The organism is Giesbergeria sinuosa, assembly GCF_042652905.1.
In the GTDB taxonomy this organism is placed as follows: Bacteria; Pseudomonadota; Gammaproteobacteria; order Burkholderiales; family Burkholderiaceae_C; genus Simplicispira; species Simplicispira sinuosa.
Window position 1 is genome coordinate 57,672 of the sequence record NZ_JBHSHJ010000009.1, and the last position, 81,455, is coordinate 139,126.

Consider the following 81,455-nt stretch of genomic DNA (forward strand, 5'->3'; position numbering starts at 1 on the left):
CATGTGTTGGCACTGCATATCGATACCATCAATGTCTATGCGCTGGGGCTGGGACTGGCCTGCCTAGGGGGGCTTTTTCTGTGGCCTCGCCTTTTTCTGAAAGGCTCGCCAGTGCTGCGTGTGGCGGAAGGGCATACCGTGCGTGTGTTTGCCCGTGTACCTGCCCCCGTGGTGGCGCTGGTCACGCTCACAGCACTGGCTTACCTGTTAGAGCTTCCGGTGGAGACCATTGGTAGCCGCTTTGGCGGTATTCCGCAACAGCCGCCAGCGTTTGCCTTGCCATCGTTCTCGTGGGAGACGGCGCGGTTGTTGGCTACCCCCACCCTGACCATTGCCTTGCTGGGTGCCATCGAGTCTTTGTTGTGCGCGCGGGTGGCCGATCAACTTGCCACCGATCCGCATATCCGCAAGCACGACCCCAACCAAGAACTGATGGCGCAGGGCATCGCCAATTTGGTGGTGCCCTTCTTTGGTGGCATGCCGGTCACGGGCACCATTGCCCGTACGGTGACCAATTTGCGCGCTGGGGCAACCACCCCAGTGGCTGGAATGGTGCATGCCTTGGTGTTGGCCGTCATTGTGCTGCTGGCCGCGCCGCTGGCCCTGCATATTCCGCTGGCCGTGTTGGCGGGCATTTTGTTGTTTGTTGCTTGGAACATGGGGGAGTGGCACGAGTTTGTCCGGCTCAAACATTTCAGCAACCATTACCGGCTCTTGATGCTAGGCACCTTCTTCCTCACCGTGGTGTTTGATCTGACCGTGGCCGTGGAGGTAGGGCTGGCGCTGGCCTGTGTGCTGTTTGTGCGGCGCATGGGTGCTTTGTTTCGGGCAGAGCCACTGTCGGAGCCTGCACCCGGATGTGCTATCACCGCTGGGCCACGCCCTCGATTGATCTGGCAACTGCATGGCGCACTATTTTTTGGCGCAGTGGCCAAGGTCGATCCAATGGTGCAGGCGGTGGAGTCTGGCCCCGAAGGGGTTGAGGTGGTGTTGGATATGAGCGGCCTGTTTGCCTTGGATACCACTGGGCTTGATGGCCTAGAGCAGATTCTCAAGGCTGTGGGCTTGCGCGGTGGCGTCTTGCATTTTTGTCAAGCGCAGGAACAACCGCGCTCGTTGATGGAGCGTTCTGGTTTTACGCAACGGGTAGCCGCGCAGAATGCGGCGCAAAAAGCGCCCCAACCTTGATTTGATGGTGAGGAGAGGGCTACTGCGGGGCTTTAGGGCTGGCCCTTGGGCGTGGCTACCAGCCCCTGTGTAGAGGCCCAAGCATTGATGTCTTCTTTGCGGATGGCGGCGGCCATCAGATCGGGAAAGGCATTGGGGGTGCAGGCAAACGAGGGCACGCCCAGTGCCGCCAGCTTGGCGGCCAGCGCCCGGTCATACGAGGGTGCGCCTTCGTCGCTCAGGGCCAGCAGGGTGATAAATTGCACGCCCGACTCTACCAGCGAGGCCGCACGGCGCAACAAGTTGGCTTCGACACCGCCTTCGTACAAATCCGAAATGAGTACCAAAATGGTGTTGCGTGGCTCGCGAATGATGGACTGGCAGTAACCCACCGCGCCGTTGATGTCGGTGCCGCCGCCCAACTGCACGCCAAACAGCAGTTCTACGGGGTCATCCAGTTGTTCTGTCAGATCGACGATGTTGGTATCAAACACCACCATTTTGGTAGCCACCGCAGGCAAGGAGGCCATCACGGCCCCAAAGATGCTGGAATACACCACCGAGGCCGCCATGGAGCCGCTTTGGTCTATGCACAACACCACCTCGCGCTGTGGGCTGCGGGCTTTGCGCCCATACCCAATCAGTTGCTGTGGCACGATGGTGCGGTACTCTTCTTGCCAGTGGCGCAGGTTGGCACGGATGGTGCGGTTCCAGTCAATCTCGCTGTGGCGTGGGCGGCGGTTGCGCTGGCTGCGGTCTAAGGCGCCCGTCACGGCGGAGCGCATGGGTTCTTCGAGTTTTTTCAGCAGCTCATCGACCACCTTGCGCACCACCATGCGGGCGGTTTCTTTGGTGCTGGCCGGAATCACGCCCGACAAGGCGATCAAGTTGGCGACCAAATGCACATCGGCATGGGCGCTTTCAAGCATTTCGGGTTGCAGCAGCAATTCGCGCAGGTCAAGCCGTTCTAGCGCATCGCGCTGCATCACCTGCACCACCGGGGTAGGAAAGTATTTGCGAATATCGCCCAGCCACCGGGCCACGCTGGGCGAGGAGCCACCGCGCCCGCCACGGCGCTCGGAGGATTTGCCCAGGCCGTTTTTGCCATCGGCATCGTACAGCGCAGCCAAGGCTTGGTCCATTTCGGCCATTGGGCCCGAGAGTTTGCCGCAACTGCCTTCGGCTTCGCCACCCAAAACCAAGCGCCAGCGGCGCAGGCGTTCTTCTTCGCTAAGGGGGGGCGTGGTGTCTAGGCTGGCGGAGGTATCGGCGGTCATGGGGCAATTCCGAGAATGGTTTGCAGCAGTGGCACGGGCAACGCGGCCAAAGTGTCGTCCCACTGCGGGGCCGTTACGCTGGCGGCACTGGCTGTGCTGTGGCCGCCTTGGCGGGCGCGCTGGCCCAAGTCTTGGCGCTCGCTGGCGCTGAAGGCCGAGAAAGTGCGGCGCACCAACGGCAAAATGTGCGTGAAGTGGGTTTCGCCCAAACTGCACAGCCAGTCGTTGACCAGTTGCCAAAGTTGGTTGTCGTGCAGGAGCACCATCGCATTGCGGTTGAGGAAGCCCTCTAGCCAAGCCGCAGCTTGCAACGGTGGTGTGCTGCTGGACAGATGCAAGGACAAGGCGGTGGCAGCATCGTTGCCTTGCCACACGCCTTCATCCAGCAACAGACGTGCGGCCAAGCCTTGCAGCAACTCGTGGGCGGTGCTGCTCTCGGCCACCAAACGCAGGGCGCGTTGCCAGGCTTGGGTTTGCTCTTCGGCATCGCGCAGGGCTACGGCGCTGTGGGCGGCCAAAATGGTGCTGCGCAGTGTGTGGGCGCTGTCGTCATCGATGCCGCTGCACGCCAACGGTAAGCCGATGGCGGCACGCACGATCAAGCCATCGAGCATGTGCGCCACCATGCCGGTGTCGGTTTGGCGCACATTGCCGTAGCGGAACACATTGGCTAGTGGTGGCAGGGCTTCGAGCAACTGCACCGTGTCACCATTGACGGCGGCGCGGTTTTCTAAGATGCGTGTGATGGCTTGCACTGCGGGCTCGAGGTCGGCCAACAGCACCTCTTGCACCAGTTGCGACAAGGCTCCCAGCGTTTCGGCTTTTTGCGCGCGGTCTAAACTGGCAGCGCAGGCCGCCGCTACCAGCGTTTGGCCCCATTGGCTGGCCTCAATTAGGCGCACCGCAAATTCGGGTTGCCATTGCAGTGCCCAAATTTCGTGGAAAGTGCCTTTGGCCGAGCTACCGTTGCTGCTGGGCCGCCCCCAAGGCAGGTCTATTAGGCGCAGGCGGTGCAGCAGGTGGCTACGGCCCAAGTCGTTGGGCTGGCGCAAGTCCAAGTCCAGCATGCGGTGCGTGGCCTCGGGTTTGAGGCGCAGCGATTTTTGCTGCTGCTCTACGTCTTTTTGCAGCGGCACGGTGGGCACGTCGGGCGGCACTTGGCCCATGCGGTGGCCTACCAGCAGGGCATCGGCAATGAAGCCTAAGGCAGTATCGTCGCCCATCGTTAAGACGGTGCGCGTGGCCTCGTGCAGCTCTTCCAAACTGGCCTGCGGGCGTTGGCGCAGTGCGGCCAAGCTGTCGGCCAGCCGGGTGGCTTCAATCAGGTGGGCGCTGGAGCAGTCTAAATCGCGTTCGCGCATCAATTTGGCTACACGCGCCAGCCAACCCACGGTGCGTGGCGGGGCGGTGGTGGGGTTGGCATCCACGGCTTGGCCGTGCAGCCACAGGTGCTCATACCAGCCGGGGGCTTCAATGCCTGCGCCGTAGCCGCTGTCGCGGCTCAGGTGGCGGTATGTCCAAGGCACCCAGGTGGATTGCACCTTGAGTTTGGGCAGCCCTTTGAGTAACGCATTGTCGGCGCTGGCCTTGACCGTGGTTTGCAAGCCGCCCAAATGCCAAGCACCACAGACCACGGCGATGCGCTCGTGGCCCTTTTTTACCGCCTCGCGGACGCGCTGGCGCATATAGGCTTCGCGCAGCAGTTCGCGCCGGGCACGGTAAGGGCAGGATTCTTCGGCCTGCTCGCCCAGGTCGGCGCGCAGTGTGGTCATGGCTTCGGCAATGGCAGCAAACAGTTCTTCGCCGTCGCCGCGCTCTTCTACGGTGTGATTCCACCAGCTTTCGCCATCGGCATGGCCTGCGGCTTGGGCCAGCCAGTTCAGGGGGTCGGTGCGGTAGCTGGGTTCGGGGGGGCTGTCTTGGTTGGGCGCGGTGGCATCGGCACTGGGTTCGGCTTCGGTCGTCGCTGCGGGCGTTGCTTCGACAGCAGCTTCGACAGCTTCTTGGGCGGCTTGCTCTTCTTCGCGCGCTTTGGCCAGAGCCAATTGGTGTACCAACGGCAGGTCAATGAAGGAGGCGGGCACTTGCCGTTGCAAGGCCCAGCGCAGTGCCTGCCACTCGGGCGAGAACACCGCAAACGGGTGGTACACGGCCCGCCGGGGTTCATCGGGGCAATAACTGAGCAGGGCCACCGGGGGCTGCATCTGCTCAGACAACAGGGCCGCCAGCACGCCTTCGCCTTCGGGCGGGCCTTCTACCAGCACGCAGTCGGGTTGCAGGGCCTCAAAGGCATGGAGCAAGCTGCGCGCGCAGCCCGGCCCGTGGTGGCGGATACCAAAATAGTGGACTTTGCTCACAGCGGTGGCCTGTTGTTATTCGAGTTCCTTGCAGGCGCGGTACAGGCTCTTCCAGTCTTCGCGCTCTTTGACCACAATGTCGAGGTACTCTTTCCAGACCACAGCATCTTGCACCGGGTCTTTCACCACCGCGCCAATCAGTCCGGCAGCCACATCGTGCGGGTGCAGTACGCCATCGCCAAAATGCCCGGCCAGCGCCATGCCGTTGTTGATGACAGAAATGGCCTCGGCGGTGGAGAGCGAGGAGCTGGGTGATTTGAGCTGCGTTTTGCCATCCAAAGTGCGGCCACTACGCAACTCACGGAAAATTTGCACAATGCGGCGCACTTCTTTCAGCGCGGGTGGTTCGGCAGGCAGTTGCAAGGCCCGGCCCATTTCGTTCACGCGCTTGACGACGATGGAGACTTCTTCATCCTCCGAGGCGGGCACCGGCAGCACCACGGTGTTAAAGCGGCGCTTGAGCGCGGCCGAGAGTTCGTTCACGCCCTTGTCGCGGTTGTTGGCGGTGGCAATCACGCTAAAGCCGCGCACGGCCTGCACTTCGGAGCCTAGTTCGGGAATGGGCAGGGTTTTTTCTGACAGCACGGTGATGAGCGAGTCTTGCACATCGGCCGGGATGCGGGTCAGCTCTTCCACGCGGGCGATTTTGCCGTCTTTCATGGCATTCATCAGCGGGCTGGGCACCAAGGCTTTTTCAGACGGGCCGTGCGCCAGCAGTTGGGCGTAGTTCCAGCCGTAGCGCAGTTGTTCTTCGCTCGTGCCGGCGGTGCCTTGAATCAGCAAGGTGGAGTTGCCACTGACGGCTGCCGCCAGATGCTCCGACACCCACGATTTGGCTGTGCCGGGCACGCCATAGAGCAGCAAGGCGCGGTCGGTCGCTAAGGTAGAGACGGCAATTTCCATCAAGCGGCGGCTGCCGATGTATTTGGCACTGAGTTCAAAACCGTTGTCGAGTTTGTCGCCCATCAGGTACGACACCACGGCCCACGGCGACAACACCCAATTGGCCGGGCGCGGGTGTTTGTCTACTTTTTTCAGCTCTTCGAGTTCGTGGGCAAATTGGTATTCAGCGTGTTGGCGCAGGGCGTTGGCGGTGCTCATGGATTTCCTTGGGTGCGAGGGATTCGGGTGAGGGCTGGACTGAAGACGAAAAATGTCAGGCGCGGGGCAGGCGAGCCATGGTCTGCCGTGCCATGAGCACGGGCAGCTGTTGGCGCAGTGCTTGTGCCAAGGCTTCGGTGGGTTTGCCTTCGTGTTGGCTGGAGTGTTGGGCCAGTGCCAACAGGGGCGCCAAAGCATCATGGTGGAGCACGCAGCACACATCCGCCAGTTGCAATTGGTAGTAGTAGCGTGGCTGGTAGAGCGATAGCTTCTCCACCAGCAGTTGCGATAGTGGCGCTGACAGGTACTGCCCAGGCGGGTAGGCAGCCACTATTTGCTGCATGACTTCCTCAAGGTTGCCCTGTTGCGGCTTGTGGATGGATTCCAGCGTGCGCTGCCAGTAGGGTTCGCGCTGGGTTGTCGATAGCAGCGCCAGCACAGCGGCGGGGGATTCTGGCATGGCCTTGCCGGGCCAGTGCTCCAGAAAGGCATGGCACCATGCCACCACCGGGGCTGGGCGCAGCACTTCCCACCAAGCACGTACCAGGGCTTCTGTCCAATCGCCCTTGCGCGCCCATTGCAGCAAGGCTTCGGGGGTCATGCCGGTGTGTTGTTCCCACCAAGCCAAGGGCACCTGCCGGGCTAGTTGGTACAGCCACCAAGCACGTTCACCCAAACGCTCGTGGGTGGGGCGTTCGGCGTCAATACCGTGGTTTTTCCAATCGGGGTCGGCGGCCTCTGGGGGGGCAATAGTCCAACCGGCCTTTTTGGTGGATGCTTGGATACAGGCTTGCAAGCGCCCAATGGCTGCTTGGGTGATGGCGCTGTTGGGCAATTGCACCAGCAGGGTGCGGGCGGTTTGGCGCACGTCCCGGCTGCGGTCTTGGCTGGCCAGTGTGGTGAGCAAGGCTTCATCGTCGGCAGATAAACCGGTTTGTAACACCGCCAACAGTTCGGCCCGCTCTTTGGCGGGCAAATCAGACAAACTGGCTTGCAGGCGTTCGCGGGCGGCGCCGGGTTGGGTTTGGCGTTCTTGGCGTAGCAATTGCAGGCGTTGGGCCAGGGTGCCTTCTTGCCAGCGGGTGTCGGGTGGGGCGCTGTCGGTACTGCCTGCAGCATAGCGCCAGGCGCTGTGGTGCCGTGCCAGCCAGCGGCCTCGCTCGCCCAAGACGCCTCCCACCGCAGGGCGCAGGGCGCTGGCGCGCTGGGCGGTGTCTAGTGCCAGTGGCAGTAGGGTGGCGGGTAGGCGCCAACCCGCAGCGGCCATCTGTTGGAACCAGTCGATTTGCAGTCGTTGTGGCGCATCGGTCAATAGCCAGCGCGTTGTGTCTTTGAGCGCCTTGTCTTGCAGCGGTTGTTGCAAGGTGTCGGTAGCTGCCACGCCGTGGCTGGCAGGTGTGGACGCCGCTACAGGCCGTTGGCCTGCGCGTTCGCAGACGGTCAAGACCCCTGCTGCTTGCAATAGGACTTGCGCTGGAGGGCTGGTTGGGGCCTGGAGCTGTGCCAGCAATTGGCCTACAGCGCCCTCCAGCATGGGCATCTGCAAGGGCTTTTTGTCGGTGCCCACCATTGCTGGGGGCAGCAGGGTTTTCCAGGGGCTGGAGGCTTGCGGGGTGCTCATGTCAGACGGGACTCCATATCCAGAAACCTTCGGGGCTGTGGGCAGTGAGTGGGCGCAGGCTGCTGCCGTCCCACTCGCCTTGCACCGTGAGAGGGTGGCCGCCACTGAGCGCCAACAAGGCCCAGCCATCGTTGAGGTGCAGTTGTAGTGGCAGTGCTACATCATCCCAGTGCAGGTGAAACCGCTCACCGTCAGAAGTCAGGGTGGTGTTGTGGCAGCGCAGCGGGTGCAGGCTGCCCCAAGGGTTGGCCGCCACACGCTGTGCCACGGCTTGCCATTCTTGTGCTGGGGTGCTGGTAGGCGGGGGCGGTTGGTCGGCGGCGGGTGTGATGGCTTCGGTTTGCACCACCAAGGCCCGCAGTGGTGCGGCGCTGGGATAAAACGCCAGTGTGGCCTGCACTTGGCTCAGTGCCATCCATGACTGCTCAAACACCCGACCCGGAAAGATATGGTCTAACACCAAGGCCCGCTGCCCCGTTTGCACGCCATGCAGCCAAACCCGGCGCTCGATCAGGTTGTTGTCGCGCTCTTCTTGAACCACGCCCAGCACCTGCCATTGGTCACTCACTTTGGTGGCTTGTGCCAATACGGTGTCTTTATCGATGGGCCAGCCCATGAGCGCCCGCAGATCGGCGCTGGCACCTTCGTCCAAGGCATCACGGCGCTGGATGGCATGGCAGGCCAGTTGCAGCAGCCCGAGGCGGCGCAGCACGTTTTCGGGCCATTGCGGGCCATCGAGCAAGGCAGCGGCGGCATAGCGCACACGTTGCGCTAGCCCCGGTGCCTGCGCATCCACCAAGCGGGCGGCCATGCTCTCCCACGCCTCGTGGCTGGCGGGAGTGAGGTGGCCCAGCCCTTGGGCTACTTGGTCAAGCAGCCATTGCTGCAATTCGGCCACCCCCTTGTCAATGCGGCTCCAGCGTTTTTGGGCGCTCTTGAGGGCTGCTTCGGCAGCATGGGGGTCGGCAGCCTTCTCGGCCGCTTTTTCGCGCTGTTTTTCTTCTTTTTTCTGGCTGCGTTCGGTGCGCGAGGCCAGCCATTCGCTCACCCAAGTGGGGGGGGAGCCTTGTTGAAACTGGCTTGGGTTCTTGGCCCACAGTAGCAGCAGTGCCAAGCCATGTTTGCATGGAAACTTGCGACTGGGGCAGGAGCAGCGAAACGAGGGGCCAGACAAGTCTACCTGTGTTTGGTAGCGGCTGCTGCCTTGGCATTCGCCCCAGACGGCGGCATCGCTGGCACCCAACAGAGGCCACTGCCCCGGTTTGGTCAGCCCATTGGCGGCTTTGGCCGAGGCCGCATCGGGGGCCAGGGCGAGAACAGATTCGGCGCTGAATTGCTGCATGGACACCTATGGAACGCAAGGAGAGATGACAGGCGCCCGGCGCGCTGCCCGAGAAATAATCTCCCATCGTAGCGGGGTCTAGGCATGGCTATCGGTAACAAATAGTGATATCAAACAACTATGGTGGAAAAACCACGCAGGATTGGCAACTGGTGCCACTTGCCGCAAGCCCTGTGGCGCACAGTGGTGGGCGTACGGGTTTGGCGGTTTTGTCTGCCTACAAGGCTATCTTGCCCCGGCTGGATTTGATGCCAGAGCGCAGCAATTTGCCCTCCAGCCGCCGCCGCTTAGAGGCCAAGGTTGGCTTGGTGGCGCGCCGCACTGGCAACACCACAGAGGCTTTGGCAATGAGTTCAGCAAGGCGTGCCAGTGCTTCTGCCTTATTTTGCTCGCGGCTGCTGGAGGACTGTGCTTTGATGATGATCACGCCATCTTTGGTGATGCGTTGGTCTTGCCATTGCAGCAGCTTCTCCTTCACGGTGGGCGGCAAAGAGGAGCGGCCAATATCAAAGCGCAAATGGATGGCGTTAGAGACCTTATTGACGTTTTGGCCGCCCGGCCCTTGGGCGCGCACCGCGCTGAATTCCACTTCGTGCGGGTGAATGGTGTGGGGCATGGGGGGCACTCCTCAGCGCCCCCCACCCTGTTGTGTATGGGGGTCTGGCCCTATTTGCGTGCGCAACACCCGCAGTTGCTTATCTGTCACCACCGTAAACAGCATGGGCGTATGGGGTGGTTCCAAAAAACGCCAATCATGGTGGGTTTCATTCTGTAGTGCCAAGGGCGTGACTTTGGCGGGTTTGCCCAGGCGCTTGCGCACCTCGTCCATGCCCATGCCGGGGGTGATGCGGGCAAAGTTCTCTGGCGTGAGCACTTGGCGCAGGGCGCTCATCTTGCCATCGGGGCCAATGGTGATCATGTAATTGCGCATTCCGGCGGGCTGGCGGTTGTATTCCAGCGTGCGGCTGCCGCCGCCTTCATCCCACACATGGTCGGGCACGCCAAAGCGGTCGCGCACATCCACTTCGGTCGATAGTCCCTCCTCAAGTTCGCTGATGCGCTGGGGGTCGCAGCCGCTCAGGGCCAGCAGGGCGCAACCCATGACAACGGTGCTTGCAAGGTGTTTGAAAGACGGCATCGCGCTACCCCAGTAAAATTCAGGTCAGAGAGGTTAACCCAGTCCATGTCCATCTTTGCCCGCCCCCATTACATGTCCGACGCGACACAGTTCATCAATCAGCTCAAGGCCCAGCGCCCCGAGTTGGACGCCCAGCAAGTGGCAGGCCGCGCCCTGCTGTGGGATAAGGAGGTGGATCGCGAAGTCTGGCAAGACTACGATGCTGGCCGTGTGGCACAAAAGCCCTATCCCTACCAAGCCAGTCCCAGCAAGGATTTGTAAGCACAGCAAAGTCGTTGGTATGGGTGCGCCCTGTGCCCCCAGCGATTCAGGCGATAGAGGCATGAGCCAATAATGGGCAGTCTCCCTGCCAATATGTCTGCCAAGCTGCCCCCAGTGGCCTTGGCAGATGCGGCCGTGCCTGTAGAGTCTGTCGATAGCCACAGCGCAGCCTTGGCACGCCTGTATGGTCAGCCTTTGTTTGCGTTGCCTGCCGATCTGTATATCCCGCCCGATGCGCTGGAGGTGATGCTCGACGCCTTTGAAGGCCCGCTCGACTTGCTGTTGTACCTGATTCGCAAGCAGAATTTCAATATCCTCGATATTCCAATGGCGGCGCTCACACGCCAGTATTTGGCGTATGTCGAAGAGATTCGCAGCCGGAATTTAGAGCTGGCCGCCGAGTACCTGCTGATGGCTGCCATGCTGATCGAGATCAAATCGCGCATGTTGCTGCCGGTGCGCAAAGCCGACAGCGGCGACGAGGTAGAAGACCCCCGTGCCGAGCTGGTGCGCCGCCTGCTAGAGTATGAGCAGATCAAAGGCGCTGCTGTGCAGTTGGGCCAAGCACCACAGCAGGGGCGTGACTTTTGGGTTGCACAGGCCGTGATGGGGCAAAGCCTGCAACAGCGCCTACCCGAGGTGTGCGTGGCCGATTTGCAAATGGCTTGGCGCGACATCCTGCAACGGGCCACTTTGGTACAACATCACCGCATCAGCCGCGAAGAACTGAGCGTGCGCGAATACATGGGCCAAGTGCTGCGCGCCTTGCAAGGGCGGCGTTTTGTCGAGTTTGAAGCGTTGTTCGATCCGGCCCAAGGCCGTACCGTGTTGGTCGTCACTTTCATTGCCTTGCTGGAACTGGCCAAAGAAACGCTGATCGAAATCACCCAGGCCGAAGCCTTTGCCCCCATCTATGTCAGGTTGGCTTATACGCCTGTCTGATGCCTCCATGCCGTGCCCTTGGTGGGCGCTCTTTTCTTATTTCTATTCTTTATGGCTTCACACGATTTTGATGTTCTGATTGTGGGCAGTGGCTTGGCTGGTTTGTCTGCCGCCTTGCATCTGGCCGCTACGCACCGCGTGGCCGTGATCACCAAACGCACCATGCACGATGGCTCCAGTGCATGGGCACAAGGGGGTATTGCGGCAGTGCTGGCCGATGGCGACAGCTTTGCCGCCCACATTGAAGACACGCTGGTGGCTGGGGCCGGGCTGTGTGATTTGGCCAGCACGCGCTTTGTGGTGGAAAACGCCCCAGCGGCCATCGGTTGGCTACGGGATTTGGGGGTGCCCTTCACGCTAGAGGGCGAACAGCTGCACCTCACGCGCGAAGGCGGCCACAGCGCCCGGCGCATAGCCCACGTTACCGATGCCACCGGCGCGGCGGTGCAAGAGACGCTGATTGATGTGGTGCGTGCTACGCCGGGCATCACGCTGTTTGAGCACCACACGCTGGTTGATTTGATTACCAGCCAAAAGCTGGGGCTGGCGGGGCAACGCTGTCTGGGTTTGTATGCGCTGGATGAGCAAACCGACGAGGTGATTACTTTCCGCGCGCCACAAACGGTGTTGGCTACTGGTGGCGCGGGCAAGGTGTACCTCTACACCACCAACCCTGACACCTCGACCGGCGATGGCATTGCCGCTGCGTGGCGTGCAGGTTGCCGGGTGGCAAACATGGAGTTTATCCAGTTCCACCCCACCAGCCTTTACCACCCGCACGCCAAATCTTTTTTGATCAGTGAGGCGGTGCGTGGTGAAGGCGGTCAGCTCAAATTGCCCGATGGCACCCGCTTTATGTTGGCCCACGACCCCCGTGCCGAATTGGCCCCGCGCGACATCGTGGCCCGGGCTATCGACTTTGAGATGAAAAAGCACGGCCTCGATTGCGTGTATTTGGATATTTCGCACCAGAGTCCGGAGTTTTTGCAGGAGCATTTCCCCAACATCTTGGCGCGCTGCGCCGAGTTGGGCATTGACATCACCCAAGACCCGATTCCAGTCGTGCCCAGTGCCCACTTTACCTGCGGTGGTATCCTGACCGATCTGGCCGGGCGCACCGACCTGCCCGGCCTGTATGCCGTGGGCGAAGCGGCCTGTACCGGCTTGCATGGGGCTAACCGGCTGGCGAGCAACTCGTTGCTGGAGTGCATGGTGTTTGCCCGTGCTGCCGCCCAAGCTATTGCTGCTGCACCGCGCTCGTTGATTCCGGCCCTGCCACGCTGGGACGATAGCCGGGTGCAAGACGCCGACGAGGCTGTGGTGATTTCGCACAATTGGGATGAATTGCGCCGCTTTATGTGGGACTATGTGGGCATAGTGCGCACCAACAAGCGCCTAGAGCGGGCTGCACACCGGATTCGGCTACTGCAAGAAGAAATCCAAGAGTTTTATGCCCATTTTCATGTCACGCGTGACCTGCTGGAGCTGCGCAATCTGGTGCAGGTGGCCGACCTGATCGTGCGCTCGGCCCAGATGCGCCGTGAAAGCCGAGGCTTGCACTACAGCCGTGATTACCCCAGTCTGGCCGCACCGGCGGCCCCCACCATTCTTGTTCCTCCCCTTACCCACTGAAATTGGACGTATCCATCATGTTCCGTACCTTGCTCAAATCCAAAATTCACCGTGTCAAGACCACGCATTGCGAGTTGCACTACGAAGGCTCCTGCGCCATTGACGAAGACCTGCTCGACGCTGCCAACATTGCCGAAAACGAACAGGTGCATATCTGGAACATCGACAACGGCGAGCGTTTTGTCACCTACGCCATTAAGGGCCAGCGTGGCAGCGGCATGATCTCTGTCAACGGCTCGGCAGCACGTCGTGCCTGTGTGGGCGATTTGCTCATCATTGCAGCCTTTGCCCAAGTGCACGAAGACCAGGTGAAAACGCACGAGCCAGAACTGGTGTTTGTCGATGACAACAACCGCCAGACCGAGCTGCGCCACCATGTGCCCACCCAGCAACTCTGATGCCCGCTGAAAGCTGACCATGCCCCACCTGACCGTTGAATACTCCAGTAACCTGAGCGGTTTCCCTGAAGCCCAAATGCTGGCCGAGCTCAACCAGACCGTCACCGCCAGCCCAGAGATTGCCGACGAGTTTGACCTCAAGAGCCGCTGTGTGGCCCATGCGTCTTACGCTGTGGGCACCCAAACCGCGGGCCGGGCTTTTGTGCATGTCCAATTGCGTTTGCTCTCGGGCCGCAGCCCCGAGGCCAAGCTCGACTTCTCGCAGCGCATTGCTGCTGTGTTGCGCCGCCTCACACCCCAGCCCGAGGGGCTGGTGGTGCAGTTGAGCGTAGAAATTGTCGATATGGATCGCCCTTCCTATATCAAGGATAGGCTGTAAACAGGGCAATGGGGCTTAGCTGCTGCGCTTGGCCCCATGCGATTTGAGCAGTTGCACCATTTGCTCATCCTTTTTGTGCAGCGCCAAGTCCAACAGCGAATGTCCTTGGGTATCTACTCCCCGAGGCGAAACCCCAGCACGCAACAATTGGTGGGCCGCTGCCCAGTTGCGTGCTGACACCGCAGCCAGCAGGCGCGGATCAGCGGGCGTGCGATCAAGTGCGGGCCGTGATACCGCCGCCGCCGTTGCCACATGGGCTGCCGGGGCTGCGGGTGGTGTTTCTTTTTCTTCTGGCTCGTCGGGCACCACGGGTTTATGGTCAAAGTATTCCCCCGCCAAGGAGGCCACCAAAAACCACACCACCACGGCCACGGTGATCATGGCCATGATGATCAGACCCTTGAGGATTCCATCGAGTTCATCCATCACTGCCTCCCTGTGCCATCGTCTACTGCTGGGTGCCCGCGCTTAGATCAGCTCGGCAGCGATCCAGCCGCGCAGGCTGTTCAGAAATGCCCATGCCTGTATGCGTGGCCTGTCCTCCAGCCTGACCACCGCCTCGCGCAGGCGCCCGTTGCGCAGGGCCACCGCGCGCCCCACGCCGGGCAGCAAGCCACAGTGCAATGCCGGGGTGACCCATTGACCATCCAGCAGCATGGCTACATTGCCTCGGGTGCATTCGGTGATTTCGCCTTCTTCGTTGTACAACACCGTATCGTAGATGCCTGCCAATGTGGGTGTGAAGGCATCGTAGTGTGCGCGGTGGGTGGTTTTATGGTGCACAAAGGGGCTGTGCGCCTCTGCCAGTGGCTGTGTAGCCAGTTGCAGGCGCACCTGTGGGGGGGATGCTTCTAGCGTAAAAGCTTGGGCACTGGGTTGACCACTGGAATCGAGCAACAAACGTACGCGCCAGTTCCCCTGTGGTTGGGCTTGCGCCAGATCTGCCAAGCATTGGTGGATGCGGGGGGCATCCCAAGGGTAAGAAAAATGCTGGGCCGCACGGTGCAATCGGGCCAGATGGTCAGTGCCATGACGCCATTGGCCATTTTCCAGTGCCAAGGTCTCCAGAAGGTCAAAAGACATGCTTGCTTGCTCCACAAAGGCGCGTTTGTGGCGCCACTCGTTCCATTCTGCACTGGCTTGGGAGCCTGCGGTGATGCCGCTGCCAATACCGCAGCGTGCTTGATTGCCTTGGAGTACCACGGTGCGGATGGGGACGTTAAACGTGGCATGAATGCTGCCATCGCCTAGGGGCCGCACCACACCCAGCGCACCGCAATAAATACCCCGTGGCCCCGTCTCTAGCGCGGCAATCGCCTGCATGGCCCGCACTTTGGGCGCGCCGGTGACGGAACCGCACGGAAACAAGGCACCAAACACCTGTGCCAAGCTGGTGCCAGCACGGGTGTGTGCCTGCACATCCGAGGTCATTTGCCAAACCGCGGGCAGGGCTTGGGTATGAAAGAGCCGTGGCACTTGCACACTGCCGGGGGTGGCAAGGCGCGAGAGGTCGTTGCGCAGCAGGTCTACGATCATGACGTTTTCTGCACGTTCTTTGGGGCTGTTGCGCAAGGCGGTGGCTTGGGCGGTGTCTTGTTCGGGTGTGTGGCCCCGTGGGGCTGTTCCCTTCATGGGCCGGGCCAGTATCTCCCCCCCGTGGGGCTGGCTGTGCCAGTCAAAGAACAGTTCGGGCGATACCGACAGCACCTGCTCATGGCCTGTATCGATATAGGCTGCATAGCCCCCCGGTTGTGCCCGTTGCAAGGCGGCAAACAATGCGGGCGCGGCACCGTGCGCCATGCCATCTATAGCGGCCACCATCTGCGCGGTGTAGTTGACTTGGTAATACTCGCCATTGGCAATGGCTTGTTGAATCTGGTGCAGGGCCGCATCAAACACTGGCCGTTGTGCAGGAGCACTCCAGTGCAAGGTGGGCGCTGGGGGGATGGTGGGGTGGTCTTCTGGCCAAGGCAGTGCCTGCCCATACACGGCAAACCAAGCCAGTGGGCCATCAGCGGGGTGGGTACGCAGGGCTATATCAAAAGCACCTGCTGCCTCATAGCGCAGGTAGCCTATGCACCAAGCGCCTTTTTCTGCGGCCGCCTGTACGCCATCGAGCACGGCAGGCACCTCTGACCATGTGGTGGCGGTCAGAATATGTTGTGGAGTGCCAAAAGCATGGCGCAGGCGGGTTGCGTCAGGGCCGCCATGCGGGTCAGAAAAATCGATCTTGGCAGTCAAATGCACAGCAGGCTCCAGAATCGTGCCGTGTCTGTGAGGGAGTCGTTCCGGTCATGATGGCTGTGGTTGTCGGTAGACATGGCGGGGCAGGCGCGGGATCGCTGGTCGGTAGATGAGAGGTTGGTCGGGGGTGAGTGGCCCTGCCGATCTTATGGGGCTGGTGGACGGGGTGTACTTGGAGGGGCTGCATAGCATAGACTCGCACGCCCCTAGCATCGTGCCACGGAAGATATAACCACACCCCCATGAGCTACTCCGTCAAGGAAATTTTTTACACCCTGCAAGGCGAAGGCGCCCAAGCTGGCAGGCCCGCCGTGTTTTGTCGCTTTGCTGGCTGCAATCTCTGGAGTGGCCGTGCTTCAGATCGTGCCAGTGCTTTGTGCCGTTTTTGTGATACCGACTTTGTCGGCACGGATGGCACCTTGGGTGGCAAGTTTGACAACGCCACCGCCTTGGCCGGTCAGATCGCTGCGCTCTGGCCTGCCGAGGATGCACACCATCGCTTGGTGGTGTTGACGGGCGGTGAACCATTACTGCAAGTAGATACGGCCTTGATAGATGCCTTGCACCAGCAGGGCTTTCGGATTGCTGTAGAGACCAATGGTACTGTGCTGGCGCCGCCCGGCATTGACTGGCTGTGCGTCAGTCCCAAGGCAGGCACCGATTGGGTGCAGCAGCAAGGTCAAGAACTGAAAGTGGTCTGGCCCCAAGTGGGGCTGGATTTGGCACAACTCGAAACGATGGGGCAGTTTGAGCACCGCTTCTTGCAGCCTTTGGACGATAGCCAGCAGGCGCAACACATCGCCCAGTGCATTGAAACCTGCCTGCAACGCCCGGCTTGGCGCTTGAGCCTGCAAACCCACAAACTCACTGGTATTCGTTGACACCATCACCATGCAATTTACTGTCAGCCAACGTTTTTTCTTTGACGCCGCCCACACCCTGCAACGCGAGATTGAGGCCGAAGGCAGCCGCCGTATCCACGGCCATACCTACCATGCCGAAGTGTCTATTACTGGGCCGCGCCACCCCGTCAGTGGCATGGTGATAGACCTTGGGCATCTGCGTCAGCGCCTCTCGTTGCTGCGCGAGCAACTCGACCACCATTTGCTCGATGAAGTGCCGGACTTGGGGCCAGCCACGCTGGAGAATTTGTGCCTGTTTATTGCCAAGGCGCTGGCCGATATGCAGCCAGCACCCAGCCGCGTGCGTGTTTGGCGTGACGCCGTGGGCGATAGCTGCACATTAGAGCTGCGGTGATGGGTATAAACCCTTTGAGACCCATAGGAAATGTGCTGCATGATCCACCCTGCCTGACAAGGTAATGGATGGGGAGAACGTAGTGACGACACAGCGGCTTTATCGTTTTACGATGATTTTTTGGCTCACCGTAGCCATGTGCGTTGTTTGTGCTGCTTTGTTTGGTGCCTATGCGTTTTCGGTATCACGGCTCATTGCTGCCAATGAGCAACGGCTCCATTCGTGGCAGTTGGCCTCTGAGTTGCGTCAGTCATCCGATGATCTGACGCGCATGATGCGAACCTATGCCGTCACGGGGGACGTTCAATACAAAGAGAACTATCAAGAAATATTAGATATACGCAATGGTATTGCGCCACGGCCTATTGGTTATGAGAATGTGTATTGGGATCTGGCCTTGGGTGGAAAAAGACCTTCTTCAAAAGGAGAGATAGCGCCATTGATTCAGCGTATGAATCAAGCTGGATTTACAGGAGATGAATTAAGAAAGTTGTCAGATGCAAAAAATAAATCTGATCAACTGGTAAGTATTGAGCGCATGGCTATGCGATTGACCGATGCCAGTGAGAAAAGCTCATTGCAGCGTTGGTCTGCTATTGAGATGCTGCATAACGATTTGTACCATCAAGCAAAGTTTAATATCATGCAGCCGATTGCTGATTTTAATCAGATGGTGGATGGGCGTACAGACAATGATGTACGAAAATCTAAGATCAGTGCAAATGTATTGATGGTGGCATTTTCTATCTGTGGGGTAGGGCTGTTGTGGTTGCTTTGGCAGGTACGCCGCAGTTTTCGTGCAATTGTCGGGGGGTCTGTTGCTGATTTGCATCAACTGGTCAATGCACCAAGTTCGGCAGTTGCAAAAGAAAATAACCTTTCCGCTGCGCCCACAATTATGGAGCAGTTGACGGATCTGAAGTCGAGTAATGCGATGGCAGAAGATATGCGCCGTGATACAGAGCGCGCTTTGGCAGAAGCAGAAAGGCGTTTTGTGAAAGTGATTGAAGACAGTAGTGAAGGCGTATGCGTGGTGCAGGATGCTGTCATTTGTATGGCTAATCCAAAGATCCGACAGATGTTGGGGTATGCTATTGACAGCATGATTGGGCGGCCATTTATCGATTTTCTTGTTTTAGAAGACCGTGCATTACTATTGCAGCAATTTCAGCAAGCAGGTGCGGAACATCGTTTTGAAGGTGTACGCAAATACAGATTGCGTGCAGCTTCAGGGGATTCGATATATTTTAAGATTAGAGTGTCATCGATTCAGTGGGCTGGTCGAGCAGCAATGATGTATTTTTTGAATCAGGCAGAAAAAGAGTCTTGAAATAATCGATGCCACTGTAAAAAATCATCTGCAGCCAACGGTTTGCTGTAAATATAGCCTTGAATTTCATCGCAACCCCTTTGTTTGAGGTGGTTGACAGAATTTTCAGTTTCTACACCCTCTGCGACTACTTTGATGCCGAGGGAGTGTGCCAGTGTGATTGTGTTGGCTACAATTAACTCATGCTTGGTGTCGTCCATTTGTATGATGAACGAGCGATCAAGTTTTAAGGCATGAATAGGTAGTTTTGCCAGATAAGCCAGCGATGAGTATCCCGTGCCAAAATCATCAATAAAAACATTCATGCCAACTTTTGATAAATTAACCAGTATTTCTCGAAATTCCTCCGGGTTTTCCATGAGTGCGGTTTCGGTGATTTCGAGGTCAAAATAGTTTAATTGAATGTTAAACTGTTCTGACATTTCTGTTAATCTTTGAGAGAAATTAGTGTCTCGTAAGCAGTTGGGAGAAATGTTAACGGCAATCCGAACGGTTGTTTTTGATTTTTTCCATTGGGCTGCTTGCTGCATAGCAATCGCCAAGACTTTGTAAGTCAGAGGTTTAATGAGGCCAGTCTGTTCTGCCAAAGGTATGAAGTCGTTCGGTGGAATCATTCCGCGCTCTGGATGCTTCCAGCGCACCAGTGCTTCTACACCAGTCACTGCCATAGTGGTCGTACATACCTTGGGTTGATAATTAAGAATTAATTCACCTTCCCGAATGGCCTTGCGTAGATTAGACAATAAAGTTAATTGACCAATTTTTCCTTTCTCTAAGCGGTCGCTGTAAAAAGAGAACCAATTCTCTTCGACGATGGCTTGTCGTGTTGCAATAGTGGCAAGGCGCAGTAATGTGTCTGGATCACTGGCATGTTTCGGAAAAAGTGCAATTCCGATAGTTATCTGCACATCGATAGGAATTCCAGAGTATTCAAACGGTTTTTCAAATAAAGTATGCAGGCGAATGGCCGCTTTGTTTGGATGCTCGATAGATATCGGAATAATGATGGAGAAAACGTCGTGTGAAATGCGGGCGACATAATAAATTGGCCCTACTTCTTGAGCCAATAAAATGCCAACTTGTTTGGTAATGGTGTCGGCGCCAAAAAATCCTATGGCGTCTTGAATATCAGAAACGCGTTCTATTTTAAGAATAATGATGGATAATTCTTCGCCAGATCTTTTGGCATCATTAATAAATTTAGAAAGCTGTAAATCAAGTTCAATAGAGTTGGGTAGGCCTGTGGCAAGATCAAATCTTCTTTGACGGGCAGAAAGCTCTTCAGCGCGCGCACGGTCTTGATGAGCACGATGATTAGAGATACCAAATGTTAATTCCTCTGTCATTTTCTCCAGAAGTTCTACTTCTTCTGGAGAGAAGGCATTGGTTTGGGTGGAGTAAATGGACAATATGCCAAATGAATCTCCATGCTCTTTCAGGGGTAGGGCTATGACTGAACGGTAGCCACGTTCTTTTACAATCTGGCGCCATGGGCCGATACCAGGGTCTTTTTCTAAATGGTGTACCAGTTCGATAGAGCCCGAAGTAAATGCACGCATGCTCGGGCCGTGGCCGTATTCGCCACCACCCCAGCTGAGAGGAATCTTTTTTAAGATATCTATATTTGCACCATAATGCGCAACAATTCTCATTTCTTTTTCTGTGCTATTTTTTCGGAAAGCTATCCATGCCAGTGAATAATCTCCTGTGTCAACAATAACTTGGCAGATTTTTTGTAAAAGATCCTCTTCATTTTTTGCTTGAATGATGGTGCTGCTTACACTGCTTAATACACGCAATGTTCGGTTTAAGCGCAAAATTTCTGATTTATCCATCATGGCCAGAGCCATGTCGTCAAATGTGGTTGCTAATTGTCCAATTTCACTAGAGTCATGTGGAATTCCGGTGCGTGAAAGATAGTCGCCTTGGCTTAAACGTTTGGCTGCATTTGTAATTGCAGCCAATGGTTGCAGGAATAGTTTTTCACTGCCAAGCCAGATCAGTAAAAAAGAGGAGGCGGTTAGAATAAACCCTACAAAAATAGCTTCTTGAAATTGTTGATTCGCTACAAGAGTAGCAGTTTTCTTGTAAACACTGACCCAAACATAAATTGTGCCTGAAGGCGTCTCTATAAATGGAGTGAAGGCGTAGATGCGAGATTGACCATCCAAGCCATTTTCTTCCCCTATGCCCCGTCCTCCTTTTTCCAATATATTTTTATGAAAAGGAGTTTGGCTGATGTCTTGACCCACCATGCGGGCAGGATCTGGATAATGGGTGTATACAGTACCTCGCTGATCAACAACTCCCATGCGCATCAAGGATTGCAACGGATTGTTCTGAAACTGTATACGAAGAAAATCCAAATTAAAAGATAAAAGTAAAATGCCTTTGGGTGGGTCAGTGCCATTGCGTAAAGAGACCGCAATCGGTAATGACCATTTTTCAGTCATTCCAGATACCATGGGGTCATGCTGTACGGGATAAATGCTACGTTGCACATGCTGTAAGAATTTTCGAGAAATTTCTCCCCTGAATTGAGATTGATTGGCCAAAGTAGAGCAGCGCATTTCACCATCGGGGGTGAGGATAGAGGCGCTTTCGAGGGCATGGTTCCACTCTTGAAAACGGGCTAGTGTATCAATGCAGGACTGCCGTGAATTCAAAGAGCCTAAATCTCGATTAACTAAAATCGTATTAGCCAGCGTGTTGATGCCTTGTAGTAACTGTCGTTGCTGTATGGCTATGGCATCTGTCTGGGTTTGAAGTTGCAGCAGTGCTTTAGAAATATCTGACGAGCGCCGTTCGTAGGCCCGAAAGACGGCAACCAGCATGACCAAAAACATTACCATGCCAAGCAAGGCAATAATGTGAATTCGCAGGCTTTTGAGATTCAGTGTCATAGAAATTTTTTGACTATTGCTACTGCTGGATTGATACCGATCTATCCAGCTAGCCAGCTATGGTGAATAGAATGATTCCCCTTAGTCCATGACACGATTGCGTCCGCACTCTTTGGCGCGATACAATGCTTCATCAGCACGTTTGAGTGCATTTTGAATGTCTTGCTCTCCTTCTTGCCAAGTGGCTATGCCCAAACTGGCCGTTACATGCAGAATTTTGCCATTGGCTAGCGGAATAGGTGTTGTAGCCATGGTATGCCTTATTCTTTCGGCAAGCATACGCGCTTCTTCTAGGCCAGATTGGGGTAGCAATACAGAAAATTCTTCCCCTCCCATGCGGGCAGGAATATCTTGATCTCTGGACATCAATTGAATTGTTTTGGCAGTCGCTATCAGTACTTGATCACCGACATCATGACCATATTCATCGTTGACATGTTTGAAATGGTCTAGATCGATAGAAATAATAGAAAAATCATGGCCTTGGTGATGGGCCTCTGCAATCAGATTTTTAGATTCCAACGAAAATTTTCTGCGGTTGGCTAAACCAGTGAGTGGATCGGTAAAGGCTTCGGTTTTTAAATGGTGTTCACGTTCTACGCGATCACTGACATCTACAATCACCAGCAATAGGCAAGGTTCAGCATAGGCGTCCAGTTCGGCCACATTAGTGCAGTGAACTTCTGCATGTATCTTTCCGGCGCGCGTCATCAGCTCTACAAGGGTGATGGGGGTTGCGGCCCGTGACCAGTCTTCAAAAATATCAATATCTTTGAATAGACGGTCGAGCGGCTGCTCTTCTCCTGCCAAAGCACCAAAGCATTCGATCATGGCAGTATTGCTGCGCACAATCACATGGGTGTTACGGTTGACAATCACTATGGGAATGGGAAGCTCCATCAATACTTTGCGGGTGACGTGGGCATTAATCTCTAAGCGTTCTTGGATTTCTATGGCTGTACGCATGGTGTTTAGACCCCATAGCCAAGCAGTAATCAGTAATAAAATCAAGCCCCCGTTGACAATGGTACTGAACACCCATCCCCCCAAATAGTCGGCTGGGCTCAGACCTACCAACAGGATGAGCTCGCCGGAGGTCAGGGCATAGGGCAAACTGCGTTTGATAGTCAGGCGCTGGACGCGGTCTATCGGCGACCTGATCCAAAAACTACCCGCACCGGGGCCAGCATGGGAGTAATCCATAGGTTCGAGTTGCTGCCCGATATTGACGGTCAATGGCGTGGGTTTTCTGACCAACAGGGTGTTCTTGGCATCGAGCAATGTGACATTGCGGCCTTCGCCTAACAGGGGAACGTCAAACACCGCGTCTAAGACCGACAACGGCTCTAGCAATATGGCAATGGCCTGTAAGTCGCCAGCTGGCGAACGGATGGCCCGGCTGATCATGAAGGCTGGGGCGTGGGAGAGCGTGCGTGCAAAACGAACATCTGCTTGGATGCCGCCCCGTGCTTTGAATTGATCGATGATTTCTGGCAGACCCACCAAGCGGTTCACCAGATCCGGGTCGGTTTCTGCAACGGCTTTGCCTGTGACGTCGAGCAGCAGCAGCTCAATGCCGGGGGTGAGTTCGTTGTAGAGGCGGCGGATGGATTTGAGCTCATCTTGGCAAACCAAGGGGCAACTGGAGCGGCTGTGTTGGTTGCGCCGAACGGCTTCATGGATGGCATTCGAAATGGAACGGTTGGTGGCAAAAAGGTCGACGATGCCGCGTTCAATTTGTCGGGACGTGTCCGACAGATGCTTATAGGCGTTTTGCTCTTGGGCACGATAGTCTGACCACGTTTGGAAAGACAACAACGCAATGCTGCCCCAGATCAGGCAACTGATGATCCAGGCAATGCTGCGCCGACTGTGGTTGCGGTGGGCTAAAAAGAAGGCTATGAGGTTGTTGCGCAAGGTTCCCGACGAGGAGGGGGAGGGTGATGCATCAGGGGTGTTAGTCATGGGCAGGGCTGGCGATGGCAGGCAAACAAGGGAGAGAGACTGTGGGTGTTCTCAGCGAAAGACTTGCACGGCTTCGGCCAGATGCGTGCTTTGGTCGTGCAGGCAGGCGGAGGCTGCCGCTGCTTGTTCTACTAGAGCGGCGTTTTGCTGAGTGATGGCATCAAAACGCGCCAACGCATCATTGATCTGCACGATCTTGGTGCTTTGGCTCTGGGCTGAGGCACTGATGGTTTCAATCATGCTTGACACTTGTTGAACGCGATGTTGGATGTCGGACATGGCTTGTCCAGCGGCATCGACCAATTGGGTGCCAGTCTCTACTTGGTGGGTGCTGTTGTCAATCAGCGCCTTGATCTCTTTGGCGGCTTGGGCACTGCGCTGGGCCAGCGTGCGTACTTCATCGGCCACCACGGCAAAACCCCGTCCTTGCTCTCCTGCGCGGGCGGCCTCCACGGCGGCATTGAGCGCTAGAATGTTGGTCTGAAAGGCAATGCCATCGATTAGGCTGGTGATGTCGGCAATCTGGTGCGAGGACTGGCTGATGGTCTGCATGGTGGCAATCACCTGCTGCATGGTGTGGCTGCCGTGGTGTGCCGATTGTGTGGCGCCGCCCGCCATTTCCTGTGCTTGCACAGCGGTTTGGGCACTGTGGTGTACGCTCTCTGTGATTTGTGCCATCAAGGCACTGGTTTGTGCCACATGGTGGGCCGCTTGCTCTGTGCGGTGGCTCAAGTCCACATTGCCTTGGGCAATTTCACGCACGGCGTGTTGCACAGAGGTGGCTTGGCTGGCAACATCGTCAATCAGCCAACGAAACATCTGGCCCAATTGGCTGACGGTGCGTAAAGTCATGCCGATTTCATCGACGCGGTCGATGTGGGCAGGCATGTGGTTGGCACCGGTGGCTACGTTCAGTGCCATTGCCTGCACTTGTTCCAGCGGTTTGGCAATGTGTTGCTCTAGCAGTAGACCAATGCAGCCTGCCAGCAGCAATATCCACAACAGCACCATCCCACCTTCGCCCCCTAGAGTGCGGATGGCGAAAGCGCCGCCCACACTGAGCAGTGCCATGCTGCCAATCAGCAGCCGGATGCGGGTTCGCACCCCCATTGTGCGGCCCCAACTGAGCACCGCTTTGAGGCCGGAATACACCAGAATGCCTTTGTGCAGTTTTTGCTGGCGTGTAGTGCCGGTGCGCAGGTGTTGGTAGAACTGCTCGGCAGCGGCACTGTCGGTGGCTAGGGCAGGGGTACGCACCGACATGTATCCTGTCTGCTGGCCGTTGCGCACGATCGGCACGGTATTGGCCCGAACCCAGTAATGGTCGCCATTTTTGCGGCGGTTTTTAACCAGGCCCGTCCACGGTTGACCAGCACGCAGCGTGTGCCACATATCGGCAAATGCTTCTGGGGGCATCTCGGGGTGGCGCACGATGTTGTGCGGCTGGCCTTGCAATTCTGTGCGTGTGAAGCCACTCACATCCACAAAGGCTGCATTGGCATACACAATGCGGCCCCGAGTGTCGGTGGTGGACATCAGAGTGGTATCAGCCGAAAACTCATAAAGTTGCCCAGTGACAGGCTGGTTGTTGCGCATGATCAACCTTTTGAAAGCAAACTAAAAAAGAAAACCCCCGTAGATGGAGCCAATCAAACCGGCAGCGTCATGTGTGACGCCCTTGTGCCCATGTTGTTAGAAGGTTGCCCAATCGCTAAATGCTCAGAGAAGCCCTAGCACCAATGACTGGGAGGCAAAGAGTGCAGCCGATAGGCTGCACTGGGGGCTGAAAATATGAAGACAACGCGGAGATCAGGCACCATCCATGAGCACCAAGGTGCACTGATCCGTGTGCCGGTATGGCGTCACATGGCTGCGGCGGCAGGTAAAGACGGCTTAGACAGGCAAGCGAGTGGGCTGGGAGACGCTTTCAGTGAAGGGGGCCGCGTCACTTGGGTCGGTTTGAAAGACCGCGACGGCGTGTACCAAATCTTGGGCTTGTAGGCGTAAGCTGTCTGCCGCAGCTGCCATCTCTTCGACTAAGGCAGCGTTTTGCTGGGTGGCTTGGTCCATTTGCACTACGGCCTCGCCGATTTGGGCCATGCCGGTGCTTTGTTCGGTGGTGGCGGTACTGATCTCTCCCATCAGACCCTTAACACGGTAGATATGCGTCACGACCTCGTCTATGGTGTGCCCGGCCCGCTCGGCCAACGTGTTGCCTTGTCCTACACGGTCGATGTTTTCGGTGATCAACGCTTTGATTTCTTTGGCGGCGGTGGCGCTGCGTTGTGCCAGATGACGAACCTCGCTGGCCACCACGGCAAAACCACGCCCTTGCTCTCCTGCTCTGGCCGCTTCTACGGCTGCATTGAGCGCCAAAATATTGGTCTGAAAGGCAATGCCGTCAATCACGCCGATGATGTCGGCCATTCTGCGGCTGGCATCACTGATGTCTTTCATGGTAGATACCACTTCCGTGACGGCTTGCCCTCCCTGGGTAGCTACTGTGGCGGCGCTTTGCACCAGTTGGTTGGCCTGTTGGGTGTTGTCTGCGTTGTGGCGCACGGTGGCACTCAGCTCTTCCATGCTGGCGGCGGTTTGTTCTAAGGCACTGGCCTGGCTTTCGGTGCGGGCGCTCAAGTCTTGGTTGCCCTGGGCAATTTGGGTGCTGGCGCTGGCCACTGCACCACTGCCTTGGCGCACTTGCACCACGATGGCCTGTAGTTGCTGGCGCATTTGTTCTAACGCATGGAGCATGTGGGCCACTTCATCTTGGCCCTGTGGATGCAGCGCCATGCGCATGTCTCCGGTGCTCATGCTGCGCACAGCGGCCACGGCCTGGGCCAGCGGTGCAGTGACACTGCGGCTGATCAGCACCCCCAGCGCGATGCCTAATAGCACACACAAGGCAGCCAAAGCCAAAGTGATATTGCGGCTGCGCTCGTACAGCACCGTATTGTTGTCAGAGACTTGTTTGGCATTGCGTTCAAAGTGTTCGGTCAGTTCAAACATAGACTGACCCACCTGCATGCTGCGTGGCATGGCATGGCGGTGCAGATATTGCAGTATGGGGCTGTTGGCATGCAGTTCTGCGGTTTGTAGTTGCTTGAGCATTTCTTGCACGCTTTGCTCATCGGCAGCCCAAGCTTGTTCCACCTTGCGGATAGCTTCTGTGGTGGGCCCATCCATCGCTTTTTGGCGGGCTTGTTCTATTAGGTCGATGCTCTTGGCGCGCCATTGCTGCATACGCTCCAGCGCCTGCGCCCGTTCGGCAACCGTGGTGGCCAGAATGGCATCACGCAGCGCCACTACCCCCACATAGCGTTGCACATTAGCCTCTTTGGCCAACGATAGCCCCAGGGTATCGCGTTCATACAAGGCGGTGTCAGCGGCATCTAGTTGCCCCATGTTGTAAACGGCAAAAATGCCCAGAAGACCCCCCAGCGAAGCTACCAGCATAAAAGCGGCAGTCAGGCGGCTAGAAATGGAATAATCGGAGAGACGCATGGTTTTATCGGGTGCTGGCGTTGGTTAGTGCTCGCTTAGATGCCAGACCAATGCCGGTGGATCAGCATCAGACCAAAAAACAGCACGGCCAAAAACAGGGTCTGCAACACCATCAGCGCCACGGGCTTCCAGCCCACGGTCAAAATGTCTTTCAGGTGGGTTTTCATACCGATGGCGACCATCGCCGTGACCAAAAACATGCGCGACACTTCGTTGCCGCCACTGACCATCCAGGTCGGCAACCAGCCGGTGCTGTTGACCACCACCAAAACAATGAAGCCCACGGCAAACCAAGGCAGCAATGGTGGGCGGGCGCCACTGTCACTCAAGGTAATGCCGTCATCGGGGGTATTTTGTTCGCGTTGGCGCAGCATGTGCTGGCGCGTCATCCAAACGGCCAACACAATCACCGGCACCAGCATGGCAACGCGCATCAGTTTGACCACCGTAGCGGCATCACCCGCAGGGTTGCTGATGCTGTAACCGGCCCCCACCACCTGTGCTACATCATGGATGGTGCCGCCCAAAAAAAGCCCTGCCTCCAAATCGTTTAGCCCCAAAGCACGTACCACTATCGGGTAGAGCACCATGGCGATGGTGGACAGGGTGCTGACGCCAATGACCGTGAACAGGGTGGCTCGTTCTTTCTGCGGGTGTTGCGGAAAGGCCGCCGAGATAGCCAAAGCCGCCGAGGCACCGCAAATGGCTACGGCACCCCCACTGAGCAAGCCAAAGAACTTCTGAAACCCCATCAGCTTGGCGGCCAGAATGCCAAACGCAATAGTGACTGCCACAGACAGCACCACCATGGCTACCGGCTGCCAGCCCATGGCTTGCACCTGTCCGGCCGTGATCTTCAGCCCCAGCAGGGCCACGCCAGCGCGCAAGATTTGCCGTGCTGCAAACTCAATGCCGGGCTTGCAGCGGCCTTCGGTGGACAGAAAGTTGACGGCCATGCCCAGCAACAGGGCAAACAGCATGACTGGTGCGCCGTAGTGTTCGGCCAGATACAGAGCGGCCACCGCGATGATGGCCGAAAGCATCAGACCCGGCCACAGGGGCGCCCAATGGGGGGGCAAAGAGAGGCTCATTGCAGACCTTGGTCGATCAAGTGGTTTTGGTATTGTTCGCGCAGACGGTGCTTGAGCATCTTGCCGGTGGCCCCCAGCGGGATGGCATCGATAAAGATCACATCGTCTGGCGTCCACCACTTGGCAATCTTGTCGCCGTAGAAGGCCAATAGGGTGTCTTTGTCAAGTTCTGCGCCCGGTTTGATGCTCACCAGTAGCAGCGGGCGTTCATCCCATTTGGGGTGGCGGGCGGCAATGCAAGCGGCCATGGCTACAGCCGGGTGCGACATGGCTATGTTTTCGAGGTCAATGGAGCTGATCCACTCGCCGCCCGATTTGATGACATCCTTGCTGCGGTCGGTGATGTTCATAAAGCCTTGGGGGTCGATGGTGGCCACATCGCCGGTGGGGAACCACGAGCGCCCTTGTCTATCGGCTACCGTGGCACTGTGCTGACCATGGATATAGCTGTCTACCACCCAGTGGCCGCTGACCATCAGTTCACCGGCAGTCACCCCATCCCAGGGCAACTCCTCTCCTTCGGCATTAATGATTTTCATGTCAATGCCAAAAATCGAGCGGCCTTGTTTGTTTTGGATGGCACGGCGTTGCTCTAGTGGCCAACCTTGTTGCTCGTTCTTGAGCGTACAAACTGTGCCCATAGGGCTCAGTTCAGTCATACCCCAAGCGTGGATCACCTGCACGCCGTATTGCTCCTCAAAGGTGTTGATCATCACTGGGGGGCAGGCCGAGCCGCCAATCACGGTACGCTTCATGGTGCTAAAGCGCAATTGCTGCGATTGCACATGGTGGAGCAGCCCCTGCCAAACGGTAGGCACGCCAGCGGCCATCGTCACGCCTTCGGCTTCAAACAGTTCATACAGCGACTTGCCATCCAGCGCCGGGCCCGGAAACACCAGTTTGGCCCCGACCATGCAGGCTGAATAGGGCAAGCCCCATGCGTTGACGTGGAACATCGGCACCACGGGCAAGATGGCATCGCGTGCGGAGAGGTTGAAGGCATCTGGCAACGCCGATGCAAGGCTGTGCAGTACCGTGGAGCGGTGGCTGTAGAGTACGCCCTTGGGGTTGCCGGTGGTGCCGCTGGTGTAGCACAGCGAGGAGGCGGCCTGCTCATCCAGCAGGGGCCAGTCGTACAGCCCGGTCTCGGCAGCCAGCAGGTCTTCGTAGCACAGCAAGTGCGGCAGCGATGTGTGCTGTGGCATGTGTGCCCGGTCGGTCATGAGCACAAAATGCCGGATGTGGCTGAATTGGTGGGCAGCGCCTTCGAGCAGTGGCAGGAAAGTCAGGTCAAAGCACAGCACCTGTGCATCGGCGTCTTGAGCGATCCACGCCATTTGATCGGGGTGCAGGCGGGGGTTCAGGGTGTGCAGCACCAGTCCGGAGCCTGAGGCACCGTAATACAACTCCAGGTGGCGATAGCTGTTCCAAGCCAGTGAGGCCACCCGCTGGCCTGGGGTCAGGCCCAGGCGTTGCAAGGCTTGGGCTAATTGCCGCGCACGGGCGGCCATATCTTTGTAGGTATAACGGTGGATATCTCCTTCCACACGGCGGGAGACGATCCATTGCTCGCTGTGGTGCCGTTCGGCATGGCGCAGCAGAGAGGAGATCAACAAAGGTTGGTGCATCATTTGGCCGTACATCGCAAAAGGCTCTTTCTGGTTCAAAAGCAGTCAAAAAGGAAAAAACAGCCCCCCGCCTCCCTGCACAGAGAGGGCGTAGAACAGGTCGGGGCAGTGGGGGGGCAGGTGCTGTCGTGACAGCGTGCCGCAGCCAGCGTTCAGGGGTTGAGCTGGATATGGAATGCCTTCACGATGGCGGCATTGCGTTCATAGTCTTGTTGTAGCGACTGGCCCAGTTCTTTGGGGGTTTGCGAGGGCACCGGCTCATAGCCCGCTTGCTGCATGCGCTCACGCACTTTGGCTGCGGTAGCTGCCTTGGTGAGGGTGGCGTGCATCCGCTCTACGGTGTCTGCGGGCACACTGCTGGCTACTACCACACCCAGCCAGTTAGAAAAGTTGAGGTCGGCAAAGCCTTGTTCTGACAGGGTAGGTACATCGGGCAGCAACGGCGAACGCGTTTTGCTGGCCACGCCGTAGGCTTGCAGCTTGCCCGCAGTGATCATGGCGCGCGAGGTGACGATGCCATCGAACATGATGGCGATCTGGCCGCCCATCACCTGACTCAGGGCTGGAGGGGAGCCTGCAAATGGAATATGTTGCAAATCCAACCCAGCTTTCTGGTTGAAGATCATGCCTGCATAGTGCGAGCTGGTACCAGAGCTGTAGGAGGCAAAACTGAGTTGGCCTGCATGGGTCTTGGCGTAGCTGATGAATCCCTTGAGAGTTTTGGGTTCCAGCGTGGGGGCGGCCACCATCACCATGCCTGTTTTGGCCACTGCGGCCACTGGCTTTACATCGCTCAGTGGCTTGAAGCTGGTGCGCATCACATGGGGGATTTCGGTCAGGATGTTGTTGGCAGTAAACATCACGGTCTGACCATCGGCGGCGGCACTCTTGAGCGCGTTGGCAGCAATGGCACCGCCGGCACCGGGTTTGTTGTCCACCACCACCGCTTTGCCCAGTTCTTGGCTGAGCTGGTCGGCCAGAATTCGGGCCATCACATCCATGCTGCCGCCTGCGGGGGCTGGAACCAGCATGGTCACGGGTTTGTCAGTCCAAGCATGGGCCAAGCTGCAACTCAAGGCCAGCAAGGGGGTGCCAAGGGTGGCGCACCAGAAACGGCGGCGAGTGGGCATGTGTGTCTCCTGATGTATGTTTATAGGTTCCAGACGGCAGTTCTGTGCTGACTGCTTGTCGGTAGCACATGGTAAAAAAGACCGGCCCCTGCTTGTTTGATAATCTGGGACATTCTTTGTTGAAATTGGGACATGAACCATGATCTCCACGATGCGTGTGGTGCGCAGTGCCAGTCTCAATGGTTATCTGGAGGTGGCCCAGTCCTGCGGGCTGGATGCCGCTGCAATGATGCGCCAGGTCGGCTTGCCCACCCGTTGCCTAGAAAACCCAGAAACGCTGGTGGCTGCCGAGGCGGTGCGTGAATTGTTGGAGCGCAGTGCCCAAGCTTGTGGCCGGGAAGATTTTGCACTGCGCATGGTGGTGCAGCGCAGTTTTGCCAGCTTGGGGCCCATCAGCTTGATTCTGAAAGATGAGCCTACGCCGCGCCAAGCACTCAACACCTTGTGCCGTTATCTGCGCTTGCTCAATGCGTTGCTGATCACCCATATTGACGAGACGGAGGACACCGTCACTATCCGTGAAGAGATGCTGGTGCAGCCCACGTTTTTGGCGCGGCAGGTCATGGAGTTGGCCGTGGGGGTGATGTTCCGCATTTTGCAAGAACTGCTGGGCGACCATTGGAAGCCGCTACAAGTGTGTTTTGCCCACCGGCCCCCACGCGACCCCAGTGGACATTCGGCCTTCTTTGGCCCGGTGGTGGCGTTTAACCAAGATTACAACGGTATTGTGTGCCGTGCCCAAGATTTGCTGCTTCCGCTGCACCGCAGTGATCCGGGCATTGCCCGGTTTGCACGCGACTATTTAGAGCGGGCATTGCACGACCGGGGGCACAGCGCCCGCGAGACGGTGTGCCATTTGATTGCCGCTTTGTTGCCAGGCGGGCGCTGTACGGCCCAGCAAGTAGCCGCCCACTTGCATGTGGACAGGCGCACCATCCACCGCCATCTGGCTAAGGAAGGGGTTTGCTTTTCTGAATTGCTCAATGAAGTGCGGGCCGAGCTGGCGCTGCGCCAGATTCGAGAAAATGGCTTGCCATTGACTGAAATTTCGGGCCTGTTAGGCTTTTCCAGTCCGAGTGCCTTTGCGCACTGGTTTCGCACCCAGTTCGGTTGCAGCGTCACCGTCTGGCGCAGCAGACAAGAGGCCGTTGGTGCTGGGGGGATGGCTCCGCCAGAGGATAGGGGCTAAGCCAAAACTGGTATGAAACCAACGGGTGAAGGCGCTGGGAGTGCTGTACCCCAGCAGCTCAGAGATGCGGGTTAGGCTGTAGTGTGGGTTGCGCAGGTAGCGTTGTGCCAACTCGCTACGCGCTTCGTGTAGCAATGTGCTGAAACTGGTGTGTTCGGCATCAAGTTGGCGCTGCAAGCTGCGCACACTCAGGCCCAGACTTTGCGCAACATGTTGGATATTGGCCCGGCCCATGGGCACCAACAAATAAATAGCTTTGCGCACCTCGTCCACCAGCGTGTTGGTTTCGATGCGTGGCAGAAACTCCAAAAACCGGCGGGCATATTCAGCCATGGCAGGCACGGCGGAGGCACGCGGTGCATCCAGATCGCGGGCATTGAACACAAAGCCATTGAATTCACTGCCAAATTCAAGACGGCAATCAAAAAAGCGCCGGTGCAGTGTCAGATCGTTGGGCGGGGAATGGGTGAAATTGACGCTGTTGGGTCGCCAGCCGTCGGTCAGTAAATTGCTGCACAGCCGAAACAGTACGCCAATGGCTAACTCGGTGGCCTGGCGTGAATGGATGCCCGCCACGATTTCTTGGCGCACGATGGCGGTTTGTCCTACCTCCTCAATTTGCATGGCCAGTGACTCATTGAGCAAATGGCGGTATTGCACGGTGGTGGCCAGTGCGGCCCGCAAGGTGGGCTGGTGGCTGATGAGCAGGCTAACCACACCAAAGTCGGCCAGTTGCCGTGCTTGGGCCATGCGCAAGCCAAAAGATTGACAACCCGACAGAGCCGCGGCTGCTTCCAGTAGCACCAAAGCCGAGCGTGAGGGGATGCGTTGGTCTGGGTTGTCCAGCAGGGCTTTGGTCAACCCTGCTTTTTGCAAGGCAGCCTGCGGTGGCAGGCCCACTTCGCGGGCGATATCGAAGAACTTGGTCAGTGCCGCTGAGCGGATCAGTGTGGCCATGGCATGAACTCTTGGTGTTTACCCGATTCTGGCACGAAATGCTAAATCTTGGGCATTGGATGCAAAGCGCCGCGGGCAGCCCATCCCTACAGTCTGACTCCACTGTCCTTGATATATGGAGACAAAGAAATGGCGTATGCAGTGCGGATGTACCAGGCCGGTGGCCCGGAAGTAATGCAGTATGAAGCGGTGCAAGTGGGTGATCCGAGGCCGGGTCAGGTGCGTTTGCGCCACGAAGCCGTGGGTCTGAACTATGCCGATACCTATTTCCGCAACGGCACCTACCCCATTCCTATGCCCAATGGCATTGGTGTGGAAGCTGCTGGGGTGGTGGAGGCCGTAGGGCCAGACGTTAGCCACGTAGCCGTGGGCGACCGCGTGACCTACACCGGCTTTCTGAATACGTTGGGTGCTTACAGCACCGAGCGTTTGGTGCCTGCCGCACCCCTGATCCACATTCCTGCGGGCATCAGCAGCGAGACCGCTGCCGCCATGACGATGCGTGGCCTCACCGCCGCCTATTTGATGCGCCGCATCTATCCGTTCCAGTCTGGCGATACGGTGCTGTTGCACGCGGCAGCCGGTGGCGTGGGGCTGATTGTGTCGCAATGGGCCAAATTGCTGGGCCTGACGGTGATTGGCACCGTCTCCAGTGAAGAAAAGGCCGCCGTAGCCAAGGCCCACGGCTGCGACCACACCATCAACTACAGCCATGAAGATGTGGCCCAGCGCGTGCGCGAACTGACCAATGGCGTGGGCGTGAATGTGGTGTTTGACAGCGTGGGCAAAAACACTTTTATGGCCTCGTTGGACTCGCTCAAGCGCCGGGGGCTAATGGTGTGTGTGGGCACAGCCTCGGGCACCATTCCACCGTTTGATCCGCAGATTCTGGCAATGAAAGGCTCGCTGTACATCACCCGTCCAGCCTTGGCCGACTACATCGCCGATCCTGCCGAAAAGGCCGAACTCGCCAACGAGATTTTTGGGCATGTGGCTGCCGGACGCATCCAGATCGAAATCAACCAACGTTATGCCTTGCAAGACGCCGTGCAGGCCCACCGAGATCTGGAAGCGCGCAAAACCACCGGATCTTCCATTTTTGTGATCTGAGTCTTTTACCAGGAGACATTCCTATGCGTATCGAACCGATGACCTGCGCCATTGGCGCAGAGTTGGTAGACGTCAACCTCGGCGATGCCGTGCGCGATGATGGGCTGTTCAAAGAGATCTACGCAGCCTTGTTGCAGCATAAGGTCTTGTTCTTGCGAGACCAAACGCTCGACAGGCTCTCGCGCCAAGACCACATGGCCTTTGCGCGGCGCCTGGGCCAGTTGGAAGACCATCCGATGGCCCCTAGCCACCCAGAAGCCCCCGGTTTGGTTCAGATCTACAAGAGCCCAGACAGCCCGATGGATCGCTACGAGAACGCCTGGCATACCGATGGCACCTGGCGCGAAACACCGGCCTTGGGCTGCGTGCTGCGCTGCATTGAATGCCCGCCCGTAGGGGGGGACACCATGTGGGCCAACATGGCATTGGCCTATGACAAGTTGCCCCAAGCCATCAAGGACGACATTGCCGACCTGTGGGCCAGCCACAGCTTCAATGCCTCGTTTGCCGCTGCCATGCCACAGGAAAAGCGACTGGCGATGAAGGCACAGTACCCCGATGCCGAGCATCCCGTGGTGCGTACCCATCCCGAAACGCGGGAAAAGGTGCTCTTTGTGAATGCCTTTACGACCCATTTTGTCAATTACCACACGGCCAAACGGGTGCGTTATGGACAGGACTACAACATGGCCGGTGGCGATTTGTTGCAATACCTTATTAACCAAGCCTTTAATCCAGAGTATCAAGTGCGTTGGCGCTGGAAGCCTTTCAGTATGGCAATTTGGGATAACCGTAGCACCCAGCATTATGCGGTGATGGATTACTCCCCTTGCCATCGCAAGATGGAGCGTGCAGCCATCATTGGTGATAAGCCTTTTTAATTTTCTTCCTTTCGTTATCCCTATTTTATTCAGGAGACATTTATGAACTTTCTCGACGGATCGCTGTTCCCAGAAAATCAGCAAAAATTGGTGATTACCGCAGCCCCCTATGGCCCTGAGTGGATGCCCGCTGACTTCCCGGAAGATATTCCTGTGAGCATGGAAGATCAGATTCAGAAGGCAGTGGATTGCTACAACGCTGGTGCCACCGTATTGCATGTGCATGTGCGTGAACTCGACGGCAAAGGCTCCAAACGTCTGTCCAAGTTCAATGAACTGCTGGCGGGCATTCGTGCCCGTGTGCCTGACATGATTTTGCAGGTGGGCGGCTCCATCTCGTTTGCGCCAGAAGGCGATGGTGCTGTGGCTAAATGGTTGTCAGACGACACCCGTCACATGCTGGCAGAGTTAGACCCTGCGCCCGACCAAGTGACCATTGCAATCAACACCAACCAGATGAATGTGGTCGAGCAAATGTGCCCCGCCGATGTGGCAGGCACCAGCTTGGGCACGCCAGAAGGCTACCGTGCTTACAGCGAGATGACCATTCCGGCAGGCCCAGCCTGGGTGGAGGAGCATATCCGCCGCCTGTCGGACAAGGGCATCCAGACCCATTTCCAATTGGCCAACATCACCCAACTGGAAACCGTGGAGCGCATGATGCGCCGGGGCGTGTGCAATGTGCCTCTGATCTTGACTTGGGTGGCGATTGGTGGTGGCTTTGATGCCCCCAACCTCTACAACCTGGCTAATTTTGTCCGTGCCGTGCCCGATGGTGCCGTTTTGACGCTGGAGACCTCCATGCTCAATGTGCTGCCGCTGAACATGATGGCAATGGCGATGGGTCTGCATGTGCGTTGTGGCATTGAAGACAACATCTGGACGCAAGACCGTTCACGCAAGATGACTTCGGTGGAGCAAATTGAGCAATTGGTGCGTATGGCGAAGGAGTGTGGTCGTCCAGTGGCTACAGCCAAAGAGGCCCGCGAGATCTACAAGATTGGCACCTTCTACAAGAACGCTGACGAGACCTTGGCGAAAAACGGTTTTGCCCCCAATCGCCAGCCAGGCCAAAAGGGCTTTACTGGTTATGTAGCCTAAAGAGGCATTTGCGGGAGGTGATGGCCTCCCGCATTGTTAGATCGAAGATAAAAATTGATGAAAGTGACCTGATCATTTATTTTTGAGACGGAAATAAATGATCAGGCCGAGAAGGCGACGAATAGTTTAGAAGCCACTGATGGATTGATAGTTCAAGGCTTTTGTTTTCTATTTGGGGTCGTCTGTTCATCTCAGGGGTGTTTTTAGAGTTATTTTGGCATGCTCTAATCATTCTCTGTTCATTCAAAGCGGCAACATTGCAATAAGACAGAACATGGCTGCATATACTATAACTACGGAGACTGAGATTCAGGAGCCAGCCGTTTCACGGGGCTATGCTTGGATCATTTTTGCCTTGACCTTTGGGTTAATGCTGTCAGATTACATGTCGCGGCAGGTGCTCAATGCCGTCTTTCCGCTGCTGAAGGCCGAGTGGGCATTGAGCGATACGCAGTTGGCATCGCTCAACAGCATTGTGGCCCTGCTGGTGGGCACGCTGACGTTCCCCCTGTCACTGATTGCCGATCGTTGGGGGCGGGTCAATAGCATCACGCTCATGGCCTTGCTCTGGAGTGTGGCTACGGCCGGGTGTGCGTTGGCGGCCAATTATGAGCAGATGTTTATCGCCCGTTTCTGTATTGGGGTGGGTGAGGCCGCTTATGGATCGGTGGGGCTGGCGGTGATTTTGGCCGCCTTTCCGGCCCGGATGCGCTCTTCCCTCACGGCCTCGTTCATGGCCGGTGGCCCCGTGGGGTCGGTACTTGGGATGGCCCTTGGCGGTGCCATTGCCAAGCAATTGGGTTGGCGTCCGGCCTTTGCGGCCATGGCTGGCTTTGGCTTGGTGCTGGTTGTTCTTTATATGCTCATCGTGCGTGAGAAAAAGCTGCGGCCTGCGTCGGCGGTGCAAGGCACTGAGCGCCAGGGCCCAACCCCATCGCGTCTGGGTGTCAAAGCGACTTTCATGGCTTTGGTCTCGAGCCGGTCGGTGTTGGCCGCCTACTTTGGCAGTGGCCTGCAACTTTTCATTTTTGGTGCAATTCTGGCCTGGCTGCCGAGTTACTTCAATCGTTTCTACCACTACGACGCCCAGAAGGCCGGTGTCACGGCTGCGGGTTTGTTGCTGGTGTTGTCGGTGGGGATGTCTGTTTGTGGTGCCATTACGGATCGGCTGTGTCGTAACCATCCCGAGCGCAAATGGACGATGGCCATCATTTACTCGGCACTGTCGGCCATGTTCTTGTTGTTGGCTTTCCAACAGCCCGTGGGCCCACAGCAAATGCTGCTGATGGCATTGGGCATGTTGACGGTGGCCTCCGTGACAGGCCCAGTGGGTGCAATGGTCGCCAATCTGACACATCCGTCGATTCATGCCACAGCCTTTGCCACCATGACGTTGGTCAACAACTTGGTGGGTTTTGCACCGGGCGCGTTTGTCACGGGCATGTTGTCTGACCACATGGGTAGTTTGCAGGTCGCCCTCTCTTACGTCCCCCTGATATCGATTGCTGCCGTGTTTGTTTTTGCCTATGGCAAGCGCCACTACACCAACGATCTACAGCGCATTCAGGCCATGCAGAAGTAAGCCTTTACCTCTTACAGACACTGAGAAAACCCATGAGTATTGCTACCACCGTTTTATTCGTTCCCGGTCTGCGCGACCATGTGGAGGAACATTGGCAGACCCTGTTGCAAAAAGAGATTCCTGGCGCCCGCTGTGTGCCACCGTTGGAGCACGACAAACTCAGCCGTGATGCCCGTGTAGATACCTTGCAAAAGGCGTTGGCCGCCATTGAGGGGCCGGTGGTCTTGGTGGCCCACAGTGCCGGCGTGATGATTACTGTTCAGTGGGCACAGAAGTACCACCGTTCCATTTTGGGCGCTTTGTTGGTGGCGCCTGCCGATGTTGAGTCTCCCATGCCCGCAGGCTACCCCACCGTGGCACAACTGGCGGCCAGTGGTTGGACGCCGATTCCCCGTAATCCCTTGCCTTTTCGCAGCGTGCTGGCTGCCAGTAGCAACGATCCCTTGTGTGCGTTGGAGCGCGCCCAAGGGTTTGCGAAGGACTGGGGTAGCCGTTTTGTGGAAGTAGGGGCACTGGGGCATATCAACCCAGCGTCTGGGTTTGGCCCTTGGCCGCAGGCGCTCACTTTGCTGGATGCTTTGGTTGCCGCCTGATGTTGTTGGCTCTTTTTTCCTTTGTTCTGGAGTTTTCCCATGTCTCGTGACGTTGTTGTTGTGAGCGCCGTCCGTACCGCCATTGGTACGTTTGGTGGCAGCCTCAAAGATATCCCCACCACCCAGCTGGGGGCATTGGTGGTCAAAGAGTCCTTGGCCCGTGCCCACACCGAAGGCAAGGATGTAGGCCATGTGGTGTTTGGTCATGTGGTCAACACCGAGCCACGCGATATGTACCTCTCGCGCGTGGCGGCCATCGAGGGCGGTTGTGCCGAAGGCACGCCTGCTTTTAACGTCAACCGCCTGTGTGGCTCTGGTTTGCAAGCCATCATTTCTGCCAGTCAGAGCATTTTGTTGGGGGATGCAGACATTGCCATTGGTGCGGGTGCAGAAAACATGAGCCGTGCTCCCTATGCCAGCCTGAATGCCCGCTGGGGTGCGCGCATGGGCGACACCCAGATGGTGGACATGATGATCAATGCACTGCACGATCCGTTCCACAAAATCCACATGGGCGTAACGGCTGAGAACATTGCTGCCCGATGGGGCATCTCGCGCGAAGAGCAAGATCGTTTGGCCGTGCAGAGCCACAATCGGGCGCAACGGGCCATCGAGGCGGGTTATTTCAAAGACCAGATTGTTCCGGTGATGCTCAAGAGCAAAAAGGGCGAGGTGGCCTTTGCCGTCGACGAGCATTTTCGTCCCCAGGCCACGATGGATGATTTAGCCAAGCTCAAGCCGGTGTTTCTCAAGGAAAACGGCACGGTCACAGCGGGCAATGCCTCGGGTATCAATGATGCGGCGGCGGCCGTGGTGCTGATGGAGGCCAAAACAGCACAGGCACGCGGTCTCAAGCCTTTGGCGCGGCTGGTGGCTTACGCACATGCCGGTGTCGACCCGAAATACATGGGTATTGGCCCAGTGCCTGCTACGCAATTGGCTTTGAACAAGGCGGGGCTGACCGTCAACGATCTGGACATCATCGAGGCCAATGAGGCGTTTGCGGCACAGGCTTGTGCCGTCAGCCGGGATTTGGGGCTAGACCCTGCCAAGGTGAACCCCAATGGTTCTGGCATCTCGTTGGGGCACCCGATTGGGGCCACGGGTGCGCTGATCACAGTCAAGGCAGTGCATGAGTTGCAACGTATCCAAGGCCGTTATGCGCTGGTGACGATGTGCATTGGTGGTGGGCAGGGCATTGCTGCCATCTTTGAACGGGTTTGATACCGAGCAGGCCTGCTGCTTTTGTGCAGGGCTGCTCGTGACGCCGCCCCGGCACTGGGGGCATGGGCACGGTGGCAACGCCCAGCGTGTACGCATGGTGCCCATAAGAATGCTGACCCACGGTTGGCGAGCACCGGCATCGGCAGTGCCCCGATGCCAGACATTACGAGGAGACACGATGAAATACAAACTGATTCCCGCCGCTGTGCTGGGGTTGCTGGCGGGCAGTGCTTTGGCACAGTCTTCCGTGACGCTCTATGGCACTTTGGATGGTGGTATTTTGAGCCAGAACAGTTCGGCACAGGGTTATTCCACCACTATCCCAGGCGCAACGGCAGATAAGGGCCATCTGACCAAGTTTCAGGACGGTGGCATTGGCGCAAGCAACTGGGGCATTCGGGGCAGTGAAGACCTTGGTGGGGGCTTGAAGGCGAATTTCCAGTTGCAGGGCAATATCAGTCTGGCCACGGGGGCATCCAACCCCATCAGTGGTGCAGTGGCTCCCCGTACCTCGGCGGCATTCAACCAAGTTGCCATGTTGGGCATGTCCGGTGGCTGGGGTGAAGTGAAGATGGGGCGTCAAATCAGCCCTCTGTACTATGCAGTGGCCTTTACGGACCCGCGCGAGGGGCGGTATTTCGGCAGTATTTTGGGTGCTATGGTGGGCATGAACAGCTCGGCGGGCTGGGCAGGCACCACCACCAATGTGCCGTTGTCCACGGTGTATGACGACAGCTCCGTGGTTTATACCTTGCCCAACATGGGCGGCGTCACCGTCAATTATCAGCATACCTTTGGCAATATCGACGGCAGCGCCCGTGCAGGCGCCCGTGATGCCATCACGATGCTTTACAACAACGGTGCGGGCCTGCGTCTGTCGGCGGTGTATTACAACGCAGCCGATAGCTACACCTTGCCCACCAATGCCACGGGCAAGGTCAATAACCGTGTGACCCATCTGGGGGCCAAATATGCATGGGGCCAGTTCAGCGTGGGGGCTGGTTTTATGAATGCCAAGAATCCCTCAGGCGTTCCCGCAGGGATGGGCGTGGTCAATGCGGCCAGTCCTGCCTTGGGCAGTACGGCAGGCAACAGCAATTACGACACCTGGAGTGTGGGTGTGGGCTATACCTTTTCGCCGGCCCTGCGTTTGCTCACTGGTTACTACCATATCAAAGACAAGAACAATAGTGCCAACCAGTCTGATCTGTTGGCCGTTGGTATGGATTACAGCTTGAGCAAGCGAACAACGGCTTATCTCCAAGCAGGCCATGTCAAGAACAAAGGGACGATGAACCAAGCGTTGGTGTATGGCACCCCTGTGGCCGCTGGCGTAACCACCACAGGCTACATGCTGGGTTTGCGCCACTCTTTTTAAGAGCACTGTGGTGTGATGGCCGTCCACTATCACCGTAGGCGAGACGGTGATGGTGGAGGATGACAGGCAAACCCTGCAGCGAGGTGGGCGCTGTGGCCGGTTTGCCTGTTTTTTTGCGTGGGCGGTATCAGGCCGCGCCAATGTTTGGCACCAGCCCTGCCGTGGGCTGGCCGCTCTTGAGTGCCGCCGTAAAGGCCAGCATCCGGTCAATGGGCAGGCGCGCGCGTGGGATCAAGGCGGGGTCTACCTCAATGGCATTGCTGCTGTTCTCTAGCACCTGCACCACCCCTGCCAAACTGTTCATGGCCATCCAAGGGCAATGGGCGCAGCTTTTGCAGGTGGCACTGTTGCCTGCCGTGGGCGCTTCGTAGAAGACCTTGCCGGGGTTGAGTGTGCGCAGCTTGTGCATCATGCCGTTGTCGGTGGCTACGATGAACTCTTGGGCGTCCATCGTTTTGGCCGCGTGCAAGATCGCCGAAGTCGAGCCTACGGCATCGGCCAGGGCCACCACTTCGGCGGGTGACTCGGGATGCACCAGTATTTTGGCTTGGGGGTGTTGTTGTTTCAGGTCTTGCAGTTCAAATGCCTTGAACTCGTCGTGGACGATGCAGGCGCCATTCCAGAACACCATGTCGGCACCGGTTTCTCGGCGGATGTAGTCGCCCAGATGGCGATCAGGGGCCCACAGAATCTTGTGGCCCTGTGCCTTGAGTTCGCGCACGATGTCGAGCGCACAGCTTGAGGTGACTAGCCAGTCGGAGCGGGCTTTGACGGCGGCGCTGGTGTTGGCGTAGACCACCACGGTGCGGTCGGGGTGGGCATCACAAAAGGCGCTGAACTCGTCTACCGGGCAGCCCAAATCGAGTGAGCAGGTGGCATCCAGATCGGGCATCAGGATGGTTTTTTCGGGCGACAAGATCTTGGCGGTCTCGCCCATGAAGCGTACGCCCGATACCACCAGCGTTTGCGCGGCATGGTCGCGGCCAAAGCGGGCCATTTCCAGCGAGTCGCTGACGATGCCGCCGGTCTCTTCGGCCAAGTCTTGCAGATCGGGGTGTACATAGTAGTGCGACACCATCACCGCATTCTTTTCTTTAAGCAGGCGGCGGATTTTGTCTTTCAGTGCAGCGCGCTCTGCTGCTGCTGGCTCGGCGGGCACCCGCGCCCAAGCATGTTTGGTGGCACAGACAGCACCTTCGGTGGGTTGCTCGTATTCAACGTCTTTAAGGGCTTGGGCGGTGGTCATGCAAGCTCCTGCAAACGCATAGAAAAATCAATAGCCTTGACATCTTTGGTCAGGCCGCCAATGGAGATGCGGTCAACGCCAGTCTCGGCCAGTGCGCGCAGGCTCTCTAGGGTAACGCCGCCAGAGATTTCTAAGATGGCCCGGCCAGCATTGAGGCGCACCGCCTCGTGCAATTGGGTGGGGGGCATATTGTCCAGCAGTACCATTTGCGCCCCTGCCGCCAAGGCTTCTTCGAGTTGCGCCAAGGTTTCTACTTCGATCTCGATAAATTGAGCCCGTGCCGCCACCTGCTGTGTAGCGCGCAACACAGCAGTGACGCCACCGGCGGCCGCAATGTGGTTTTCCTTGATCAGCACGGCATCATGCAGGCCAATGCGGTGGTTGGTGCCACCCCCCACCCGCACCGCATATTTTTGTGCCAGCCGTAGGCCCGGAATGGTTTTGCGCGTATCCACAATGTGTGCGCGGGTGCCCTGCACGGCCTCTACATAGGTGGCCGTCTTGGTGGCTACAGCCGACAGCAGTTGCAGAAAGTTGAGGGCGGTACGCTCGGCGCTGAGCAGAGCGCGGGCGTAGCCCTCGAATTCCAGCACCACAGTATCGGGGGCGCAACGTTGGCCTTCAGCCACGCACCAGTGCAGTTGTACGGTAGGGTCGAGCGCACGAAAAGCGGCCTCGGCCCACGGGGCGCCACAAATCACGGCGGCTTCACGGGCCAGAATACGGCCACGGCTGCGGCGCTCGGCAGGCACCAAGGCGGCGGTCAGGTCTCCGGTGCCTACATCTTCCTGCAAGGCCCGGGCTACATCCAGCAAAACTTGGCTGTGCAGCACTTGGCGGGTTTCATCGTTGAGGTATGTCATGGCCGCCAAGCATAGCGGCTTTGTCGCCTATGCTGTGCCTATGACACCGCAGGGGGCTACACTGCGCGCCTTTCATGGACTTTGCGAGTTGGCCCCTGATGACACACACCGCCATGCCTGCTTCTACCACTGCCACACCTTATGGCACCTTACCTCCCGCCTCGCCGCTGCCCCAGCGCCGCCCGGTGAGCTTGCCACGCCTGCAACAGATGCGCGAGGCTGGTGACAAAATCACCATGCTGACTGCCTACGATGCCACCTTTGCCGCCGTGGCTGACGCAGCAGGCGTGGAGTGCCTGCTGGTGGGTGATTCGCTTGGCATGGTGTGCCAGGGGCTGGCCAGCACCGTGGGCGTGACGCTAGAGACCATGATCTACCACACCGACAGCGTGGCCCGTGGTTTGCGCCGCGTACAAGGCACGGCCTGGGTGGTGAGCGATTTGCCCTTTGGCAGCTACCACGAATCCAAAGAGCAGGCCATGCGCAGCGCCTCGGCGCTGATGCATGCGGGTGCCCACATGGTCAAACTCGAAGGCGGTGGCTGGACGACCGAAACCGTACGCTTTTTGGTAGAGCGTGGCATTCCGGTTTGTGCCCATCTGGGTTTGACACCCCAGACGGTGCATGCGCTGGGTGGCTACCGGGTGCAGGGCAAAAGCGAGCAAGCTGCCCAAACCTTGCGTCGCCATGCCCACGAATTGCAGGATGCAGGTGCCACCATGGTGGTGCTGGAGATGGTGCCTGCCGAGTTGGCGACCGAACTGACGCAAGAACTCACGCATTGCCACACCATTGGCATTGGTGCTGGCAATGGCACAGCCGGGCAGGTGCTGGTGTTGCACGACATGTTGGGCATGAACTTGGGCAAGATGGCTAAGTTTGTACACAACTTTATGCAAGACGCGGGCAGCGTGCGTGGCGCGATGGAGGCCTATGTGCGCGCCGTGAAGGCAGGCGCTTTTCCAGATAACGCGCTGCACGCCTGGTAGTGCTGGGCGCGCGCCAGCGCAGGGCGGTTACAGGCGGAACTGCCCCACCATGCTGGAGAGCTTTTGCGCTTGCTCGTTCATAGAATGGGCCGCGGCCGCCGACTCATCCACCAGCGCCGCATTTTGTTGCGTCATTTGGTCGAGTTCGTTCACGGCGGTCTGTACCTGCCCGATGCCGTCACGCTGCGATTGCGCCATGGCTGCAATTTCGGCAATCAACTGGCTGACTTGTTGCACCCCTTGCACCATTTCGCGCATCACGTCGCCCGATTGCGCCACCAGTGAGGCACCGGCGGCCACAGTGCTTTCGGATGCCTGAATCAATTCTTTGATTTCCTTGGCCGATTGGGCGCTGCGCTGTGCCAGGGTGCGCACTTCTGAGGCCACCACGGCAAAGCCTCGGCCTTGTTCACCGGCGCGGGCCGCTTCCACGGCTGCATTCAAGGCCAGAATGTTGGTCTGGAAGGCAATCCCATCGATGATGCCCACAATGTCCCCGATGTGTTTGGAGTGGTCGGTGATTTGCGACATATTCGCTGCCACCTTGGCGACCACATCGCCACCCAGATTGGCCGAGCTGGACACGGTTTGCGCCAGCCGCGCCGCTTGTTGGGCCGAATCTGTGGACTGGATGACAGTGCGGGTTAGCTCATCAATGGCCGTGGCCATCTCTTGCAGGTTGGTGGCCGTTTGTTCGGTGCGGTGGCTCAGGTCAAGGTTGCCTTGGGCAATTTCGGTGGAGGCCCCTGTGACAGATTGCGTACCGGCACGCACTTGGGCTACCAGCTCCCGCAGTCGGCCATTCATGGTGCCAACGGCATTCATCAATTGGCCGATTTCATCCGACCGATTGGATTCTAGGTGGGCGCTCAAATCGCCTTGGGCAATGGTTTGTGCCACTTCTACGGTGCGCGCCAGTGGCGTGGTAATGCCGCGCACAATCCACCACGCTGCCAGCAGACTCAGGCACAGCACGATGGCAATGGCCGAGGTGCCTAGCAGCCGAGCGGTTTGCACGGCCTGCAAGCCCTCGGTGCGGGCTTGATCGCGCAGGGCTTCTTGGATGGTGATAAATTTCTTTAACGATTCCAAATAGTCGTTGCTGATGGGCATCAGGCGGCTCGTGGCCAGCGTGCGTGCTTCATCAAACTTTTGTTCTTTTTTCAGGGTGTTGATTTGGGCCACCATGGCCAAGATGGGTTGGCGAAAGGCATTGACATCGGCCAGCGCCTGCTTGGCCTGTGCATTTTCGGTTTCTGCTTCAATGCGCTTGTGTACCTGCCCAATGTCGGCGATGGTGGCCTTGATCAGGCTGCCGAAAGTCTGGCCTACGTTTTCGTCTGAGCTGACCGCAATGGCAACCACACGTTGCAGGTTGTTGCCGATCAGCCCTTTCCACTCCAAGGCCAGCTTAATGCCAGACTCGTATTGGGCCACGCTGCTCATGGTGTGGTGCAGTGCCCGTCCTACCGATGCTTCCATCAGCCCTACTGCCACCGACAGGGACAGCAATATGGCAATGATCAAACCGATGAGCTTGGCTTTGATAGAGGTGAGTTGAAATGCACCCATGATGTGTTGTCCCCCCTTAACACGTAAAATTCTTTTCCTAGGCGTGGCAACGCGTCTGCCCTTGCAATACAACCGCACCCTGCCGGTGCGGCAAGCGTACCATGCTGTATGGAAGGCTAGAAGCCAACACGTAGGTTGGACACAGCCCGATTTTCAGCCCTTGTTTTATGCACATCGTCCACACCATTCCCGAGTTGCGTGCCGCTTTGGCATCCAGCCGCCAACCCGCTTTTGTTCCCACCATGGGCAATTTGCACGAGGGCCATATCTCTCTGGTACGCCAGGCCAAGCCATTGGGCGATGCCATGGTGGTCAGTATTTTTGTCAATCGGCTGCAATTTTTGCCACATGAGGACTTTGACAGCTACCCGCGCACCTGGGAGGCCGATTGTGCCAAGCTGCAAGCGGCTGGCTGTGATGTGCTGTTTGCACCGCGCGAGGCGGATTTGTATCCCGAGCCGCAAACTTTCAAGGTACAACCCGACCCACAGCTGGCCGACATTCTGGAGGGGCAGTTCCGTCCCGGCTTTTTCACTGGCGTTTGCACGGTGGTGATGAAGCTCTTTAGTGCGGTGTTTGCGGGCAAGCCCCAGGGCGTGGCGGTGTTTGGTCAGAAAGACTACCAGCAGTGGCTGGTGCTGCGGCGCATGGTGCAGCAGTTTGCGCTGCCCATCGAGATCGTGCCCGGCCAAACCCAGCGCGCTGCCGATGCTTTGGCTCTGAGTTCACGCAATGGCTACCTGAGCGAGGCTGAACGGGCCGAGGCCGTGCAGCTTTCGTTGGCCCTGCGGGCTTTGGCACACGCTGCCTTGGCCGCCGCCGACACCTTGCCCCAGCAATGGCAAGCATTGGAGGCGCAGGCCATGCAAGCCTTGCAGGCGCGAGGCTGGCAGCCCGACTACCTCACGGTGCGCCGCCGCAGCGATTTGCTCCCGCCCCAGACTGGGGATGGCAGTGGTGCGCTGGTGGTGTTGGGGGCCGCCCGTTTGGGCAGCACCCGCCTGATTGACAATTTCGAGATCTGAGCGTGCCCAGGATGATGGCTGTGCCAGTGGGTGCATGGTGACCTCTGCCCCACGCCCGTTTGCTCGGCGCCGTGGCGGGCCGCCACCACGGCGGTTGCCCCGGTCTGCACCTGTTCAGCCCCGCCTGCTGTTGCTCAACAAACCCTTTGATGTGTTAACCCAGTTCAGTGGTGGCGAGGGCCGCGCTACCCTGAAAGATTGGGTGGATGTGCCTGGTGTTTATCCGGCAGGCCGTTTGGATCGAGACAGCGAGGGCTTGCTTTTGCTGACCAATGATGGTGCCTTACAGGCCCGCATTGCCGACCCTCGGCACAAATTGGCAAAAACCTATTGGGTGCAGGTAGAAGGCATCCCTACCGAGGCGCAATTGCAACAACTGTGCAGCGGAGTGTTGTTGAACGATGGCCTCACATTGCCTGCCCAAGTGCGCAGCCTAGAGCCTCCTACATTGTGGGAGCGTAACCCCCCGGTGCGGTTTCGCCAGCATATTCCTACGGCTTGGTTGGAGTTGGTGATTCGCGAGGGTCGTAATCGGCAGGTGCGCCGCATGACGGCAGCGGTGGGTTTGCCTACATTGCGCTTGGTGCGTGTGCGCATTGGCCCGTGGGCATTGGATGGGCTAGAGCCGGGCCAGTGGCGTGAAGTGCCCGCTGTGTTGGCACCTGCCCCAGAGTAAGCACCGTTTGGAGCTGGGTGGCCCGAGACGGGGTATGGGTATTGGAGTGCCGCTAAAAATGTAAATGATTCTCATTTAATATGCTGTACCTGCCGGTTAGTGGTGCGCCAAGACGTCATGGTTGGGGGGCGTTGTTTTCTACGCTGGCTGTCTGTGCATACCAGTGTCACAAACGGCCGCTAACTTCAGGTGCTACAGCAGCTTTGATTGGAGTTATCCATGTCCAAGACCATCATGATCGTTGACGATTCGGCCTCTCTGCGGCAAGTGGTGCGCATTGCCTTGCGGGGTGTGGGCTTTGAGGTGATTGAGGCCAGCGATGGGCAGGAGGCGCTGGAGCAGCTGGATGGCAAAAAGATCCATTTGGTGATCAGTGATGTGAATATGCCGCGCATGGATGGCATCTCGTTTGTCAAGGCAGCCAAGCAGATTCCGGCCTATCGTTTTACGCCGGTGGTGATGCTGACCACAGAATCGGGCGAAGCCTCTAAAGAAAGAGGCCGGGCGGCGGGTGCCAAGGCCTGGATGAACAAGCCTTTTCAGCCCGCGCAAATTGTGTCGGTGGTGTCTAGGCTGATTGCACCCTGACCGATTGCGGAGCCAACCCAGTATGAACCTTGATGAAATTCTCCAGACTTTCATCATCGAGAGCCGTGAGCTACTCGAAGGCATGGAGCAGGCGTTGCTGCAACTGGAGCAGTCTCCGGCAGATGCCGAGCTGGTACATGCCGTTTTTCGTGCGGCCCACACTATCAAGGGGTCGGCCGGCTTGTTTGGCTTAGATCATCTGGTGACGTTTACCCACCATGCCGAAAATGTGCTCGACCAAGTGCGTGCCGGTCAGTTGCCATTTTCTAGCGGGTTGGTGGCGCTGTTGTTGCAGGTGCGTGACCATGTGGGCGCATTGATTGACCATGTGGCCGGGGGTACGGCACCCAGTGCCGCCGTACATGCCCGCAGCGTGGAGCTGATGCAGGCATTGCAAACTTGCAGTGTGCCTGCGCCCACCCACCCACATCCCTTGGATGATGCGGCCATTGTGTCGGCGTTGGCCCGGCGAGCCACCGGCCCCAAGGCCACGGCCAGCCAAGATGGCACAGCCACGCCACGGGCGGCCAGCAGCGACTGGCATATTTTTTTGCGCTGTGGCCCGGACATGCTGCGCGATGGCATAGACCCGCTGGCATTGCTGCACTGTCTGAACAGTCAAGGGCGCATAGTGGGCATGGTCACGCTGAGTGACGAATTGCCAGACATGACGCAGATGGACCCGGAGGCTTGCTACCTTGGGTTTGCCATTCGCTACCAGAGTGCTCTGGCTGCACAGGCCATTGACAGCATGTTTGAGTTTGTGCGCGAGGGGGCGCAGGTGGGCATCGTGCCGCCGCACAGCCCGCTCCAAGATTACCACCACGCCCTGCCTGACGCCCCGGATGTGGCTGTTTGGAGGCAGGCACTGCAAGGGTGTGGCACCCTGAGCCCAGAGGAGCTGGCGCTGTGGTGTCCACCATTGCCCTCTGCATCTGCCGCTGTGCTGCCTTCTGTGGAGGCTGGGGCTTCTAAGGCATCGCAATCGGTGGTTGCTGGTGTGCTGCCACAGGCGGCCAAATCGGCAGAGGTGGCGTTGATTCGTGTCCACGCAGACACGTTGGATGCACATATCAACTTGATTGGTGAACTCATTATTGCCAGCGCAGGCCTGCATCTGGCAGTGGCACACAGCGGCTTGCCCGCGTTGCAGGAGTCGGCTTCGGTGCTGGCGCGGTTGGTGGAGTCGGTGCGTGGCTCGGCTTTGCAGTTGCGCATGGTGCAAATTGGGGCCACATTCAATAAGTTTCAGCGTGTGGTGCGCGAAGTGTCGCAGGAGATAGGTAAAGACATTGCCTTGGAAATCAGCGGCGCTGAGACCGAGTTGGACAAGACGGTGATCGAGAAGATTGGTGATCCGCTCACCCATCTGGTGCGCAACGCCATTGACCACGGCATTGAGCCGGTGGCGGTGCGGGTGGCCCGTGGCAAACCGGCTCAGGGCCGGGTGCGCTTACATGCCTGCCATGACTCGGGCAGCATCTTGATTGAGGTGTCGGATGATGGTGGCGGGCTGTCGCAGCAGCGTATTTTGACCAAGGCTGTGGAGCGCGGGTTGGTGCGCCCCGACCAAGCATTGACCGAGCAAGAAATACAGCAGCTTATTTTTGAGCCCGGTTTTTCTACTGCCGAGCAGGTCAACAACCTGTCGGGGCGGGGCGTGGGGATGGATGTGGTGCGCCGCAACATCACTGCCCTGCGCGGCAGCATCGACATTCAGAGTGTGGAGGGAGCTGGCACCACTATCCGCATTCGCTTGCCATTGACGCTGGCCATCATCGACGGGTTTTTGGTCACCGTGGGGGATGCGGCTTTGGTCATTCCGCTGGAGATGGTGGAGGAGTGCATCGAGTTGACGCCGCAGGCTATGCAAGCGGCTCCCGGTCACGACGTATTGCACTTGCGTGATCAATGGTTGCCCGTGATTCGTTTGCGGTCGTTGTTTGGCCTGTCAGAAGCCCCAGCGTTGCCTGCGGGTTTTGCCACGGTGGCGCCACAAGAGACGCAAGCCCGCCACAACGTGGTGGTGGTGCGTTGCGGTGGGCACCGTGCAGGCTTGATGGTCGATGCCTTGCACGGTGAATACCAAACAGTGATCCGCCCGTTGGGGCCGGTGTTTCACGGTTTGCCGGGTATGAGTGGTTTCACCATTCTGGGCACCGGTCAGGTCGCATTGATTGTGGATGTGCCGCAGTTGTTGGCCACGGCGGCAGGGCGCCATGACGACAGCATCGGTCTGGGCAGCCACGAAGTGAGCATGGCATAAGAAGTTCAACCAAGGAAGTTCCAAGAATATGTTCGGAAACCTCAAGATCGGGACGCGGCTGGGGCTGGGCTTTGCGCTGGCGTTGGCCTTTTTGTTGGCAATTGCTGCTGTGGGGGTGGGCCGCATCGGGGCCATCAGCAAAGATGTGGAGTCTTTGTCTAATCAGCAGCTCAATGAGGTGGTGCTGGCCAATGAGATGATCGATTTGATCAATTTGCAGGCCCGCACGCTCAATGGTGCAATGGTCTACGCTCTGTTGCACGCTGATGCCGATATGCAGACCCAGCTTGATAAGCTGGCTACCACCGGCGACCAAATTGCCGACCGCTACCGGCAACTGGAAGCGGTGCTCACCGAGCCCAAGGAGGCACAGCAATTGGCTAAAGTGGCCGAGGTGCGCAAGCTCTACCGCGAAGCTCAAAAAAAGGTGGTAACGCTGTTGCGCGCCAACAAGCCCGAAGAGGCTGCCGTGGAGCTGTTGGGGCCAGCCCTAGAGGCCCAAAATGCCTATGTGCAGAGTGTGGACAGTTTGCTGACCTTGCTAACGCAGATGGCACGACAAATGGGCGTGCATGCCATGGGTGAAGCCAATGAAACCCACTGGCTCATCGTGGGGCTGGGCGCGGCGGCGGTGGTGCTCAGTGTGTTGTCGGGAGCTTGGATTACCCGCAGCATTACCGGGCCAACACACCAATTGCTGCACAGTGTGGAACAGATGGCCCAAGGGGATTTCAGCCGTCCTGTGACCTTGCAACGCCAGGATGAAATAGGGCAGTTGGCGCAGGCCATGCGCAGTTTGCACGCGGCAGTGCATGGCATGGCTGCCGATGCACAGTTGCTGATCAAGGCGGCGGTAGAGGGCAAGCTATCGACCCGGGCCGATGAGTCCCGCCATCAGGGAGACTTTCGCAAAATTGTGCAAGGTGTCAACCAGACTTTGGACGCAGTGATTGGCCCGTTGCATGTGGCGGCGGGGTATGTTGAGCGCATTGCACAGGGGGATGTGCCTGCACGCATTACCGATACCTACCAGGGCGATTTCAATACGCTCAAGAACAACCTCAACACCTGTATGGATGCTGTGCAGGCCTTGGTGGCCGATGCCACCATGTTGGCCCACGCGGCTGCACAGGGGCAGCTATCTACCCGTGCCGATGCAGGGCGGCACCAAGGGGACTTTCGCAAGATTGTGCAGGGGATTAACCAGACACTCGATGGCATCGTGCTGCCGGTCAATGAGGCGGTCGCGGTGCTCAAAGAGATGGAGCGTGGCAACCTGACGCGCAAGGTCAAGGGCGACTACCGGGGCGATTTGCAGGATTTCAAAGGTGTGGTGAACAACACGGTCGAGAAGCTCTCGCAGGCGATGGTGGAGGTGAGCACCACGGCTGCCAATTTGGTGTCGGCCACGGCCCAGGTGTCGGCCACCTCGCAGGCACTGGCCCAGGCATCGAGCGAGCAGGCGGCATCGGTGGAGCAGACCTCGGCGGCCATGAACCAGATGGCGGTATCGATCCAGCAAAACACCGACAACGCCAAGGTGGCCGATGGCATGTCGGCCCAAGGCAGCCAGCGGGCTACAGAAGGGGGGCAGGCCGTCACAGAGACGGTGGGGGCCATGCAACAGATTGCCCGCAAGATCAGCATCATCAATGACATTGCCTACCAAACCAATTTGCTGGCGCTCAATGCCGCTATTGAGGCGGCCAGAGCGGGCGAGCATGGCCGGGGCTTTGCGGTGGTGGCGGCAGAGGTGCGCAAGTTGGCCGAGCGCTCTCAAGTGGCGGCGCAAGAAATCAGCCAATTGGCGGTGAACAGCGTGGGCATGGCCGAACGGGCGGGCACTTTGTTGGACGAAATTGTGCCCGCTACCCAAAAGACGGCTGATTTGGTGCAAGAGATTGCTGCGGCCTCGCAAGAGCAGAGCGTGAGTGCTGGTCAGATCAATGTGGCGATGGGCCAGCTCAACCAGATCACCCAGCAAAACGCCAGCGCCTCAGAGGAGTTGGCCGCTACGGCGGAGGAGATGTCTTCACAGGCTGCCAATTTGCAAGAGGTCATGGCTTTTTTTGTGGTGGCTGGTAACGAGGCCCACATCAGCCGTTGGGCCAGCGCAGCACCCAACAGGGTGCCTCGGGTGTCTGGCGGTATTCCTGCCTTGGCGCCAGCACCGGCGCTGATGAGCAGTGCCGATGAAGCCGATTTTGTGTCGTTTTGAGGCGGATGGTCATGTTGATGGAGACAGTCTCTGTGGCATCGGGGGGGGCCGTACGGCCACAGCAGTATTTGACGGTGCAGGTGGGGCAGGAAATATTCGGGCTGGGGATTGAGGCCATCCGCGAGATCCTCCAGTACCGCGATTTGACCGCAGTGCCCTTGGTGCCCCCGCTGATTCGCGGGGTGATTAACCTGCGTGGTGCCGTGGTGCCAGTGATTGATTTGGCAGTGCGTTTGGGCCGCCCGGTCAGCCCAGTGACCGAGCGCACCTGCATCGTGATTGTGGAGTTGCCCGACAGTGAGCAGGCACCGCCGGGCTACAAGATGGGGCTGGTGGTTGATGCGGTCTCGCAGGTGCTGGAGTTGGCAGAAGCCGACAGGCAGCCACCACCAGAGTTTGGCACTCCTTTGCGCCGGGATTTTGTGCAGGCGATGGGCAAAATGGCGGGGCAGTTCATTGTCTTGCTGCAACTGGCGCGCTTGCTGTGGCTGCCCGAAGTGGCGGTCATGGGGCAGATGCGCTGAGTTTGCTATGGCCCATCCCTTGTGTATGCCTTTGCCGCCGCTGTTGACCAAGCTCTCGGGTAAGGAGTTCGCGGCTTTTCAGACGCTGATTTTTCAGATGACGGGTATCAGCCTGTCTCAGGCCAAAAAGGATTTGCTGGTGGGGCGTTTGGCCCGGCGGGTGCAGGCCTTGGGGTGCAAGAGCTTTACAGAGTATTTTGACTACCTGATGAAGCGCAAAAATGCGGGTGAGTTGCAGGCTATGATCAATTTGGTCACCACCAACGAGACCTATTTTTTTCGTGAGCCTCGGCATTTTGATTTTTTGCAACAGTGTGCTGCGCAACGCCCGCGTCAAAACCGTGATGGGTTTCGGGTGTGGAGTGCGGCGGCCTCCAGTGGTGAAGAGGCCTACACTGCGGCGATGGTTTTGGCCGAGACGCTGGGGCAGCGCCCTTGGGAGGTGGTGGGCACAGACATCAGTACCAAGGTGTTGGCTACTGCCCAAGGGGGGCATTACCCACTGACCCGGACAGAAGGGATTCCGTTGTCGTTATTGCGAAAATACTGCCGCAAAGGGATACGGGAGCAAGATGGTACTTTGTTGGTAACTAAAGAATTGCGCCAGCGGGTGCAGTTTTTACACTGCAATTTATTGGCCCCTGCATCGGTGACGGGCCAATTTGATGTGATATTGATCAGAAATTTGCTGATTTATTTCAATTTGGAAACCAAGAAGAAAGTGATTGCCAACTTGCTGCCATTTTTGCGCGAGGACGGTTATTTGATCGTAGGGCATTCCGAGTCTTTGAAGGGCGTGACTCAGGCATTGGTGCAACATTTGCCCAGTATTTACCGCCGCGCCTCGTCCTTGCCACTGGTCAGACCCAAAGTCTGACCAGCGCAGCGCGCGCGCTCAGGCGGTTGCAGGCAGGCTGCTTTGGGCCGCCGCCAAGAAATTGGCTTGGGCGGCATCACCTGCCTGTGTCACCACCTGTTGCAGGGCGCTGACGGCTTCGTTGGCCGATGCCAAACGGTTTTTCATGCTGGCACTGAACACCTGCGCCGTTACAGGCATGTTTTTGAGTACGGTGCTGATCTGGTTTTGTGCCTGTGCCCAATGGTTTTGCACATCACCAAGCCGGTTGTTGGAGTGCTGATGCCATTCTTGCCCGAGGTGGTTGGCAATTTGGTACAGCTCTTGACCGTAGTGGCTGGCTTGCTGGGTCAGGGGTTGCACCGCACTTGCTTGTAAGGCGGTGAATTCTTCTAGGCGTTGCACTTGGAGCAGTTTGTTCCAGTGCTGGGTTTGTTCGCTCAAGGCACTTTGTGCGGTTTGGACATTCAGTGTGGCAATTTGCACCAGGCTTTCACAGGCCTTGCGTGTAATGTGCTGAACAAATGCAAAGGGTTCGGCGGGGGTAAAGAGCGAGCGGACGGTGTTGGGCATGGTGATCTGGGGTGAAATGGAAGCTATCAATGTAGAAGTCAAATATGACATTTATGTGAATAGCAGAGCATTAATGTTGCGCTGCAACATAAGGTAAAAATGCTGCTAGAATTGTTGAGTCACCCCGTTGTTCATGAGTATGACAATTTGTAAGGATTCACAATGATTGCCATAAAGAAAGCACAAAAGATCATTCAAAGAGAAATGGATTCTGTTGCTGCTACTATTTTTTCTGAACTGGTGTTGTCGTTGGAAAAAAATACCAGCTTCAATATGCATAGACTCTATGAGCTGGATTACAAAAACTTTGAAACTGCGGTTGAAATCATCAAAGAATGGCGTCTGGATCGATACTATGCCAGCAAAGTTAAAATATTAGCCAGTGCCTTGTATATTGAGGAAATACATAACCAATGAGCGTTGCCGAGTCGGTGCATTCAACGGCCTATCCGTGCCATCTGGATAGTGATGAATGCATTTTTAGCTGAATTGGTTTATTGTTGCGTTTTTTTGTTTTGTGGCATCTGGATGGCGATGCCGATTGGTTTTCTCTCATTGGCTCATTTTCTGAAGTGCGCCACGGCCTGCGCTGTGCTTATGGGCGTGCTCTATGCTTGGCCCCAAACTTGCACATTGGGCACCCTCTTCTAGGCGCTGGCTGTAGCGCATGGTATAAGCTGTCTTGGCACCAGAGGTTCATGGGGCATTTGCAGTGCCTATATGACAATGACCCAAGGTGCCCAGTGGTGGTGCGGTGCGGGTGTCCTGCTGTGGTGGGGTGGGGATTGCCCGTATTGGTGGTGCCGCTGCTGGTGCAAAAAAGCCATCTCTCTTTGTGTATCATGGGTGTTGCTTAATGGGCTTGGCACCCGTGGCAAACGGCTGCAATTTCAGAATGAGATTTTTAAGATGAAGATGACCAGCATTAAACTGCGGCTGAATGTTTTGTTCGTTGTCATTATTTCCGTGCTGTTGTTGGCGTTCAGTGCGGTCAGTTACTTCAGAACTAAATCTACTCTAGAGCGTAATAATGCCCATCAGGTAGAAATGGCGCTCAAACGGCTGTCTACCAATCTTCCTAGCTTGTTGTGGAGTTTTGACAGCGAGCAGTTGAGCAAGAATCTGGATTCTGAAATGTCGGCCAGCTTCCTCAACGGCATCATCATCACCAGTGGTCAAAAGGTGCTTGGGGGGGTCTCGCGTGGGGGCGATGGCAAGACTGTTGCGGCCACCCAGCCTCCAGCCGCAGATTTTTCTAAGGAGGTGGAGCTGTTCTTCCACGATGGTGGCAAGGCCAACCCGGTAGGTAAAGCCGTCATTTATGTGTCTACCGAAGAAATCCGCGAAGCCTTGGGGCAAGAGCTGTTGCGCGCACTGTTGCAGGTGTTGATTTTGGATGTGGTGATTGTGATTGCGCTGTCTTCCATCCTCAATTCGATGGTGCTCAACCCACTGGCCCATGTGGGCCATGCTCTGCGCGAGATTGGGCAAGGCGATGCCGATTTGACCCGCCGCCTGCCCCGTGCCAATACCGATGAGTTCAATGATGTGGCGGAGGGCTTTAATACCTTTGTTGAACGCTTGCAAAAGATCATGGTGCAGATTACCCAAAGCGTGGGCACGATCTCGCATGCTTCTGAAGAGATTGCGCGGGGCAATATGGATTTGTCGGCCCGCACCGAGTCTCAGGCCAGCTCGTTGGAGCAGACGGCGGCCTCTATGGATGAGATTACCAACACGGTGCGACAAAATGCCGACAGCGCCCAGCAGGCCAACCAGATGGTGGGGGCTGCTGCCGAAGTGGCCGCGCGTGGTGGTGCCGTGGTGAAAGAGGTGGTGCAGACGATGGGGGCCATCAATGCGTCGTCGCGCAAAATTGTGGACATCATCAGCGTGATCGATGGCATCGCCTTTCAAACCAATATTTTGGCGCTCAATGCAGCGGTGGAGGCCGCACGCGCAGGTGAGCAGGGGCGTGGTTTTGCCGTGGTGGCCTCTGAAGTGCGCAGCTTGGCCGGGCGCTCTGCGGCGGCGGCCAAAGAAATCAAGGGCTTGATTGATGAGTCGGTAGCCAATGTGGGCATTGGCTCTAGGTTGGTAGACCAAGCAGGCTCTACCATGACCGACATTGAGGACAGTGTGAGCAAAGTCACGGGCATCATGGCTGAGATTCATGCCGCCACCGATGCCCAAACCTTGGGCATTAGCCAGATCAATGAGGCTATCCGCCAGATTGACAACAACACCCAACAAAATGCCGCATTGGTGGAGGAGGCTGCGGCAGCAGCTGGCTCTATGCAGACCCAAGCGTCTCATTTGGCGCAGGCGGTGAGTGTGTTCAGGTTGTCGGAGTCGGCCTCCTCTTCCCGTTTGCTGGCGTTGCGCTAGTTTTTCCCACCCTGATAAAGGAGTTTACCCATGATGAAGCGTTTGGTTTCTACTTTGGCTGCGGCGGCTGCCCTGACTGTTGGCTCGTCGGTTTGGGCACAAACCGCCCAATTGGTCTACAACGAAAATGCGGTGGGGCAGACGGTGGCAGGCAAGCTGATTGCCGACATTTATAAAAAGGCAGGGATGACGGCCAATGCGGTGCCTGTGCCGGGTGTGCGGGCCAATGCGATGGCTTTGTCGGGGGAGAAGGATGGCGAGGCCGGGCGTATTGGCGCTTATTTTGTCAAGAACCCAACGTTGATCAAGGTGGAGCCTTCGCATTACTACCTGTCTTCGGCAGCTTTTGCCAAGAAAAGCAAAAATGTGGTGATCAAGTCGAAGGAAGACCTGAAAAAATACAAGGTGGGCATTGTGCGGGGTATTGCCCACGGTGAGGCAGCCACCGAGGGCGTGCCGGGGGTGCAGTTGGCGGCTTCGTATGAGCAGCTTTACAAGATGCTCGATGGTGACCGTATTGACGTGGTGATCGATGAAGGCATCAGCGGCCCGATTGTGTTGAAAAAGATGGGTCTGACCGATATTGGGCAAGTGGCCGAGATTGCGCGTTTGGATCTTTACCACTCTCTCAATCCGGCCAAGAAGGATTGGGCGCCCAAGATTTCTGCGGCCATCAAGGCCATGAAGGAGTCTGGTGAGCTCGATAAGCTGGTCAAACGTTACGAAGAAGAAGCCACGAAGTGAGGTGTTCCCCGTTGGCATAAGACGGGGGGTTTGCTGCGGCTGAGGTGGGAGGTTGTTGATATGCCGCCTGTGTCGGTGTTTCGTGCCGCCTTGCTCCGTTTTGCGGCGGATGGCAGGGCGCTCTATGACGAGGACGGCTTGTTAGCCATTGGCCCAGATGCCACCGGGCGCCAGCGGGTACAAGCGGCGGGTAGCTGGCAGGCGCTGGCTGCACAGTATGCCGACCAGCCCGTAACGCATTGGCCTGGCCGGATCATGGCGCCGGGGTTTGTGGATGTGCATGTGCATTATCCGCAGACCGATGTGATCGGCTCGCCTGCTGCGAGCTTGTTGCCTTGGCTGGAGCGGTATGTCTTTCCCCAAGAATCCCGCTTTGCCGAGCCACAGCACAGTGCCGAGGTGGCGGCGTTTTTTTTGCAAGAGTTGCTGCGCCATGGTGTGACTACGGCGCTGGTGTTTGCCACCTCACATCCGGCCTCGGTACAGGCTTTGTTTGATCAGGCACAGCGTTTGCAGCTGCGCCTGATCACAGGCAAGGTGCTACAAGACAGGCATTCGCCTGATGGGGTGCGTGACCATACGTTGCAAAGCCTGATTGATACCGAGAGGCTGTTGCAGCATTGGCATGGTGTCGATCGCTTGGGTTATGCCATCACGCCGCGATTTGCCCCTACCAGCACGCCTGAACAATTGCGCGGCGCTGGGGAGCTGGCAGCGCGTTATCCGCAGGTTTGGGTGCAGTCGCATGTGGCCGAAAACCGCGATGAGGTGGCTTGGGTGCGGGCGTTGTTTCCGCAGGCGCGCAGTTATTTGTCGGTGTACGAGCAGTTTGGCTTGTTGCGTGAGCGGGCGGTGTTGGCCCACGGCATTCATATAGACGATGCAGATCGGGCCTTGTTGCAGGTGAGCGGCACGGCCGTGGCGGTGTGCCCCAGTAGCAATTGGTTTTTAGGCAGTGGCTTTTTTGATTTTGCCGCAGCCATGCGGGCGGGGGTGGCTTATGCCCTGGCCAGTGATGTGGGGGCGGGCACGAGTTTTTCGCCATTCAAGACCATGCTGGCTGCCTATGGCACGGGGCGAGAGTGCCAGACCAAGCCGGGCGTTAGTTTGTCACCAACGCATCTGTGGTGGTTGCACACGGCAGGGGCTGCGCGAGCGTTGGGCTTGGCCGGTGTAGTAGGTAATTTGCTGCCGGGCTGTGAGGGCGATTTTGTGGTGCTCAATCCGCAGGCCACTGCTTTGTTGGCCCGGCGCACGGCACAGGCGGCCAGCCTAGAGGAGCTGTTGTTCGCATTGATAGTGCTGGGCGATGACCGTGTGATAGAGCGCGTCATCATTTCTCAAGCAAAATACCAACCCATGCTGGACTGATAAGAGTCAGTAGCTATCAAAATCGTAGTTTTCACAGGAGCCACCATGAGCATCAAAAGCGACCGATGGATACGCCGCATGGCGGCCGAGCACGGCATGATCGAACCCTTCGAGCCAGGACAAGTGCGCCAAGTGGATGGTCAGAAAGTCATCAGCTATGGCACCAGCAGTTACGGATACGACATCCGCTGCGCCCCAGAATTCAAGGTGTTCACCAACATCCACAGCACGGTGGTCGATCCTAAAAATTTTGACGAAAAAAGCTTCGTCGATTTTCATGGTGATTCTTGCATCATCCCACCCAATAGCTTTGCTTTGGCCCGCACGGTAGAGTACTTTCGCATTCCGCGCAATGTGCTCACGGTCTGCTTGGGCAAAAGCACCTACGCCCGTTGCGGCATCATTGTGAACGTCACGCCCTTCGAGCCAGAATGGGAAGGCTATGTGACGCTGGAGTTTTCCAACACCACACCGTTGCCTGCCAAGATTTATGCCGGTGAGGGTTGTGCGCAGGTCTTGTTTTTCGAGAGCGACAAAGACGACGTGTGCGAAACCAGCTATAAAGACCGTGGCGGTAAATACCAGGGTCAGCACGGCGTCACTTTGCCGCGCGCCTGAGTTTTCTGTCCCGGAGGCGCACCATGAAATGGGAAGGCAACCGCCAATCCGACAACGTTGAAGACCGGCGGCATCACTCAGGCGGCAGTCAGCCGGTGCTTGGTGGCCGCAACATCGGTATTGGCACCATCGTGGTGGCTTTGCTGGCAGGTTGGTTGCTGGGCATCAACCCGCTCACCGTACTGGGGTTGCTCAGTGGTGGCACGCCTCCGGCGCAAGTGCAACCACACACCCCAGCACAGCGCCCTCCGGCCGATGACCGCATGGCCCAGTTTGTATCCACCGTGCTGGCCGATACCGAAGACGTCTGGACTGACGTGTTTCGCCAAGGTGGCAGCCGCTACCAACAGCCCAAGCTGGTGCTGTTTCGGGGGGCAACCCCCACCGCCTGTGGCACGGGGCAGGCGGCGATGGGGCCGTTTTATTGCCCAGCAGACCAAAAGGTTTATATCGATCTGGCCTTTTACGAAACCCTCAAACGCGATCTGGGGGCACCTGGCGAGTTTGCCCAAGCCTACGTCATTGCCCACGAAGTGGGCCACCATGTCCAGCATCTGCTGGGCATCAGTGACGAAGTAGATCGCCAGCGCGGGCGCGTCAACCAAGTCCAATACAACCAGCTCTCGGTGCGGCTGGAACTCCAAGCCGACTGCCTGGCCGGTGTTTGGGCGCACCATGCCCAATCAGCACGGCAAATTTTGGAGCAGGGCGATATCGAAGCGGCCATGAATGCCGCCGCCAAGATTGGCGACGATGCTCTGCAGCAACGCAGCCAAGGCCGTGTGGTGCCCGACAGCTTCACCCACGGCAGCAGCGCCCAGCGTGTGCGCTGGTTCCAGCAGGGGCTGCAAAACGGGAAAGTGCAAGGTTGCGACACTTTTTCAGCACGTAGCCTCTAGCCAGCACCGTTTTCCCGGCGCTGGTGCGACAATTGCAGGCTCAATGACAAGTTCTTTTTCCAATTTATCGCTGGCCGAGCCGCTGGCGCGTGCCGTGGCCGAAATGGGCTACGAGTCCATGACACCCATCCAAGCGCAGGCCATCCCGGTGGTATTGACCGGACAGGACGTGATGGGTGCCGCCCAAACCGGCACCGGCAAAACGGCGGCGTTCTCGCTGCCCCTGCTGCAACGCCTGCTCCAGCACGAAAACGCCTCCACCTCCCCAGCCCGCCATCCGGTGCGGGCCTTGGTGCTGCTGCCCACCCGTGAGCTGGCCGATCAGGTGGCCCAGCAAATTGCGCTCTACGCCAAATACACCAAACTGCGCAGCGCGGTGGTCTTTGGTGGCATGGACATGAAGCCCCAAACCATAGAGCTGAAAAAAGGCGTCGAGGTGTTGGTGGCTACCCCAGGGCGCTTGCTAGACCATATCGAGGCCAAGAACGCCGTGCTCAACCAGGTGGAATACGTGGTGCTAGACGAAGCCGATCGCATGCTCGACATCGGTTTTCTGCCCGACTTGCAGCGCATCCTGAGCTACCTCCCCCAGCAGCGCACCACCTTGCTGTTTTCTGCCACCTTCTCGCCCGAAATCAAGCGGCTGGCGGGCAGCTACCTGCAAAACCCCATCACCATCGAAGTGGCACGGCCCAACCAGACAGCCTCCACCGTCGAGCAGCGTTTTTATGCCGCCACCGATGACGACAAGCGCCGCATCATCCACCAAGTGCTCAAAACCCGTGGCATCAAGCAGGCCTTCATCTTCGTCAACAGCAAACTCGGCTGTGGCCGCTTGGCCCGCAGCCTAGAGCGCGAAGGGTTAAAAACGGCCGCACTGCACGGCGACAAAAGCCAAGATGAGCGCCTCAAGGCGCTCGATGCCTTCAAGCAAGGTGAAGTCGATTTGCTGGTCTGTACCGACGTGGCTGCACGCGGTCTCGACATCAAGGATGTGCCAGCGGTATTCAACTTTGATGTACCGTTCAACGCGGAAGACTACGTACACCGCATTGGTCGCACGGGCCGTGCGGGCGCATCCGGGTTGGCCGTCACGCTGGTGTCGGGCAGTGACAACCGTTTGGTCGCTGACATCGAAAAACTGCTCAAAACCAAGCTCGACGTTGAGACACTGGTGTTGGACGAGGTGCGCACCGAGCGTCCGCCCAGCCGCTACACAGAAGGCCGTTCTGAACGCTACGAGCGCCCCGATCGTGGTGCTGCGGCCCGCTCGCCCCTCCAGCGTGGTGGTTTTCGGCCCGCAGTGGCCTCGCGCGATCCCTTTTTCGACAAACCTTACGAGGCCTCACCAGCCACGGCAGTGCCACAATGGGACGCCGCCCCCCGTACCTCTGCGGTGCGTGGTCAGTCCACCAACATCAAGTCCAAGCGCAAGTTGGCAGCCTTGTTTAAACCGGTGGTGCCAGCCCCCACTATGGATCTAGGTAGCACCTGTATCGAACTGTCCAACGACACCACAGTCCCTTGATGCTTTCTTGGTATTCTGTAGTTCTTTCTTGAGACTATCTTGATGCCATCTTTCCTAACATGGAGTTATCTCCATAGGAGGAAGAGATGGATGCTTTTTATTTGGGTCTGGCCGGCACGCTCTGGCTGTTGGCCTACGGTTTATTAAGAGGTGGTCTCCGCCTGGTGACACAGGAGCAGCGCACATGACCGGCTGGGCATTGTGGGCACTGGTGCTCTCTGGCGGGTTGTTGGTTTATCTGATCGCAGCCCTGTTGCACCCAGAGGACTTTTCATGACCTCCGGTGCGTGGATTCAACTGGCCGTTTTCTTGGCCGTGCTGCTGGCGCTGTCTTGGCCCTTAGCGCATTATATAGACGCCGTTCTCTCTGGCCGTGTGGGCTGGATACAGCAGCTGGAAGCGCCACTATGGCGCTTGCTGGGGGTGCGAGCAGAACGGGAGAGCAATGCCTACCGTTATGCTCTGGGGCTTCTGGTGTTCAATGGCTTGGGGGTATTGGCCGTGTATGGGCTGCAACGGTGGCAGGCCTATCTGCCCCTCAATCCGCAAGCAATGGTGGCCATCAGCCCAGACTCGGCATTCAATACCGCCATCAGTTTTGTCACCAACACCAATTGGCAGGGGTATGGTGGCGAGTCCTCTATGGGCTATCTCACGCAGATGCTAGGGTTGACGGTACAGAACTTTCTGTCTGCTGCCACCGGTATCGTGGTGGTGCTGGCCTTGATACGCGGCTTTGCCCGCCATTCAGCGCAGACCATTGGCAATGTGTGGGTAGACCTGAGCCGGGTGACGCTCTGGATTTTGTTGCCATTGTCGCTGGTGTTCTCTTTGGTGTTTGTCAGTCAGGGGGTTTTACAAAACCTGTCGCCCTATCAAGAGGTGACCACGTTAGAGCCTGTGACTTGGCAAGCGCCACAACTGGGCCCCGAAGGGCAGCCTATGGTAGATGCGCAAGGCCAGCCGCTGCTGCAAGAGCAGCGCAGCGCGGTACAGACCATAGCCATGGGGCCTGTGGCCTCCCAATTGGCTATCAAGATGCTGGGTACCAACGGTGGCGGTTTCTTTAACGCCAACTCTGCCCACCCCTTTGAAAACCCGACACCGCTGAGCAATTTCCTGCAAATGCTGGCCATCTTTTTGATTCCAGCTTCCTTGTGTTTTGTGTTTGGTCGCATGGTGTCTGACCAGCGTCAAGGCTGGGCCGTATGGGCCGCCATGGCGATACTGTTTATCGCCTTTGTTATTCCTGCCACAGTGGCAGAGCAACAGGGCAACCCAGTTCTGGCGGGGCTGGGCATCGACCAAAGCCCTAGCAGCACCCAGTCTGGCGGCAACATGGAAGGCAAAGAGGTGCGTTTTGGCATCAATGCTTCCACATTGTTTGCCATCATCACCACCGCTGCCAGTTGCGGGGCGGTCAACGCCATGCACGACAGTTTTACTCCTTTGGGGGGGGCCATGCCGCTGATCCTGATGCAACTGGGTGAAGTGGTCTTTGGTGGCGTTGGCTCGGGTCTCTATGGGATGCTTCTGTTTGCTATTTTGGCCGTATTCATTGCTGGCTTGATGATTGGTCGAACACCAGAGTACCTTGGTAAGAAGATCGAAGTGGTAGAGATGAAACTGGTGGCTATAGCCATCCTAGTGACGCCCTTGTTGGTGCTGCTCGGAACCGCATTGGCAGTGATGACAGAGGCAGGCCGTGCAGGCATTGCCAATCCTGGCCCACATGGGTTCAGTGAGATTTTGTATGCCTTGAGTTCAGCCGCCAACAACAACGGCAGTGCCTTTGCGGGCCTGTCTGCCAATACCCCCTTCTACAACGTGTTGCTGGCTGTAGCCATGTGGTTGGGGCGGTTTGGCATCATCGTTCCGGTACTGCTCATTGCTGGATCACTGGCCGCAAAAAAACGCCTCACAGCCACCGAAGGCACCCTGCCTACTCACGGGCCGCTGTTTGTCGCACTGCTCATCGGCATGGTGTTGTTGGTCGGATTGCTCAATTACGTGCCTGCCTTGGCACTGGGGCCTGTGGTTGAGCACCTAATGTTGTGGAGCCAAGCCGTATGACACGCAAAAAGCTTACCCTGTTAGACCCTGCCCTCATGCGCCCTGCGTTGTGGGATGCTCTAAGGAAGTTCGATCCCCGAATCCAGTGGCGCAACCCTGTGATGTTTGTTGTGTATGTGGGCAGTGCCTTCACCACTGCTTTGGCTTGGGATGATCCTACTGTCTTTACGGTGGCAGTGGCCCTGTGGCTGTGGTTTACTGTCTTGTTTGCTAATTTTGCCGAGGCTTTGGCCGAAGGCCGCAGCAAGGCGCAAGCCGCATCATTGCGAGGTCTTAAAAAGACAACTTGGGCCAAGAAACTCGATGCAGCTTCTCGCCCGGACATGGAGCGTGCACAAATACAATGGCTGCCGCTAGAGGCCGACATGCTGCGACGAGGTGATCTAGTACTGATAGAGGCTGGAGACACCATCCCCGCTGATGGGGAAGTCATTGCTGGGGTTGCTTCGGTAGACGAAAGTGCCATTACTGGCGAATCGGCCCCCGTGATTCGGGAGTCGGGTGGCGATTTCAGTGCCATCACTGGCGGCACGCAGATACTCTCCGATTGGATCGTAGCTCGTGTCACGGTCAATCCAGGTGAAACCTTCGTCGATCGGATGATCGCTATGGTGGAGAACGCCAAACGCCAGAAAACACCCAACGAGATCGCGCTCACCATCTTGTTGGTGGCATTGACCATCGTGTTCTTGGGGGTCGTAGTCACCTTGCTGCCCTTTTCGCAATTTTCTGTCAGTGCCAGTGGTACTGGGGAGCCGGTCAGTTTGGTGGTGCTGGCTGCTTTGCTGGTCTGCTTGATCCCCACCACGATTGCTGGGTTGCTCAGTGCCATCGGGGTGGCTGGTATGAGCCGCATGATGCAGGCTAACGTGATTGCCACCTCTGGGCGGGCGGTAGAAGCGGCAGGCGATGTCGATGTGCTGCTGCTGGACAAAACCGGTACCATCACCTTGGGCAATCGTCAGGCCAGTGCCTTCCTGCCAGCACCGGGCGTCAAGGAGATCGATTTGGCTGATGCTGCCCAGTTAGCTTCCTTGGCGGACGAGACCCCTGAGGGGCGCAGTATCGTGGTGCTGGCTAAGCAGAAGTTTCAGTTGCGCGAACGCGACATCACCGCGTTACAGGCCCAGTTTGTTCACTTTACCGCTCAAACTCGGATGAGTGGTGTCGATATGGCTGGTGAACGCAGCTTGCGCAAAGGGGCTGCCTTGGCTATCCGCAACCATGTGGAATCTCTGGGGGGGCACTTCCCAGCCTCTCTACAAGCATTGGTAGACGATGTCTCACGGCGGGGCAGCACTCCACTGGTAGTGGCCGATGGCAGTAAGGTGCTGGGCATCGTGGAGTTGAAGGACATTGTCAAGGGGGGCATTAAGGAGCGGTTTGCCGAGTTGCGCCGTATGGGCATCAAAACCGTGATGGTGACAGGTGACAACCGCCTGACGGCAGCGGCCATTGCTGCGGAAGCTGGGGTGGATGATTTTCTGGCCGAGGCCACACCCGAGGCCAAGCTCCAGCTGATTCGTGATTACCAGAGTGCCGGTCGGTTGGTGGCCATGACAGGCGATGGCACCAACGACGCTCCAGCCCTGGCCCAAGCTGATGTGGCGGTCGCTATGAACACTGGCACCCAAGCGGCCAAAGAGGCGGGCAACATGGTCGATCTCGACAGCAACCCCACCAAACTGATTGAGATTGTGGAGACTGGCAAGCAAATGCTCATGACGCGCGGCTCCCTGACTACGTTCAGCATTGCCAACGATATTGCCAAGTATTTTGCCATCGTGCCCGCCGCTTTTGTGGGCACCTATCCACAGTTGTCTGCACTGAACGTCATGCAGTTGGTTAGCCCTAACTCTGCCATCCTATCAGCGGTGATTTTCAACGCCTTGATTATTATCTTTCTGATCCCCTTGGCACTTCAGGGCGTTCCATACCGTGCTGTGGGCGCGGCAGTACTGTTACGACGCAATCTGGCGATCTACGGTCTCGGTGGCATGATCGTTCCTTTTGTTGGCATCAAGCTGATTGATATGGCATTGGCTTTTATTGGTCTGGTTTGACAAAATTCCTCATATCTTTCCCATGACAAAAATCGTATCTCGTTTTTCCTTGGCTGTGGTTGTGCTGGCAAGCCCCATCGTGGCCCATGCAGATCTCACTTTCAATGCCAGTGTCGTGAGTGAGTACCGTTATCGTGGTATATCGCAAACCCATTGGAAACCTGCTGTTCAGGCAGGCGTTGACTTCAGCGATGGAGGCCTCTATCTGGGAGCCTGGGCATCCACTATCCGCTGGATCAAAAATTCTGGTGGTGATGCTCCCTCAGAGTTTGACTTCTATGGGGGCTACAAAGGTGAAATTTCACCTGGCCTTGGCTATGATGTTGGCGTACTGCGTTACCAATATCCTTCTGCTGGTCTATCGATTAGTCCCAACACCACTGAAGTTTATGGGGGACTCAGTATGGGCATGTTCAGCGCCAAGTATTTCCGAAGCGCCACAAATCTGTTTGGCTTTGATCGCAGCCGTGGCAGCAGCTATCTTGATCTGAGTGCTACGCTAGATTTAGATAAGGGTATGACACTGACGCCACACATTGGCTACCAGATCGTGCGCAATAACAGTACATATTCCTACGCCGACTATGCACTCACTTTAACCAAAGATATTCGTGGCCTGTTGTTCAGTCTCACATGGCTGGGCACCGATAGCCATGCTTACACGGCAGCCGATGGCAGGAATTTGGGCCGAGGCCGTCTTGTAGTGGGTACCAAGATCAATTTCTGATCGAAGAGGCTTTCATGACATCGCAATCTAACCGATTGGCAAACACCGATACGGCCCCTGGCATTATGCGGCCTGCATTCACCCTCTTCGCTGTACTGTCAGTGGTGACAGGGTTGCTCTATCCATTCGCCGTCACGGGCCTTGCCCAGAAGTTGTTTCCACATGCGGCTAATGGCAGTCTGATTCAAGTGCATGATCAGGTGGTCGGCTCTGCATTGATAGGACAAAATTTCAGCGCCCCCCACTACTTCTGGGGACGACCCTCAGCCACTGCTCCCATGACCTACAACGCGGCAGCGTCGGGTGGTTCTAATTTAGGGCCATCTAATCCCAACCTGACTGAGGCAGTCCAGGCCAGGATCGCCACCTTGCGCGCTGCCGATCCGAGCAATACCCAGTCGATTCCTGTTGATTTGGTCACAGCATCGGCCAGTGGATTGGATCCACATATCAGCTTGGCAGCTGCCGAGTTTCAGGTTAGTCGGGTAGCGCGTGCGCGCAATCTATCACCGACCCAAGTGCAAGCATTGGTGGCTCAGCATACACAAGGCCCTTGGCTAGGGGTACTGGGCGAATCACGCGTTCATGTGCTGCCACTGAATCTGGCGCTGGATGCCCAAGTCACGCCTTAAAAAGAGACCATGCTGGATCTTTGGGGGGTACTGTTGGGTTTAGGTACAGTCCTCTTACCCGCGCTGTGGGCTGCATGGTTGGTACGACGCCAAGCACCGCCCAAGCATCTACAAGAGCATCATAAAAAGTGCTAATTCAGAGGAAACTATATGCTGATTAATTGCGTGGCCTATCACCATGGAAAAAAATTGGCAGATATTCCTATCGAAGATATTTCCATCTGGGTAGAAAAACCAGAATGTTTTGTCTGGGTCGCATTGCGTGATGCCACCCATGCCGAGTTGCAGCTGATGCAAGAAGAGTTTGGGCTGCACGAATTAGCGGTAGAAGATGCACGCAATGGACACCAACGCCCCAAGATAGAAGAGTATGGCGGCATCGTCTTTATTGTGATGCAGTTACTGGAAGTCCAGCAGGATCAGGTACAGGTAGGGGAGGTAGCTATTTTTGTGGGGACTAACTTTGTTCTTTCCGTACGCAATAGCAGCCAGCAAAATTTTCTTGGGGTGCGTGGACGTTGTGAACGAGAACCAGATTTGTTGCAGCATGGTGCTGGTTTTGTCTGTTATGCGCTGATGGATGCCGTGGTGGATCGTTATTTTCCATTACTGGATGCTATTGAAACCGAGTTAGATGATATTGAAACTCGTATTTTTGATAGAAATGCTGCACGTGGCAATATTGAGCGTTTGTATGCACTCAAGCGCCGTGCTACTACTATGCGTCATGCAGTATCTCCGTTGCTCGAAGTTACTGGAAAACTGCATGGGGGGAGGGTGCCTGTGGCTTTTTCTGGAACACAAGAGTATTTTCGTGACGTCCACGACCACTTGATGAGAATCAATTCAACGATTGACTCCATTCGTGAAACCATTGCTACAGCCATCCAGGTAAATTTGTCTATGGTGACGATTGAGGAGTCCGAAACAACCAAAAAATTGGCAGCTTGGGCGGCCATTTTTGGTGTATCTACATCCTTGGCTGGAGTTTGGGGTATGAACTTTGAAAGAATGCCTGAGTTGAAGTGGGAGTATGGCTACCCGGTAGCCTTGTTGATTATTTTCAGCGCAATCGGTGTGTTGTATTGGCGCTTTCGGCGTATTGGTTGGTTGTAGCCATGCCTGTTATGGAAGAACAGCGTCCAGATCCGGATGCCCTGCTGGCCCGGATGCTGCAGGAGGAGGGGCAGGCCCATCGGGGGCGCCTCAAGATTTTCTTTGGTGCCAATGCAGGGGTTGGAAAAACCTATGCGATGTTGGCGGCAGCCCATGCCGCCAAAGCCGAGGGGGTGCCGGTCATCATTGGTGTGGTGGAAACCCATGGTCGTTTAGATACTGAGGTCATGGCCGAGCATTTGCCCCGCCTGCCATTGCGTCAGGTGCTGTACCGAGATCGGGTATTGCCAGAGTTTGATCTCGATGCCGCCCTAGCGTTTGGCGTTGGGCAGCCCCAGGCGCTGGTGTTGCTTGATGAACTGGCCCACAGCAATGTGGCCGGCTCTCGGCACCCCAAGCGTTGGCAGGATGCTGAAGAACTACTAGACGCGGGCATTGATGTATGGTCAACGATGAACGTGCAGCATTTGGAGAGTCTGAACGATATTGTCAGTGGTATCACGGGCATTAGGGTTTGGGAAACCGTGCCTGATCGTCTTTTTGACGCTGCTGATGAAGTGGTAGTGGTAGATCTGCCCCCTGACGAATTGCTACAACGCCTCAAGGCGGGTAAGGTGTATTTGTCAAAGCAGGCGGAGCAGGCGGCAGCCAACTTTTTCCGCAAGGGCAATTTGCTGGCTTTGCGTGAACTGGCGTTGCGGCGCACCGCCGACCGGGTGGACGACGAGATGCGTGCCTATCGTCGTGCCAGCTTGGTCAAGCCTGTCTGGCCTAACCGTGAGGCTTTGTTAGCCTGTGTGGGCTCAGGGCTTGAAGACGAGAAAGTGGTACGCACCTGCGCACGGATGGCGGCACAGTTGGACGTGCCTTGGCATGCCTTGCACGTCGAGCCGCTTGGACAGAATCAGAGCCTCGATAGAGAGCACGAGCAAGCACTGCGGGTGCTCAAATTGGCCCAAGAGTTGGGGGCTACTGTAGCCACTGTCTCTCATACCAATACTGCGGTTGCTTTGGTGCGTTATGCCCGGGAGCAAAACTTGGTTCGCCTCGTATTGGGCCGTCGCAGCCATCGGCGCTGGCCTTGGCAGCGGCCCTTGGTGGATGCTCTGATACAACAGGCCGACGATCTGGATGTCTTGCAGGTTGCTCTCCCACAGGGGGCAGTTCGTACGCCACCTTCTGAGCAGAAACTGCGGGCGTTAGAGGCAGCCCCAATAGCGTGGTCAGATTATGCTGCCGCCGCTATGGCTTGTGTCATGGTGGCATTGCTCATTAGCCCGTTGAGCAACGTGCTTGAACTGAGCAATATTGTCATGCTGTTCTTGCTAGCAGTGGTGGGTGTTGGTTTACGTTTTGGTCGTGGGCCGGCGGTCTTGGCTGCTTTTCTGGGGGTCTTGCTGTTTGATTTCTTTTTTGTCGCCCCACGCTTCTCGTTTGCTGTCAGTGATGTTCAATATCTCGTCACATTTGCTGTGATGTTGGTGGTGGCACTGGTGATAGGTCAACTCACGGCGGGCCTGAAAGTTCAGGCAGAGGCAGCTACCCAGCGTGAACACCGAGTACGAAGTTTGTATGAGATGTCCCGCGATCTGTCGGCAGCCCTCCTCTCAGAGCAGGTGGCCGAGATTGGTGCCCGTTTTCTGGCCTCTGAGTTTCAAGCCCGTTCGACATTGTTGGCGGCAGACGAGCAAGACCATCTGGAAGCCCTTCCGGGTGGCAATGCCACCGTCGATATGGGGGTAGCGCAGTGGGCGTTTGATCGTGCCGAGGCCGCCGGTTTAGGAACCGATACCCTGCCTTCGACCGGTTGTCTGGTGTTGCCACTCAAAGCCCCGATGCGGGTGCGGGGGGTGTTGGCACTGGAGCTAGGCGATCCGCGGTTGTTGGGGCCAGAACAACGGCGACTCCTGGACACCTGCGCTTCTCTGTTGGCGATCTCACTGGAGCGAATTCACTACATTGAGATGGCGCAAAAGAGCACAGTGCAGATCGAATCCGAACGCTTGCGCAACTCCTTGCTATCGGCCATTTCTCATGATCTTAGAACCCCTCTGGCTTCTTTGGTTGGTCTGTCAGAGGCGTTGCTCATGATGTTACCCGCAGTCGAGCGGGCACAGCATGAGATCGTGGATTCGATCAAAAACTCGGCCTTGCGCATGAGTGCGCTAGTCAACAATCTGCTCGATATGGCCAGATTGCAAGGAGGCACTGTCCACCTCCACCGTGCTTGGCAGCCCTTGGACGAAGTGATTGGCTGCGCCTTAACTGCCTGTGCAGCCATGATGGCACGGCGGCCTATTCAGATCCATTTGGCAGAAGATTTGCCATTACTGCACTTAGACTCCGTATTGATGGAGCGGGTATGGGTCAACCTGTTAGAGAATATTGCCAAATATACCCCTGAGGGCAGCCCCGTCACCATTAATGCTAAGCTAAAGAGTGGGGAGGTGGTGATTGATATTGACGATAGTGGCCCAGGACTACCTCCTGGAAAAGAAGAATTGTTATTTGATAAATTTGAGCGTGGCCAGCGTGAGACAACCACCCCTGGTGTTGGTTTGGGATTAGCTATTTGTCGCGCCATTGTTGAAGCACACGGAGGTCATATTGCTGCTCATAATAGGCATGAAAATTCTAGGGTAGTAGGGGCACGTTTTGTGATGGTGCTTCCCTGTGGCAACCCTCCACAGGATGATGGCACAGGTATTAAAATATAAATGACACCATGAGCCATATTAATGATCATATTCTTATCGTAGAAGATGAAGTAGAAATAAGGCGCTTCCTGCGTCTCACCTTGCAGGCAGAGGGATATGTCGTTCATGAGGCAGAAACCTTAGGGCGTGGCCTAATTGAAGCAGCCATACGCTGTCCTGATTTACTGGTGGTCGATCTTGGGTTGCCTGATGGCGATGGTGTTGAACTTATCAAAGAACTGCGTCAATGGTCTGCGGTGCCTGTGATTATTCTGTCTGCCCGTAGCAGCGAGGAACAAAAAATTTCTGCTCTAGATGTCGGGGCTGATGATTACTTGGTCAAGCCATTCAGTACGGGTGAGTTGATGGCCAGAGTCCGTGCCCAATTGCGCCGTAGCCAGAAGCAGACCGTTGGTGGGAGCTCCACGATCAGTTTTGGCCACATCACCATTGATTTGGCGCGGCGCGTAGTGGCTTGTGATGAGAAACCATTGCACCTAACCCCTATAGAATATAAACTTCTCACCCATTTGGTGTCTCAGCCAGATCGGGTGATAACACACCGGCAGTTATTGCAATCTTTATGGGGGCCAGGGCACATGGAAGATACACATTATGTCCGTGTACACATGGGAAATTTAAGAAAGAAAATTGAGAAAAATCCCTCTATGCCAGAGCATTTGCTCACCGAGACTGGTGTGGGTTACCGTTTTGTTCCATAGCATAAAAAACCAATTCCGATCACCATGCGTCTTGGGGTAGCCACCGTGATGCTATTGTTTGATTGCAACATGGTGGCCGATACCTTTCAGCCTGGCTTTTGTGCCTGTGGGCAACGCACTTGCAGCAGCTCGCGCTCAGCCAGCGTAGCGCCAAAGCGCACGGCACTCAGGCAGCCACCCCAGACACAACCGGTATCCAGCGCCAGCACATCGGGCCGGTTGAGCCAACCCAGCGTAGACCAATGCCCAAACGCCACCAGATGGCCTTGGGTTTTCCGCCCCGGCACCTCAAACCAAGGCAGCAGGCCTGCTGGCGTCACCGTGGCACTCTCGGTGCTGGCAAAGTCCATGGCTCCGGCAGGCGAGCAAAAGCGCAGCCGCGTCAGGGCATTCACTACCACCCGCAGCCGGTCTATGCCTTGGAGTTGGTAGCTCCAATGGTCGGGCGCATTGCCATACATCTGGCGTAAAAACAGCGGCAAATCGCGGCTGCACAGTACCGCCTGCACCTCTTTGCCCAAGGCCAATGTTTGCGCCACATCCCACTGCGGCAGCACCCCGGCATGTACCATCAACATGGACTGGCCACCATGCTCGAGCGTGCGCACCAGCGGTTGCTGGCGCAGCCAATCAAGCAGCGTCATCCGGTCGTGTGCTTGCAGCACCGGCGCCAAGGTATCGCGCAACGAGGGTTTGCGCGCCCCGTGGGCTACGGCCAGCAGGTGCAGATCGTGGTTGCCCAACAGGCTGAGAATGGCTCCATCGGCAGCCAAGCAGCGGCGCAACACCTGCACCGAGGCTGGCCCCCGATTCACCAAATCGCCCAGCAGGTAAACCGTATCCCGGCTGGGAGAAAAGTCCACCTGCTCCAGCAGCCGTTGCAGTGCCTCGTCACAGCCCTGCACATCACCAATACAGTAAACGGCCATGGGGTGACAACGTGGTTAAACGTTGATGGCGCTTTGCGAGCCAGCCTGTTGGCGCAGCGCAAATTTCTGGATTTTGCCGGTGCTGGTTTTGGGCACTTCGCCAAAAATGACGTGGCGTGGCACCTTAAAGCCCGCCAAGTGCAGTTTGCAGTGTGCCACGATGTCTTCTACCGTGGTTTGTGCGCCCAATTTCAGTTCAATAAATGCGCAGGGCGTCTCGCCCCACTTGGGATCGGGCTTAGCCACCACGGCAGCGGCCAGCACATCGGGGTGGCGGTACAGCACATCTTCTACCTCAATGGAAGAGATGTTCTCGCCGCCCGAAATGATGATGTCCTTGCTGCGGTCTTTGATTTTGATGTAGCCATCGGGGTATTGCACCGCCAAATCACCGCTGTGGAACCAGCCTCCCCGGAAGGCTTCTTCTGTGGCGCTAGGATTTTTCAGATAGCCCTTCATGGCGATATTGCCCTGAAACATAATCTCGCCCATGGTTTCACCATCGTGGGGCACTGGCTCTAGGGTTTCGGGGTTGCGCACACTGGCACCGCGTTGCAGGTGGTAGCGCACCCCTTGGCGGGCATTCAGGCGGGCACGCTCGCCAATATCGAGCTCGTTCCAGGCATCGTGTTTGGCACAAACTGTGGCCGGGCCATACACTTCAGTTAGGCCATAAACATGGGTCAGGTCAAAGCCCATTTTTTCCATGCCTTCAATCATGGACGCTGGTGGGGCCGCCCCCGCCACCATCGTTTTCACTCCAGCAGGAATGCCCTCCTTCATCGCCGCAGGCGCGTTCACCAGCAGGCTCTGCACAATGGGGGCACCACAGTAGTGCGTCACGCCATGCTGGCGAATAGCATCAAAGATCGACTGCGCATCCACACGGCGCAGGCAAACGTTCACGCCAGCGCGTGCTGCCACCGTCCAAGGAAAGCACCAGCCGTTGCAGTGGAACATGGGCAGCGTCCACAAATAGACGGCATGCTTGGGCATGTCCCACTCCAACACGTTGGAGATCGCGTTCAGTGCCGCCCCCCGGTGGTGGTAGACCACCCCCTTGGGGTTGCCAGTGGTGCCGCTGGTGTAGTTCAGGGCAATAGCATCCCACTCGTCGGCAGGCAGTTCCCAGGCAAAGTCCGCATTGCCGCCTGCCACAAAGGCCTCGTAGGTGGTGTTGCCCAGACGTTGGCTGGCAGGGCCATACAGCGCGTCCTCTACATCAATCAGCAAAAGCGGTGTTGTGCTGTGGCGCAAGGGCAGCGCCTTGGCCACCACGCTGGCAAATTCTGGATCGACAATCAGGGCTTTGGCCTCACCGTGGTCAAGCATGAAGGCAATGGCTTCAGGGTCAAGGCGGGTGTTGAGCGTGTTCAGCACGGCCCCAGCCATTGGGATACCAAAGTGGGCTTCCACCATGGGGGGCGTGTTGGGCAGCATCACGGCCACAGTGTCGTTTTTACCAATGCCAGCCTGTTGCAAAGCACTGGCCAATTGGCGGCAACGGGCATAGGTCTGGCTCCAGGTCTGGCGCAAGTCGCCATGCACAATCGCCAGCCGTTCGGGGTAGACCTCGGCAGCACGCTCAATAAAGCCCAAAGGCGATAGAGGGGCAAAATTAGCAGGGTTGCGTGGCAGGTCTTGGTCGTAGATGGATGTCATGAGAAAACAGTTCGGACAAAAAACGCCTGGCAGCGCCACGGCGACGGAACATTGCACAGCACCCCGTCCGCGCACCAGCGCGGCCACTATGGTGCCAGCAGCAAGCCAGTTTACGCGCAACTGTGGGCTATCCCGTGTCTGTCTGTATGGAAGCGGGCTCCCAGTCCCATCAGCTTTGCGCCGACAATAGGCTAGTGTCTATCCCTCAGTCTTTCATTCAGGAACTTCTCTCGCGCGTCGATGTAGTCGATGTGGTGGGGCGCTATGTGCAGCTCAAGAAGGGCGGCGCCAACTTCATGGGGCTGTGCCCCTTTCATGGCGAGAAATCACCCTCTTTCAGCGTCAGCCCAGCCAAGCAGTTCTACCACTGCTTTGGTTGTGGCAAAAACGGCAACGCCATCAGTTTTCTGATGGAGCATACCGGCATGGGTTTTGTCGAGGCGGTGCATGACCTGGCCCGACAGACCGGGCTGCAAGTGCCCGAAGATGATTTATCGCCACAACAACAGGCCCAAGCCAGCGCCCAGCGACACAAGCAGGCCACCCTGACAGATGTGTTGGAGCAGGCGGCACAGGCATACCGCCGTCAATTGCGTGGTGCCCAGCGGGCCATTGCCTACTTGCAAGGTCGGGGGGTTTCGGGGGAAGTTGCCCGTGCCTATGGTGTCGGCTATGCCTCAGAAGGCTGGCGCCACTTGGCCAGCGTGTTTGCCCAATACGACGATCCATTGCTGGAGGAAAGCGGACTGGTCATTGCCCACGCTGAAGAGGGCGGTAAACGCTACGACCGCTTTCGCGACCGGGTGATGTTTCCCATCCGCAACGTCAAAGGCGAGTGCATCGGCTTTGGTGGCCGGGTGTTGGGCGATGACAAGCCCAAATACCTCAACTCCCCCGAAACCCCCGTATTTCACAAAGGTCGGGAGCTTTATGGTCTGTTTGAGGCCCGCACGGCCATACGCGAGCAAGGCTATGTTTTGGTGGCAGAAGGGTATATGGACGTGCTGGCGCTGGCCCAGTGCGGTTTTGCCAACGCCGTAGCCACGTTGGGCACCGCCTGCACCCCAGAGCATGTGGCCAAGCTCTTTCGTTTTACCGATACCGTGGTCTTTAGCTTTGATGGCGATGCAGCCGGGCAGCGGGCAGCACACAAGGCACTGGAAGGCGCCCTACCCTATGCCACCGACACCCGCAGCATCAAATTCTTGTTTTTGCCACCCGAACACGATCCAGACAGCTTTATCCGCAGCCACGGTAGTGACGCCTTTGCCCGTCTGGTAACAGGGGCGCAGCCCTTGAGCCAATTTATGTGTGCTGTGGCAGCGCAGCAATGCGATCTGAGCACCCCCGAAGGGCGCGCGCACATGAGCAGCAATGCCCGACCCTTGTGGTCAGCCTTGCCCGATGGGGCACTCAAGCGTCAGCTCTTGGGCGATATTGCCGCGCAGGCCCAGCTTTCCGGAGCCGACTTGCTCGAAATCTGGCAACGTGCCAACGCTCGCGGCCCCCACCACATCAGCACCATCCACGGTAGCGATTCACCAGCCACTGCTGCCGGCCCTGCTGATCCGACATCTTCGCGCCGTGCCACCCCGTCACGCCCCGCCAGAAGCGCCACCGCACTCGCTTCCAGACGCGCAGTGCCTGTCAGCCGTGCCGACCATGCCACCCGTCTGCTGCTGTCGCACATGGCCTTTTTTGATGAGCTCTCGCATGAAGATCTGGCCGCTTTGCACGCTCTGGGCCATCCCCACAGTCCCCTGTTAGCTTGGCTGGAGGAGCAGTTTCATGAACACGGTGCTTTGCCGTGGGCAGTATTGCGCGAACGCTTGCGGGGACACAGCAGCCACCAGTTGGCCGAGCAACTGATGACGGGCTCCCATGCACAGGCCGAAGGAGATATCGACGAACTGCGCCAAGAGCTGCGCGACCTGCTCAATCGCATCCTGATCGAACAACTCAAAATCGAAGAAAACGCCTTGATCTCTGCTGTGGGCCATGACCCAGTGGCGCGCCAACGCTACTACGAACTGCACCAACAACGCCGCGCCCTAGAGAAAGGCAAGACGGGCGCCCCTTGAATAGACACATCAAGCGTACAATATAGAGTTTTTCGGCAAGAGCGACAGCAGCACCTCCGGGTGGGCCACCGTGACACACACGCACAACCGCCCCTGGCACCGCAAGGACTGCACACCAAATGTTCGCCCAGACATCTTGCCCTAGGGTGGAGTCCATTCCGCCCCAACCCGCCTGAGCCGTGCCTGTCGTGCCGGAATCTGCCGTGGTGCTTGTGTTTTTCTTTGTGTTCTTCTTTGTTTGTGAGGTTGTACATGCCTGCTCCAGAGTTCGCGAAGTCTTTCCTGCCTGCCCCAGATACCGCCGCTGGGGCGGATCCCGCCATACCCCCCCGGCCTGCATCGGTATCCGCCGATGCCCCCCGGACAGTGACCTCTGAGAAAGCCACCACCGTGACCAAGCCTGCCGCTCCTGCCCCCGCCCCGGAAGAAAAAATCGTCACCACCAAAAAAACCATTCAGCTCAAACCGCTGGCTGCTGCACTGGAGCCAGAAGCGCCTATCGTCACCATCAAGAAGAAAAAAACCATCCAGCTCAAACCACTGGCGGCTGCACTAGAGCCAGAACCTGTGGTGGTGGTCAAGAAAGTGGCACCGCCCAAAGTGTTGCTGGTGGTTCCGGCTGACAGCGAAGAGCCCGTGAAGAAGCGTCCGGGCCGTCCGGCCAAATCGGCCGCCAAAACCGACCCCGCCACCGGCGCAGCCAAAGTTCCAGCCAAGCGCGGCCGCAAGCCCAAGGCCAACCCCGATGCCGATCCCGCCGATGATGCCGACCTGTCCGACATCGAAGCCGATCTCGAAGGCGAGGTAGAAGCAGAGGTGGAGGCCGAGGCCACGCCCAGTGCAGAAAAGGTCAAGCCGCTGCGCATGAAGATCAGCAAGGCCAAAGAGCGCGCCTTGATGAAAGAATTCGGCCTGGACGGAACCGTTCTATCTGAAGAAGATCTGGCCAAGCGCCGCTCGCGTCTCAAAACCCTGATCAAGCTGGGTAAAACACGCGGCTACCTCACCCACGCCGAAATCTCCGATCACTTGCCCGACAAACTGATCGATGCCGAAACGCTGGAAGTGGTCATCGCCATGCTCAACGACATGGGTGTAGCCGTATACGAGCAAACGCCCGATGCCGAAACCCTGCTGCTGACCAACACTGCGCAGACCGCCGCGACCGAAGAAGAGGCTGAAGAAGCCGCTGAAGCCGCCTTGTCTACCGTAGACAGCGAGTTTGGCCGCACCACCGACCCTGTGCGTATGTACATGCGCGAAATGGGCACCGTAGAACTGCTGACGCGCGAAGGCGAAATTGAAATTGCCAAGCGGATTGAAGGCGGTTTGCAGGCCATGATGGAGGCCATCAGCGCCTCGCCCGCCACCATTGCCGAAATCCTCAACATGGGCGAGGAAATCCGCGAAGGCAAAGTCGTTATCTCCACCATCGTTGATGGCTTCTCCAACCCCAACGAGGCCGATGACTATGTGGCCGAAGAAGATTTCGACGAATTTGACGAAGCCGATGATGACGATGGTAAGGGCGGCTCCAAAGCCCTGACCAAAAAGCTCGAAGAGCTGAAAAAACAAGCCTTAGAACGCTTTGACAAGCTGCGTGAACTGTTTGAAAAGATCCACAAGATCTACGAAAAAGAAGGCTACGGCACCCCTGCCTACATGAAGGTACAGGAAGCCCTGTCTGCCGAGCTGATGACCATCCGCTTTACCGCCAAGACCATTGAAAAGCTGTGCGACATGGTGCGCGCCCAGGTCGACGATGTGCGCAAGAAAGAACGCGAACTGCGCCGGATCATTGTGGACAAGTGCCGCATGCCACAAGAAACCTTTATCAAGGAATTTCCTGCCCACTTGCTCAATTTGGAGTGGGTAGAAAAGCAGGCCGCTGCTGGCAAGCCGTGGAGCGCCACCATGGCGCGCAATATCCCGCCTATCCAAGACCTACAGCAAAAGCTGATCAATCTGCAAACCCGTGTAGTGGTGCCGCTGTCGGAGCTCAAAAGCATCAACAAGCGCATGAACGAAGGTGAAGCCACTTCGCGCAATGCGAAGAAAGAGATGATCGAGGCCAACCTGCGTCTGGTGATCTCGATTGCCAAAAAATACACCAACCGGGGTTTGCAATTCCTAGATTTGATCCAGGAAGGCAATATTGGCCTCATGAAGGCTGTAGACAAGTTTGAATACCGCCGTGGCTACAAATTTTCCACGTATGCAACGTGGTGGATTCGCCAAGCCATTACAAGGAGCATTGCCGATCAGGCCCGTACCATCCGCATTCCGGTACACATGATCGAAACGATCAATAAAATGAACCGGATTTCGCGCCAGCATTTGCAAGAGTTTGGCTTTGAGCCAGATGCCAGCGTGTTGGCCGAAAAAATGGAGATTCCGGAAGACAAAATCCGTAAAATCATGAAAATCGCCAAAGAGCCGATTTCCATGGAAACCCCGATTGGCGATGATGATGACAGCCACTTGGGCGATTTTATCGAAGATGGAGCCAATACGGCCCCCATTGATGCGGCTATGCAAGCCGGTTTGCGTGATGTGGTCAAAGACATTCTGGATGGCCTGACCCCCCGCGAAGCCAAAGTATTGCGGATGCGTTTTGGTATTGAAATGTCCACCGACCACACTCTAGAAGAAGTGGGCAAGCAGTTTGACGTGACGCGCGAGCGTATTCGCCAAATAGAAGCCAAGGCACTGCGCAAACTCAAGCATCCTAGCCGCTCGGATAAATTGCGCAGTTTTATTGATTCGCTGTAAGCCCACGCGCTTTATAGCATTTCAAGCCCGTCACCGCTTTGTGGGTGACGGGCTTTTTTTATAAAGCATCCAGAGGGCTTAAAATGCCCCGTCCGCCTTTGTTTAATACATGGGTATAAATCATGGTGGTACTGACATCGGCATGGCCGAGCAACTCCTGTACCGTCCGAATGTCATAGCCTGCCTGAAGTAAATGTGTGGCAAATGAATGGCGCAGCACATGGGGCGAAACAGGCTTGTCAATCCGTGCCAGCCGCGTTGCTTCACGCACTGCACGCTGTACCGATTCAGGATAGATGTGGTGGCGTCGCTCGATGGCTGTTCCGGTGCGTGCATCGGGGCGAGGATCGAGTGCCCGCACCTGCGATGGAAATACCCATTGCCAAGCCCAACTCCGATCAGCATCGGCATATTTCACAGCCAACGCATGGGGTAAATAGACCCGGCCTAGGCCAGCTGCCAAATCCTTTTCGTGTAATACCCGTGCTTTCTCCAATTGTGCCCGCAGCGGGGCCAACAGATTTTCAGGTAATACTGTGACTCTGTCCTTGTTGCCTTTACCCTCGCGCACCACGATTTCACGTCGAGAAAACTCCACATCTTTCACGCGCAGGCGCAGTGCCTCCATAAGCCGCATACCTGTGCCATACAGCAGTTGAGCAACCAAGCCCGTGGTGCCTTCCATGTGCAGCAGTAGTTCACGCACCTCTGATGGGGTGAGCACCACGGGCAAACGCTGGGGGCGTTTGGCCTGCACCACCTCGTCAAGCCAAGGCAGGTCACTGTCTAACACCCGCTTGTACAAATACAAAAGTGCTGCTTTAGCTTGGTTTTGTGTAGAGGCTGACACCTGTCGCTCTACTGCCAAATAGCTCAAAAATGCAGCTACCTCAGCAGACCCCATTTCTTGTGGATGCCGTTTGCCATGAAACAGGATAAAACGCCGTGCCCAATCGACATAGACTTGCTCTGTGCGGATACTGTAGTGTTGTGTGCGCAGATGAGCACGCATACGGTCTAGCAGTTTGGGTGGGGGCGGAGCATCTATGTGAGAGGTAAAGTCACGCATCCGTAAAATTTTAGGTTTGTCTAAACAATAGGCTATTGGAGTTTTCCTGTAGGTACAGTAGGATGCTTCCATCTTATCCGACCCTCTGTTTGTATGGGGGTGTCGTCTATTTCTAGTTCGGCGTCATCCATGGCGCGTCAGCCGGCCCGGTTTTTCTCGGGCGCTCGAAGACCTCCGGCCTCCAGTGTGTAATGCTGTCGGCATGCCATGTCACAAGCTCCCATCCTTGGCAGTTCACTTGCTTCCAGCCGCCAGAGTAGTGCTTATCCTTAACAACCTGCTTGATCTGCCCGTGGTCCATCTGCACGGTCACTTCCTGCCCCTCTGCGGGAAGTCGGTCCTTTGTCGCAATCCATCCGTCCATTTTTCTCTCCGTAGTAATCAATGCCGCCCAACAAATCATTCAACCCGGACTGGCCGAAAAGCCGGCCAGCCGGTTAATTCAGGCGTTAGATTTTGGCCCACGGTGTTGCTTATTCCAAGCGCGTAAAAAACCGGGTTTGGTTATCGCCAGTATTCAAAAGTAAATCATGCTTTTGGCTTGCCGGGGTCAGTATTCTTCGGTTTCGTATAGGTGCTGGTGCAGTTTCGCTTTTCCGGTTATGCTGTTGGCTTTGGGTGGCTGGTGTGTGGGCTGGGGTTCTAACTCGGCGCTCAAGCGGACAGCTTCCAGCTGCCGCTTACCTTGGTTCGTTAGCATCAGCCCACAACGTTGTTTTTTCCAAGCGCGTAAAAAACCGGGTTTGGTTATCGCCAGTGTTCAAAAGTAAATTCTGCTTTTGGCTTGCCGGGGTCAGTGTTCTTGGGTTTCGTGGTGGCACTGGCGCAGGTTCGTTTTTCCGGCTACGCTACTGGCTTTGGGTGGCTGGTGCGTGGGCTTGGGTTCTAACTCGGCGCTCAAGCGGACAGCTTCCAGCTGCCGCTTACCTTAGTTCGTTAGCATCAGCCCACGGCGGTGTTTATTCGATGCACGTTAAAAATTCGGTTTTGTTTTCACTAGTTTTTTCAAAGTAGGCTTTGCCTTTGGTTTTTTTGGTGTCCTATTGGCACTGGTGCAGGTTAGTTTTTCCGGCTATGCTGCTGGCTTTGGGTGGCTGCTGTGTGGGCGTTAGTTCTAACTCGGCGCTCAAGCGGACAGCTTCCAGCTGCCGCTTACCTTAGTTCGTTAGCGTTTTGTCCACAGCCGTGCTTATTCCAAGGCTGTCAAAATTCTGGTTTTGCTGTTGCTGGTATTAAGAAAATAGGTTTTTTTCGCTTACCAGTCAGTATTCTTTGGTTTCGTATTGG

Annotated in this window: 66 protein-coding genes and 1 pseudogene (1 of these 67 only partly in view); 42 read left to right on the plus strand and 25 right to left on the minus strand. The window is 57.1% G+C overall.

Annotation, left to right across the window (positions count from 1 at the left end; genetic code table 11):
• Positions 1 to 1,188: the 3' portion of a SulP family inorganic anion transporter gene (locus ACFO6X_RS11570; RefSeq protein WP_382433171.1), read on the plus strand. 495 nt of this gene lie to the left of the window's left edge; only the last 1,188 of its 1,683 coding nucleotides appear in the window; the start codon falls outside the window, past its left edge; its stop codon occupies positions 1,186 to 1,188.
• 32 nt (positions 1,189 to 1,220) lie between these two features.
• Here ACFO6X_RS11570 and ACFO6X_RS11575 read toward each other — a convergent pair whose 3' ends face one another.
• The 7 genes from ACFO6X_RS11575 to ACFO6X_RS11605 form a co-directional block, all read right to left on the minus strand.
• Positions 1,221 to 2,444, minus strand: a complete 1,224-nt coding sequence (locus ACFO6X_RS11575; RefSeq protein WP_382433173.1) for a VWA domain-containing protein — start codon at positions 2,442 to 2,444, stop codon at positions 1,221 to 1,223.
• Entirely contained in the window at positions 2,441 to 4,801 is a 2,361-nt protein-coding gene (locus tag ACFO6X_RS11580) for a DUF5682 family protein (protein ID WP_382433175.1), read from the minus strand. The genes ACFO6X_RS11575 and ACFO6X_RS11580 overlap by 4 nt, the downstream gene beginning before the upstream one ends.
• A gap of 15 nt (positions 4,802 to 4,816) precedes the next feature.
• The gene (locus ACFO6X_RS11585) at positions 4,817 to 5,902 is read right to left on the minus strand and encodes an ATP-binding protein (protein WP_382433177.1); all 1,086 of its coding nucleotides are present in this window, start codon (positions 5,900 to 5,902) and stop codon (positions 4,817 to 4,819) included.
• 55 nt (positions 5,903 to 5,957) lie between these two features.
• Positions 5,958 to 7,523 (minus strand): DUF5691 domain-containing protein, encoded by a 1,566-nt coding sequence (locus ACFO6X_RS11590; protein WP_382433179.1) that lies wholly within the window; start codon positions 7,521 to 7,523, stop codon positions 5,958 to 5,960.
• A 1-nt stretch (position 7,524) separates the two neighbouring features.
• Complete coding sequence (locus ACFO6X_RS11595; protein WP_382433181.1) at positions 7,525 to 8,865, minus strand: SWIM zinc finger family protein; 1,341 nt, start codon at positions 8,863 to 8,865, stop codon at positions 7,525 to 7,527.
• A gap of 217 nt (positions 8,866 to 9,082) precedes the next feature.
• Entirely contained in the window at positions 9,083 to 9,481 is a 399-nt protein-coding gene (gene arfB, locus ACFO6X_RS11600) for an alternative ribosome rescue aminoacyl-tRNA hydrolase ArfB (RefSeq protein ID WP_382433183.1), read from the minus strand.
• A gap of 12 nt (positions 9,482 to 9,493) precedes the next feature.
• The gene (locus tag ACFO6X_RS11605; RefSeq protein WP_382433185.1) at positions 9,494 to 10,003 is read right to left on the minus strand and encodes an outer membrane protein assembly factor BamE; all 510 of its coding nucleotides are present in this window, start codon (positions 10,001 to 10,003) and stop codon (positions 9,494 to 9,496) included.
• Positions 10,004 to 10,048: 45 nt separating this feature from the next.
• Here ACFO6X_RS11605 and ACFO6X_RS11610 point away from each other — a divergent pair, with 45 nt between their 5' ends.
• From ACFO6X_RS11610 to ACFO6X_RS11630, 5 genes are all read left to right on the plus strand, one after another.
• Positions 10,049 to 10,264, plus strand: coding sequence for a DUF3460 family protein (locus ACFO6X_RS11610; RefSeq protein ID WP_382433187.1), 216 nt, complete (start codon positions 10,049 to 10,051; stop codon positions 10,262 to 10,264).
• A 72-nt stretch (positions 10,265 to 10,336) separates the two neighbouring features.
• Entirely contained in the window at positions 10,337 to 11,206 is an 870-nt protein-coding gene (locus ACFO6X_RS11615) for a segregation and condensation protein A (RefSeq protein WP_382433189.1), read from the plus strand.
• 51 nt (positions 11,207 to 11,257) lie between these two features.
• Complete coding sequence (gene nadB / locus ACFO6X_RS11620; protein WP_382433191.1) at positions 11,258 to 12,838, plus strand: L-aspartate oxidase; 1,581 nt, start codon at positions 11,258 to 11,260, stop codon at positions 12,836 to 12,838.
• Positions 12,839 to 12,855: 17 nt separating this feature from the next.
• Positions 12,856 to 13,236: an aspartate 1-decarboxylase gene (panD, locus tag ACFO6X_RS11625; protein WP_382433193.1), complete on the plus strand. Its 381-nt coding sequence runs from the start codon at positions 12,856 to 12,858 to the stop codon at positions 13,234 to 13,236.
• Between the two features lie 19 nt (positions 13,237 to 13,255).
• Entirely contained in the window at positions 13,256 to 13,615 is a 360-nt protein-coding gene (locus ACFO6X_RS11630) for a 5-carboxymethyl-2-hydroxymuconate Delta-isomerase (protein ID WP_382433195.1), read from the plus strand.
• A 15-nt stretch (positions 13,616 to 13,630) separates the two neighbouring features.
• On the opposite strand, the gene ACFO6X_RS11635 is transcribed toward ACFO6X_RS11630, so the two are convergent.
• The gene (locus ACFO6X_RS11635; RefSeq protein WP_382433197.1) at positions 13,631 to 14,041 is read right to left on the minus strand and encodes a hypothetical protein; all 411 of its coding nucleotides are present in this window, start codon (positions 14,039 to 14,041) and stop codon (positions 13,631 to 13,633) included.
• Positions 14,042 to 14,083: 42 nt separating this feature from the next.
• Positions 14,084 to 15,862, minus strand: a complete 1,779-nt coding sequence (locus tag ACFO6X_RS11640; RefSeq protein ID WP_382433199.1) for a chorismate-binding protein — start codon at positions 15,860 to 15,862, stop codon at positions 14,084 to 14,086.
• A 239-nt stretch (positions 15,863 to 16,101) separates the two neighbouring features.
• Here ACFO6X_RS11640 and queE point away from each other — a divergent pair, with 239 nt between their 5' ends.
• From queE to ACFO6X_RS11655, 3 genes are all read left to right on the plus strand, one after another.
• The gene (gene queE, locus ACFO6X_RS11645) at positions 16,102 to 16,740 is read left to right on the plus strand and encodes a 7-carboxy-7-deazaguanine synthase (protein ID WP_382433201.1); all 639 of its coding nucleotides are present in this window, start codon (positions 16,102 to 16,104) and stop codon (positions 16,738 to 16,740) included.
• Positions 16,741 to 16,750: 10 nt separating this feature from the next.
• A complete protein-coding gene (locus ACFO6X_RS11650; protein ID WP_382433203.1) occupies positions 16,751 to 17,116 on the plus strand; it encodes a 6-pyruvoyl trahydropterin synthase family protein in 366 nt (121 codons plus the stop codon).
• A 64-nt stretch (positions 17,117 to 17,180) separates the two neighbouring features.
• Positions 17,181 to 18,446 (plus strand): PAS domain S-box protein, encoded by a 1,266-nt coding sequence (locus ACFO6X_RS11655; protein ID WP_382433205.1) that lies wholly within the window; start codon positions 17,181 to 17,183, stop codon positions 18,444 to 18,446.
• On the opposite strand, the gene ACFO6X_RS11660 is transcribed toward ACFO6X_RS11655, so the two are convergent.
• From ACFO6X_RS11660 to ACFO6X_RS11695, 7 genes are all read right to left on the minus strand, one after another.
• Entirely contained in the window at positions 18,425 to 21,349 is a 2,925-nt protein-coding gene (locus ACFO6X_RS11660; RefSeq protein ID WP_382433207.1) for a bifunctional diguanylate cyclase/phosphodiesterase, read from the minus strand. The two genes, ACFO6X_RS11655 and ACFO6X_RS11660, sit on opposite strands and share 22 nt — an antisense overlap.
• 81 nt (positions 21,350 to 21,430) lie before the next feature.
• Positions 21,431 to 23,314 (minus strand): sensor domain-containing diguanylate cyclase, encoded by a 1,884-nt coding sequence (locus ACFO6X_RS11665; protein ID WP_382433209.1) that lies wholly within the window; start codon positions 23,312 to 23,314, stop codon positions 21,431 to 21,433.
• Between the two features lie 51 nt (positions 23,315 to 23,365).
• Complete coding sequence (locus ACFO6X_RS11670) at positions 23,366 to 24,910, minus strand: methyl-accepting chemotaxis protein (protein WP_382433211.1); 1,545 nt, start codon at positions 24,908 to 24,910, stop codon at positions 23,366 to 23,368.
• A gap of 297 nt (positions 24,911 to 25,207) precedes the next feature.
• Positions 25,208 to 26,818, minus strand: a complete 1,611-nt coding sequence (locus ACFO6X_RS15855) for a methyl-accepting chemotaxis protein (RefSeq protein ID WP_417398468.1) — start codon at positions 26,816 to 26,818, stop codon at positions 25,208 to 25,210.
• A gap of 35 nt (positions 26,819 to 26,853) precedes the next feature.
• Positions 26,854 to 27,909, minus strand: coding sequence for a YeiH family protein (locus ACFO6X_RS11685; RefSeq protein ID WP_382433213.1), 1,056 nt, complete (start codon positions 27,907 to 27,909; stop codon positions 26,854 to 26,856).
• Positions 27,906 to 29,552 (minus strand): 3-(methylthio)propionyl-CoA ligase, encoded by a 1,647-nt coding sequence (locus ACFO6X_RS11690; RefSeq protein WP_382433301.1) that lies wholly within the window; start codon positions 29,550 to 29,552, stop codon positions 27,906 to 27,908. Before ACFO6X_RS11690 ends, ACFO6X_RS11685 begins: the two co-directional genes overlap by 4 nt.
• Positions 29,553 to 29,689: 137 nt before the next feature.
• A complete protein-coding gene (locus ACFO6X_RS11695) occupies positions 29,690 to 30,667 on the minus strand; it encodes a Bug family tripartite tricarboxylate transporter substrate binding protein (protein ID WP_382433215.1) in 978 nt (325 codons plus the stop codon).
• Between the two features lie 139 nt (positions 30,668 to 30,806).
• On the opposite strand from ACFO6X_RS11695, the gene ACFO6X_RS11700 reads away from it, so the two are divergent.
• The gene (locus tag ACFO6X_RS11700) at positions 30,807 to 31,856 is read left to right on the plus strand and encodes an AraC family transcriptional regulator (RefSeq protein WP_382433217.1); all 1,050 of its coding nucleotides are present in this window, start codon (positions 30,807 to 30,809) and stop codon (positions 31,854 to 31,856) included.
• A gap of 39 nt (positions 31,857 to 31,895) precedes the next feature.
• Here ACFO6X_RS11700 and ACFO6X_RS11705 read toward each other — a convergent pair.
• Positions 31,896 to 32,813: pseudogene (locus tag ACFO6X_RS11705) on the minus strand (AraC family transcriptional regulator); the annotation flags it as partial.
• Between the two features lie 129 nt (positions 32,814 to 32,942).
• On the opposite strand from ACFO6X_RS11705, the gene ACFO6X_RS11710 reads away from it, so the two are divergent.
• From ACFO6X_RS11710 to ACFO6X_RS11740, 7 genes are all read left to right on the plus strand, one after another.
• A complete protein-coding gene (locus ACFO6X_RS11710) occupies positions 32,943 to 33,923 on the plus strand; it encodes a quinone oxidoreductase family protein (RefSeq protein WP_382433219.1) in 981 nt (326 codons plus the stop codon).
• A gap of 23 nt (positions 33,924 to 33,946) precedes the next feature.
• Positions 33,947 to 34,804: a TauD/TfdA dioxygenase family protein gene (locus tag ACFO6X_RS11715; RefSeq protein WP_382433221.1), complete on the plus strand. Its 858-nt coding sequence runs from the start codon at positions 33,947 to 33,949 to the stop codon at positions 34,802 to 34,804.
• 42 nt (positions 34,805 to 34,846) lie between these two features.
• On the plus strand, positions 34,847 to 35,905 hold the full coding sequence (locus tag ACFO6X_RS11720) for a beta-keto acid cleavage family enzyme (protein ID WP_382433223.1): 1,059 nt from the start codon (positions 34,847 to 34,849) through the stop codon (positions 35,903 to 35,905).
• 274 nt (positions 35,906 to 36,179) lie between these two features.
• The gene (locus ACFO6X_RS11725) at positions 36,180 to 37,487 is read left to right on the plus strand and encodes an MFS transporter (protein ID WP_382433225.1); all 1,308 of its coding nucleotides are present in this window, start codon (positions 36,180 to 36,182) and stop codon (positions 37,485 to 37,487) included.
• A 32-nt stretch (positions 37,488 to 37,519) separates the two neighbouring features.
• Positions 37,520 to 38,080 carry an RBBP9/YdeN family alpha/beta hydrolase gene (locus ACFO6X_RS11730; protein WP_382433227.1) on the plus strand — a complete coding sequence of 187 codons (561 nt, stop codon included), beginning with the start codon at positions 37,520 to 37,522 and terminating at the stop codon, positions 38,078 to 38,080.
• 39 nt (positions 38,081 to 38,119) lie between these two features.
• Positions 38,120 to 39,304, plus strand: coding sequence for a beta-ketothiolase BktB (bktB, locus tag ACFO6X_RS11735; RefSeq protein WP_382433229.1), 1,185 nt, complete (start codon positions 38,120 to 38,122; stop codon positions 39,302 to 39,304).
• Between the two features lie 178 nt (positions 39,305 to 39,482).
• Positions 39,483 to 40,682, plus strand: coding sequence for a porin (locus ACFO6X_RS11740; RefSeq protein WP_382433231.1), 1,200 nt, complete (start codon positions 39,483 to 39,485; stop codon positions 40,680 to 40,682).
• A gap of 127 nt (positions 40,683 to 40,809) precedes the next feature.
• Here ACFO6X_RS11740 and nadA read toward each other — a convergent pair whose 3' ends face one another.
• The gene (gene nadA / locus ACFO6X_RS11745) at positions 40,810 to 41,928 is read right to left on the minus strand and encodes a quinolinate synthase NadA (RefSeq protein ID WP_382433233.1); all 1,119 of its coding nucleotides are present in this window, start codon (positions 41,926 to 41,928) and stop codon (positions 40,810 to 40,812) included.
• Entirely contained in the window at positions 41,925 to 42,791 is an 867-nt protein-coding gene (gene nadC / locus ACFO6X_RS11750; RefSeq protein WP_382433235.1) for a carboxylating nicotinate-nucleotide diphosphorylase, read from the minus strand. Before nadC ends, nadA begins: the two co-directional genes overlap by 4 nt.
• A 113-nt stretch (positions 42,792 to 42,904) precedes the next feature.
• Between nadC and panB the strand changes: the two genes are divergently transcribed.
• On the plus strand, positions 42,905 to 43,780 hold the full coding sequence (gene panB, locus ACFO6X_RS11755; protein ID WP_382433238.1) for a 3-methyl-2-oxobutanoate hydroxymethyltransferase: 876 nt from the start codon (positions 42,905 to 42,907) through the stop codon (positions 43,778 to 43,780).
• 27 nt (positions 43,781 to 43,807) lie between these two features.
• On the opposite strand, the gene ACFO6X_RS11760 is transcribed toward panB, so the two are convergent.
• Positions 43,808 to 45,352: a methyl-accepting chemotaxis protein gene (locus ACFO6X_RS11760; protein ID WP_382433240.1), complete on the minus strand. Its 1,545-nt coding sequence runs from the start codon at positions 45,350 to 45,352 to the stop codon at positions 43,808 to 43,810.
• 167 nt (positions 45,353 to 45,519) lie between these two features.
• On the opposite strand from ACFO6X_RS11760, the gene panC reads away from it, so the two are divergent.
• The 7 genes from panC (at position 45,520) to ACFO6X_RS11795 (ending at position 53,526) form a co-directional block, all read left to right on the plus strand.
• A complete protein-coding gene (gene panC / locus ACFO6X_RS11765; RefSeq protein ID WP_382433242.1) occupies positions 45,520 to 46,377 on the plus strand; it encodes a pantoate--beta-alanine ligase in 858 nt (285 codons plus the stop codon).
• A gap of 34 nt (positions 46,378 to 46,411) precedes the next feature.
• The gene (locus tag ACFO6X_RS11770; RefSeq protein WP_382433244.1) at positions 46,412 to 47,053 is read left to right on the plus strand and encodes a pseudouridine synthase; all 642 of its coding nucleotides are present in this window, start codon (positions 46,412 to 46,414) and stop codon (positions 47,051 to 47,053) included.
• A gap of 219 nt (positions 47,054 to 47,272) precedes the next feature.
• Positions 47,273 to 47,641, plus strand: a complete 369-nt coding sequence (locus ACFO6X_RS11775; protein WP_382433246.1) for a response regulator — start codon at positions 47,273 to 47,275, stop codon at positions 47,639 to 47,641.
• 22 nt (positions 47,642 to 47,663) lie between these two features.
• The gene (locus tag ACFO6X_RS11780) at positions 47,664 to 49,907 is read left to right on the plus strand and encodes a chemotaxis protein CheA (protein ID WP_382433248.1); all 2,244 of its coding nucleotides are present in this window, start codon (positions 47,664 to 47,666) and stop codon (positions 49,905 to 49,907) included.
• A 28-nt stretch (positions 49,908 to 49,935) separates the two neighbouring features.
• Positions 49,936 to 52,125 carry a methyl-accepting chemotaxis protein gene (locus tag ACFO6X_RS11785; protein ID WP_382433250.1) on the plus strand — a complete coding sequence of 730 codons (2,190 nt, stop codon included), beginning with the start codon at positions 49,936 to 49,938 and terminating at the stop codon, positions 52,123 to 52,125.
• An 11-nt stretch (positions 52,126 to 52,136) separates the two neighbouring features.
• Positions 52,137 to 52,649 (plus strand): chemotaxis protein CheW, encoded by a 513-nt coding sequence (locus ACFO6X_RS11790; protein ID WP_382433252.1) that lies wholly within the window; start codon positions 52,137 to 52,139, stop codon positions 52,647 to 52,649.
• A 7-nt stretch (positions 52,650 to 52,656) separates the two neighbouring features.
• Positions 52,657 to 53,526: a CheR family methyltransferase gene (locus ACFO6X_RS11795; protein ID WP_382433254.1), complete on the plus strand. Its 870-nt coding sequence runs from the start codon at positions 52,657 to 52,659 to the stop codon at positions 53,524 to 53,526.
• An 18-nt stretch (positions 53,527 to 53,544) separates the two neighbouring features.
• Here ACFO6X_RS11795 and ACFO6X_RS11800 read toward each other — a convergent pair whose 3' ends face one another.
• A complete protein-coding gene (locus ACFO6X_RS11800; RefSeq protein ID WP_382433256.1) occupies positions 53,545 to 54,078 on the minus strand; it encodes a phasin family protein in 534 nt (177 codons plus the stop codon).
• A gap of 162 nt (positions 54,079 to 54,240) precedes the next feature.
• Between ACFO6X_RS11800 and ACFO6X_RS11805 the strand changes: the two genes are divergently transcribed.
• From ACFO6X_RS11805 to ACFO6X_RS11875, 15 genes are all read left to right on the plus strand, one after another.
• Positions 54,241 to 54,495, plus strand: a complete 255-nt coding sequence (locus ACFO6X_RS11805; protein ID WP_382433258.1) for a hypothetical protein — start codon at positions 54,241 to 54,243, stop codon at positions 54,493 to 54,495.
• A 498-nt stretch (positions 54,496 to 54,993) separates the two neighbouring features.
• Positions 54,994 to 56,466, plus strand: a complete 1,473-nt coding sequence (locus ACFO6X_RS11810; protein WP_382433259.1) for a methyl-accepting chemotaxis protein — start codon at positions 54,994 to 54,996, stop codon at positions 56,464 to 56,466.
• Positions 56,467 to 56,496: 30 nt separating this feature from the next.
• Complete coding sequence (locus tag ACFO6X_RS11815) at positions 56,497 to 57,210, plus strand: substrate-binding periplasmic protein (protein ID WP_382433261.1); 714 nt, start codon at positions 56,497 to 56,499, stop codon at positions 57,208 to 57,210.
• A 60-nt stretch (positions 57,211 to 57,270) separates the two neighbouring features.
• Positions 57,271 to 58,581, plus strand: a complete 1,311-nt coding sequence (guaD, locus tag ACFO6X_RS11820; protein WP_382433263.1) for a guanine deaminase — start codon at positions 57,271 to 57,273, stop codon at positions 58,579 to 58,581.
• A gap of 45 nt (positions 58,582 to 58,626) precedes the next feature.
• A complete protein-coding gene (dcd, locus tag ACFO6X_RS11825; protein WP_382433265.1) occupies positions 58,627 to 59,199 on the plus strand; it encodes a dCTP deaminase in 573 nt (190 codons plus the stop codon).
• A 23-nt stretch (positions 59,200 to 59,222) separates the two neighbouring features.
• Positions 59,223 to 60,098 (plus strand): KPN_02809 family neutral zinc metallopeptidase, encoded by an 876-nt coding sequence (gene ypfJ, locus ACFO6X_RS11830; protein ID WP_382433267.1) that lies wholly within the window; start codon positions 59,223 to 59,225, stop codon positions 60,096 to 60,098.
• 43 nt (positions 60,099 to 60,141) lie between these two features.
• Positions 60,142 to 61,626 (plus strand): DEAD/DEAH box helicase, encoded by a 1,485-nt coding sequence (locus ACFO6X_RS11835; protein ID WP_382433269.1) that lies wholly within the window; start codon positions 60,142 to 60,144, stop codon positions 61,624 to 61,626.
• Positions 61,627 to 61,810: 184 nt separating this feature from the next.
• The gene (kdpF, locus tag ACFO6X_RS11840; RefSeq protein WP_382433271.1) at positions 61,811 to 61,903 is read left to right on the plus strand and encodes a K(+)-transporting ATPase subunit F; all 93 of its coding nucleotides are present in this window, start codon (positions 61,811 to 61,813) and stop codon (positions 61,901 to 61,903) included.
• Positions 61,900 to 63,699 (plus strand): potassium-transporting ATPase subunit KdpA, encoded by a 1,800-nt coding sequence (gene kdpA / locus ACFO6X_RS11845; RefSeq protein ID WP_382433273.1) that lies wholly within the window; start codon positions 61,900 to 61,902, stop codon positions 63,697 to 63,699. Before kdpF ends, kdpA begins: the two co-directional genes overlap by 4 nt.
• Complete coding sequence (kdpB, locus tag ACFO6X_RS11850) at positions 63,696 to 65,762, plus strand: potassium-transporting ATPase subunit KdpB (RefSeq protein WP_382433275.1); 2,067 nt, start codon at positions 63,696 to 63,698, stop codon at positions 65,760 to 65,762. Before kdpA ends, kdpB begins: the two co-directional genes overlap by 4 nt.
• A complete protein-coding gene (locus tag ACFO6X_RS11855; protein WP_382433277.1) occupies positions 65,749 to 66,489 on the plus strand; it encodes a TorF family putative porin in 741 nt (246 codons plus the stop codon). The genes kdpB and ACFO6X_RS11855 overlap by 14 nt, the downstream gene beginning before the upstream one ends.
• 14 nt (positions 66,490 to 66,503) lie before the next feature.
• Positions 66,504 to 67,121 carry a potassium-transporting ATPase subunit KdpC gene (kdpC, locus tag ACFO6X_RS11860; protein ID WP_382433279.1) on the plus strand — a complete coding sequence of 206 codons (618 nt, stop codon included), beginning with the start codon at positions 66,504 to 66,506 and terminating at the stop codon, positions 67,119 to 67,121.
• A gap of 150 nt (positions 67,122 to 67,271) precedes the next feature.
• Positions 67,272 to 68,237, plus strand: a complete 966-nt coding sequence (locus ACFO6X_RS11865; protein WP_382433281.1) for a magnesium and cobalt transport protein CorA — start codon at positions 67,272 to 67,274, stop codon at positions 68,235 to 68,237.
• Between the two features lie 11 nt (positions 68,238 to 68,248).
• Complete coding sequence (locus tag ACFO6X_RS11870) at positions 68,249 to 70,954, plus strand: DUF4118 domain-containing protein (RefSeq protein ID WP_382433303.1); 2,706 nt, start codon at positions 68,249 to 68,251, stop codon at positions 70,952 to 70,954.
• Positions 70,955 to 70,962: 8 nt separating this feature from the next.
• Positions 70,963 to 71,655, plus strand: a complete 693-nt coding sequence (locus ACFO6X_RS11875; RefSeq protein ID WP_382433283.1) for a response regulator — start codon at positions 70,963 to 70,965, stop codon at positions 71,653 to 71,655.
• A gap of 86 nt (positions 71,656 to 71,741) precedes the next feature.
• Here the strand turns inward: ACFO6X_RS11875 and ACFO6X_RS11880 are convergent, their stop codons facing one another.
• Positions 71,742 to 72,584 (minus strand): symmetrical bis(5'-nucleosyl)-tetraphosphatase, encoded by an 843-nt coding sequence (locus ACFO6X_RS11880; protein WP_382433285.1) that lies wholly within the window; start codon positions 72,582 to 72,584, stop codon positions 71,742 to 71,744.
• A 15-nt stretch (positions 72,585 to 72,599) separates the two neighbouring features.
• A complete protein-coding gene (locus ACFO6X_RS11885; RefSeq protein ID WP_382433287.1) occupies positions 72,600 to 74,246 on the minus strand; it encodes an acyl-CoA synthetase in 1,647 nt (548 codons plus the stop codon).
• A 194-nt stretch (positions 74,247 to 74,440) separates the two neighbouring features.
• On the opposite strand from ACFO6X_RS11885, the gene dnaG reads away from it, so the two are divergent.
• Both dnaG and rpoD read left to right on the plus strand, forming a co-directional pair.
• Positions 74,441 to 76,327, plus strand: coding sequence for a DNA primase (gene dnaG, locus ACFO6X_RS11890; RefSeq protein ID WP_382433289.1), 1,887 nt, complete (start codon positions 74,441 to 74,443; stop codon positions 76,325 to 76,327).
• Positions 76,328 to 76,579: 252 nt separating this feature from the next.
• Positions 76,580 to 79,099 (plus strand): RNA polymerase sigma factor RpoD, encoded by a 2,520-nt coding sequence (rpoD, locus tag ACFO6X_RS11895; RefSeq protein ID WP_382433291.1) that lies wholly within the window; start codon positions 76,580 to 76,582, stop codon positions 79,097 to 79,099.
• A gap of 58 nt (positions 79,100 to 79,157) precedes the next feature.
• Here the strand turns inward: rpoD and ACFO6X_RS11900 are convergent, their stop codons facing one another.
• Together ACFO6X_RS11900 and ACFO6X_RS11905 are read right to left on the minus strand one after the other, a co-directional pair.
• Complete coding sequence (locus tag ACFO6X_RS11900) at positions 79,158 to 80,168, minus strand: integron integrase (protein ID WP_382433293.1); 1,011 nt, start codon at positions 80,166 to 80,168, stop codon at positions 79,158 to 79,160.
• A 112-nt stretch (positions 80,169 to 80,280) separates the two neighbouring features.
• Complete coding sequence (locus tag ACFO6X_RS11905) at positions 80,281 to 80,532, minus strand: DUF551 domain-containing protein (protein WP_382433295.1); 252 nt, start codon at positions 80,530 to 80,532, stop codon at positions 80,281 to 80,283.
• Between the last annotated feature and the right edge of the window lie 923 nt (positions 80,533 to 81,455).

Coding starts and splice junctions, on each gene's coding strand:
- ACFO6X_RS11575 (WP_382433173.1), bottom strand. CDS start 2,444: ATGACCGCCGATACCTCCGCCAGCCTAGACACCACGCCCCCCCTTAGC.
- ACFO6X_RS11585 (WP_382433177.1), bottom strand. CDS start 5,902: ATGAGCACCGCCAACGCCCTGCGCCAACACGCTGAATACCAATTTGCC.
- ACFO6X_RS11590 (WP_382433179.1), bottom strand. CDS start 7,523: ATGAGCACCCCGCAAGCCTCCAGCCCCTGGAAAACCCTGCTGCCCCCA.
- ACFO6X_RS11595 (WP_382433181.1), bottom strand. CDS start 8,865: ATGCAGCAATTCAGCGCCGAATCTGTTCTCGCCCTGGCCCCCGATGCG.
- arfB (WP_382433183.1), bottom strand. CDS start 9,481: ATGCCCCACACCATTCACCCGCACGAAGTGGAATTCAGCGCGGTGCGC.
- ACFO6X_RS11605 (WP_382433185.1), bottom strand. CDS start 10,003: ATGCCGTCTTTCAAACACCTTGCAAGCACCGTTGTCATGGGTTGCGCC.
- ACFO6X_RS11610 (WP_382433187.1), top strand. CDS start 10,049: ATGTCCATCTTTGCCCGCCCCCATTACATGTCCGACGCGACACAGTTC.
- ACFO6X_RS11615 (WP_382433189.1), top strand. CDS start 10,337: ATGGGCAGTCTCCCTGCCAATATGTCTGCCAAGCTGCCCCCAGTGGCC.
- nadB (WP_382433191.1), top strand. CDS start 11,258: ATGGCTTCACACGATTTTGATGTTCTGATTGTGGGCAGTGGCTTGGCT.
- panD (WP_382433193.1), top strand. CDS start 12,856: ATGTTCCGTACCTTGCTCAAATCCAAAATTCACCGTGTCAAGACCACG.
- ACFO6X_RS11630 (WP_382433195.1), top strand. CDS start 13,256: ATGCCCCACCTGACCGTTGAATACTCCAGTAACCTGAGCGGTTTCCCT.
- ACFO6X_RS11635 (WP_382433197.1), bottom strand. CDS start 14,041: ATGGATGAACTCGATGGAATCCTCAAGGGTCTGATCATCATGGCCATG.
- queE (WP_382433201.1), top strand. CDS start 16,102: ATGAGCTACTCCGTCAAGGAAATTTTTTACACCCTGCAAGGCGAAGGC.
- ACFO6X_RS11650 (WP_382433203.1), top strand. CDS start 16,751: ATGCAATTTACTGTCAGCCAACGTTTTTTCTTTGACGCCGCCCACACC.
- ACFO6X_RS11655 (WP_382433205.1), top strand. CDS start 17,181: ATGGATGGGGAGAACGTAGTGACGACACAGCGGCTTTATCGTTTTACG.
- ACFO6X_RS11660 (WP_382433207.1), bottom strand. CDS start 21,349: ATGACACTGAATCTCAAAAGCCTGCGAATTCACATTATTGCCTTGCTT.
- ACFO6X_RS11665 (WP_382433209.1), bottom strand. CDS start 23,314: ATGACTAACACCCCTGATGCATCACCCTCCCCCTCCTCGTCGGGAACC.
- ACFO6X_RS11670 (WP_382433211.1), bottom strand. CDS start 24,910: ATGCGCAACAACCAGCCTGTCACTGGGCAACTTTATGAGTTTTCGGCT.
- ACFO6X_RS15855 (WP_417398468.1), bottom strand. CDS start 26,818: ATGCGTCTCTCCGATTATTCCATTTCTAGCCGCCTGACTGCCGCTTTT.
- ACFO6X_RS11685 (WP_382433213.1), bottom strand. CDS start 27,909: ATGAGCCTCTCTTTGCCCCCCCATTGGGCGCCCCTGTGGCCGGGTCTG.
- ACFO6X_RS11690 (WP_382433301.1), bottom strand. CDS start 29,552: ATGTACGGCCAAATGATGCACCAACCTTTGTTGATCTCCTCTCTGCTG.
- ACFO6X_RS11695 (WP_382433215.1), bottom strand. CDS start 30,667: ATGCCCACTCGCCGCCGTTTCTGGTGCGCCACCCTTGGCACCCCCTTG.
- ACFO6X_RS11700 (WP_382433217.1), top strand. CDS start 30,807: ATGATCTCCACGATGCGTGTGGTGCGCAGTGCCAGTCTCAATGGTTAT.
- ACFO6X_RS11710 (WP_382433219.1), top strand. CDS start 32,943: ATGGCGTATGCAGTGCGGATGTACCAGGCCGGTGGCCCGGAAGTAATG.
- ACFO6X_RS11715 (WP_382433221.1), top strand. CDS start 33,947: ATGCGTATCGAACCGATGACCTGCGCCATTGGCGCAGAGTTGGTAGAC.
- ACFO6X_RS11720 (WP_382433223.1), top strand. CDS start 34,847: ATGAACTTTCTCGACGGATCGCTGTTCCCAGAAAATCAGCAAAAATTG.
- ACFO6X_RS11725 (WP_382433225.1), top strand. CDS start 36,180: ATGGCTGCATATACTATAACTACGGAGACTGAGATTCAGGAGCCAGCC.
- ACFO6X_RS11730 (WP_382433227.1), top strand. CDS start 37,520: ATGAGTATTGCTACCACCGTTTTATTCGTTCCCGGTCTGCGCGACCAT.
- bktB (WP_382433229.1), top strand. CDS start 38,120: ATGTCTCGTGACGTTGTTGTTGTGAGCGCCGTCCGTACCGCCATTGGT.
- ACFO6X_RS11740 (WP_382433231.1), top strand. CDS start 39,483: ATGAAATACAAACTGATTCCCGCCGCTGTGCTGGGGTTGCTGGCGGGC.
- nadA (WP_382433233.1), bottom strand. CDS start 41,928: ATGACCACCGCCCAAGCCCTTAAAGACGTTGAATACGAGCAACCCACC.
- nadC (WP_382433235.1), bottom strand. CDS start 42,791: ATGACATACCTCAACGATGAAACCCGCCAAGTGCTGCACAGCCAAGTT.
- panB (WP_382433238.1), top strand. CDS start 42,905: ATGCCTGCTTCTACCACTGCCACACCTTATGGCACCTTACCTCCCGCC.
- ACFO6X_RS11760 (WP_382433240.1), bottom strand. CDS start 45,352: ATGGGTGCATTTCAACTCACCTCTATCAAAGCCAAGCTCATCGGTTTG.
- panC (WP_382433242.1), top strand. CDS start 45,520: ATGCACATCGTCCACACCATTCCCGAGTTGCGTGCCGCTTTGGCATCC.
- ACFO6X_RS11770 (WP_382433244.1), top strand. CDS start 46,412: ATGGTGACCTCTGCCCCACGCCCGTTTGCTCGGCGCCGTGGCGGGCCG.
- ACFO6X_RS11775 (WP_382433246.1), top strand. CDS start 47,273: ATGTCCAAGACCATCATGATCGTTGACGATTCGGCCTCTCTGCGGCAA.
- ACFO6X_RS11780 (WP_382433248.1), top strand. CDS start 47,664: ATGAACCTTGATGAAATTCTCCAGACTTTCATCATCGAGAGCCGTGAG.
- ACFO6X_RS11785 (WP_382433250.1), top strand. CDS start 49,936: ATGTTCGGAAACCTCAAGATCGGGACGCGGCTGGGGCTGGGCTTTGCG.
- ACFO6X_RS11790 (WP_382433252.1), top strand. CDS start 52,137: ATGTTGATGGAGACAGTCTCTGTGGCATCGGGGGGGGCCGTACGGCCA.
- ACFO6X_RS11795 (WP_382433254.1), top strand. CDS start 52,657: ATGGCCCATCCCTTGTGTATGCCTTTGCCGCCGCTGTTGACCAAGCTC.
- ACFO6X_RS11800 (WP_382433256.1), bottom strand. CDS start 54,078: ATGCCCAACACCGTCCGCTCGCTCTTTACCCCCGCCGAACCCTTTGCA.
- ACFO6X_RS11805 (WP_382433258.1), top strand. CDS start 54,241: ATGATTGCCATAAAGAAAGCACAAAAGATCATTCAAAGAGAAATGGAT.
- ACFO6X_RS11810 (WP_382433259.1), top strand. CDS start 54,994: ATGACCAGCATTAAACTGCGGCTGAATGTTTTGTTCGTTGTCATTATT.
- ACFO6X_RS11815 (WP_382433261.1), top strand. CDS start 56,497: ATGATGAAGCGTTTGGTTTCTACTTTGGCTGCGGCGGCTGCCCTGACT.
- guaD (WP_382433263.1), top strand. CDS start 57,271: ATGCCGCCTGTGTCGGTGTTTCGTGCCGCCTTGCTCCGTTTTGCGGCG.
- dcd (WP_382433265.1), top strand. CDS start 58,627: ATGAGCATCAAAAGCGACCGATGGATACGCCGCATGGCGGCCGAGCAC.
- ypfJ (WP_382433267.1), top strand. CDS start 59,223: ATGAAATGGGAAGGCAACCGCCAATCCGACAACGTTGAAGACCGGCGG.
- ACFO6X_RS11835 (WP_382433269.1), top strand. CDS start 60,142: ATGACAAGTTCTTTTTCCAATTTATCGCTGGCCGAGCCGCTGGCGCGT.
- kdpF (WP_382433271.1), top strand. CDS start 61,811: ATGACCGGCTGGGCATTGTGGGCACTGGTGCTCTCTGGCGGGTTGTTG.
- kdpA (WP_382433273.1), top strand. CDS start 61,900: ATGACCTCCGGTGCGTGGATTCAACTGGCCGTTTTCTTGGCCGTGCTG.
- kdpB (WP_382433275.1), top strand. CDS start 63,696: ATGACACGCAAAAAGCTTACCCTGTTAGACCCTGCCCTCATGCGCCCT.
- kdpC (WP_382433279.1), top strand. CDS start 66,504: ATGACATCGCAATCTAACCGATTGGCAAACACCGATACGGCCCCTGGC.
- ACFO6X_RS11865 (WP_382433281.1), top strand. CDS start 67,272: ATGCTGATTAATTGCGTGGCCTATCACCATGGAAAAAAATTGGCAGAT.
- ACFO6X_RS11870 (WP_382433303.1), top strand. CDS start 68,249: ATGGAAGAACAGCGTCCAGATCCGGATGCCCTGCTGGCCCGGATGCTG.
- ACFO6X_RS11875 (WP_382433283.1), top strand. CDS start 70,963: ATGAGCCATATTAATGATCATATTCTTATCGTAGAAGATGAAGTAGAA.
- ACFO6X_RS11880 (WP_382433285.1), bottom strand. CDS start 72,584: ATGGCCGTTTACTGTATTGGTGATGTGCAGGGCTGTGACGAGGCACTG.
- ACFO6X_RS11885 (WP_382433287.1), bottom strand. CDS start 74,246: ATGACATCCATCTACGACCAAGACCTGCCACGCAACCCTGCTAATTTT.
- rpoD (WP_382433291.1), top strand. CDS start 76,580: ATGCCTGCTCCAGAGTTCGCGAAGTCTTTCCTGCCTGCCCCAGATACC.
- ACFO6X_RS11900 (WP_382433293.1), bottom strand. CDS start 80,168: ATGCGTGACTTTACCTCTCACATAGATGCTCCGCCCCCACCCAAACTG.
- ACFO6X_RS11905 (WP_382433295.1), bottom strand. CDS start 80,532: ATGGACGGATGGATTGCGACAAAGGACCGACTTCCCGCAGAGGGGCAG.